Genomic DNA, 111853 nt, shown 5'->3' with positions numbered 1-111853 from the left:
ACGACGACCACGAGGCGTACCGCGCCACCGTCCGGACCTTCCTGGAACGCGAGGTCGTGCCATACAAGGACAAGTGGGACGAGGACCGCTGGATCAACCGGGATGTATTCCGGAAAGCCGCCGCCGCAGGGCTTTACGGGCTGGAGATCGGCGAGGAGTACGGCGGCTCCGATGTCCACGACTACCGGTTCCGCATGGTCGTGTGCGAGGAGGTAGCGCGCATCAACGCGCTCTCCTTCGGACTGACCGTCAGCCTGCAGGACGACCTGGTGCTGCACTATCTGCTCGACCTCACGAACGACGAACAGAAGCGACGCTGGCTGCCCGGTTACGCGACCGGCGACATCATCGGCGCGCTGGCAATGACCGAACCGGGCGCGGGCAGCGATCTGCGCGGCATCCGCACCAGCGCGGTGCGCGACTGCGACAGCTGGATCATCAACGGGCAGAAGACCTTCATCTCCAGCGGCATCATGGCCGATCTGGTGGTGGTCGCGGCCCGCACGGACCCGGACGCCGGATCACGCGGATACAGCCTGTTCGTCGTCGAGCGCGACACACCCGGATTCGAACGGGGCCGCAAGCTCGACAAGATCGGGCTGCCCGCGCAGGACACCGCCGAACTGTTCTTCGACAACTCCCGGGTGCCGCACCGGAACCTGCTCGGCGAGGAGGGCAGGGGCCTGCAATACCTGATGAGCCATCTCCCCCGGGAACGTCTCGGCGTCACCGCCAAGGCGATCGCGACGACCAGGGCGATCCTCGACCTCACCATCGAATACTGCAAACAGCGCCGCGCCTTCGGCAAGCCGATCGGCGAATTTCAGCATGTCCGTTTCGAATTGGCCGAGATGCAGACCGAGGTCGATGTCGCCGAGGCCTACGCCGATCGGTCCGTACTCGCCTACAACAACGGTGAACTCGACCCCATCGATGCGGCTAAGGGCAAGTGGTACGTCAGCGAACTGCAGAAGCGCGTCATCGACCGCTGCCTGCAACTGCACGGCGGCTACGGCTACATGACCGAATATCCGGTGGCCAAGGCATACATCGACACCCGCGTGCAGACGATCTACGGCGGCACGACGGAGATTATGAAAGAGCTGATCGGGCGCGCCATCATCTGATCGGTGCACGAGCGGCCGCACCCAGGTGCGGCCGCTCGATGCGGATCAGACCGTTGCCTCCAGCGGATGGCGCTGTGAAATCTGTTGCACGACAAGCTTGGCCGTTTCCGCGCAGGCGGTCGTGCCACCGTTCGCGTATTCCTTCACACCATCGCCGACATTCCACAGATTGGCGATCGGGGTGCCGTAGGGCAGGTCGAAGCCGGACACCGCACGCTGCGGCGGCCACTCGTCGCGGGTGATCTCGGTGGACAGGATCCGCGCCCGGTCGAACAGCGGAATCTCGTCGCGCAGATCCGCCAGCAGCAGCGCGGTCTCGGATGCTTCGTCGAAGTCGCCGATGGCAGGCTTCGGAACCGCCGCCGCGACATACAGATTCCAGCCCTCCGGCGCCATCTCCGGGCAGACGTCGGTAAAGTTCGCGACGTAGCAGAGGCGGCGGGTCTTGGCGAAGCTCAACATGCCGGGAACGTCGATGAGCCGCTCCCGGCTGGCGAAGTTCACCGCGATCATCGCGCACGGCCGGTTGCCCCGGCGGACGAGTTCGAGATAGTCGGTCGGGAAATGATTCTCACCGACCAGCCGCACACTGGCGGCGGGACCGGTGTCGCTCACGGCGAAACGGACGTCGACCTCGACGGTCTGCCCGTCACGGTCGATCACCGCACCGGTCACCTGACCGTCGGCGACCGTCAGCGACCGCACTTCGCTGGACAACCAGACCTCGCCGCCGTTCGACATGATCGTGTCGGACAACGACTTCCAGATCCGGATCGTCCCCTCCGGGCAGAAGCCGAACTTCTTGAATGCGCTCTTCCTGGTGAAGTAGGTGAGAAAGACGCGCGCGGGGAGATCTTCGGAACTCACCGCGAACACCGATCCGCACATATTGCGGAAGATGCCGTGCACGCCTTCGTTTTTGGTGTACTTGGCCACCCAATCCGCCGTGGACAGCTGGTCTTCGGGCAGCCCGTCGTCCTTGCGCGCGGCGCCGAGACCGTTCAGCAGTTTGGCGCCCTGCCTGGTCAGCTTGGACAGCAGAAAACCCCAGCCCCCACCGGTGACGTCCACATCCTTGCCGCCGATCCGATACAGAATCGGCGGTTCGGGACGCCGCACATCGAACTCGGCGCCGACCTCCTCGAAGGTCTCCTGGGTGATCCCCTCGACCTCGATGACAATGGCGCCGTTGTTGACCTTGAAGCCATCGATATCGCGAGTGGAGGCCCGCCCACCGACATGCTCGAGCCGCTCGACAACGAGCGTCCGATAGCCGAGGTGCGACAGCCGGGCCGCCGCGCAGAGACCACCCGCCCCCGCGCCCACAACCAGCGCATCGAACCGATAGTTGTTGTCGCTCATAGTTTCTCGCTTTTCAGTACGAATGCGGCAGCCCGAGGCTGGTGTGGCCGACGAAGTTGAGCACCATTTCCCGGCTAACCGGCGCCGTACGCATCAACCGGGTGATGAACCACAGGTCCGCCAGCCCGTATTCACGAGACAGCCCGTTCCCGCCGTGGGTCTGGATGGACTGGTCGAGCGCCCGCAAGCCCGCCTCCGCGGCGGCGAATTTGGCGATGTTCGCGGCCTCGGCGGCGTCGTGGCCGGAGTCGTACAGATCCGCCGCACGGGCCGTCGCCAGCCGCGCCAGCTCGACGGCGATGTACGACTCGGCGAGCGGATGCGCGATCCCCTGGTGGGCGCCGATCGGCGTGGACCAGACCTTCCGCTGCTTGGCGTAGTCGGTCGCCTTGTCGATCGCGTACCGGCCGACGCCGTTGCACAGCGCGGCGGCGAGGATGCGCTCCGGATTGAGCCCGGCGAAGACCTGCCGCAGGCCCCCGCCCGCCGTGCCGAGCAATGCGTCTTCGCCGACCCGGACATCGTCGAAGAACACGGTGAACTGCTTGTCCGGCGAAACGAGGGCCGTCTCCAGCGGCTGCAGGGTGACACCGGTATCGTCCACGGGAATCACGAACATCGACAACCGGTTTCGGCCCGCTGTCACCGCGTCGCCGTCCCGGACGATCATGAGCATCGCCTCGCACTCGTCGACCGCCGAGATGTAGTACTTGCCACCGGAGATCACCCAGCCGTCGGTGGTCTTGCGGGCCTGCGTGCTCAGGTTGTGGCTGTTGGATCCGGCATCCGGTTCGGTCAGCACCGTCCTTCGAATGTCGGCTTGGACTTGGTGCGGAAGCTCCGAACTGCGCGCGAGGCGTCCACTGTCGCACCGGTCCGCGTCAGGGCGTCGACCTCGGCGGACAACTGATCGGACAGGGTCGAGGACCACGAATCACGCAGCAGCCTACGGATTTCCGCGTACGCTACGGTCGGGCCTGCGTTGCCGAACGAACCGATGATTCCGGTCAGTGGGCCGAAGCCGAGGAGATTCAACGCCATGAATGCTTCGATCGCGACCACCGCACCGACCGCGATGCCGAGGAAGAACATCAGGCTCACCACGCCGCCGTCGACGATCAGTGATCCGCTCCCCCACGCCATGCTGTTCATGGTCTTCAAGGTCTGCTTGTGATAGTGGCGGATCGTTTTCGGCAGCAAGTAGATGGTTTTGCTGGTGAATACGGCCACCTGCCCGATCTCGCCGAAGAAGCCGGAGAGGCCGCGACCGACTGAACGTATGGGCTGCACCAGAATCGATGGAGTACTCATGCTCACGCCAATCGAGCCGGGAAGAACATCATCTGCAGCTGGCTGATCAGCAGATTTGTCATGAAGATGCAGAAGACGCTGAGCACCACCGAGGCGTTCACGGCATTGGCGACACCCTTGGGGCCGCCCTTCGCCTCCAGCCCACGCAGGCTGGCGATGAGCACCACGATCGCCGCGAAGACCAAGGCCTTCAGCACCGAGAACGCCAGATCCGTCGGCGTGGCGAAGGCCCCGAAGGACTGCCAGAAGCTGCCGGGGACAACATGATTGACGTTCACCGAGATGGCAAGGCCGGCGAAGACACCGGCCGCGACGATGACGATGCAGAGGATGGGCGCGATCGCGATCATAGCCAGGAACCGCGGCATCACCAGCCGCTCGACCGGATCGACACCCATGACCCGCATGGCATCGATTTCTTCGCGGATGGACCGGGCGCCGAGGTCCGAGGCGATCGCCGAGGCCGCGGCACCACTCATCAACAGGCCCGCGGCCATCGGCGCACCTTGGCCGATCACCCCGAGCCCGCTGGCCGCGCCCGCAAGCGAGTTGGCCCCGACTTGGTTCATGATGCCACCGACCTGGACCGAGACCTCGGCGCCGATCGGCACCGCCATCAGAAGTGCGGGCAGCGCAGTCACTTTCAGCAGCGTCCACATCTGGTACGCGACCTCCTCCATGGGAAGACGCAGTCGGACGATGTCGACAACGGCGTAACGCACCACGGCCGCAGTCAATTCGGCCGACCTGCCCAGCGTGGCAAGGGAGCGGATCGGTGTCACCTTCAGATAATTCACCACTCGGGCGGCAAAACCGGGGCCCTTGACCTGCGGCTCCGGCTGCGGCACTGCTTCGTGCCGAAGCGGGGGCCGGGCGACGGAGGGTTGGATCGTCGTCGTCATCGGAACTCGCCCCTCCCCACACGGGCGAACCCGCAGCGAAGCGCGCGGAGCGCACGGCAATGCGACGAGTTCGATTCTGCGATATCGTTTTCCATGATTACTTCCTGCTCTGCACAGGCATTCGATTTCGACTGAGGGCGCAAGGAACACGTGCGCGCCGAATCGATATGGGCAACGGCCGACAACGGCCCTTTATCAATGCACCGGATTCACCGAGAACCGTGTACAGTTCCGGATCGGCTGCTGACCACAGTTTCGGATTTGAGATCGACGGCACCGCGGATAACGCCGGTGCCGGTGTCGGCGCGACGAACTCCGGCGGATTCCCGGTTCGCGTCGCACTTTATCTATAATTGATTAAATATTAGACACCCTAAAAGAAACTCCTTGTCGTCCATATCGTTGGCCTCACAATGGGTAACTTACTCGCGGGCCGACCAGTGACTGGTGGCACGTGACCTACGCCATGACATCCGGGTAGATGTGCTCGGGGTCACTGCGGATTTCCGCATAGCATAAGTCAGCTTACGCACAAGAGCTTTGCATACATCACGTTCGGACTGATCGTCTGATTAAAACGCATTACGGTAATCTAAATTATGGCGAGGGTCCGCAGGCAGCACTCTGGTCCCGCCAACAATTCGGCGGGACCGGAAGAACGCGAGCAAAGTCGCGACGTTGTGGCCCGGCATCCCACTGAGCGACGCAGGGTGGGGCGGTCAGGCAAATAGGCCGACATAGCGCCAGTCCAGCACGGGGCGGTCCCGGTTGACCACCCTGCCACCAGCGAAGACCTCCGATCGAAGGTGGACGACCTGCACGCCCGTGGCGTGCGGCGTCACCGCCTCGATCGTGACGATGCTGCGCAAGGTGTCGCCCTCGTGGACCGGTCCGAGGTGGTCGCAACTCTGCCAGCCGAGGACCGCGGCGAGGTTTCGAAACGCGCGGGACGCTTGGGACAGCGCGATTCCGATCGTATGCCCGCCGTACACGAGCCTGCGACCGCCTGCAGCGTGCTCGTCATGGTGGACCCGTGCGATATTGAGGGTCAGCCGGGCGAGCTGGGCAGCCCCGTCGACGACATCGCCGCCGACCACCTGCACCTGCTGCCCCGGTTCCGGGACAATACCGTCGACGGCCAGCGCGCCGACGTTCCAACTCCCGATCGACGAGGTCCAGTCCGTGCCCGCGTCGGCGCCGATGTCGTCGAGATCGTCGCCGTGCCCGCTGTCGCGATCGGTGCGCAACGGCAACATGGCGCACCGCCAGAAGTCCAGGACGTCGTGCCCGTGCTGGTCGACCGTGTGAATTCGCAAGGCCGCCAATCCGGTCGGTGCGCGATCTGGTCGGCGCTTGTTCTGGCGCAGGCCCGCGACGGTTGTCGTCGTCCGCAGCGTGTCCCCGAGATGCGGCATGCGCCGGAAGACGAGCCCGCGATAGAGAAGATTCGCCTTGACGTGGTGGGTCACCACCGTCGACTGCCCGATCGCGACATCCCATACCAGCGCGGGATGAGCCAGCCGAGGCGCACCGGTGACCGCGGTGGACAGCGTGTCGTCGAGAGGCAGTCGCAGCCGGTCGCCGACGATCGACTGGTGGACGGCGGCCATCCCCTCCGACAAGGTCACCGCGGGCGCGCTGTCGAAGACCTGGCCGCGCTCGAGTTCCTCGAAGTAGGGCCCCTCCGCGCTCATCGGGTGACCCCGGCCTTCGACAGGGTCCGGCGCGCGGCCACGGCGACGGCCTCGTCGATCATCTGCCCATCCAGTTCCACCGTGCCGCGGCCACCGCCGTGCGCGGCATCCAGGGCGTCGATCACCCTGTGCGCGTGCCGGATCTGTGCCGCCGACGGCTCGAACGCCGGGGTGATCGCGTCGAGCTGACGGGGGTGGATCGCCCACTTGGCGTCGAGCCGAGCGAGGAGTCCACGTGAGCGAGCTGTCCGCCGAGGAACAGCAGGTGGTGGCCACGGTGCGCGAATGGGTTGACCGCGAGGTCCGCCCAGTCGTGCGCGAATTGGAGCACGCCAACGAGTACCCCGAGAAGCTGATCGAGCAGATGAAGCGGCTCGGCATCTTCGGCCTGGCGATTCCCGAACCTTACGGCGAGGCACCGGTTTCCATGCCGTGCTACGTCGGCGTCACCGAGGAACTCGCCCGCGGCTGGATGAGCCTGGCCGGCGCGATGGGCGGCCACACCGTCGTATCGAAGCTCATCCTCGCCTTCGGCACCGAAGCGCAGAAGGACCGCTACCTCCCGAAGATGTCGACAGGCGAGATCCGAGCCACGATGGCGCTGACCGAGCCCGGCGGCGGTTCCGATCTGCAGGCCATGACCACCGTCGCGCGCCGCGACGACGACGGGTACACGATCAACGGCGCGAAGACCTGGATCAGCAACGCGCGCCGATCGCAGCTCATCGCCCTGCTGTGCAAGACGGACCCCGCGGCCGAACCGCGACACCGGGGTATCAGCATTCTGCTCGTCGAACACGGTCCCGGACTGACGGTTTCGCGGGACCTGCCCAAACTCGGCTACAAGGGAGTGGAGAGCTGCGAGCTCGTCTTCGACAACTACCGTGCGGCCGCCGACGCGGTGCTCGGCGGCACCGAAGGCAAGGGGTTCTCGCAGATGATGAAGGGGCTGGAAACCGGCCGCATCCAGGTCGCTTCCCGTGCCCTCGGCGTCGCCCAGGCCGCCTTCGACGACGCACTCGTCTATGCCCAGCAGCGTGAGAGCTTCGGTGTGCCAATCTGGAAACACCAGGCGATCGGCTCCTATCTCGCCGACATGGCGACCAAGCTGACTGCCGCCCGCCAGCTTGTGCTCTACGCCGCGCGGCGGTTCGAGTCCGGCGATCGCTGCGACATGGAGGCGGGCATGGCCAAGTACTACGCCTCCGAGGTCGCCATGGAAGTCGCGCTCAACGCCGTCCGCATCCACGGCGGCTACGGCTACTCCACCGAATACGACGTCGAACGGTACTTCCGCGACGCCCCGCTGATGATCGTCGGCGAGGGCACCAACGAAATCCAGCGCAACGTCATCGCCGCCCAACTCATCGCCCGCGGCGGGATGACCCGCTAGCGCCGCGCCCGATGATGCGGTCACGCGGGCGCCGCTTGCCGAGCCGCCGGATCTAGGGCCCGTTCGATTTCCGCCAGCGCCTCGCCGGTGTAGGCGGCGAGCTTGTGCGCGCGAGGCAAGGATCGGGCGCAGGCGGTGAAGGCGATGCCGGCCTGGCCCGGATAGGTGGACATGGTGACGTTCAGGGCTTGACCGTAGAAGATCGCGTCCAAAAGCAGGCGGCGCGGATGTTTCTCCGGTCGCCCTCCTTGCCTGTCGTGTTGCCCGGCGGCGGCAACAGCGGCTCCAAAACCTTCCACTCAGAGTCGGTCAACGACGAGGACGGATAGAACGGGCATTTCGACGGAGTGGACGACTCGCCGTGGGTCGGGCATGACGAACACGAGCATGTAAGCGACACTGACACTGGGGCTTTCGGAAGAACTGGACGGATTCGCAACCGCCATCTACCCAGTTCAGAGCACGTGCATGCGAAGGCACATCAGGGTGTGCTAGCACTCACCTCGCGTGTCCTCAGGCCACACATAGGAAACGGTGGCTCACGGCCGAGTTTCCGGATGCGTTCTCATTCCTGCACTCGCTGACGCTGATTCGCGCCCTGCCCGATCTGGCCGCGCTACCCTCGCACGGCCCGGCCACCGACAGTGCCCACACCCGGATCGACGAGCTCCTGGAGCACTACCGATGCCGCCTTGACGAGGTACGCGACGAAGTCGCCGCAGCTAGCGGTTACTTCGCTCGACTTGTTCGGGCTCGCTTCGCAGGCGCGGCCGCCGCAGGCGCCGGCGCTTCGGGCATGCCGCTGATCCGGGCGTCGTAGCCGCTGCGCGCACGATGGTCGAAGGCGAGGAAGGTGCTGTCCGCCTTGATCAGGTGGTTGATCCAGTCGCGCAGTCGACGGCCGAGCAGCGGTTGGGTGCGCAGGATGACGCCGACCGCGGCGGGCAGGTAGACGTCGAGCTTGCGCGTCGCGACCGCCATGGTGATCGCCTCGCCTACTTCTTCCGGTTCGAGGTTGCGGATGAACTTCGTCCCCGACGTGCCCGAAATCAGCTCGGTGTTGGTGAACGACGGCATGACGCAGGTGAACGAGACTCCCGAATGCGCGAACTCGACCCGCACGGATTCGGTCGCGGAGATGACGGCCGCTTTGCTTGCGGCATAGATGATTCCGCCCGGCACCGGGGACTTGCCCGCGACCGACGCGACATTGACGATGTGTCCACGACCGCGGGCGATCATGCCGGGCAGCGCCACCCGCATGCCGATCACAGCACCGCCGACGTTGATTTCCAGCGCGCGCTTCGACAATGCCGTCGCCTCGTCCAGGAACGGCCCGATCGGCATGATGCCTGCGTTGTTGATCAGCACGTCCACCGGGCCGAACCGATCCTCAGCGCGCGCGATGAACGCGGCGAAGGATTTCTCGTCGGTCACATCGAGTCGCACCGCTTCGACATCCGGACCCAGCTCGGCCGATGCCTCCTTGACCGCCACTTCATCGATGTCACCGATCACCACCTTCGCGCCGCGGCGGTGCAGGGCCTTGGCGGTGGCCAGGCCGATCCCGCGCGCCGCACCGGTGACGGCGACGACGCGGCCTTCGATCCGACGGGCCAGTTGTGTTTCGTTCATTTCCTACCTACTCCATTGGAGGGCCTAGCTGACAACTACCGGAGCACGACGGCGGGCCGCGAAGGCGAGCGCTTCGTCCCAGGACGCCTGCTTCATGATCAGACCGCGGTACTTCATGACGACCGCCTGACCGTTGATCGTGAGGGCGCCGACCAGACGATCACCCTGCCGATACAGGGCCACGCACCGGCCGTCGCGGTCGAGATCGCCGTCGACGATCTGGATTTCGTCGGCGGTGGGTACGCCGACGAACTGGATTCGGCTGTCGTACCAGTCCGACCAGAAGTACGGCACGGTCCGGTACGGCTCGGCGGATTCGGGATCGAGCGCATTGCGTGCCGCGACCGCCCCCTGCTCGGCCGCGCTCGTCCAGTGCTCGAGTCGCATGAGCCGGTCGAACAGCGGGTTGTGCCAGCGCGCGAGATCACCTGCGGCATAGACCCGTTCGGTGCCGGTCCACAGGTCCGCATCGCACACCACACCATTGTCCAGGTGCAGACCCGAGTCGCCCAGCCAGTCGGTCGCCGGAACCGCCCCCACCCCGACAACGACCAGATCGGCATCGATGGACGTGCCGTCCGACAGCAGGACCCGCTCGACCCGAGAATTGCCTTCGAGGCTCGTCACGCCGACCCCGCACCGTAGGTCGGTGCCATTGCGCCGATGCAGGGACGCGCAAGCGGCGCCCATCGCTTCGCCCACCGCACGGACGAGCGGAGTCGGCATCGCCTCGAGCACGGTGACTTCGAGTCCCCGCTTGCGCGCGCCCGAGGCGATCTCCGAGCCGATGAACCCGGCGCCGACGACCACGGTGCGCGCCCCCTGCTCCAGCGCGGCGCGGACGGCGGCCGCGTCGTCGAGGGTCCGGAGTGTGTGCACCCCGGCGAGACCGTCCGCGCCGGGCAGGATGCGCGCGGTCGCGCCGGTGGCGATGACCATCGCGTCGTACCGCACGGCGTCGTCGCCGAGCCGTACCTCTTTATGCGCGGTATCCAGGCCGGTCGCGGCGACGCCGAGTCGCAGATCGATACCGAGTTCCGTCCGGAGCATGGTCTCGGTGCGGAACGTCGTCGATGCCGGGGCCTCCCCGACCGGCAGCGGGTCGAGGTACGCCTTCGACAGCGGCGGCCGGTCGTAGGGCAGATGCTCCTCGGCGCCGATCAGCGTGATGGCACCGTCGAATCCCGTTCTGCGCGCGGCCTCGACGGCGCGCAGGCCGGCCAGCGAGGCTCCGACCACCACCAGGTTCTCATCCGACATCGTGCTCACCTTCAGCCGACGGGGTTGCTGCCCGGCTCCGCGCCGGCCATGTCGGTGATGTCGATCCAGCGCTCGGCGACCTCATCGATCGAGGGTGCGTCGTGGAAGCTCACGCCCTTGGACTGGAAGTACTGCACCCGGTGCACTTGGCCGCCACCGGCGACCACCACGGTGCCGCTGTCGGCGCACTCGTCGGTCATGAGGTAGCCGACGATCGGCGCGACCTGCGCGGGAGGGAGTTTCGCCAGCACTTCGGCCGGGGCGATATCGGAGGTCATCCGGGTAGCCGCCATCGGCGCGACCGCGTTGGCGAGGATGTTGTACTTGCGGCCTTCGATCGCGAGCGTGTTGATCAGGCCGACCAGACCTGCCTTCGCCGCGCCGTAGTTCGCCTGCCCGAAGTTCCCGTAGATGCCGCTGGTCGAGGTAGCCATCACGATGCGGCCGTAGCCCTGCTCGCGCAGGTGCGGCCAGGCCGCCTTGGTGACGTGGAAGCCGCCGTAGAGGTGCACCTGCACCACCGCGTCCCACTCGGCCGCCGTCATCTTCTGAAAGCCCTTGTCCCGCAGGATGCCCGCGTTGTTGACGATCCCGTGCACCGCGCCGAACTCGTCCAGCGCGGTCTGCACGATCCCCGCGGCGCCCGCTTCGGTGGCGACGCTGTCGTAGTTCGCCACCGCCCGCCCGCCGGCTTCGCGGATCTCGGCGACAACGGCGTCCGCCATGGAGGTACCCGAGCCCGAGCCGTCGCGCGCGCCGCCGAGATCGTTGACGACTACCAGCGCGCCGTTGCGGGCGAGCAACAGCGCGTACTCCCGGCCAAGCCCGCCACCGGCGCCCGTCACGACGACGACCCGGTCTTCGACTCCTGGCATGATTCTGTCTCCCTTGTGGCAAGTTCTCGAATTTATATTAAATTAATAAAGCGTCCACGTCAACCGCCCGCAAGGCGGGTCGATCATCCGATCTCGGCCCCCACCACCGAGACAAACGAGACGCAGCTACCCGGACGTCCGCCGAGGTTGTGTGTCAGCCCGAGCCGCGGATGGTCGAGCTGTCGCTCCCCCGCCGCGCCGCGGAATTGCAGCCAGCATTCGTAGAGCATGCGCAGTCCACTCGCGCCGACCGGGTGGCCGAACGATTTGAGGCCGCCATCCGGATTCACCGGCAGCCTGCCGCCGAGTTCGAAGGCGCCGTCGAGGATGTCGCGCCATGCCTTGCCACGATCGGAGAAGCCGAAATCCTCCATCAGCACGAGTTCGGTGGGCGTGAAGCAGTCGTGCACCTCCGCGAACGAGATCTCGGCGCGTGCGTCGCGAATACCCGCCTGTGAGAATGCATCTCGTGCACTGGCGACCACCTCGGGGAACGTGGTGAAGTCGTAGGCGGGATCGGAGACACCGCGCGCCGGTCCCGCCGCGAGGGCGAGCCCTTTGACGTACACCGGACTGTCGGTGTAGTCGAGTGCGTCCTCGGCACGCACGATCAGCGCCGCCCGGCGCCGTCGGAAACGCCAGAGCAGTCGAAGACGCCGAGGCGTCCCGCCACCTTCGGCACCGCCTCGATCTTCTCCCTGGTGACCCCGGATCGGAACTGCGCCTTGGGATTACGAGCGCCGTTGGCGTGGTTCTTCCACGCGACGTGGGTCATCGCGGCCCGCATGTCGGCCGGATGCACGCCGTACCGCGCACAGTAGGCCGGATCGAGGAGTGAAAATGCCGCCGGCGCCGTGAGACTCAGCTCGGCGGCGGCGCCGTCCCCCGGCGGATCCGCGCGCAGCAGGCCGGAAAGGCCCGAGTCCTTGAGCTTCTCCACGCCGACCGCCATCACGACGTCGTACGCTCCCGGATGCGACGCCGTAGCAGGCGTTGCGGAACGCCTCCGACCCGGTGGCGCAATAGTTCTCCACCCGCGTCACCGGTTTGTAGTCCACGGCCAGCGCCTTGCTCAACGTCAGCCCGGACTGCCCTGAGCCGAGCGTGCCCAGCCAGTAGGCGTCGACCTCCTCGCGCATGATCGACGGCGTGCTGTCGAACGCCTCCTGCGTCGCCGTCACCAGCAGATCCTCCGCCGAGGCGCCCCAATGCTCACCGAACGCGGTACATCCCATCCCGACAATCGCGACACGGTCACGAATTCCGTTGCTGCTCATGCTGTCTCCTCCGCAAGCTGGCGCGCGTCGGCGAGCACACGCGCCTTCCAGAAGTAGTTGTGGACGCCGCCCGCGGTGTAGAGCCTGCGGAAGGTCAGCCCGACCGCGGTGCCGACGGCCAACTGGTCCGGCTGCGCGTCGGCCACCTCGAGGGTGTAGCGGCCGCCATCGTCGAAATCGACCACGGCATCGATCAGCGGTGGCGACGGCGTGAACGCGAGCCGGTCGATCGTGTAGGTCGCCACGGTGCCTTCGGCGGCGGCCAGCGTCCGTTCGTCCATGGCGTCGACCAGCCCGCAGTTCTTGCACACGCGCATCGGCGGCAGGTGGACGAATCCGCAACGACGGCAGACACTTCCGGTGAACGCAAACTTCCATGCGCTGGCCCGGGCGCTCGGCGGAGCGGCGGGACGATCCGGTTCCGGCCGACGCGGTAGTTCCCGATCCAGCCACCCGCGCCAGCTCAGATAGGTGGCGTAGGGAACCGGGATGCCGTCGTCGAGTTGTTCGGCGACGGAATGTCGTTGGCGCGCGACCGGCAGCCGAGCGGTGGCGCGCAGCAGGACGGCGTCACAGCCGTCGGCGACCGAGAGCACCAGGATGGTTGCGCCGGGCTCGGCGCGGTCGAGTGCGTCGGCCAGGCCGAGCCCGAAGTCCGCGGTGCCCGCGTGACCAACGGGTGACACCGAGGTCGACACCGCTCCGGGGACCGCGCGCGGGGCGCTCTTGGCGATTCCGGGATTGGGCGACACGACCACGACGTGATCGGCCTGCCGCACGTCTGCCACCGCAAGCGCCTGGGCTGCTGCGTCTTTCAACAGCGGCAGGTATGCCTCTTGGCCGAAGCGCTCCTCCCACTGTCCGCTGGCCGGATCGCCGGGCGCGCGCCAGCGGTCCAACACCTCCGCCGACACCGAATGCTCGGCGATGACCTCGGCAATCGCGTCCGCCGGATCGCCGAACAGCAGCGCCGCCGCGCCGTCGCCGCCCGGCAGTGCTTGCAAGGGCTACGGCGGCAAGGGCAAGCTCGAGCTCTCGATGGGCCGGGTGCCGCGCGTCGGCCGTGGGCGATGGTCCCGCCGAACGGCCCGGCCGCGGCCCGCTCGACATCGACGTGGATCCATTGCAGGTCGCCGGTGGCCTTCGCGAACAGATCAATGCGCGCCTGGTCGACGACGACCCAATCGCTGGTGCCGAGTTCCTCGCCCTCCGCCGCGGCCAGTTCCGATATGCCATCGAACACCCTTATGCGCACTCCACGTCGTCGTGTATCATTTTCGAATCAAACATAAATTAATTTCTAGGCTTCGTCAACCGGCATCCAGCCCTTGTCGCTGAACACTATGTTCAGATATGGTGTCCATCACAGCGTATGAACAGTCTGTATGGTCACGGCGCTCGTCGAGAGCACGCGAGGAGTCGAGATGCGGTCACGCTCACGGTGCGCAACCGAATGCAAAGGTGCGGTCGGGTGAGCGCGATGTCCTTCCGTCCGGTCACCGTTTCGATGCTCGCCATCGCCGGGATGTTCGTTGCGGGTTCGTCCGCGATCGGCATGCCGAACGGCGCCGAAGCCCGGAGCACACCTGACGCGACACCTGCTGCACAGCGAGAGAATTCACCCGGCGCCAGCACCGTTGGCCTCCTACCCGTGTCCGCACCGGCGGTCCAGCCACACACGGCGGCGCAAACCCCCGACACCCCGATACGGTCGGCATACAGCGACACGCAAGCCGCGCAGATTTCCGCTCCGGCCATCCCGAATGTGCAGGGAATCCCCGAAACAGCACTCGCGGCCTACCGGAATGCCGAGCTCGTTCTCGCGCAGTCCCAACCGAATTGCGGCCTCACCTGGAACTTGCTCGCCGGGATCGGCCGCATCGAATCGAACCACGCGGGCGGCGGCAGAACCGATCCGGCAGGCACTACGTTGTCCCCGATCCTCGGACCGGCGCTGGACGGAACGCTGCCCGGCAACGAGATCATCAGGGACGCCCGCGGTTACGTCCGCGCCGTCGGGCCGATGCAGTTCCTGCCGAGCACGTGGAGCCGGTACGCCGTAGACGGCAACGGTGACGGCATTGCCGATCCCAACAACGTGTTCGACGCGGCGCTCGCCGCGGGCGAGTACTTGTGCTCGGGCGGAATGGATCTGCGCGATCCGGCCCACGAACTGCGCGCGGTCTTGCGGTACAACAACTCGGTCGCCTACGCCTCGGACGTGCTGAAGTGGTCGGCGATCTATCGCGGCGGCGGAGCATTCGATCCTTCCGTGCTCCCCGCCCCGATCCCGAGCCAGAATCCCGCGGTGCCCGCCGTCCCCCCGGCAGCGGAATCCGAGCCCGCGCCGCCCGCCGAGGCAACACCGACGACGCCCGAGGTCCCACCGCCGCCGACGGCGCCGATGATCCTGATCCCCGGCCTCCCGCCCATTCCGTGCGGCATCTTCTGCCCCGCCCCGCCCCCGCCCGCGCCCGCGCCCGCGCCCTGACGGAACGAAGTGCTGCCCGGTCGCTGGGCGCGTTTATCGCCATTTCCCACTTCGAGTTCGACACCGCCCGAGCCTGGCGCGAACGTTGCGCCTATTTCGAGCACACCACGGCGCCGTTGACCAAACCTATGCCAACTGCCCGACTTGGATAGCGGCCCGCGAACAGCTCGACATCCGCGCCGCCGAGTACTACTTCCGCAAGGCGCTGGACACTGCACGGGCCACCCGTGGTTCGTTCGGTCTCGCGGCTCGGCTCGCCGGTGCCCATGCTCGGCGAATTGCTGTACGAGCGCGACTAACTCGACGAGGCCGAGTGGCTGCTCGACGCGAAACTTCTGCTGGCACAGTGCCTGTCGTTATGGACGCACCTGACGCAGGGCCAGCAGGTTGCGGTGGAGGTGGTGGCCCAGTGCGGCGAACTCGGGTTGATCCGACCAATCCTCGACAAGGGCCCGCTGCTGCGCGAACTCGTCGAATCGCTCGGTCCTACACAACTGTCTCCGCCGGACGGTCCTGCTCGAGGCTGTTATTGATGGCTACCTGAGCCGCGTGCGGCAGGGTGTGCATGATCTCGCGGACCCGCTCCTGTCGCCGAGTGATGGCTTGCCGGTAGGGCATTCCCGGCGTCGCCTGCATCTGCGGGATGATCCCCTCGACCTCTTCGGCGCCACCGTGGTGGTGGCCCGCGTCGACGAGCGCCTGCTCGCGCGCCATCTGAGCCTGGTCCTTTTCCTCGCTCATGCCGATCGGGCCGATCATGCGGCCGTTGAGGAACTGCTTGACGACCGGTTCCTCGCTGGTGAGCAGCACCTCGCGCGGACCGAACATGACCAGCTCGCGCCGGAACAGCATGCCGATATTGTCCGGCACGGTCCTGGCCAGGTTGATGTTGTGCGTGACGATCAGGAAGGTCGCATCGATCTGGGCGTTGATATCGAGGAACAACTGGCTGATGTAGCTGGTGCGTACCGGATCCAGGCCGGAGTCCGGCTCGTCGACCAGGATGATCTGCGGGTCGAGCACCAGGGCTCGGGCCAGGCCAGCGCGCTTACGCATACCACCGGAGATCTCACCGGGCAGTTTGTCCTGCGCGCCGGCCAGGCCGACCAGCTCGATCTTGTCCATGACGATCCGCTTGATCTCGGATTCGCTCTTCTTGGTGTGCTCCCGCAACGGGAAGGCGACGTTGTCGAAGAGGTTCATGGAGCCGAACAGGGCGCCGTCCTGAAACAGCACACCGAACAGCTTGCGGATCTCGTAGAGCTCCTTGCTGGTGCATTGCATGATGTCGGTGCCGTCGATGATGATCGACCCCTGTTCCGGGCGCAGCAGCCCGATCAGAGACTTCAAGAACACCGACTTGCCGGTACCCGACGGCCCCAGCAGAACGCTGACCTCACCCGCGGGCAGCGTGAGCGTGACATCGTGCCAGATGGTCTGCGAACCGAACCGCTTGCTGACACCGACCGTGCTGACTTCGACACCCATTGCTGCCTCCTCGAATGCGCCGCCGACCGGACGAGTGCGCCTGTGTCGCAATCGAAGTCGGCAAGCAGTCCGCGACTGTCGCGCGTATGTGCTGTGCGTTACCAAGCACTGTAGGTTCAACTGAACACTTTGTCTACACGCTATGTATGGCGTCTGTACGCACTGACCAGTCATCGTGTCTGGACTAAAGTACGGGTGTGAGCACCGACCCGATCGCCCGTCGGCGCCCCCGCCAGCACGACGGCCGGGGCGCCGCCGAACTGGCGGTGTTCGCGGCCGCCGAACAGCTCCTGCGGGAAACCTCCCTGCAGGACCTCACCGTGGCCCAGATTCTTTCCCGCGCGAAGCTTTCCCGCGCGAACTTCTACCACTACTTCGCCTCGAAATACGATGTCGTCGCCGCCATGGTCGCGCGCCTGCTCGACGACATCTACACCAGCGAAGGGCCGTGGCACACCGAGCTCGGCCCGTCGCGCGAACCCGCCATGGACGCCGATCTCCGGCGCACGATCGAACTGTGGTCTGCGCACGACGCGCTGATCTGCGCGGTGATCGAGCACATGCACGTGGTCCCGCAACTCGCCGCGGCCTGGAACCTGATGCTGGACCGCTTTATTTCCGTGATCGCCGAACAGATCACCCACGAACGGGCGGCCGGCAAGGCACCAGAGGGCGCTCCCGCGACGATGATCGCGACGGCTCTGGTCTGTGGCTACGAGCGCACCTTCTACGTCGGCGCGCGCGCTCACGACGAACGCCTCCCGAACCCCCAGGCGGCCATCGACTCGATCCTCGAAATGACCCTCGCGGCGATATACGGCGACAAACGGAAGATCAAACGCCCGCGCCGCCGCGCGAAGTCACGATCATCGCGCGCAACTGCGTCCACCGCCGAGCAGACCACCCCGGCTGCGACCGGCACCCCTGATCAAGAACCGGACACCGCGGCGGACATTCTGCAGGCCACGAATGAGCTGCTCGGCGAACTATCGCTGGAGCAGCTCAGCGTGGCCACGATTCTCGAGCGCGCCAAGATCTCCCGAGCGACCTTCTACTTCTATTTCGCCAGCAAGGACGACGCCTTCGTCGCGCTGTTCCAGAAATCCGCCGAGGAAATCATCGGACGATTCGGCGACCTTGCCACCGCCGACCGCACCGATCCCGACAACATCAAGTCCGTCGTCACCCACTGGCTCGATCTCGACCCCAGCAGTTTCGGCGTATTAAGCAACGCCATTCACGAATGGCCGCGCCGTCCGGAACTGCGCCGCCGCTACCTCGACGCGGTCGCCAGGATGGCCTCCGTCCTGGAGACGGCCATCGACACGGACCGCGCGGCCGGGCTCGCCCTGGACGGGCCACCGGCACCGCAGTTCGCCACCGTGCTGATGTGGACCATCGAGCGGACCATCGCCGGGTCGCTGGCCAGCGAAGCGCACCTGCAGGATACGGCGGCGGTCACGGCGTACTTGGGCGATCTCTTGGCTTCTGCCGTCTACGGTCGCTGACCGGACGAACGATTGCCCGGCCCGTCCCGGCCGGGTCGGGCACGAACGCATCAGCGATTGCCGATGAAGCTCGTCGTATCGCCGCTCGGCGCGGCCAGCCCGACCATCTTCGCCACGAGCTGACTCGCCGGATTGTTCAGTGCCATCGGCGAATCGGGCAGCAGCAGCCCCGCTCGATCAACATGTGCGCGGCGCGGACCATGATGATCGCCGGACGCAGCCCTGCGAAGATTTCGGTCGAGTTTCGTCAAGGAGGGCCTGACCTTCACCGGCGAGGACTCACCGATGGCGAACCTGCTGCTGTCGGTGATGGGCGCGTTCGCGGAATTCGAGCGGGCGCTGATCCTGGAACGCCAACGCGAGGGCATCGCCAAGGCCAAGGCGCGGCGTCTACACCGGCCGCAAACCCGCCCTCACCGAGGACCAGGCGGCCGAGTTGCGTGCCCGAGCCGCGGCCGGTGAGCCCAAGACCGCGCTGGCCAAGCGCGTACAACATCAACCGCGACACCGTGTACACCTACCTCCAGGCCACACCCGACCTGCCACCCGACCACCGCCCCGACCTCGACATCACCGGATACGACCAACTGCTCACCCGAGGGAGAGACACCCCGCAACCCACTTCTCAGTCATGGTGAACCTCCGGTAGATCACTATTTCATGGGACATTGGACTAGCGGTGAGAGCGAAGACTGTCCGACTGGATCACGCTTCGTTCGGGAAATGCTCATTCAACTGGGCGATCTCGGTGGTCGGATCGATCGGATTTCGAGCTGCGAGGTAGGCGCAGGCCGTGACCGCCAGCGCGGCCGAGACCGGCGCGAATGCGATTGCCAGATTGCTCGGGCGGGCCGCGCTTCATCGCCGCCGTGTGTTCCTCGAACAGCGTCGCCGCGCGCCGGTACGACAACCTGGCGTGCTGCGTGGTCGGGTCGACATCCTCCAGCGCCACAGACGGTTTCGCCTTGCGGTCGGTGAGAAACAACGGACCGCGCTTGCGGCCCGGTCCAAAGAGTCAAGCAAACCGACTCCGTGAAAGTCGGGGGTACATCACCGAGTGCATCCAACTCGGGGCGGTTCAGGGTCCACTGGCGTCGACGCAGTTGACACCGCGCTCCTCGCCAGCTGTGCAGATTTCGGGAGGCCTTCCGTCGAAGGCTGGTCAGCTCTGTGACGAACGTAATCGGCGGCGGCGACGGCGCAGCGCACGATCTGACCTGCGAACGCAACCACGTTGAAGTGCTCGCGCCAAGCGACGAGACGGCCAGCATCGTACTCGAACACCCCCGCAACTGTAGCAGAAGCGATGACACGCCCGTTGGACCGCAGAAGGTGATCGACGCGCTCAGTAAGGACAGTATTTCCTGTCCTCGCGATACTGTTTGTCTCGACAACGATGGTGTCAAGCCCCAGTAAGCGACGCGCCACCTTAAGGAATCTCACTGCGGATTGGGGGCCCCTGGTCACTGCCATGGGCTTCTGTTCCCACGAGCACCCAGGAGCCATAATCGCATGGTAGGAAGCGCACATGGCATCGAACGACTTACCCCACTGACGCAAGAAGTGGAGAGTCGTGGCCTCGAGGTCGTCAGGATTGACTACAGCATCTGGCATACGTGAGTCCTAATCGTTTAGTAGGGATGGGTTGTGGGTCGTTGGGCCCGGGTTTGTTCCTGGTGAGATCCGCCGTCGGGTGATCCCCGCTTTGGTTCCGACGTTCGGAATTTGTCAAGCCGAATGAGACCGCTGGGTGTGTTATGCGGCTGAGGTATCGGTCTCCTGGGTGTTGTCGTCGGCGGGTCGGTTGATCCAGACGGTGTGGGGCAGGTCGAGGATCTTCGGCGGTGTTGTGGTGGCGAAGCGGTGCGGGTGTCGGGCGCGGGCCGCGTCGAGCACGGTGCGCCGGTCGGCTGCTTTGCCGGTGGCCAGCCCGTAGTGGACATCGGCGGGTGTGTGTAAGCCGATGCCGGTGTGGCGGTGTTCGTGGTTGTACCACTGGGCGAATGAATCCATGAATTGTCTTGCCTCGGTGAGTGTTCCGAAGCGTTCAGGGAATTCCGGCCCGTATTTCAAGGTTTTGAACAGCGCCTCGGAAAAGGGGTTGTCGTTTGACACCCGCGGCCGGGAATGCGACCGGGTGACCTCGAGGTCTGCGAGCAGCGCTGCGACGGTCTTGGATGTCATCGAGGTGCCGCGGTCGGCGTGCACGACCTGCGGGACGGGCGTGGACACCGAAGATCTCCTTCATCAATTCCGTTGCCAGAACACCGGATTCGTGAGTATGGACATGGACACCGACGATGTAGCGGGAGTAGATGTCGATCATCACGTAGGCATCGAAATATTGGCCTTTGATCGGGCCGGCGAGCTTGGTGATGTCCCACGAATACACCTGCCGGGGCGCGGTGGCGACCAGCTCCGGACACACCTTCGCAGGGTGTCGCGCCAGTCGTCGGCGTTCGCCGACTTGCCGGTTTTCTCGCAGCACCCGATACATCGTGGACACCGAACACAGGTAGACACCCTCATCGAGCAGCTGGGCGTAAATCTGCAGCGGCGCCAGGTCGACGAACCGGTCGCTGGTGAGCACCGCCAGAATGCCCGCTCGTTCCAGGATGGTCAGCTTGTTAACCGGGTCCGGAGGCGGTGTCGTGGACATCGCCACAGTGAGCGCGGCGGCGGCCTTGCCCCGGCGGATCGCGGTTGAACGCACCAGCCCGGTCAACGACGCCGCTTGCCGGGTGGGCACCCCCACGGCGGTCAACGCCGTATACGCGGCGGTCAACGCTTCTTGCGCTGCTCGTCGGAATCCGCTCTCTCGGAAAGGTTTTCCAAGAGAGCGTGCGCTTTTCCCATAATATCCAGGGCGGCCTCGGTGGTCGACAGGCGCTTGTTCAGCCGGGCGTTCTCCCGCGTCAACCGGGCGATCTCGGATTGCTCGGCGGTCAGCTTGCCGATCTTGTCGCTGGGCTTGCGGCCCGCGAGCACCCCGGCGTCACGCTGCTTGCGCCACTCGCTGATCAACGACGAGTACAGGCCCTCACGCCGCAGATACCCACCGCCGTCGCCGTGCTCGACAGCGGCCTCGTAGGCCCGAAGATGAGCGAGCTTCTCGGCCGCGCTGAACGCGCGGCGCCGCTTGGGCTCGTCGGCTCGTGGCCCCGGTGAATCCATCCGTCCATTGTGGCCCCCGATCGTTGAGGTCCTCGTGCTGGTGGTCATGAAGAAGTTGATCCGTATCTCGCCCTGCGTGTCAGGCCGATTTGCTGTTAACCAGTGGACTCAACTCAGCCTGACACGCAGGGGTTCGACGTCTTGTGAAAGATCGGCGCGCCTGACGGCGGATCTCGTTGTGTGGTGGTGGGATTCCGTTGCTCAAGCCCACCCACCGGGGTGATCGCTCCACTCCACCAACATGATTCGCGGAGCGATCATTTCATACCCATCATCAGATACATTGAGCCGGTCATCATCTTCACCGAGTCCTCATCAAGTTCAATGAGCCAGGACAGCGATTACGTACAGGTCGACGTCCTCGGTCTCGATCATCGTCTGTTGTCCCGTGACAGCCAATCTTCCTCTTTGTCGGCGTCCTCCTCCCGAATGTGTCCCCAACCGCGCCAGTGGACACCGGGTGCTCGACCACGACGAGTACCTCGGCAAGATCGAGCGGGAGCCACGGGTACGCGGCCGCGGCCGGTGGCAGGCCCATGACGAGACCGGCCACGTCCTCCACAGCCGGGGGCCGTGGAACACCGTCGATTGCCGGGAGCTGCCGGGCATGACATCGCCGAGCGCGGCAAGCTGATCAGCGTTGATGTACACATAGCCCCACATCGACACGAAGTACGGGTCCGGCGCATCGGACGGCTTCATCGCGCGGAGGGTCTCTTCGAAGAACCGGCGGACACCGGCATCTTCGAACGTGACAACGAGATCCTGGGTTAGTGGCGTCAACGCCCTCGGGTAACCGTCGGCAGCATTCGCCCTGGTCAATAACACCGGTCGGCCAGGCCAGGTGGTCAACCAGTAGTTCCAGTCGACCAGGCAGCCCCGTGCAGCAGTCATAGGGATTAGATCCGTTCACTTCACTTCAGATAATTTATGTTCTATTAGATTCTTGGGGGGCAGATCTCGGCCTTCCGCGAGCGTGAAGCAGATCCGACAACGGGCCCTGGTGGGCGCCCAGCTCAGCCTTGGCCCACTCGGTGAGCTGGACCAAATCGGGATCTTCACCTTCGTTCCCGGCGACGATAGGGATTTCCCCGAGATAGATCATTCCGGTCGTGGCGTCGACGGTGACAGTTCGACCGGCCAGGTCGGCCAGGCTGTTCGCCCCGCAGCCGACGATGCAGGGCACGCCCATCTCCCGGCAGACAACCGCAGCATGCGAAGTGGAGCCGCCGAGTTCGGTGATCACTGCTCGGACAATTGACATCGCTGCCACGTCGTCCGGGTCCGTCGTCGGCCGGGCCAGGATGACGTCCTCGCCCGATTCGGCACGCTCGACGGCCTGCTCCGCATCGGTGACCACGACCCCGGTCGCGATGCCGGGGCAGGCCGGCTTGCCGACGGCGGCCCTGGTCGTGGCCGCGACCGAGGTCGGCGACAGATGCGGTGTGAGCATCGACCGGACGTGCTCCGGGCCCACGCGGTCAAGGGCATCGCTCACGCTGATGAGCCCCTCGCGGTGCAGCTGCACTGCGTGTCGCACCACGGCTTCCGGCGTGCGTTTCGCGTTGCGTGTCTGCAGCAGCCACAATGTGCCGCTCTCCACGGTGAATTCGATGTCCTGCACATCCCGTCCGTGTTCCTCGAGCAGCCGGGCCGCGGCCATGAGATCCGAATGTGTGTCCGGTAGTGCGGTAGCCAGCACGTCGATCGACAGCGCGTCGGCGCGGCCGGAAACGACGTCCTCACCTTGCCCGCCGGGCAGCCATTCACCGTAGGGTTCCGCGGCGCCGGTGAGCGGGTTACGGGTGAAAAGCACTCCGGTACCGGAGTTTTCGTCTAGATTGCCGAACACCATCGCCTGCACGGTTACGGCGGTGCCGCCCGCATCGGAGAGCCCGCGATCATGCCGGTACGCGATGGCCCGGGTCGAGTGCCAGGATTCCAGAACGGCGATAATGGCTTGCCGCAACTGTTCCCAAGGCTCGCCGGGCGCCGCAGCGCCCGTCACTCGCTCGAACTGCTCGCGGAACCGGCGGCGGGTGTCGGCAGCGTAGGCGGCGTCACCGCTTTGCTCGGCCAGCGCCCGCTCGATCTCGTCGGTCATACCGAGGTTGAGGATGGTGTCCATCATCCCGGGCATGCTGGTGGCCGCACCCGAGCGGACCGAGATCAGCAGCGGGCGCCGCGGATCACCGAACCCACGGCCGGTGTCCTGCTCGAGCCGGGCCATCGCGCCCGGTAGTCCGGCCCAGACGTCGGCAGGCAGTTGCCGATCGTCTGCGTAGTACCGCCGACACACCTCGGTGGTGAGGACGAAGGCAGGCGGTACCGGTATGCCCAGCGCCCGCATCCGTTCGATACTGAATGCCTTGCCGCCCAGCATGTCCCGGTCGGCGCCGGTGCTGCCGTCCAGGGTGAGGATCTGGGACGAGGTTGTCGTCGTCATTCCGCCCTCCCCGCAGCCGCCTCCGCCACGCGGGAGCGCCCGGTCAGCCCGATGAGATCTTCGTGCAGTTCGAACCAGACGGTGTGATAGCTGTCGATCAGCGGCCGGGCCAGCCATCCGTGCTCGCCGCTGAGGACTTTTGCCAGCGCGATGGAGAACCGATCGGGGTATGGTGCCAACCGGGGCGCGATGACGCAGATGCCGTGCAGTAGTGGAAGAAACCGCTCGTGCAGGCGCTCGAGCCGAGCGATGATCCCCGCGTCGTATTGGACGTCGCCGTGATCGTTCGGCACGAGTCCGTTTTTCAGCTGCCAGTCGGCGACCAGCTGTTTGAATTCGGTATTGAAACCATCGAATTCGTGGTAGGTGACCGACAGCGCGTCGAGATCGGTTCCGGAACGCTCGGACTCGATCAATGCCGCCAACCTGGATCGCCCCTCGGCAGTGATTTTCAGCCGGCCGTTCGTCTCGTCGACGAGACCATCGTCGAGCATCGGGCGTAGTGCCCCGGTCACCGAATCCGTTGACAGACCAGCACTTTCCGCGATATCGACCACCCGGGCACGTCCTTTCAAGCGCACCAGTTGCAGTACGCGAATCTCCACACTCATCTGCCGACCTCCGCTGCGACGTTGTCCGCCGCCCGTTCCTGGATCTGGACCAGCCCGGTGGAGCCATCCACCCGTAGCCGATCACCGGTTTTGATTGCGCGCGTACCGTTTCCGGTGTTGATGACACACGGGATGCCGATCTCGCGCGCGACGATGGCGCCGTGGCTGAGCGGTCCGCCGATATCGATGACCACCGCCCCGGCGACGAGAAAATACGAAGCCCAGCTGGGATCGGTGGTGGTGCAGACGAGGATCTCGCCATCCTCGAGATCACCCGCGTCGGCGTCGTGGACGACCCGCGCGATCCCCTCGACCGTGCCTGCGCTCACCGGCGTCCCGCGAACCTCCTCGACCTCCTCCTCGACGGCCCGGCCGCGCTGCGGCACGGGCAGACCGACCCACTGGTCGGGCAGTACCAGAGCGCGGTACTGCTCGTAGATACCGCGCCGTTCATCAACGCGCACAACGCAATCGGCGGGCAGCTCACCGGTCAGCTCATCGAAGGTCAGGAAATACACCTCATCGGCGGAGCGCAACAGACCTCGCGCCACCAGGTCAGCGCCGAGGACACGGGCAGCCGCCCGGGCGCCGTCGATGGTCTGTACGAACGCCGCCTTACCGACCTCGCGCAGCGGGATATAGCGCCGCGCGACCTTCAGCACCAGCCGGGCCTTGCGTCGGTCGAGGACACCGAGACCGGCGAACACCCGGCGCTCGGCCTCGGCCCGCTGCTGCTGCTGCCCTTCCGCGCGGACCAACGGCGACGAGGACTCCGGCAACCTCCGATAGGTCAGGACCAGGCGCTCCAGCGGCGCCGGATCCTCTCGCCAAGAGCGCGAGGAGATTTCGGCCTCGACGGGCCCGTGGTATCCATGGTCGGCCACGAACTGATCGAGGGACCGCGCCCCGCGCGAGACCTCCCACAGCTGGCCTGCAGATTTCGCCTCTTCGACATCACCGAATCCGGTGATCAGCGAGGTCGCCAGACCCACATCACCGCTGGCGGTTGTGATCTTGCTGATCTCATCGAAGATTCCGGTGCCGAGCAAGGTCACGATCGAATGCGGGCACATGACCTCTTCGAACCGGCGAGCGGCCTCTCTTAGGACCTCGCGCGCCGCCGCGGCGTCGGGGATGCCGCCGGGCGCGGTGACCGTGCGCCACCACAGGTCGGTATCAGTGCGCAGCTTCATGATCCGCGCGGGCAGCCGCAGCACATTCCAGGTCATCTTCATCGCGATGATCGGGTAGCGCCGCGTGGACGGATTGCTCTGTACCCCCGGCCGAACCGATCCCAGCAGCTGCTCCTCGAGCGCGTCTCCGGAGGTACCCGGCATCAGATCGGCGGCCCGCCGCAGACAGTCGATATTCGCGGTGAAGCGCCCGAACACCGCGGCAGAGAAACGATCATCGATCGACTCGGGAACCGTCACCGCGCTGCGCGGCAGGACACCGAGGTCACAGAACGCGCCCTTCATGCCCAGCTCGAGTGGATCACGCCAGAACGTCCAGCCCAGCGGTGTGGCGACACCCGGAAAGTTCTCCCGGGTATTGACGGTCGTCCACGCGGTGTCAGGAGAACCGATCTCATGCAAGGGATTTCTCATCGACCGTCCCCCTGGACCAGCCCGCGCGGTGCGTCGGCGCTGGATCGGCGCATCTTCTTCAGCGTCCACTCCGCGATCTTGGCGGTGTTGCTACTCATCGAACGAGGACTCCTTGGATATGGGTGGGATAGAGGCGGAGCGCGCCGTCATGCCGTGACGGCCGATGCGGACCGCCGCTTCATCGCCTGCTGATACTTGTCGAACCACAGCTCCTGATAGGTGGCGTAGGTGAACCGGCCGCGCTCGTCCTCCCACCGGTAGACGCTGTCGCGGAAGGACGTATTCGGCCAGGCCGGAATCGACGCGCAAGCAATCGCCTCACCCTGGAATCGGTAAACCTCGCCGGTCTCGTCCTGCGCCTCGATCTCCTGGCGCATCGGCAGATAGAGCCGCGGGTGATACTCGAGCACATTGCGGCGCACCCGCGTGATCGCCCGTGACTCGTCGCCGCACTGCACCCAGGCATAGTGATGGGAGGGCCGGTCGCCCACCTCGTAGAGCCCAGCCCAGGCCGGGTCGGTGTCGAGCGGCTCGAAGCTGATCTGGTTGAAGATCAGATCAGGACCGAAGTACATCGGCGACCAACCCACCGGCGGAATAGGCACGGCCCCACGCGTTTCGACGCGGATCTGGCGCCAGGATCGGTCGCGCGGCGCGTAGCAGTCAACGGCGTACCGCTCGCCGTGCAGGACCAGTTCCCCGGTGACGTGCATGACCTGTTCACTACCGCCCGGTTCGCGACCGAGGTCGCCGTGGTGATCTTCCTCGCCCGGCATCACGTGGCCACGGGCGAGCAACGGGGTGACCGCGTCGGCCACGATGTCGAAGGAGGTGTCGCCGTCGCTGCTGCGGTAGGTCAGCCTGGCAGTGCGGCCGGGCTCGGTGAACTCAATAGTCAGACCGTTGGCCGTGGTAATCGTGTTGTCCCGCACGGTCGGCCAGGGCATGGTGATCTCGTAGTCGAGGAAGGCCATATCGGTGTACTCGATATTGTCGGTCCCCTGGAAGATGGCTACCCCGCCCTGCGACAGCGGGAACTCCGGCTGATAACGCACGTAGAGGAATGCGCCGATCCGCGCCTCCGGGATCGAGAAACCGAAGTAGTGGGTGTGGATCAGATGCGGATCCCAGTGCTCGTCCGCAACAGGCAGGGGAAGCAGTAGATCCGTTTCTGGGGGATGGATTCCGAGTGGCAAGGTCTCGCCCCTTTCAGACGTCGACCGCAACAGCGCGCGTCGGCGACGGCACGGAAGACGAAGCCGGTGCTTGCCCGAGCGACGTGAGCTTCTGCCACAGCGACCCAGAGGTTGCCTGATCAGGGCGGGCGACAGCGAGGCCGATGATCCACACGCAGAACAGCGAAAGACACAGCGTCACAAAGCAAGCCAGATACGTCCAGACGTAGGAGACGTTGTCCTGATTGAGGGCGGCCCACATCGGCCACGCCGCAGCGCCGTTAGCGATGCCGTCCGCCATCGGAATGCACGCGATCACCGCAGGCAGCTTCCACCACGTATTCAGGCGCGGCCGCAGATGATAGATCAGCGCACCGGCCAACATCGGCATGACCGGATTCACGAAACCCCACCACAGCGGGAAACCCCACGGGTTCAACGGCTGATGACCGTAATAGAGATAGGTCTTGGCCAAGATGCCCGGCGTTTCCAGGAAAACGTCGACTACGCAGTCGACCGCCCACAGCGCGAACAAGTTCTTCATGGTGACACCACGCTGGAACAGCCGGTACGCGAGATAACCGAGCCCGCCGACGTACCACGGGTAGACGAAGCAGATATACAGCGGCATCGTGCGGTCCAGCACCGTAAACGTCCCGAGCGCACCGTTCTCCTTCAGGTACACCAGGCCGAGAACATCGACAATCGGTTCCATCGCCGCCGCAAACGCGCCACCAATGATGCAGTAGAGCAGTAGCGGTCCTTTGCCTCTGACCAGTTGCCGGATCGCCAGAGCAAGGGCAATGCCCAGCGGGATGAAGATGAAGACGTTGAAGACCGTCTCCGCCGTCTTCGGCATCACCTCGTCCACCGGCGGCTGCGGTATCGCCGCAAGCATCGTCGTCAACATTCAGCACTCCCATCGTTGCGAGAGCCGGGTCACGTCGATTGCCACGTTGTGACCCCGCTCACCTCTCGGGTTTTGAATCTACAATATAATGAAGATGTTTTCAACGATGAAGGTCTTTTCATTAGACGAGGGTTCAAATCTGACAGGATGGGTATCGTGGAGCAGGACGCACCGAACAGGACCTCGACACGCAGTGACCGCCAACGCGAGCGCACGCGGCGAAGGCTGCTGGACGCAGGGCGGATCCTGATCGCGGAACGGGGGGTCGCCGGGCTGCGAATTCAGGAGATCACCGAGCGTGCCGACGTCGCGCTCGGCTCGTTCTACAACTACTTCGCCACCAAGGAGGACTTGGTCGAGGCCGTCGTCACCGAGAGCCTCTCCGAACTCGCGGCGGCGACGGTCGGCGCGGTGACCGATGACAAGGATCCGGCCGAAATCGTGGCAAACGGATGCCTGCTGGTGATCCGCCTGGCCGACCGGGACCCCGACTTCGCACGCCTGATCGTCAACCTGAGCCATGCCGAAACCCTGTTCGCCGCCGCGATGGGACCGTATGCGCGGGTGGCGGTCGAGCGCGGGATGCAGACCGGGCGCTTCGTCGTTGTCGACATTGAGGTGACGCTGACCGCGGTGATCGGTGGCGCGTTCGCGCTCATCCGGGAAATTCTCGAGGGTCGCCAGGGCGGCGCGGCGGCGAACGCCTTCGCTAAGCACGTTCTGGCGGCATTGGGCCTGACCGCGAGCGAGGCTGCCGCGGTCACGGAAGCGGCCGAGGCGAGCCTGCCCACCTGAGTGGTGGACCCGAGCCGCAATGATCGTCGACAGGTACATCGGCGGGATCTTCGAGTCGGCGTTCGCCGATCCCGAGATCGGCCCCAAGCTGGTGTCGACCGGCGGTGTTCTGGGCTTCGAGTTCTCCGACCCGGACCTGGTGTTGGTCGTCGATACACCCGCACCGCACAGGCGGTGCACCTGGGCGCCGCGCACCTGGCTCGATCGACCGCAGTCCTGCGGATGAATTGTCGGTTTAGAGGTCGGTGGTGGTGAGGTAGAGCTCGCAGGCGCAGTCGAGGGCCTCTTCGGGGGTGCCGGCGAAGGTGCCGGTGTGCAGGATCGAGTCCTGGTAGGTGTCGGTGCTGGCGAGGTAGAGGGCGAAGCCCCAACTCGATGCCCTCATTGGACATCGCTCCGAGCCCCGGAGGTTGCGCTGGCCAGCATGCCATGCCAGCACAGGGCGCGGTCGGTTTCAGGCGTCTTTCCGACGGATGGACCATTGCATCTTCTGAGAGATTAGCCTCGGAGATTCATCGAAATTGGTGACATAGAGTGTGGGTCTTGGCCCATTGTGCTTGTGCCAGTGGACCTTCCGGATCTATCGAGACTCTTTCACCTTTGATGTTGACCTTGGTGGCTGCCTCCCAACGGCGGCGGACGGTTTGGTCGGTGAGTCGGGCGTAGTGGGCGGTCATCTGGGTCGATTCGTGATCGAGAAGGACTCGGATGACTTCTTGGGGGACGTCCCGATTGATCAGGCGGCAAGCGAACGTGTGGCGCCACTGGTGGGGCGTGAGGTGCACGGGGTGGCCGTGCTCGTCGTGGATCTCGCAGGTGGTCAGCCAAGAGTTGAGCATGTTTCGATAGCTGTAGTAGGTCATCGGGTTCTGGCCACCGGCGTTGCGGGTGGGTGCGGGGAACAGGTGCGGGTGAGGCTCGGGCCAGTGGGCCGCAACCCGCTGCTGCTGGGCGCGTATTTCGCGTTTCGAGTTCTTCGTCGATCGGGACGGCGGCCTCGCGGCGCATCTTGTTGTTGAAGTAGCGCAGGTAGGCGGCTTTCTGCCCATCATGGAGCAGACAGTCGAAGGGCAGCGTGCAGGCGTCGGTGGCGCGCCGCCCGCACCGGATCAAGATGATCGTGATCAGTCGGCCTTCGGCGTTGGGCCACCGGTCGAGGTTGGCCGGTGGGCAAACTCCGGCAAAGGGTGGCGCGCTGGAGACTTGCCCGGCGGTGGGCTCCCGACCTGACGGACCTGAACTCCCTGGTACGCAGTGACGCTGTCTGACAATCGGCAACTCGGGGGACGCTCACGATCCCGAACCCCGATGCCGATACCCGTGCGGCCCGCTCGTCTGCCACGGCCGCCGCTATCTTTATTTGCAGAGGTGGCGCTGCGGATCGCATATTGACTAGGAAAGTGCGCTGGTGAGTAGTGCCTTGGCCACCTCGCTGGAGAAAAGATGGGTTTGGGCTGTGGCGCCGGGTCGCGAGCTGGGTCAGCCGCGGAGCGCGGTGGTTTCGCGGGTGAACTGGCGGTGGCCGATCAGCTTGTAGGCCAAACGGGCTGGCGCGGGTATGACCTGCATGAACCTCTGGCGTTCCGCGTCGTCGGCTTCCTCGGTGATGTGGCCGAGGATGACCAGTCGCCGGGTGAGCGGGATCGCGCTCATGCCGTGCTTGCCCAGTGCGTCCCATTCGCTTTGCGTCAAGGTGACCGAGACGACCGGGAGCAGCTTCTGCTCCTCCTCGGCCAGGTGATCGATCAGTGTCGGCATCGTGGCTTCGATGCGGGCGGCCATCTTCTCGCCGGTGGCTGCGTCCGCGGTCGCTGTCCACACCGGCAGTTCCGCGTTGACGGCTGTGACGGTGTCGTCGACCTGTGCGTGCTGTGCGTCCATCCGGTCCATCAGATCCGGGTCGAGCGTGGTTCGCTTGCGCAGCAACGGAAAGAACATTTCGTCCTCGCCGGTGTGGTGCGTGTGCAGGAAGTCCAGCATCTCCCGGGTGTGCGCGCCGATGACCTTTGATCGTGCACGGTCGTTGGCCGCGGAGCGAAACAGTCGGGGGAGTTGGCCGAACTCGCGCCGGATGACACGGTGGATCAGAACCATCTCGTGGGTGTCGACCCCGGGGCCGGAGGTCCTCACCGTGACTCCTCGATGGTTGCGGCGTTCTGGACAGCCTCGGGAGTGGGGAACTCGTTGTGGTGGGCCTGGGCCCAGTCGGTAAAGCTGCGTGCCGGGCGGCCAGTGACTGCGGTGATGTCACCTGTCGGCTCGGAGTTATACGGTTCCACGGTGGAGCGGAAGAGCTCGATGACGGCGTGCGCGAGCTCCTTGGGCATGCCATAGGACACCATCTGCGCGAGCGTGCTGGCCGGGTCGGCTTCGGCGTAGCGCAGGTCGCGGCCCAGCACCTGGCTGAGGATTGCGACCTGGTCGGAGGGGCTGAGCGGCTCGGGGCCGGTGAGCTCGTAGACGCGGTGATTGTGGCCGTCTTGGGTGAGGCAGGCCGCGGCGACCGCTGCGATGTCCGCCGGGTCGACGACAGCGGCCCGGCCAACGGCGAACGGGGCGTACACGACCTGATCGGCCGCGATCATTCCCGCCCAGTTGAGCGCGTTGGACATGAACGCGGTGGGCCGCAGGAACGTCCACCCGATGCCGCTGTCACGGATCGCCTCCTCGCCGGCCCGGTGCAAGGTGGTGATCGGGTCGGCGGCGTCGTGTCCGACGTTGCGCACGGACAGCTTGACGATCCGCTCCACGCCCGCTCGCTGCGCCGCGGCTATGAGCCGGTGATCGTGTGCGGCGATGTGGAGCCCGTCGGTTAGCAAGAACACCGCGTGTACACCGTCCAGCACGGGTGCCAGATCGCTGTCACCGAGATCGGCCACGACTTTCTGGGCGCCGTCGGGGAAAACCGCGCCAGGATTGCGGGTGAGAACCCGCATGTGACCTGCCTGGGTGGGGAGGAGCGCTGTGATGACTTCCGAACCGACAGTGCCGGTGGCTCCGGTAATCAAAATCATGAGTTCTGGTCCTTTGTTTGAGATTGGGTTTCGGGGTGAGTTGGGAGTGGGCGCAGCTCCCGCGGGACGGGCACCGCCCCGCGATGATGCGGTGGGCCAGCTGACCCTCGTTTGGCGTCTATGAGCATCAGATCGACTGTTGCCATCCACATTGGTCAGCTTTCATTACTAATATAGTCATACATCCGAACCGATGACAACAGTGGCAGGTACGAGGTCGCCGAGGGGCAGGTGGCACATGCGGAACGCAGCGTGCACAGCTCCGCGGCACGCGCCGCCGCCGCGGTCGAATCGGCGGCGGCGTAGGGTGTGAACCTCGCGGGATCAGGCGGGCGATGGAGCTGGGAGCGGCATGGACGACGAGCAGCGGGTTGATCTAGGGGTGTCGTTGTTCATCCCATACCGGTACACCGAGGACCGGATTTTCCGGGCCCTGCAGGATGCCGGGTTCGACGACTGGACCCTCGCCCAGTGCCGGGTGTTCCAGCGCATCGCTCAGGACGGTTCGCGCCTCACGGACCTCGCTGACCAGGCGCAAATGACCAAGCAGAGCGCCAGTGCGATGGTCGATCAGCTGGAAAGTCTGGGCTACGTCCGCCGGGTCCCCGACCCCGCGGATGGCCGCGCCCGACTGATCGTGATCGAGCAACGTGGCCGGCGGGCGGTCGAGGTAGCCAAGGCGACACGCGACGAGATCCTCGCGGAGTGGAAGGAATACCTGGGCACCCGCAACTTCACGCTGCTGCAGCAGATCCTGGATCAACTCCGCGAGATCACCGACCCCTACGCGCGGTAGACCCGGCCACACCGAGCCGTCCGCACCGATTCCCGCTGGCCCCGAGCCGCCGGAACTGGCGGGCGCCAACAGACCTCGACTCCACTTTGACATAGTCAGGATTATTGACTAAACTGGTTGATGATCCTGACGATGTTCCGATGATGGGCGGCTGATTGCCGCGGTGCACAGCGCCCAGACGAGCCGGACCGTTGCTGGACAGGCCGCCGCCGGCAGAGGCCTGAGGGGTCCGACACAGCATGGGCGGGAATCGGGCCCCTGCCGCTCGGCCGCAACACCAGCACGCCCATTCATCCTTCGATAGAGAGCGAAGTATCGTGAAGTTTCTTGTTCTTGGAGCAACCGGACGCACCGGCGTCCTCTTCATGAAAAAGGCATTAGACCAGGGACACCAGGTCACTGCCCTCGTTCGGCGGGCCGACGCCACCGATGATCCGCGTGCTCAAATCGTCGGCGGCGACGTCACCGACGCCACCGTGATCGCGACGGCAGCCCGAGGCCACGACGCGATCATCAGCACGCTCGGAGTGAAGAACGCCCGCGAGACCCCAACGCTGATCACCGACACCGTCCGCGCAGTCATCGCATCCGCGAAAACATCAGGCGTTGACCGTTTCGTCATCCTGTCTGCGTTCGGAGTCGGCGACTCCCTCGCCAAGGCCTCATTCCTTGTCGGCCCCATTTTCCGAACCGTGCTTCGGAAAACCTACGCAGACAAAGCCGCATCGGAAGTGCTCTTGAGGGCCAGCGATCTGAAATGGACCCTCGAATACCCCGGAGCATTGAACAACGGTGACAGCACCCGCTACAACGCCGTTGCGCTCGCGGACGTCACGAAATTGCCGATCTTCCCCTCAACCTCTCGCGCAAACGTCGCCGACTTCCTCCTCCACTCCGCCGTGGAAGACACCTTCATCCGTCAGATCGCCGTAGTCACCGACGCCAAATAGGTCACCGATGCAGGCCCAAGAAACACCGATCACCAGCGCCGTCGCCGCTCCGGTCATGGCGGCACGGTCATGTAAGAGATAACCCGTGAGTCCAGCGATTGCTTACTGAGCACCTGTGGACCGCTCCGCCCCTGGACCTGGGGATTTTCGTTCTGTTCGGATGGGTTGGCGTGTCTTGACTGAAGTTCAGAATTAATGAAGTAGGTTCGGGCGATCCGAAGGATGATTGTCTGAGCTGAAGGTGGGGTCGCGGGTTGAGCCTGGCTGTGGTGCGGGATCTGCGCGATCTGCGGTCTCCGGCGACTCCGGAGGAACTCGCGGACTTCGAGACCGATGTGCTGGCGGGGTTCGTGCTGGCTCGTGCGTCGGCCGGGTTGGCGGACGGCACGATCAGCGGTGATGTGAACCACTTGGAGCAGGTGCGGGCGTGGTTCTGTAAACCGTTGTGGGACATGGAACCCGCTGACGCCGACGCCTACTTCGGGCAGGTGTTGCGCGGAGCGGCGAAGGGCACCCGTTTGGGGCGGGCACAGGCGTTGACGACGTTCTTCGCGTTCCTCGAACTGCGGCACAAGGTCGAAATCCACGCGATGACGGGCCGGGTTGTCGAGTGCCCCATCGATGAGATGAACAAGCCGCGCGGCCTCAAGCAGGCGGCGTTGCGGATACCGCCGACCGAGGCCGAGGTCAAGGTGCTGTTCGCTGGGTGGCGCGAGGAGTTGACGAGTTGCCGCAAGTTCGGCCCGACTGCCCGCAATTATGTTGCGGCCCAGTTGATGTCACAGGTCGGACTGCGCGTGAACGAGGCCCGGAACCTTGATCTTGCCGACATCAAATGGGAGCTGGGCAGGTTCGGCAAACTGCACGTCCGAATCGGCAAGGGCGCTCGCGGAAGCGGCCCACGGGAGCGGATGGTGCCGCTGATCAACGGCGCCGACCGGACAGTGCGTTGGTTCGTCGAGGACGTGTGGGGCCATTTCGACGACGACCACCAGCGGCCCGGTGCGCCGTTGTTCCCTTCGGAGCGCAAGAACACCGACGGAACCTGCCGCAGGGTGGGTGACGACGCCCTTCGTGCGGGCCTCGCCGGGGCAGCCGGCACGCACCTGCCGGGATGGGCTGACACCCTCACTCCGCACGTGTTGCGGCATTTCGCGGCGAGCCAGCTGTATTTGTCGGGTGTGGATCTGATCGCGATCCAGGAGCTGTTAGGGCATTCCTGGATCTCTTCGACTCTGAATTATGTTCACGTTCACCGGACCCGGAGGCTTATTCATAAGCCTGTCCCGCAATCGGCTGTGGCATAGCAACTCTCGTGGCCTGTGTGGCCGGTGAGACGGTGATCGCACTGCTTGATACGTCGGCGCGTCGCAGCCGAATTGGCAACGGCCCTCATGTATCTCAGTTCGTGGAGTTACGAAGTCTACGAGCGAGAACGAGGGCCGTTGCGGTACAAGGCTATTACGGGGCTGACCGATGGGCAACTGACGGAACTGACTGCCCGGGTACACGAGACCGTCGGCGGGTTCGAGTCGGCCGGTCGCCCTTACGCGTTGAGCTTGTTCAGGTCTGTCGCTTTGGTGGTGTCGTTGATGCGCAGAAACCTCGTCCAGGATGTCGCGGGCGCGTTCTTCGGGATCAGTCAGTCCACGGTGAGCCGCCGCTGGGATCTGCTGCGACCGGTGATCGCTGACGTACTCGAAGAGTTCGTTCCCAACCCCCGCGACGTCATCGGAGTCGGGTCCGTGCTGGTGGACGGCACAATCTGCCCGACCTGGGACTGGTCGGCGATCCCGGACCTGTTCTCCGGAAAAACCCAGTATCCGGGGTTCAACATCCAGATCGCCGCCGACCTCGACGGCAGGCTCGTCGCGGTCGGCATGACGATCGTGCACGGCGCCCGACACGACGCGCACGCATACGCCGCCTCCGGACTCGCCGACCTTCTCGCCGAGATCGACACTGTCGCCGATTCCGGTTACGTCGGTGTCGACGGAATCGATCTGGTGCCCTACAAGAAACCTCCGGGCCGCGAACTGCACGAGAGCCAGGCCGCGTTCAATACCGCACTCTCCGGAATCCGGGCCGCGGTGGAGCGAGCCGTCGCTCACCTGAAGACCTGGCGCATGCTCAGCGAGGAAGGCGGCCGCTACCGCGCGCCAGTCCACAAATTCCCCTCTGCCCTGAAAACGATAGTCGCACTGCACTTTTTCGCGGAGGCTTATGAATAACGCTCCCGGATCGAGGACGCCTGGGTCGCGGGCCAACAACGCGCGGCGCATCGCTTGGAAGGACTGCTGTCATGAAATGGAACCTGCGCCTGGCCGCCGCCAACCGCGGCATCTGGAAGGCCAGTGAACTTCAGCACCTGCTCGCCGCGCACGGCCTGGTGATCAGCGCCGGGAAGATGTCGGGCTTGTGGTCGGGCAACCCCGCGAGCATCAAGCTCGACGATCTCGACATCATCTGCGTGGTGCTGGGCTGCCCCATCGGGGAAATTCTTGTCCCCGAACCGGAGAAAGTCCAAAAACCTGGCACTGCAACGATTTCCAAAGCTGTTGCCGCCGGAAACAATGGCCCTGTCGTGACCCCGAAACGCCGCGACGGCCGCTCACTGCCACCGGAGTGACCGGCCGCGGACCCGCAGCGCGGACCTGCGCAGGCTGCTTGGCCTGGGGCAAATTCGGCCGAGGTCTGTGCGCGGCGTGCTACATGTTCACTCGCGACCACGCCGTCACAGAATGCGCCGGCTGCGCACGCATCGTCGCTTTGAAGAACAAGCACTGTCGATTGTGCTGGAATCAGGCCCGCAAACTCGCCCGAGAAGCCGACGGTCTGGTGCCGACCACCGCCGTCGACCACCTGCACGAGGTTCGTTACCACCAACTGTTCTTCGCCGATATGGGCTCGACCCGCGGCGCGACAACCGACCCGCCACGCCGCTACGCCCGGCGCGGCAGGCCCCTCAAACCGTCACCGTCACCAGCTCATCGGCCAGATACCAGCTGCATGCAGATGTTTCTGTTCGACAGTCCCGTGCGGGATTACCTCCGCTTCGATGAGCACGCCGACACCGACACCGACACCGACAACCGATGGCTGCGCTGGGCTCGCTACCTCGCCCACCAGACCGCCGAGCGGCGCGGTTGGTCACGCGGGGTCCGAGACGATGTCCAACGGTCGCTGATCATTCTGCTGTCGCGTCACATCGACGGCGATGTGGTGCATTACTCGGCGATGTTCGCGGCCCTGCGGGCACTCGACCTCACTGTCGATCATGTCGGCTACGTGCTGGGCGAGATGGGCATCCTGGTCGATGACCGGCAACCGTCGTTCGAGGATTGGCTGGAAGGCAAACTCGACGGCATCGCGGCGGGTATCGCCCAAGAGACCGAGACATGGCTACGGACCCTGCGGGACGGCGGCCCACGTGCTCGGCCCCGCAAGATCGGCACCGTCTGGACCTATGCGAACACGATTCGTCCCCTCCTGCTCGACTGGTCCGCCCACCGCGACCACCTGCGCGAGGTCACCCGCGACGATGTGATCGCCGCACTCGAGTCGTTGCACGGCTCGGCGCGACAGGGCACCCTGGTCGTGCTGCGGTCACTGTTCAAGCACTGCAAGAAAACCCGCGTCGTCTTCATCAACCCAACCAGCCGAATCCGGGTCGGCGACCGGGGCGCGAAGCTTATCCAGCCCCTCGACCCCGACCAGATACAGCGAACCGTCAACGGTGCCGCGCGCCCCGCCGATCGGCTGATAGTTGCACTGGCCGCCGTCCACGCCGCCCGCTCAGCAACGATCCGGGCTCTGCAACTCGACGACGCCGACCTCGGCAACCGGCGCCTGACCATCGCGGCCCATGTCCGGCCACTCGACGAACTCACCTACCAGCTGCTGCTGGAATGGCTCAACTACCGTCGAACCCGCTGGCCCTACACCGCCAACCCGCACCTGATCATCAACAATCAGACCGCCCACAAGCTCACGCCGGCCAGCGCGCACTGGATCGGTGACGGATTCCGTGGACAGCACGCCACACTCGAACGCTTACGTGTCGACCGCCAACTCGAGGAAGCCCTCACCCAAGGTCCTGATCCTCTACACCTGGCCGTCGTCTTCGGCTTGGACGAGAAGACCGCCATCCGCTACGCGGCCGCAGCGCGGCAGCTTCTGGAAGCCGAGATCGAGCGACATGCTCCGAGTTGAGACGAACCCACGGGTCGAAACAACTCGCAGACTGAACGAACCCTTGGGTTCCCGGTGAAGAACCCTCAGTTCGCTTGAACCCGCGGGAGCCAAGGGGGTCCGGGAACATCTTTGAGAAATCCGGCGCTTAGCAGTTACCGCAGATAGTTACTCGCTATGCGCGATAGCTCGGATGGCGACCTGGTGCTTTGACCGGGTCGGCGGTGGTCGACTCTGGAAACTATGCGCGGCACATGTACGACGAACTCGACGACGACGGCAAACGCCCAGGTCGATTCGCGCTACCGCCGGATTCCGCGCCACTGCTCCTCATGGCCCGATACCGCCGGACAGGTCGGAGAATGCGGCCGTCAGAGCCGGTACATTTGCCGCATCGGCATCCACGGCCCTGGCAACGGTCTCGGTGACGCCGCGGGCGGCGTGCGTGGGCAGCGCGGCGACCGCGGCGCTGTAGTCCTTGGCTGCGGTGCCGAGCATATCGCGCACAGACCGCCACGCTGCGTCCAGTTCGCCGACCATAACTGTCACTGTGCCCCGCACCGCACACTTGCCGCGCAAAGTGTCCGTTCCGATCTGAATTTATCGACGACGTCATCCTCGACGGCAACCAAGTGCTGCTCGGGGTAGAGGAGCGTCGGCCGGAAATCCCGTTAGGCATAGGTCGCGGGTCGTCCTGGTCCGACGTAGCCGTCAGCCGAGGTGACTTGGGAAACTATCTGCCGTACAACGCAATCGGATCGCATCCGAAGCGGTACGAACTGCCAGGTGGACGGCGCTCCATGCCACTACCGCCGGATTTCTGGCGGATGTACCAACCCCGAGTCGAACAGCGCCGTAGTGAACAGGACTTCGATACCCACCACTGTTCGAAGTCCTGTTCACTCACACCGGAATCCGCAGGTCAGCGGTGAACGCGACTTCGAACATTCACAGGTGTACCCCAACCAGACGGTATCGCTGGGTGGCCGGATCTCGTCCGGCGCCCCATTGAGGGCGGCTAGGGTCGCCGACGTGGATGAGCGCGGTGAACAGAACTGGTATCCCATATCGCAGATCGGGTGGTTCACCGACCACACTCGCGAGGGCATCACCGTTACCCGCGACCAGATCGAACTGTTCAAACCCGCGCTAATCCGAGCCGTATCGCCTCGACGACGACACCGTGAACCGGTCCATCCGGGCCTACCGAAACCAGCGAGACGACCTGGTGCTGTTCGGCAACCAGGCCGACCGATGGGAGCGCGAGGCAACCACCCCTGCCCAACGCACCGACGTGCGCACCTACGTTGCGGCGATCGACGAACTCGCCGGCCTCACCGAGGAAGTACTCGACATCTGCAACGTGCTGTCTGGGCAGACGATCGAGAAACTGATGGCGATGTCGGACCTCGAAGTCGGCCTCGACGCACTGAAACGACTGGCAGACTGTCCGACTGACCCTTGCCGATTCAACCTTATCGACGGCCAGAGGCCCCAGTGACCCGCCCTTATTCGCCCGCGATCTCGCCTTTACCCTTGCCTTTGCCTTTGCCTTTGCCCCCACCCTTGCCCTCGTTCCCGGCACCGCCCGCGCGACCGCCATCGTCGGAACGCGGCGGCGCAGAGGGCCCGAAGACCTGCACGGGTTCGACAGCACCGGCCTGATTCCCGAAGTCGGTTCCTGTGCCCGTGGCACCACTTCCGGGGGTCGGCTCCCCCGCCTGCCCTTCTCCCGGTCCCGGGTCCAGCGCCTGGGCGGTGGCGACGCCTGCGGACAGGAAGACCGACAGGATGCCGACCGCGGCGGCGGTCGCGATTTTGTGAGTCAACGTGTAGCCCCTTCTCGTGCCGGACGTGGTACGTGTGTGATCAACCGATCCAGCCTAAAAGCGGGCAGGGGCCTCGTTGCTGACCCTCAGTCCTGCGGCGATTCCCGTTACCGGTGGTCAGGGTCCCGGTGTCGGGCGGCGGAGGCGCGCGGCTCGCGCTCTCAACCGCTGCTCCAGGGAGGGCCTTCTCGGGGGAGTTCCGGGCGGATCCGGCAGCCGCAAGGCCTCGCGGCGGCGGCCGAGCCCCACGGAGTAGCGGAAGTACCGAATACCGCTGACCACCGCGACGGCCGACAGAGTCCACAACGCCGCCGTGCGCACCCAGTGGAAGTCGCCACCAGACGTCAGGGTGATGAGGCCGATGCCCGCAGCAACTAGGACGAACAGAGATCTGGCGGCCCGCTTGCCGTATTCTTCACGCTCCGTGAGCGCATGTACGCGCTCGTAGACGTACCTGCTCAGGATGGTCTGCGCGTGATTGCCGTAGCTGTCATTCCACACGCCCCCCGTCGCGAAGCGCTCGACGAGTTCGGCGTCCCGGAGCAGTTGGGTCCGGGTATCTCGCCGGTCTTTGAAGTACGCGAGCGTGCCGACGATCAGAGTTGCGACAGCTCCCACTACGCCGACGACGAGGGTGACAAGTTCCGCGGGCACAGACGACAGTTTTACGCCGACGTGTCCATGGGAGGTGTTCGCCCCCCGCTCGGTCAGGCGGCCATGTCCGCAACGTCGAACAGCGTCAGCTCCCGCGCGGCCTGGGCGCGCTCGCGTGCCTCGCAGGTCGGGCCGATGCGGCGCGCGACCGAGTCCGGCGACATGAGCCAGCCGTGGCAGCGGCGGCAGTGCACTACGAGCTTCACCGTGGGCTGCTCGTCGGTCTCGGCCATAGCGCTCTCCCTCCCGGCCACGGGCAGATATGCCCGACAGCCTTCCACGCACCACCGACACGATCGGGCGCGCAAACGCCTACTCCGTCCCTGTGGGCCGGTGGTGGTAGTCGGGCCGCAGGGTCACGGCGTATTCGCCGAGGGTGTTGTGACAGGCGACGCTGTAGGCCACCACCCGGCTGGCGTCGCTCGGGCTGTGGTGCACCTGGGCGATGACGCCGGTGCGGCGCACCGCCGCAGGGTCGTCGGGCTCGACACCGCGCCCGTGTGTGTCCGACCACCAGGTGACCGCCAGCGAGTCAGGCGGCAAGCGACCACTGCCCAGCGGTGGTGTCCCATCGGTCGAGTCCTTCGCCGGTGATCGCCTCGACGAGCGCGGAGATGAGGATCTCGGCGACGGGTGGGGTGTCTGCGTTGCCGTACTGGCGCACCTTCTGCCGCTTGTTGCCGAGCACGGTGTATCCGGCTGCGAAGGTCATCGCGGCACTGACCCGGGCGTTGTCCACGTCATTCGCCCGGAAGAGCCAAGCCCGTCTATCTTCCTCTCTGTGCAAGAAACGCTTTGGTGTGCAACAGGTTTCGTACGTAGGTCGCCTTCCCGCGAACCACCACCTCGGGGAACTCATGCGCCCCAGGACTGTGGCAATCGCTGTACCGTCTCCTACTGCCCGCCCTTCCCTTCCTACCGGAATCAGGAATGACCGAATTCACCACGACCCCAATCGACATCCTCGAAGCGTTGGCCCACAGCTACGGCGCCCGCACTCCCGAGGAGCTGGCACACGCACTCGATCAGCCTGCGGATACGGTGGCCGACACACTCGCATGGCTCGAACATCACCACTACACCGAACGGGCCACCGCATGGCATCTGACTGCCGGAGCCGCGTACATGCTCGCGTCCACCTACCAGCTGGCCGAGGCCGAGCTGCAGGTCCTGCGCGACCTGAAGGACTGCGGTGGTGCCCGCACCATCGAGGAATTGGCCTACAACTCCGGCGATGACGAAGAACAGCTCGCCGGCACCATCTATCGGCTGCTCGACAATGGTTACCTCCAGCGAATCACCGCCTGGCGTCGCACCCCCGATGCCCTCTTCGCGAAACAGCGACTCCGCAGACAAAACCACCACGACCAGGGACCGGGGGTCGAGGAGCAGCCGCCCGGCGGGGGAGTAGCTCCGATACCGGTCCGTTTATTACCCACGGCCCCCTAATCGAAGTGGAATGTGGACAACCGGGATGGGTTCTACGCTAGCTTCGGCTCCTGTGCCGGAGCTTGCTCCGGCCCAGAGTTGAACTGTTGCAGGGAGTCTCACAAATGAACAGCTACGCGGGCCGCCACAGCGGCGTTACCGGAATGCGCAGACCACCGGCCCGTCGAGTCGCACTCGCGACCTGATTGTTCGCCGCAGGGGTGGGTCTGGCTTCGGCCCTGGCCCCGCAAGCCACCGCTGCCCCGGCCCTGATCGCCTGCGGCGCAGGCCAATATGAAAACGTCGACCACGACTGCGTCCCGCGCCCGAAGCAGGCTCCCGCCGCCCCCGACGGGGCAACAGCCCAGTGCAAGGACGGTACCTACAGCTTCAGCCGACACCGCACAGGCACCTGCTCGCATCACGGCGGTGTCGCCCGCTGGTTGGTCGCCCTGCCGTAACCGTCGGTGAGAAACTCCGAAGTAGTCAGACGATCCTGGAGCCGAAGCCATCCGGGAGGCACTGCAATGGTCGACCCAACAAACCCCATCCAACCCCACCGCGATACCGCCCGACCCGACACCCAGCCCCCACAGGACGACAACCCCGCCGCCGGTGAGCGGGAACTGATCGGTGACCCACAGTCCACGGTGACGATCGAAGACCTGATCGCCCGACTCACCCCCACCAACCCAAACCAGATCGCACCCATCATCCGCGCCGCCTTCGTCGGCAGGACCTCCACCGACGACAACCAAGACCCCACCCTCTCCATCCCCCGCCAAGTCACCACCTGCCAAACCACACTCACCGCACTCCCCGTCCAAGTGGTGATCGTCGCCTACTACTGGGACATCGAAACCGGGCGCCTCGACCTCGACCAACGCGGACACGGCACCAGCCACGAAAAGTTCAACGTCCCCGTCCCCCGCGACGGCGGCATCACCGACCTCCTCACCGCCGCGGCCGCCGCACAGCCCGCCTTCGATGTCGTTATCGCCGAACAAATCTCACGCACCGCCCGCGACACCCGAGCATCCATCGAATTCGAACACCGGCTCAAACAGTGCGACATCCAACTCTGGTGCGCCAACGAACCCATCGACATCACCACCGGCGACCCCGCCGCCACCACCACCCTCGTACGCGGCATGAACCGCGCCATCGCCGACTGGTACGTCCGCAACCTCCTCGAACAATCCCGCGGCGGCACCGAACAACACATCAAAGCCGGCTACAACATCGGCAAAATCCCCCACGGCTACCAACCCCACCACATCCCACACCCAGTACCCGCCAAACGATCCCGAGGACTCCACAAAACCATCCTCATGATCGATGAGGACACCGCACCCACCATCCGCCAGATCTACACCTGGCGCATCACCGAACGACTCGGCTACACCCGCATCTGCGACCGACTCAACCAAGACATGGACCGCTACCCATCGCCTAACGGCGGACCCTGGTCCACCAGCACCATCTCCCACATCCTGCACAACCCCAAATACACCGGCTACCAGGTCTACAACCGCACCCGCAACAAAACCACACTCCACAAAAGCAAAACCAAACCCGCCAACCAATGGATCTGGTCACCCCAACCCGCACACCCCCCCATCATCACCATCGACCAATTCCACGCCGCCCAACACATCGCACCCGGCCGCGAACGCTCCCGCAGCGACCGAACACCCGGCGACCCCAACCCCCACCGCCAAACCAAACACGTCTACCCCCGGCTGCGCTCCTACATCACCTGTGTCCACTGCAAACACCGCATGTGCGGCAAAGCCGACGGCGGCGCCCGCACCTACTACTTCTGCCAACCCCGCACCAAAGCCTCACGACCCCCCGGACACCCCACCGGGATCTACCTCCCCGAACCCGAAATCCTCGCCGCCATCACCGAATTCTTCAACACCCACGTCCTCGGACCCCACCGACGCGAACTACTCCTGACCTCACTCCAGACCACCGACACCGCACAAGCCGAAGAACACCAAACCCAAATCGACACCACCCAACGAACCCTCACCCGCATCGACAACACCCGGACACGACTCATCCGCAACCTCGGCATCTTCGACTACGACACCGACCGACACGTCATCGAAGACATCCGACAACAACTCCGCGACCTCGAAATCCAACACCACACCAAGGTGGCCGACCTCACCGAACTCACCAAAACCCAACCACCACAACCCCAACCAGCACTCGACCTCATCAACCAACTCCCCCAAACACAACTCGACCTCACCGAACTCCCCACACCACTCCTACGACAACTCCTCGACGCCTACGCCTTCACCACCACCTACAACCACCAAACCCACCACGCACACTTCACCATCAACATCACCGCACCAACCCTCGACCACATCAACCACCTCACCAACCAAGCAGCCGACCCCAAAACCCCTACCACCACACAAAACCCGCATTCCGCCAACTTGAGTTCTGTGCCGAATCCCGGATCAGCGCTGGGTCATCGGGCCGTTGAAGCACGGCCAGTCGGTAGGCCAGGTTCCGGATCCAGACCGGCAGGAACCCGTCGACCAATTGTGGGGACAGCTCATGGAGCATCGCGACAATCTCGTCCGCGTCGGCGAGGGTCAACTCCCCGACGAAGTAGTGTTCCCGGTACCCCTGCTCACACTTCGGTGCCGGGCGGTACTCGTCTCGGGATCGATCCCAGCGATCCCGGGGTCCCCGCCGAACGCGGCGGCACGCGAGCAGCGGCAGGATCACGCCCGCCGCGCCGGCCGGTCTCCGGTCCCAGTCGATTGCCAGCCGGATCGCATTCCGCTCCCAGCAACGGGCTGTTCGATAGACCTGTGAGCCGCTACAGCGCGGTACACACTCCGAGAGAAAGAGATGCCGTTGCTGTCTACTGCGAAAACAACTCGTACCCGTCGGCTGGTGACTCGCGTCGCCATCGCGGGCGCCCTGGCTGTCGTCCCGTTGTCGACCGTCGCGGTTCCCGCGTTCGCCGCCACCGACAACAGCAACCCGACTGCCACCGTGATCGACTTGAACATCCCCGGCCAGGGCGACCAGCATCGGCCCGACCAGGGGGGACCCGGGGACCAGCGCGACCAGGGCGGCCCCCGCGACGACCACGGCAACCGGGGACCGGACACGCCCCCGGCTCCGGCTCCGCAACTGCTGCCGCCCACCGGCTCGTTCGGCTGACCTCCGAACGGACCGCTGAATCCGAATGAAGGCCACTCCCCATCGGGGAGTGGCCTTCATTCGGCTCTGAGTCCCCGCCAGCGACGCGGACCGGATCAGCGTCCATTATGGCGGCCACCAGACACAGTGGACCGCCCCGGATTTGCTGGAGACCTGACTACCTGTCTCATGCTGCTGCCGGGGGCTGCTGCAAGTCTTGCCAGAAGACCTGCTCGAACTCCAGCGGTGGACGATAATCACACCAGGAATGCAGCCGCTCGTTATTGTACCAGTATACCCAATCCGCTGTCTCTCGAACAACTTCCGCGAGAGCTGACCATGAATCCCGTTGGTTGATAACCTCTTTCTTGTAGAGCGCGTTCACCGATTCCGCGAGGGCATTGTCGTAGGAATCGCCTGTGGCCCCGACCGATTGGGCAATTCCCGCTTCGGTGAGCCGCTGCGAATAGCGGATCGAAATGTACTGTACGCCTCGATCGCCGTGATGGACCAGCGCTTTGCTGAGCTTTTCCCGTCGTGCCCACAGCGCCATTTCCAATGCGTCGAGGGCGAGTTCGGCCTTCAACGAGTCCGACACCTGCCAGCCGACGATCGCGCGGGAGAAGACGTCGGTGACGAACGCGGTGTACACGAACCGGCCGCCGGCCACCTCGACATACGTGATATCCGCGACCCACAACTGGTTCGGAACCGAGCGCGGAAGTCCCTGTCCACCAAGTCCTTCGGGCGTTCATGCTCACTACCGGGCAGGGTGGTGCGAGGCCGGCGCCGCAGGGCCACAAGTCCTTTGAGGCCGTGCTCGCGCATCAACCGCTCGACCGTGCAGCGCGCGACCTCGACACCGCGGCGCCGTAATTCCTTCCACACCTTCCTCGCTCCGTAATCCTTACACCGCTTGTCATTCCGGACCCGATGGATCTCGGCCAGAATCTGCTCGTCCGGCACCGCACGTGCGGACGGGTTCTGCTCCCGCTTCTTCGCCGCGTAATAGGTCGACGACGCGAAATCCAGCGTCGCGCAGATCGGGTCGACATCGAACTCACCGCGGTGCGTGTCGACGAACGTCACCATTTCGGCGGTGGAGGGTCCATTTCCCTGGCGAAAAAAGCCGACGCCGCCTTCAGGATCGAATTCGCGCGTTCGAGCTCGCGGACTCGCTGCTCCAATTCCTTGATCCGCGTGTCCTTCTCCGCCGGTGAGCCCTCGACCCGTTCACCCGAAGGCCGCTGCCCCTGCCCGTCGGCCCGCACCCACGCCCGCAACGCCTCCTTGTGCACCCCCAGATCACGCGCCACCTGCGCAATCGCCCCACGCTCCCGGCCCGACCGCTCCAGATCCCGAACCATCGCCACCGCACGTTCCCGCAGCTCGAGCGGGTACTTCCTCATCGCAACCACAACCGTTGATCCTCTCCAGATCTAACGGTCTCCACCAAACCCGGGGTGATCCAGATCGCACGTGATCCGGCCGAATACGTCCAGGCACCCCGGCAGCGGCCCACCAAGATCACCGCCTCAGACGTGTGGACCAAGGAACAGGTGCAGACCTTCGCCGCCAAGGCCAGCGCACACCGCTTGCACGCCGTCTACCTCATGTCCTGCTACGGGCTGCGCCGCTCGGAGGTATGCGGGCTGCGCTGGACCGACATCGACCTGACACGCGGCACGCTCAGCGTCGAGCAAAGCCACGTGGAAGTGGAAGGCAAGGACCACGCGGTGGACGAACCCAAGACCGAGCGCTCACGCCGGACCCTGCCGATGCCCGACGACGTCGCGGCGGCGTTGCGGGAGTTGAAAACTCGCCAGAAACGGGAACGGCTCGCCCTCGGCCAGTCATGGGACGAAACCACACATGTGTGCTCGGACGAGACCGGCAAGGCCGTCCTGCCCCGGACCTACACCGGATGGTTCCACCGCATCCGCATTGCAGCCAAACTCCCCCGGATCACCCTACGGAACCTGCGCCACACCTCGGTATCCGTCATGCTCCACGCAGGCATCCCAGCCTCCACCGTCGCCGCCTGGCACGGGCACGACGTGCGGATGACACGGGCGTCTACAACCGGGTCTACGACGAGGGTCTGTCCGCAGCCGCCTCGGCGATGTTCGGAGACACCGAAAACACCGTTTAGGACGGTCCGTTAAGCAGTTCTCCCACCCGTTGGCAAGAACTTGGCAAGATGACCCTGGAACACAAGAAAGACCCGGACACAAATACCGGGTCTGACCTGTGTAAATGAAGTGGAGCTAAGGGGACTCGAACCCCTGACCCCCACACTGCCAGTGTGGTGCGCTACCAGCTGCGCCATAGCCCCTGATGTTGCTGCTGTCAGGTTTCCCTGACCGCCTGAACGAAGTTACACCACCGGTGTGTCGGCAACCAAATCGCCCTGTTCGGGGCTGGCGGCGGGGGGGTGGTGGACGTAGACTCGAACACATGTTCGAACGCGACGATCTCTCATCGGTGGACTTCAGTGCCATTAGTGACGAGGGGCTTATCGACGCCCTTCGGACGGCACATGGTGCGGCTGCGGCCGCGCAGGCGACGGAGGTGTTCGCCGCGCGGGAGTTGTACCGGAGGCGGCGCGCGGATACCGCGGCTACCGGGCCGGGTGGGGTGCGGGGCTGGGAGTTCGCGGCGACCGAGGCGGCGGTGGCGTTGCAGGTCGACGAGGCGACTACGGGCGCGCTGATCGATATCGGGCTGGCACTGGAGGTTTCGCTGCCGCAGACGCGGACGGAGTTCGCGGCGGGGCGGATCGACCTGGCGAAGGTGCGGGTGATCGTCGACAACACCCGGGCCGTGGCCAGGGAGGTCTTGGAAGATCTGGAGCCGAGGTTGCTCGCGGCAGCCGGGCGCACCAATCCGATGCGGCTGCGGCAGGCGGCGCGGCGGTGGGCGGCCAGGCTGGATCCGGGTGGTACGCAGAATCGGCGGGAACTGCGGCAGGAGGAACGCGATGTTCGGTTGCGCGCTGTTCAGGACAGCATGGCCGTCTTCGATGGGTTGCTGCCCGCGCCGGGCGCGCAGACGGTCGCGATGCGGCTGCGGGAGATGAGCATGCAGGTGTGCGCGTCCGATCCGCGGACCATGCCGCAGCGCCGCGCCGACGCCCTGGTGGCACTGGCCGACGGGTCGGGTCGGTTGCGGTGCCACTGTGGACGCGGTGAGCGCTGCCCGAAATACGGTGTGCCGATCGAGCAGCCGCGTCGGCCGCTGATCCAGATCGGAATCTCCGCCGACACCCTGCTCGGGATGCAGGAGGCGCCCGCGTTCCTGGCCGGATACGGACCGATCGACGCGGCGCTGGCCCGCATCCTGGCCGAACACGCTCGCTTCCAAGTGATTCCGGAACAATCGGACGCCGACGACCCGGCAGCAGCCGACGAGGCGGCGCGGTGGCGATCCTCACCCCGGCTGAAACGGGAAGTCCGTGCGACGGACGGACTGTGTCGATTCCCCGGCTGCGTGATGCCCGCCGCCGAATCCGAACTCGACCACAACCGTCCCCTCGACCACGACCGACCCGCCCGCAGCGGAGCGGCCACGCGCACGGGCCTGGCAGTCCTCTGCACCCGCCATCACCGCTTGAAAACGTTGGCGGACAACGAAAGACTCCCCTGGCGGACATGGCGCGCAGACCTCGACCGCCTCCAGTGGACCGCCCCCACCGGCGACATCTACACCGCGGTCCGCGAAGGAGCCCGATACCTCTTCCCGCACACCGACATCCACGCCCCCGCCGCCCCCTACACCGGCACCCACCGATCCGAACCGGCCGAAACCCCACCGATCCATGCGCCCACCCCACTCCCCGACCGCCCCACCGCCGAAGACCTCGCCTACCCGCTCAACGGCTACGTCGTCATCCACGGTCAACTCCGCCGCATTCCGCCCGAAGACGAAATCCCCGACGACAGAACCGAACCCGCCCAAACCCGCGGCCGCTGAGCACTAATGCCTAGCCGGACAGTGACCGCATCGGCACACCAGTACCGCAGGTCTCGGCAAGGGCGATCAGTACAGTCTGCACAACACACCGTGGCGCAGATCGCGGTCCAGCAGGAAGGTCAAGGTCGCCGTTGTCGTCGGCGTAGGTGGCGCTGATTTCGGGGGGCAGGTCGATGCCGGAGACGATGGTCGATAGGGTGCCGTAGTGCTCGAGCTGTTCGGTGAAACGGCGGCGATGTTTGGAGGCGAGCGCGGCGATCTGGCCCACCCCCAGGGCTCCGGCGTTGTCGGTCTGCAAGCCGGTGAGCTGCGGTAATTAGCTGTGCGACACGCCGTTTCGGATGCGAGGCGGACACGGGTGGCTCGAGGAGGATGAAGGTTCCTTAGGCCAGAATCTTCCCCGGAGTCGCCCGTGTCCGTCTGTTCAGTATCCCTTGTCGAGCCCGTTGTGGAGGTGTTGGATCGACGGCGCGTCGAACCGGAAACCCACACGGTCGCACCGTGTTTGCTGGAGGTGCTGAAGACGGTTCCCGACCCGCGTGATCCCCGTGGAATCCGGTACCCGTTGGTGGGGTTGCTGGCGATCATGATCCTGGCCACGGCGGCGGGGATGCAGTCGGTGGCCGGGTTCGCCACCTGGGTGCGTACCGCGCCACCGGAAGTGTTGGCAGAACTGGGCATCCGAGTGCGTCGCCCGAGCGAGAAGACGTTGCGAACCCTCATCGCCAGACTCGACGCCGCGGATCTGGATCGCCGGTTGGGTGACTATTTCGCCGCCGTGGCCGCTGCCGCGGACTCCGGCGGACTGATGGCGGTGGCCCTGGATGGCAAAACCGTGCGCGGGGCGCGCCTGGGCGGGGGCCGCGCACCGCACCTGGTGTCGATCTTCGCCCACCACGCGCGATTGGTCCTCGGCCAGCTGGCAGTCGCCGCGAAGTCCAACGAAATCCCCACGGTGCGAAAGCTTCTGAAGGCAATGAACCGGACCGGGCTCATCGCCACGATCGATGCGATGCACACGCAGGTCGCCACGGCGAAACTGATCTGCGGGCAGCTCAAGTCGCACTATTTGATGACGGTGAAGGCGAATCAGCCCAAGCTGTTGGCTCGCATTATCGCCCAGCCGTGGGCCGAGGTCCCCATCGCCCACCGTGACGCCGACGCCAAGCCATCGCACGGCAGGATCGAGACCCGCACCATGAAGGTGCTGAGCGTGCCGCGCGGGATCGGGTTTCCCTACGCCCGCCAGATCATGCAGATCACCCGCGAACGCGTCCAGGTCACCACCGGGAAACTGACGGTCGAGACCGTATACGCCATCTGCAGTGTCACCTTCGAGCAAGCCAAACCCCGACAGTTAGCCGAATGGTTGCGAAACCATTGGGGAATTGAGAATGCGATCCACTGGGTCCGTGATGTGACCTACGACGAAGACCGCAGCACCCTGCGGACCGGCACCGCTCCGCAAGTCGCCGCGACGCTCCGAAACACGGCGATAAGCCTTCACCGCATCGATGGTGCCGCCAACATCGCCGAGGCCTGCCGGACGACAGCCTTCTCACCGAACAGAGGCCTCCACCTGCTGACGAACACCCAAAACCCTTGGTCGCAGGCTAGTTAGGCGACAACGCCGGAGCCCTGGGCCCACCCCCATATCTGCGACTTGTACGACGGTGCGGCGGCTACTTCGTCGACTTGCCCCCAGGTCTCCCATACGTCGTCGAGCAGAGTCCACATAGCCGAGTCGTATTGATCGCGCAGGTCCGGTTCGTAAGTTTCTGACACGTCGACCGACGCTAGCCCGGCCCACCAGCGGCCGCAATAGTGCGATTCACTGTGTGCGCCTTGGGAATAGGGCTTGCAGAGTCGCGGCCGGCCGCCGATCACATCACGAACAGCGGCAAGTAACAACCAAGCAATTGTTTGCCAGAACAGTGATGTATATCACTAGTGGTCGCTAACCTGGTCCCACCCGGCTACTCGTCCTGAACCGCAGAAGGTTCAGCCTTCTGCGAGATGCTGTGGCCAGAAAGGCATCTAGACCATGAGTTCGACCACCACCGCAGTTCCGCCGACCCTCGTCACGGGGCTGTGGCAGCGCAAGCTACCGCACTATCCCGATACTCCCGCCCGCTCCTGGTACCTGGCCGTCGTGGTCATCACCTCGGTCGCGCTCTACTACCAATTGTTCGTCACCGGAGCGGTAGGCAATCAATTGATCGCCTACTTCCATCTGTCCTTCGCATATTTTGTCGGGATATTCATTGCCGGCGCCGCTTTCGGTGCGGCGGCCTCGGTAATTGCCGGTCTGCTCGACCGGTGGGGTCGGGCGAATATCATCGCCTACGGGGTAGTGATCTGCTCGCTGCTGACCCTGTTCGCGGTGCCCGCGACGACGACGAAAGAGGCATACCTCGGCGTCTACTGCCTGGTGAGCATTGTCGAGGGTGCGGTGCTGGTGGCCACGCCCGCATTGATTCGCGACTTCTCCCCGCAGCTCGGTCGCGCTTCGGCGATGGGTTTCTGGACGCTGGGTCCGGTCATCGGCGCGCTGATCACCACCGTAATCTCCACGCGGACACTGGATGCCCATCCCGACTGGCAGTACCACTATCGGTTGTGTGGCGTGATCAGCATCGTCATCGCGGTGGTGACGGTGGTCGGATTACGTGAGTTGAGTCCCGCACTGCGCGACCAGATCATGGTGTCGCTGCGCGATCGGGCGTTGATCGAGGCGCGTGCGCGTGGCCTGGACGTGGCCGAGCTGGAGCAGGGGCAATGGCGACAGATGTTGCGCCTCAACATCGTCGGCTCGGCGCTTGGCATCAGCTTGTTCCTGGCATTCTTCTACACAATCGTCTCGTTCCTCGCGGTCTATATGACAACGAACTTCGGGTTCAGCCCGGCCAAGGCCAACGCGCTCGGCAACTGGTACTGGACCGCGAGCGCAGTGGCACTCGTTGGGGCAGGCATCCTGTCGGACTACCTGAAGGTGCGCAAGCCGTTCATGATCGTCGGCGCGCTGATCAGCATCGTCGGCATGTTCGTGTTCATCGGCTACACCGACAAGCCCGACACCAGTTATTACACATTCGCCGCGTTGTTCGTGGTCATCGCGGTCGGCAGCGGCATCGCCTATTCGACGTGGATGGCGAGCTTCACCGAGACGGTCGAGGCTCGCAATCCGGCCGCGACCGCTGTCGGCCTCGCGGTCTGGGGCGGCATGCTGCGCGGTGTCGTCACCCTGGTGCTTTTCGGTCTGCTGCTGGTCGTGAACGCGACAGGCCCGCTGGTCAACTACGGGCCCAGGCTCCAGGACATCGTGCATGCGTACGGCCCACAACTGGCGACCATCCAGCAGGTCGGACCGGAAACCCTTGCGGCACTGAAAGCCAACCCCAACGACCAGGCCGCACAGCTGGCGGCGCTGACGAAGCTGACCGGCGCCACCCCCTCCGAAATCCAGACCACCGTCGGACTCGATATGAAGTATCCGCAGGAGGTCGCGACCCTACAGGCCATCGAGCCCGCCACCCTGGCCGCGCTTGCCGCCAACCCGGGTGATGCGAATGCCGGGCTCGCCGCTGTAGGTCAGGTTGCCAAGAAGTTTGGGATCCCGCCGGACCAGGCGATCGCCCGCCTGACCGCCGTCCAGCAGATTCCGCCCGCCGACCTCGCCGTTGCCTCGAAGGTGGGTCCGCAACTGGCGCAAGCGTCTTCGAAGCTGCAGGCTATCGGCACAATTCCCGCCGACGACCAGGCTTACCTGGCCGAACACGCCAAGGAAGTGCAGCAGGCGCAAGCCGATTCACCCAAGCAATGGAAGCACTGGTGGTGGATCTGCCTGCTCGCCCAGGTCGCCTTCCTGCCGTTCGTATTCCTGATGGCAGGACACTGGAGCCCGAAGAAGGCGGCCGCCGAAGCCGCAGAGCACGACAAACTGGTCGAGCGCGAGCTCGCCGCCCTGGTGGAGTAACCGAATCCGACCATCACTGGCCGTCGAGGTAGCCGTCAGCGAGACGGGCTGGGGCACAGGCCAACCAGCCGTCGAGGATCAGATCGCGCAGCACCTCGGGGGTGGTGGCGTTCAGTTCGATGAGGATCGCGGCGTAGCCGTCGAAGTGCGGGATGGTGAACAGGCCGGGGCGGTTCTCGGCGAGGACGGCTTCTTTGTCGTTGAGGTCGGCCAGCCGCACCGCGATGATCGGTCCTTCGGGCGGCGCGATGTCGCCGAATCGCTTGATGTCGCCTTCGCTGAGCGGGCGTTCCCACACGAAGGCCCTGCTTGCGACCGACCACGTCCGGTTGGCGTATCGCACGCCTTCGATGACTTCGGGTAGTTGTAGAGCGCGCTCAGCGGCATCATCCAGGGTCGCCACACCTACGACGCTAGCCGATCCGGGAGATCACCGCGTGAGGTCGAGGACCCACGTCTGGTTGTTGACATCGAGCTGGGTCTTGCCGTCGAACGCCGTGGGGGTGGCCACGCGACCATTGAGCAAATCTTTGAGCTCGCCGAGAGCGGCCTGAGCGCTCGCCCGCGCGGCATCGACCTTCGCACCGGAGGCGACGCACTGCACGACCTGATCGGAGGCGCCTGCTCCTTTGGCCACGGCAGCCAGGTCGGCATTGCTGAGGTCCGCGCCACCTTCCTTCGGCTGTCTGGTGGTGAACACCAACTCGTGGAACTTCGAGTACACCGGGCCCGAACCCGCTTCGGCGACACACTCGTTCGCTGCGACACCACGCGTCGAGTAGTCCTTGCTGCGCGATGTGGAATCCAGGAAGTTCACCAGGTGATAGCGCACCGCGAGCTTGCCCTCGTCCTGCTGCTGCGCGATTTCCTGACCGTAGATGCGCTCCATCGAACCGCAGCCAGGGCACATGGGGTCTTCGTACAGGTCGATCGTCTTCAGCGCGTCGGGGCGACCGACCACGATCCCACCGTCGGGCTGCAGCACCGCGACCACGGCCGGGTTGCGCACCGCGCCGTATCCGTCATTGCGCACCGCGGGTTCGTTGTGACCCCAGCGCATCGCGATAATCACGATCAACACAACGAGCGCGAGTGCTACGCCGCCGAGGGCGTAGGTGGTCTTGCTCGACATCGGCCGCGGGGTGTAGTTCGAACGCGATTCGCTCACGCCGAACACTCTGCCGCAACGGGCAGCCCCGATCCGCGCCGGGTGCTCGGCGCGGCGGGTGCTCGGCGCGGCGGCAACTGCTGGCTCAGCCGGACTGGACTCTGGTGCGCCCGGGATCGCCCGGCGTCGCATCGGACAGGCAATCCAGGGAATTCTCCGCGCATCCCTCCGCCGCGCGATGCGCGAGTTGATACTCGGCGTCGTCGCAGGGCACGCCGCTCACCTGGTCCATGCCACGCTCGACGTCGGTCGCCGGAGCGCGGCGCTGCAACGGCTCCGGCACCACCGTCCAGACCACAGCGGCGACCGCGAGCAGCCCGCCGGTGACGGAGAGCGCGACACCGTAGGAGACATGTTGTGCCAGTGCGCCGATCGCGACGGGGCCGATGACGGTGCCGAGATCGGCGGCCATCTGGAAACCGGCAAGGACCGGTCCGCCGCGCGCCTTCGGGCCGATGATGTCGGCCAGCGCGGCCTGCTGGTTGGGGGTCAGCATGCCCGAGCCGAGGCCCGCCACAACGGAACTCACCATCAGCAATAGCAGGTTCGGAGCGAAGCCGAGCCCGATGGTGCCGACCGCGCACACCAGCGATCCCGCGATCAGGAATGGCCTGCGCCCCCAACGGTCCGAGAGCCTGCCCGAAACGAACAGCACCGCAACGTTTCCGGCCGCGAACACCGTCAGCGCGACCCCGGCCATGCCCGGCGGCTGATGCAGCACCTCGACCACGAGCAGCGGCACCAAAGCCATCCGGACACCGAATACCGCGGCGCCATTGGCGAAGTTCGACCAGAGCACCGCCCGATACTCACGGCGCGCCAAGGCTTCCCGGAAGGTCATCACCTGTAGGGCGCCGGTCGGCTCTGGCGCGGCCAGATGCGAATTGCGCAGGCTCAGATAGACCGCCGCGGTGGCCGCGAGCAATGCGACCATATAGATCACGAACGGCGCGCGTAATCCGAGTCCGGCCAATGCCCCACCGACCAGCGGCCCACTGATCGAGCCGATCAGGAAGCTCGTCGACCACAGCCCGGAAACGCGGCCGCGTTCGGCGGGCGGCGACAGCCGGATCACCAGCGCCAGCGAGGACACCGTGAACATGGTCGACCCGATACCGCCGACCGATCGCAAAACCAGCAGCTGCCAATAACTCTGGGCCAGCGCGCTGGCACCGGTCGACACCGCGACGATCAGCAACCCGCTCAGATACACCGAGCGCTCCCCCAGTCGCTGCACCAACCGGCCGCTCATCGGGGCGAACAGCAACCGCATCAGGGCGAACGCGCTGATGATCGCCGACGCCGCCGCGACACCGACCCCGAAGCTGCGGGCGTACTGCGGCAATACCGGTGCCACCAAACCGAATCCGATGGCAATGACGAACGCGGCCCCGACCAGCACCCAGATCTCTACCGACAGAGCCTTCGATCTACTACTCACCCGACAGCGCCTGCCCGACCATCTCTTCCGCGGCGGCCTGCACCTGCGCCAGGTGCTCGGCGCCGTGGAACGACTCCGCGTAAATCTTGTACTTGTCCTCGGTGCCGGACGGGCGCGCGGCGAACCATGCGTTCTCGGTGGTGACCTTCAGCCCGCCGAGCGGTGCACCGTTGCCCCTGGCCCGAGTGAGCACCGCCGTGATGGGCTCGCCGCCGATCTCCTCGGTCTTGATCATGTCCGGTGTCAACTTCGCCAGCCGCTCTTTCTGTTCCGTGGTGGCGGCCGCATCGATACGCGCGTAGGCGGGGCTGCCATAGCGGCGCTCGAGTTCGACGTAGCGGGCCGACGGACTCTGGCCGGTGACCGCCGCGATCTCCGCGGCGAGCAGCGCCAGCAGCAGACCGTCTTTGTCTGTGGTCCACACGGTGCCGTCCATCCGCAGGAAGGACGCGCCCGCGCTCTCCTCCCCGCCGAACGCCAGGCTCCCGCTGAACAATCCGGGCACGAACCATTTGAACCCGACCGGTACCTCGTGCACGTCGCGGCCGAGCACGCTGACCACCCGGTCGATCATCGATGAGGTCACGACCGTCTTGCCGATCTTTGTCAGCGCATCCCAGCCCATCCGGTTCGCGACCAGATACTCGATGGCCACCGCGAGGAAGTGGTTCGGGTTCATCAAGCCACCGTCGGGGGTGACAATGCCGTGCCGGTCGGCGTCGGCGTCATTGCCGGTGGAGATGTCGTAGTCGTCCTTGATCGCGATCAGCGAGGCCATCGCGTAGCGCGAGGACGGATCCATCCGGATCTTGCCGTCACTGTCGAGGGTCATGAACCGCCAGGTCGGGTCGACGAAGGGGTTGACGACCTCGAGCTCCAGGTCGTAGCGCTGCCCGATCTCTTCCCAGTAGTCGACGCTGGCTCCGCCCATCGGGTCGGCGCCGAGCCGGATGCCCGCGCCGCGAATCGCGTCCAGGTTCAACACATTTGGCAGGTCGGCGATGTAGTGGTCGAGGTAATCGTAGCGTTCGACGCTGGTCTCCAGCGCGTGCCGCAGTGTGGTGCGCCGGATGCCGGCCAGCCCGCTGCGCAGCAGTTCGTTGGCGCGGCCGGCGATGGCGTCGGTGGCGACGGTGTCGGCCGGGCCGCCGTGTGGCGGGTTGTATTTGAAGCCACCGTCGCGCGGCGGATTGTGCGAGGGGGTCACCACGATGCCGTCGGCCTGGTGGCGGGTGCCGCCGCGGTTGTGGCGCAGCACTGCATGACTCAGTGCGGGGGTCGGCGTGTACCGGTCGCGGGCATCGATGATCGCGGTCACGTCGTTGGCGGCGAGCACCTCCAGCGCGGTGGTCCACGCGGGCTCCGACAGCGCGTGCGTGTCCCTGGCCAGATACACCGGACCGGTGATGCCGCGGGTGGCGCGATACTCGATGATCGCCTGCGTGATGGCGAGGATGTGCGCCTCGTTGAACGCGGTGTCCATGCTGGAACCGCGATGCCCCGAGGTTCCGAAGACCACCTGCTGCCCGGGCTCCTGCGGATCCGGGATACGGCTGTAGTAGGCCGTCACCAGCTGCGCGATGTCCTCGAGGTCGGTGGGTCGCGCGGGACGCCCGGCTCGATCGTGGGCCATGCTCGGGTCTCCCTTCCGGATCGGCTGCGCCCGGCTCGTCATCAGAATCATGTCCACAACCACCGTGTCGCGGACGCCGCGGCGTACACCGCGACCAAGCAAGCAACGACGCTGATCACGACGTTGCCAACGGCGTAGGCGTAGGCGCCGTCGGCAACCAGCCTGATGGTCTCGTAGCCGAAAGTGCTGAACGTGGTTAGCGCACCGCAGAAACCGATTCCGGCAGCGGTGAGCAGCCAGCTGTTCGCACCCGCGCCGACCAGACCACCGAGCAACGCCGAACCGACAATGTTAACGGTCAACGTGCCCAACGGCAGCAGAGATTCGAAACGTGCTGCGACAGCACGGTCTACGAGGTATCGAGCGGGTGCACCGACCATCGCGCCGACGAGGACGAGAACGATGTTCATCGGCCCGTCCCCGGGCCCGGCTGCCAGATCTCGACCTCCGACAGTGCGACGTTCACCGGTGCGAGCACCTCGGAATTCTGCTCGACGAAGCGCCGCAGTCGCGCGGCCTCATCGATGACCATCACCAGCACGGGTAGGTGTTCGGCCAGATCGAGGATCCGACTGGTGTGGATGCGCGAGGAGGCGCCGTAGCCCTCGACTCCGCGCCACACACTCGCCCCGGCCAGTCCCGCCTCGCGGGCCCGGCGCACGATCTCGTGATAGAGGGGGCCGTGGCGCCACTTGTCGTCCTCGTCGAGCACGACCGTCAGTCGCGCCGCAGGCTTCCACTGGCCCGCCGCCGGACTCGCGCCCGCCGGTGCCTCACTCATCGCCTGACCCCCTTCCGTCGTGCCGTCGTGTCCGCTGCGCCGTCATGTCCGCCGTGTCGTTCGAGTTGCCCATCGCGCCAAGCCCATTCCGAGCACCACCGCAACGAGCGTCGCTATCACCGTTCCCCCCGAATAGCCGACTGCCTCGACCGTGGCACCTGATCCGAGCAGTCTACGAACCTCGAGGCTGTAGGTGGAAAAAGTGGTGAAGCCGCCGAGCAAGCCGATGCCGAGGAATGGGCGGAGCAGTCTGTGGGCTACCCATACTTCGGTAATCAGAACCATCAAAATTCCGATCGCAAAGCATCCCACGACGTTGATCACGAGCGTCGACCAGGGGACGTGACGCGGCTGCGGCGGCCACCATACGCCGATGCCGTAGCGCAGCAGCGCGCCGATGCCGCCACCGACGGAGATCACCAGCAACACCAACGGCTCGACGCAGGGGTGCGGGCCCGCTGACCCATGTGCTGACCTCCTGCCGAGCCGAATGTCATCGGTGCAATGCTATCGGCTGTACCGTGCGGTCTGTATGTCTGGGACGGCGGCACGAATTACGAACAGCGTCGTTCATTGAGATGCGAGCTCGCACAACGAATGCCGGGAAGGTTGCGCCGAAGTTCCACCTACCACTCGCAGACTCAGGTCGGGAGCGATGATGGCGGCACGACGAGCAGTACCCTACCCGCATCGGGAGACGGCGCAACCGCACCGACCCGGGCCGCAGCAACTGTTCGGCAGACGCGGTGTCCCAATGAATATCGGCAAGCTCGCCGTCGCACTACCAGTGGCATGGCGCCGCCGACCAGGTGTCGCCGTCGCTGGCGCAGGAGGTGGCTGGAAGGTATTGCCACTCCGGCACTCCGGTGTTGTTCGAGCCGATCCCCGGCGCCGAGATCTTCCAGGGCACACCCCGCGCGTTCAATGACTTGGCCGACCGCATCGCCGGTATTCCCGCACCGAGTAACTGCTGAGGCTCAGCGAAAAACACAGCGCCCGCGTCGAAGTGACGCGGGCGCTGTGTTCTGTGACGCGGGCGCTGTGTTCTGTGACGCGGGCGCTGTGTTTTTGGGACGGAACGCTCAGTGCGCGAGCACCGGCTCACCCTCGGCGGGTGCGGGCACCGTGTTCGGCATCAGCACCGCGATCAGCGCGGCACCGGCCACGAAAATCGCTGTGGCCCACCAGAAGCTGGTCGTGTAGCTCTCGACCGCGGCCTGGGCAACGGTCAACGGGTCCGGCTTGCGGGTGGACAGGTAGTCCGTGGCGGCCGTAGCGGCAATGGTGCTCAGCAACGCCGTGCCGATCGAACCACCGACCTGCTGGCTGGTGTTGATCATCGCCGAGGCCACACCGGCATCCTCGTGGTGCACCCCCGCGGTCGCGCCCTGGAAGGCGGTCGACATCGCGCCACCGAGGCCGAGGCCGAGCAGGATCAGTGCGGGCAGGATGTGCGTGGCGTATCCGCTCTCCAGATTGATCTGGGTCAGCCACGCCATACCGGCCGCGGCAACCAGGAACCCACCGGCCACCGCAATCTTGGGACCGATCTTCGGCAGCAGCAGCGACGGCACCGTGGTGGAGGAGGCAACCATGGCCGCCACCATCGGCAGGAAGGCCAGGCCGGTCTTGATCGGCGAGTACCCCATGCTCAGCTGCATGTAGTAGGTGAGAAACAGGAAGATCGCGAACATCCCGATGCCCATTACGAACACCGTCAGGAACGATGCGCCTCGGGTGCGGTCCAGCACGATCCGCAGCGGCAGCAGCGGGTGCGCGACCCGGGTCTCCAGCCACACGAACACCGCGAGCAGTGCCGCACCGCCGAAGAGGAAGGCCAGGGTGGCCGGGTTGGTCCAGCTGGTCGACTCGGCGTGCGAGAAGCCGTAGACGATGCCGAACAGTGCGGCGGTCACCACGAGGGTGCCCGGGATGTCGAGCTTGGGTCGTTCGGCGACCGTGTGCTTGGCCAGCAACAGCACCGCACCGACCAGTGCGACCGCGGCGAAGCCGAGATTCACGAACATCACCCAGCGCCACGACGCCCACTCCGTGAGCATGCCGCCAAGCAGCAGGCCGATGGCGCCACCAGTACCGGCGACCGCACCGAAGATGCCGAAGGCCTTGGCCCGCTCGGACGGTTCGATGAAGGTAACGGTGAGCAGCGACAGCGCGGCCGGGGCCAGCAGTGCGCCGAAGATGCCCTGCCCGACGCGAGCAGCGACCAGCATTTCGAAGCTGTTGGCCGCGCCACCGACGGCGGAGGCGCCCGCGAACCCGATCAGGCCGATTATGAAGGTATTGCGGCGACCGAACAGGTCGCTGAGTCGTCCGCCGAGCAACAGCAAGCTGCCGAAGGCCAGCGCATAACCGGTGACCACCCATTGCCGCTCGCCGTCACTGAAGCCGAGATCCTGCTGTGCGGCGGGCAGCGCGATGTTCACGACGGTCGCGTCGAGCACGACCATGAGCTGTGCGACGCCGAGGACGGCGAGCACCCACCAGCGCAGGGCGTGCGAGCCACGCCTCCCGTTATCCGTTTTGTCGGGGGCGGGTGCCCCACGGTCGAACGTGGTAGTCATGCTTTCCCCTTTGTCTCAAGCCTTGATGCGGAGTTCCCGCCTCCGCTTACGAAGAAAGCTACCATGCTAACGGAGGTATTGCCTCCACTTAATCCCGATACTTGATAGGATGCGGGTGTGAATCACGCCACGGCCCTCTCTCCACCTCGACGCTTACGGGCCGACGCAGCGCGTAATCAGCAGCGCATCGTCGCGGCAGCGCGCGAGCTCTTCGCCCAGTACGGACTCGAAATCACCCTCGATGACGTTGCTGAACGCGCCGGTGTCGGCGTCGGCACCGTGTATCGACGCTTTTCCAATAAGAAAGAGCTGATCGCCGAGGTCTTCGAGCAAAACATGACCGAGTTCGGCGACGCCGCGGACGCCGCCCACCGGCATCCCGATCCCTGGCAGGGGCTTGTCCGGTTCTTCGAGTACGCCTGCACGCACCTAGCCGCCAACCGCGGCTTCAGCGAAGTGATGCTCGAGCTCGAGAACGATATGGAGCGCTTCGCCGCGATCCGCGATCGGCTCAGGCCGACGGTGGCGGCCATCATCGACCGCGCTCGCGACGCGGGCACCCTGGCCCCCGAAGTGGAGGCCTCGGACTTCTTCGCCCTGATCCACATGGTCGAAGCGCTCGCCGTATTCTCCCGGCCGGTCAACCCGGACGTATGGCAGCGGTACATGGCGATCGCGCTCAATGGCGTGCGCTCCGATACCGCGCCCCGCCAGCCGCTCACCGTGCCCGCACTGACCGAAGAAGAGGTCGAGCGGGCCAAGACGCACGTCTGCTCCGGCCGCAAGAGGTAACGCAAAACACGGACAACGGTAGCGCGGGTCACACGCGTCCCTTAATGTTGGACACATGACCAACTCGTGGGTGAACTGGGCTGGCGATCAATACTGTGCGCCGGCGACCATGGCAGCCCCGCGCAACGCCGACGAGGTGGCCGAGATCCTCGGCCGCGCCGCCGCAGCCGGACAGACTGTACGCGTCGCGGGTGCCGGCCATTCCTTCACCGACACCGTTCTCACCGACGGCGTGCTGCTGAATCTCACGAACATGAATCGCGTCCTGGACGTGGACCGCACTACCGGACGCGCCCGGATGGAAGCGGGCATCACCCTCAACGCCGCGAGCAATGCGCTGCACCCGCACGGGCTGGCCTTCCCCAACCTCGGCGATATCGACGTACAGAGCGTCGCGGGCGCCACCGCGACCGGCACTCACGGCACCGGCGCCACCCTGCAAAACCTTTCCGCCGCACTGCATTCCATCGAACTGATGCTCGCCGACGGCAGCCGGGTGGAACTGAACGCCGAAACCGATCCGGACGGCTGGCGCGCGGCCCGCGTCAGCGTCGGCGCGCTCGGCATCGTCACCGCGGCCACCCTGCAACTGGTTCCATCATTCGTGCTCGAGGGCATCGAACGGCCCATCCCGGTGGAAGACCTTCTCGCGGACCTGGATTCCTACGTCGAGGGCAACGAGCATTTCGAGTTCTACATGTTCGCACACAGCCCGCTGGCGATGACCAAGCGCAACAACCCCGTCGACCTGCCGGAACAGCCGCGCGGCAAGGCGGTGGACTGGTTCGCCGATATCCTCATGTCCAACTACACCTTCGACGCGCTGTGCCGCCTTGGCAAATGGCAGCCCCGCCTGGTGCCGTGGATCCATCGCGGCGCCGCCTACGCGGGCAGCTACCGCCGCCAGGTGGACCGCTCCTACCGAGTCTTCGCCTCCCCTCGCCTGATTCGCTTCACCGAGATGGAATATGCCATCCCGCACGAACATTCGGCCGCGGCGATCCGCGAAATCAAGGAACTGTCCGCGACATTCGATACGCCGATGCCCATCGAGGTGCGCTGGGTCGCCCCCGATGACGCGTTCCTCTCCCCCGCGGGCGGCCGCGACACCTGCTATATCGCCGTGCACCAGTACCGCGGCATGGACTTCGAGCCGTACTTCCGCGCCTGCGAAGCGGTGTTCGACCGATACAACGGCCGCCCGCACTGGGGCAAACGCCACTTCCAGACCGCCGAAACCCTGAGCCGGCGCTACCCCGACTGGGACCGCTTCGCCGAGGTCCGCCGCCGCTTCGACCCCAAGGGCCGATTCAGCAACGCCTATTTGAACCGCGTCCTCGGTAGTGTTTGATTGCACTGAGCCTGTGCGGCAGCGGGTTTCAGTCCGCCAGGATTTCGGAGACCAGGCGCGGCAGTGCCGTACCGATGGGTTCGCGGATGACCTCGGTGGCCATGCTGTCGTAGGGCGTCGGTTCGGCGTTGACGATGACCAGGGCGGCGCCGCTTTCGACGGCGACCGCGCACATCGAGGCGGCGGGCTGCACCTGCAATGAGGTGCCGACGGCCAGGAAGATATCGCTGGCCTCTACGGTCAGCGCGGCCTTCGTCATGGTGCGCGAATCCAACTGTTGGCCGAAGCACCTCCTCCACCGCTCGACGAATAGACACCGGGACCGGCGTATCGTCACTATGGATTATTGCGTGATCGTTGTCTCAGTAGTTGCTCCATGCGCATTCGGATGTGGCCGTGTCCCCACCGACGACTCCGGCCCGTGGCCGGCGCCCGTTTGCTTTGCCCTTGGATTCGATATTGCCGCAGCTACATTGGCCGCGCCCGCCGTCGCAACGCGATGAGCATGCAACCGGTCCGCGGGCGCCCTGGTATACGTATCACTCACGGCGCCATTTGGGTGCCCCGACCGACTCGAACCGCCCGCATCGCCGGACATAGTGTCCGGCAGCGCCCGACAGTGCGACCAGCACCGCTCCTGATTTACCCAGTTGAAAGGTATTCCCGCACATGGCTCACAAGCCCAGCGTGCTGTTCGTCTGCGTCCACAATGCGGGCCGTTCGCAGATGGCAGCCGGATTTCTCAGCGCGCTCGCCGGTGACCGGATCGAGGTCCACACCGCGGGCAGCGCGCCCGCCGACACCTTGAACCCGGCAGCGGTCACCGTCATGGCCGAAGCGGGCATCGACATCTCCGACGAGGCGCCGAAAATCCTGACCGTCGACGCGGTGGCCATGTCCGATGTCGTGATCACCATGGGGTGCGGCGACGCGTGTCCGTTCTTCCCCGGCATCAGCTACCGCGACTGGGTGCTGCCCGACCCGTCGGGCGAGGACATCGCCATCGTGCGCTCGATCCGCGACCGGATCCGCATCCTGGTGGAAAACCTGATCGCCGAGTTGCTGCCGACCACCGCGGGCTGAGCACCCGGACCCTGCAGTGTCCGATTTGTTCAAGACCGACCGCCCCGATTCGACTTACGCTGCGGATATGACTCCACAACTCGACGTTATCGGCATTGTCGTCACCGACATGGCCGCCTCTCTCGCCTTCTACCGCCGCCTCGGGCTGGTCATCCCGGATGGCTCGGACAACCAGCCTCATGTCGAAGCCATCCTTCCCGGCGGCGGGCGCGTCGCGTTCGATACCGACGCGGTGATCAGGTCGTTCCACCCGGACTGGCAGCCGGTCACCGGGGCGGGCCGGATCGGCCTTGCCTTCCGGTGCACCGATCCGGCCGAGGTCGATTCGGTCTACACCGAACTCGTGGACGCCGGTTATCACGGCGAGCTGAAACCATGGGATGCGTTCTGGGGACAGCGCTACGCCGTGATCCAAGACCCGGACGGCAACGGCATCGACCTGTTCGCCCAGCTGCCCACTACTGAGTGAGCAACTCGCGCAACGGCATTCCCGCCAGCTCGCGCACGTCGCGAGCCAGGTGGGCCTGGTCGGCGTAGCCGGTGCGGGTGGCGGTGTCGGCCTGCGGCACCCCGCTGCGTGCGACCGCGAGTGCCCGCTGCAAGCGCAGCACCCGGGCCAGTGTTTTCGGCCCATACCCGAAGGCGGCCAGGGACCGGCGATGCAGCAGCCGCGCGCCGAGTCCCGCCGCCTCGGCGGTCTCCGCCACCGACCAGCCTGAATCCAAGGCCGCCACAATCCGCCGCATCATCGGATCGGGCGGCTCGGTATCGGCCGCCCGCCGCAACACGATCGCCTCGAGGGCGGCGGCCTGATCCTCGGCTTCGTCGATCTGTTCGGCAAGTACCCATACCGTCGCCGCCGGCCACAAATCCGCGAGTTCGACTCGCCGGTCCCGCAATTCGTGCGCAGGCACCCCGAGCAGCGCAGGCGCACTGCCAGGAAAGAACCGAATCCCCGTGTAACTGGTCCCCACCACCGCGGCAGGCCGATACGCAGCGGTATCCGGCCCGGCCACCGACAACGTGCCGCCGGTCCACAACAGATCAATACACCCATCGGGCAAGACCGGCAGCCCCAAACCGGACTCGGTCACGGTGCGACTCCACACCACCGCCCCGTCGAACCGCGACGGCCACTCACGATAATCCCGCGCCGCCGTTGCTCCCACCACGATTCGAGGCTACCTCCGAGCACTCCACCGCGCGTACCTGGCGCGGATGCCACCGTGGCCACCGACCTGCGCACGCTGGGCGGCCTCGGTACGCGTCAGCTCGATCCCACCAACGCTGCGGTCCTCGAGCGGGGACTGTCACCGGCGATACCGAGATCGCGCTGCGACTGCTGAGTCTGGTGACGGAACAGACCTGAGCGCGGCGGTGCTGAGTTTCGATCGCCTGCGCCGTCCTACCTAGCGTTGGACACTGGACGCCAACCGTTGAGGAAGGAAACGACCGGGATGCAGATGCTTGCCCGTTTGTGCATGAGCGCCGATGGCTACATCACTACGCCGAATGGTTGGCCGCCGCAGGTGGTGGATCCGGCCCATGTGCCGGGTGAGAGCCATGGGATTCCGGAGTTCTTGCAGGGGTGTGAGGCGGCGCTGATGGGGCGCACGACCTTCGAGCCCGCACTGAACAATGATCGGTGGCCGTGGCCGACGCTGCAGGTGTTCGTGCTCGCGTCGCATCGGCCGGAGGGCACGCCCGAGCATGTCACCGTGGACAGTGACCCGGTGCGGCTGCTGGAGCAGCTGCGGGCTGCCAACCGCGGCCGCGCCGTCCACCTGATCGGCGGTCCGAGCACTATCGAGACATTCCGTTCGATCGGCGCGCTGGACAAGCTCGAATTGGTTGTGCTGCCGTTCTTTGTCGGAGGCGGCATGCGATTGACCGAAGCTCTCGATACCGACACCGGGCTGACGTTCGAGAGTTCGCGCGCCCTCCCCGGCGGTTCGGTGGAAATCGTCTACACCGTCGATGACCGCAGTGGCGTGCCGCAAGCCCGCGCGGCGGGCTGGGCGCCGGCCTCCCAGCGCCAGAACGACATCTGACAGGCCTCAGCGTGGGGTGATGCCGCGCGGCACGACGCGGATGTAGTTGGTGTCGGTGACGGGCACCTTCGAGTCGGGGTCCTTGCAGCCGACGGTGACCTCGGCGGCGGGTGGTGACGAAAACGTCCAAATGGTGAGCCACTCTTTGCCGCCGATTGTTTCCTGCTTTTTCACATCTGAGGAGCGGAGGTCTTCGTTTCTTCCGGTGCTGTCGGTTACCGTACAGCGCAGGTTCGATGCCGCGGGCCCCCACTCGGCCGGCACTTTGATATCCATGACGGCATCGGCGGGGATGGTCACTTCCTTGGTTTCGCCAAAAGTTATCCGCACACCGTCGCTGGGTTCGGTGACATCGCTCGGGGCCACAGTTGCCGACACCGAATTCGTTGTCGGGGTAACGGTAGAGGTCATGGCGGCACTCGACGGCTTGGCATCGGAGCATCCCGCCACCGCGACAGCCACCAGTGCCGGCGCCGCCATCCAGATCAGTTTCACAGGTCAACCTCTCTTCGCGCCCACTCACCAGGCGTCGGTATGGATCAGCGATCGAACAGAGCATGACAACTTCTCAGATGCAGGCAGACTACATGGTGCGGAAATAGGCAATTGATCCGCAAATAGGAAGAGCGCGACCGATTTCGCTGCCGCCGAGAAAGCAGATGGCGTTCCACCGATAATCGGTCGGCCCGACCGTGTTCGGGTTCACTCGCACGCCGCGAGCTAGGATCGCGCTGAGTCCTGATCACCGTTCGGGCCGCGACCGCAGCCCGTCACCACTCGTTTTGGAGGAACCCGATGACATTGCCAGTCATCTCCGAGACCCTCGACATTCCCACGACCGACGGCAGCGCCGACGCCTATCTAGCTCGGCCCGATGACGGGCACACCCATCCCGGCCTGCTGTTGTTCATGGACGCCTACGGCCTGCGTCCCTGGTTGCGTGAGATGATGGAAACAATCGCCGCACATGGCTTTACCGTGTTGGCGCCGAACATCCTCTACCGTTCCGGCCGGGCCCCGCTGTTACCGATGCCGGACTCGGACAACCCCAACGGCCACGCCGAATTCTTCGCCGCCCTCGGCCCGGCGCGCCAGGCGCTGACGCCGGAGAAGGCTCTACAGGACGCGAAGACCTACCTCGACTGGCTGAGCGCGTCCGAGTTCGTGACGCCGGGCGCACTGGCCGTGACCGGCTACTGCATGGGTGGTCGACTCGCCTTGCGGACCGCGGGCGCATTCGGCGATCGGATAGCGGCCGCGGCAAGTTTCCACGGCGCCCGCCTGGCCGTCGACGAGGCGACCGACAGCCCGCACCACGCCGCGGACCGCATCACCGCGGAACTGTTCATCGCACACGCCGACCAGGACGTGACCATGCCCGCGGAGCAGATCGCCCTGCTCGAGCGGACCCTCGACGCGGCCGGTGCCGAATACACCTCGGTGCTCTACCCGAATGCGCAGCACGGCTTCACCATGCGCGACACTCCGGCCTTCGACAACGAGGCTTATGAACGCCATCTGCGTGACCTGTTCGCGCTGCTGGACCGCACTTTCTCTCCGGCGTAACCGAATAGGCGACGCATGGCTGGAACACAAACGGCACACGGAGCGCAATGGAATTGACCTATAGCGACATCAAGGCCGCCATCGACCGGGTCGCCGGTCAGGTCCGGCCGGTCGCTCTCGCGCCCGCGGATTTGCCGGGCAGGTCCGGTACGGGCGAGCTGTGGTTCGCGCTCGAATTCATGCAGCACACCGGCACATTCAAGGCCCGAGGCGCGCAGAACTTCATCCAGGCGCACCGCGACGACGGCACGCTGCCGGAGGCCGGAGTGACGATCGCCTCCGGCGGGAACGCGGGCCTGGCGTGCGCGTGGGCGGCACGACAGCAGGGCGTCACCGCCACGGTGTTCGTGCCGACCAACGCGCCCGCGGTGAAGGTCGAGAAGCTGCGCGGCTACGGCGCACAGGTGCGGCTGGTCGGCAACGAATACGCCGACGCGCTGGCCGCCTGCCTGGATTACGCCGCCACCAGCGGGGCATTGCTGTCGCACGCCTACGACAATCCACTCATCGCAGCCGGGGCGGGCACGCTGATGGAGGAGATCCACCGGCAGCTCCCCCGGCTCGACACCATCGTCGTCGCGGTCGGCGGCGGCGGACTGTTCGCCGGAATAGCCACGGCCGCTGATCATTACGGCATCCGCACGGTGGCGGTGGAACCGGAGTACTGCCGGTCCCTCAACGCCGCGATCGCGGCCGGACAGGTTGTCGACGCGCCGGTAGACTCCATCGCCGCGGATGCCCTCGGCGCCCGGCGCGTCACGGAAATGGCATTGCACGCCGCCCAGAACTACGACGTCCTATCAATGCTGGTCTCCGACAACGAGATCATCGCCGCCCGCCGCGCACTGTGGCGGGACCGCCGCCTCTCCGTCGAGCACGCCGCCGCCACGGCGCTTGCGGTGCTGACCAAAGACGACCACCGCCCTGGACGCTCCTACCGGCCCGATACCGGCGAAAAGGTGTGCGTGGTGCTGTGCGGCGCCAATACCGATCCGTCGGACCTGGTGTAGACCACGACCCGAACGGAACTGCTAGGTCCCGATCACCGCGTTCATGATGGTGCCCGCGCTCGTCGCCACCACACCGCCGATCATGGCTCCCGCCACCATCTTCGGTGACTGCAGGCCGCCGCCGCTCCACTTCTCCCAGGCGAAGCGGCCACCGGCATAGGTGATGGCGGCGATGCCCGAGAGCAGCACGAACCAGGTCAAGTAGCGGACCATTTTCAGGATCTTGTCCGAGATCGGAGGCGCCTCCGGGGTCGGGTTGCCCAGCTGGGCGAGGACTGTTCCGTATATGTCATGTGCCGCAGCGAGAATCATGCTCACAGTCGAACCCCTCTTCTGATGCCGATGACGCAGTCGAACGCCTAGCCAGATGATAGCGGTCGCTCGAGAAAGATTGTGCAGCAACCAGTTTCAACGACCCGATCAGGACTCCAGCAACGGCTGACGATCACGGCGCATGATATTGATCGCCATGGCCAGGCCCGCGACGGTGAGGATCGCGCCGATCAGAGAGATCGACTCATCCGCCCGGCGCGCGCCAAACCCCATGGCGCAGCACGTCTTCGCGCCCTGGTCGAGCATTGGATCGTGTACGCCGCAACGCCACTGTTCGCGGGCGGCTGCCTGCGCGTAGCGAACATGCCCGACTTCGACAGCCGCCCCGGTCCGGTCCGCGACGCCCTGGTCCGAGATCAGCGCGACTGGGTCTCGACCATCGCCACCGAACTGCGACACGCCATCATTGCAGGCGAAATCGCCGAACTGGACACCGATCTCGCCGCCTTCCAAATCGACGCCGTGCTGTGCGCCGCCAATACGGCACTGCGCCTTGGAGATACCGACGTGCTGTCCAAGGTCCGCAGCGTCGTCGATGCCTTCTTGACGGCCCCAGAACCGAGGTGATTGTCCCCCCGTTTCGTCGTCAGCGCCGCTCGAGCATAGCGGCGCCCCGAAGAGCTCGAGGACTTCACGGCCGACGCCCGGCAGTCCCACACCGCGACGGCAGTCGGACCGGTATCAGCCGCCAGCCGCGCGCACTGGGTGCCGGGCGTATCCTGGACGCGTTATCGAGCTGGCCCCGGACCCTGCCGCCGCCCACTGGGTATGCGCGAATTCATCGCACGGCAACGGAGGTCAATCGTGGATCTGTCGCTCGAGCTCGATCCGATCGACGGCGTTCTGCTGGGAATCGGTGCGCGAGCGCGGCGGATCGCGGAACGTACCGCGGAATTGCGGGACAGTCGCGATCTATTGAGCCGCGAACACCGCGGGACTGACGACATCAACCGGTCGGCCGCATCACACGTGATCGATCGGCTGGTCGTGATCCGCGATGAGCTGCAGGAATTGAAGACGGAGCAGTCCGCACTGCTCGGAGCGCTCGGCAGGCACCGCAACGAACTGTGGGAACGCCGCAAGCAACTGGCCGACGGTCGCGCCGAAGCGCATCGGCGCGGCGTGCAAGCGCTCGCCGAGTACGAGCGCGCCATCGCGCTGCTGTTCCGCGAGCAGAACGAATTCGACGGTGCCCGTGCCCATTTGGACTACTCGGCGCAGCAATCAGCACAAACGAACCGTCGCTCGAGCAGGCGATTGAGCCGGAACTCCGGCTAACAGCGCCGCGTTCAGCTCACCCTCAGCACGACTTTGCCAGGACCGCGGCCGTGTTCGCTTTCCTCCTGGGCGGCCGCGGCCTTGTCCAGCGGGAAGATTCGAGCCGGGCCGGGGAGACGGAATTCGCCGGTGGCGACGCGTTCGGCGACCTGTCCGGCGAGTTCGGTCGGACGCTCGGGACCGACCGCGCTGGTAAAGGTGACGCCGAGTTGGAAGGCGGCCGGGTCAACGATGGTCACGATGCGGTCGGTGCCGCCGCGCAGTTCGATGGCGGCCGGGAGCACGTCGTGGCCCGCCGCGTCGAAGACGGCGTCGATGCCGTTGGGCGCGAGGACGCGCACCCGGTCGGCGAGGCCGTCACCGTAAGTGGTGGGCGTGGCGCCGAGGGCCCGCACCAGGTCCTGGTTGGCCAGGGAGCCGGTGCCGATCACGGTAACACCGTCGGCGACCGCCAACTGCACCGCGATCGACCCCACCGCGCCCGTAGCGCCGTTGACCAGCAGGGTTTCGCCGGGTTGCAGCCGCAGCTGCTTCAGCACGGCGTCCGCGGTGGACACGGCGACCGGAAGCGCCACGGCATCGACCCAGTCCAATCCGGCGGGCTTGGGCGCCACCGCGCCGCTCAACGCATACTCGGCGTAACCGCCTTGCGCCCAACCGAATACCTCGTCACCGACGGCGACGCCGGTGACGCCGGGACCGATCGCATCGACGACACCAGCGATCTCGGTACCGGGATACTGCGGGAACGACGGTTCACCGAAAGGCAATGTGCCCGAACGGATCTTCCAATCGGCGGGGTTGACCGCCGCCGCGCGCACGGCAACGCGAACCTCCCCCTCGCCCGGCTCCGGAATCGGTATGTCCACGATCTGCAGCACCTCGGGCCCACCGAACTCGTCGAACGCAATTGCCCGCATCTGACCTCCCAGTCGCCGGTTGTACTGGAAAACACCCTCGGCGCAACGCCGACCTGTCGCGCACCACCTCGAACCAAGCCTGCCACTACCTCGTAACTCCTACAAGAACGGGTCGAGTAGCCGATGTCGCCATGAGCATCGAGCACGTCAACCGACCGCTGGCCGCGCGCCAAGTCAGCGTCCAAGGCGAATGGATCGTCGCGGGCGGTCCGGCAACGCCGCCGCCCGCGCTGCCGTGGTGGTGGGAGATCCCCATCTTCGCGCCGGCAGCGCAGGCCGCTGATACGACTACGCCGAACGCCTTACTGCTCACCCTGTGGCAAATGCGCTTTCGCGTCCTCATAGCTACCGGCGGATGGGGCGTCCGCCAGCGCGTAGACCAGATGCAGCACGCCAGTTTTGAACGCCTGCGAGGAGTCCAGGCGCAGCGGAAGCGTGGTGTCGGCCGACTCGAACAACCGCATGCCCTTGCCGACGGCGATCGGATGCACCAGCAGGTGCAGCTCGTCGAGCAGACCGGCTTCGAGCAGCTGCCGGACGATGGAGACCGAACCGCTCATCGCGATATCGGTGGCGCCCGGCTCGTTCTTCAGCGCACGGACGGACTCGATGAGGTCGCCCTCGAGCTGTTCGGAATTGCGCCAGGTGAACTCCAGATCCTGGTTAGACACGACGATCTTGCGCGCGTCGCCGAGCGTCTTGCCCATCTCGGCGTCAGCCTCGCCCGCCGCCTCACGGTCCGGCCACGCGCCCGCGAAGCTGTCGTAGGTCTTGCGACCGAGCAGCAGGGTGTCGGCCGTCGCGAGCTGCGATCCGACGGCGGCGCCCATCTCGTCGTTGAAGTACGGGAAATGCCAGTCCTGCGGGTCCTCGACGACGCCGTCGAGTGCTATGAACAAGCCTGCGGTGATCTTCCTCATGGGTCTTCTCCTGATGCGTAGTCGATGCGCTATTGCGTCATCAGCTCTGACGGAACATGCGCCGAGAATTCATCGCAGGAACCCGAGTTCAGTCCGTCACCGGCGCCAACCCACCCGTCTCGTGCGGCTTGCTGAAGAAGTCACCGACGGTGGCGCCGAGTGGGCGGGTGAGGACGAACGCCATCCAGAACAGCAACGTGCCGGAGATGACCGTTGCGCCGCCGCAGGTAGAACCGGTGGGCGCGGCGGGCGACAACGAGGACCCGAAAACCGTTCACCTGGACCAAAACCGCCGACGAGATCCTCGAACGACTCGCCTCATCGCGCGGGCAGCACGTTGCCGAGATGAAGCGCAAGTTCAGCGATTACCGCCGGTGCCAGGAGTGGCCGAAGCATCTGCCAGTGCTCGATGCCCTCGCTGAAAAGCTCCCCTCCTCGCACCCGACTTCGTACGCGAGCACGTCGGCAAACAACAGCCCCATGCCTGTCTGGCGTTCAAGCTCGTGGTAATCACAGATCCTTGTCACGCATGAGCGCCCACCTGTTCGCAACGACTCCGGCCCCACTCGACGCAGAAGGCGGTGCACACGCCGACGGATGTCAGGATGATGACTGTCATTGCAGCCAGGGACCATACGACCGGGCGAGTTCCGCGGTTTCGGTCGGTGTTTCGCCGACTTTGATGCCGACGGCTTCTAGGGCTTGTTTCTTGGCTTGCGCGGTGCCGGCGGAGCCGGAGACGATCGCACCGGCGTGGCCCATGGTTTTGCCTTCGGGGGCGGTGAACCCGGCGACGTAGCCGACGACGGGTTTGGTGACGTGTCGCTGGATGTAGGCGGCGGCGCGTTCTTCGGCGTCGCCGCCGATTTCGCCGATCAGGACGATGACCTCGGTGTCGGGATCGTTCTGGAAAGCTTCGAGGGCGTCGATGTGGGTGGTGCCGATGATCGGGTCACCGCCGATGCCGACCGCGGTAGAGAATCCGATGTCGCGCAGCTCGTACATCATCTGGTAGGTCAGGGTGCCGGACTTGGATACGAGCCCGATCGGACCGGGGCCGGTGATGTTGGCGGGGATGATGCCGGCATTGGACTTTCCCGGCGAGATCACGCCCGGGGAGTTCGGGCCGATGATGCGGGTCTTGTTGCCCTTGGCGACGGCGTGGGCCCAGAAGTAGGCGGAGTCGTGCACCGGGATGCCCTCGGTGATCATCACCGCGAGCGGGATCTCGGCGTCGATGGCCTCGAGCGCGGCGTCTTTGGCGTACTTCGGCGGCACGAAGATGACGCTGACGTTGGCGCCCGTCTCCCTGATGGCCTCCTCCACGGTGCCGAAGACGGTGAGCTCGGCGCCGGCGATCATGACCTTTTGGCCCGCCTTGCGGGCGTTCACGCCGCCCACTACGTTCGAGCCGGCCTGCAACATCTTGGTTGCGTGCTTGGTGCCCTCCGCCCCGGTGATGCCCTGAATGATGATCTTGCTGCTGGAATCGAGGAAAATCGACATAGGGATCAGGCTCCTGCTGCGGCGAGTTCGGCGGCCTTGTCGGCGGCGTTGTCCATGGTGTCCACCTGCGTGACGAGGGGGTGGTTGGCCTCGTTGAGGATTGCCCGGCCCTCCTCGACGTTGTTGCCGTCGAGACGCACCACGAGCGGCTTGGTGGCCGCGTCGCCGAGGATCTTCAACGCTTCGACGATGCCGGCGGCAACCGCGTCGCAGGCGGTGATCCCCCCGAACACGTTCACGAACACCGACTTGACAGCCGGGTCGTTCAAAATGACGTCCAGGCCGGCGGCCATCACCTCGGCGGACGCGCCACCACCGATGTCCAGGAAGTTGGCGGGCTTCACGCCGCCGTGCTTCTCCCCGGCGTAGGCGACCACATCCAGGGTGGACATGACCAGGCCAGCGCCGTTGCCGATGATGCCGACCTCGCCGTCCAGCTTGACGTAGTTCAAGTTCTTGGCCTTGGCCTTGGCCTCCAGCGGGTCCTCGGCCTGCTTGTCCACCAGCTCGGCATGCTTTGGCTGCCGGAATGCGGCGTTCTCATCAAGGGCGACCTTGCCGTCCAGGGCAACGACCTTGTCCTGCCGGTCGCGAACCAGCGGATTGACTTCAACCAGCGTGGCGTCCTCGGCGACGAAGGTCGCCCACAACTTCACCAGGACGTCGGCCGCCTGGTCGACGATGTCCTCCGGGAACCTGCCCGCGGCGAGGATCTCCTTGGCCTTGGCCTTGTCGACACCGGTGATGGCATCCACCGGCACTTTCGCCAAAGCCTCCGGCCGCTCCGCAGCCAGTTGCTCGATCTCCATTCCGCCCTCTGCCGAGGCCATCGCCAGGAAGGTGCGATTGGCGCGATCCAGCAGGAAGGAGACGTAATACTCCTCCGCGATCTCCGACGCCTCGGTTACCAACACCCGGCGGGTGACGTGGCCCTTGATGTCCAAACCGAGGATGGCCCCGGCCTTCTCCCTGGCCTCGACCGGGTTCCTGGCCAGCTTCACACCACCAGCCTTGCCGCGGCCACCAGTCTTCACCTGGGCCTTGACCACGACCTGGCCACCGATCCGCTCGGCCGCAGCTTGCGCTTCTTCTGGGGTACTCGCTACCGCGCCGGCCAGCACCGGCACACCATGCGCGGCGAACAAGTCCTTTGCCTGGTACTCAAACAGGTCCATATGAATATTGTAGACTGTATGCAATCTGGCGAAAAGAGTTTATGTAGACCAATATGGCCGGACGCCGTGCAGGAGTACGCCCGGCTAGTCGACGCCATCGAGTCGGCAACTGCACCGCCGCACCAGCCGTGCCCTGAGTGTCACTACGCAGACGAAACCCGGGTGCGGGAAAGCCCTAACCAAGGACTTGTCCCACACCCGGGGGCGGAAACTCACCGCAGCGAGCCGACGTCAGTCGACCAGCGCCTCCACCGGCGTCCGCTCGGGATGACGCTGCTCCGGCGGCAACTTGGGTTGACGCAGCAAGATCGCCAGGAAGGCGCAGACTACGCCGACCGAACCGGCGATCGTGAACGCAGTGCCGTAACCCCACGTGTCTACCACGACTGAACCCATGCCGGCCCCGACCAGCCCGGAGATTACCTTCGAGCTGTAGACCAGGCCGTAGTTGGTCGCGTTGTTGTTCTCACCGAAGTAGTCCGCAGTCATCGCCGCGAACAGCGGGAAGATCGCACCGCCACCGAACCCCGAGACCATCGACGCCATCAGAAACAGCGGCATGCTGCCGATGGTGCCGGACAGGAACACCGCGTACTGGGACAGCCCCAGCACGACGCAGACAAGTATGAGCGTTTCCCGCCGCCCGTACCGGTCGGAGATCCAGCCGATCACGCCGCGCCCGGTGCCGTTGATGATTGCCTTAAGGCTCATCGCCAGCGCCACGATCCCACCGGCGAAGCCCATCTCCTTGCCGAACGGCACCTGCATGGCGATGCCGAAAATATTGATGCCAGCGGTGCAGAGCAGGACGAACCACATCAGCGGCAGGATGCCGGTCTTGACCGCATCCATCGGCGTGTACTGCTTCTTCGCGGGCGGGTTCTTTTGCAGCGCCCGAGCAATCCGCGGGTCGTCACTGGCACCCAGTGGGTCGACATGTGCGGGCCACCAGTTTTTCGGCGGGTCTTTGAAGAAGAACCCGCTCATGGCCACCAACGCGGCCAGGAAGATGCCGACCGCGAGGAGGAGTCCCTGGTAGTTGGTGACTTCCAGGTACGACGTGAACAGGAAAATGAAGGGCACCGACCCGTAGGCGAACCCGCCGTTGACGAAACCGGTCTTGCCGCCCTTGCGTTCGGGATACCACTTGCCCACCATGTTCACGCAGGTGGCGTACACGATCCCGGCAGCGGTCCCGCCGAAGAAGCCGAATCCCAGGTACGCCCAGAAGACGCTCGGCGAGAACGCCAGTGACAAATATCCTAGAAACGCCCCGACCGCACCGATCATCATCCCCAAGCGCGCCGACATCTTTCCGCTTTCCCGCAGCCGGCCGGCCGGGAACGCTACTGCGGCCTGGAAGAACACCCAGACGCCCAGCAACCAGAAGATGTGGCCGTGCCCCCAGCCGTGCGCGTCGGCGAGCGTGTCCTCGGCCGAGGTGAACGCGTATTCGGACGAGCTGATGGCCATCATGGCGACCCACGGCATCCATACCATCCACGCCCTGGAACGGCCCAGGATGTCCCTGTCGGTCTCCCCGATGCGGTACACCCTGCCGTTGCTATCTATTACTTCTCGAAATGTCGGCTGCGTTGGTGCAATCATCCCGTTGCATCTCCTTCGTAACCGGCTTAGGACGTCGTCGCCTAGCCGGGCAGGAATGTCGCCAGGTCGTGTTACCGCGGATCCCCGTGGGCCCTTGCCCAGCCCACTTGGTTTCCTTGTACTTCGGCGCGCCACGACCAGGCTTGCTTGTTGTGAACCCGCTCACTTCCACATTCAAAAGTGACCGGAGTCACAGCAGAATGTATACTACATACAATTGGCAGCGCAAGACTTAACAGCTTCTTCATTTCCCGGATCCGCAAGCGCCACGACATGTTCCGTGAGCGCGGCGGTATCGAACGCGGATTCGGCAAGCACTCCGCGACATCCTCGATCTGCGGAACTCGTTCGCGGTGGCTGTCGTGCTCGCCTGGTATCGCGGCTGCCAGGACGTAGCTGCCCCAGCTGCCTTTACGAGGAGTAGTCATGCCAGCAGCACGCAGGAAAATTGCGTCAGCAGCTACGAGCGCGCCCTTGGTGTAGTCGAGACCCGCCGAACGGTTCATGAAATCGGACATGGTGGTGCCCGCAGTGCTCGTCGCCAGGATGGCGGTCCAGTACCGCGGGTGTCCGGGATGTTGCCGGGCACTTGCGTTGGTGGCCTCGAGATCCTCGCCCATAGCAGACTGGGCCTATGCTTCCGACTCGCCTCAACCCAGCGCAGTGGACCGTGCGGGCCCGGTCGGCGGTGGCGGCCGCCCTGGTCGTGACGATCGGACTGGGCATGGCGGGCGGCCTGGTGCTGCTTGTGCTCTATCGCACCCTCGAGCAATCGGCGCGCGACGCCGCCGACGGCCGCGCCGACCAGATCGCGCTCGATATGTCCGCGGAGGCGCCGGACCGACTCGACCCGTCGCTGGTCGCGACGGATGGGCAGATCGGGATCATCCAGGTCGTAAGCGGCAGCGGGAATGTGGTCGGGTCCTCGGCGGGCGCGCCGAGGACCCCGCTCTCGCATCGGTCGCTCGCACCGTCGCAGTCGATGTTTCTCGGTCGAATAGAGCAGAACGACGGCGGCGACTACTGGGTGTCGGCACGCGGCGCCTCGTCCTCGGCCGGTCCGATGACGGTGCTCGTCGGCGCGGACCGTGAGCCGGTCGAGCGGGTCATCGGGACGGTGGCGATGCTGCTGGCGGTGGGTTGCCCCTTCGTCATCGCACTGGTCGCGGTGGCAACCTATCGCCTGGTGGGCGCGGCGCTACGGCCGGTGGAACGGATCCGCGCCCACGTCTCGTCCATCTCCACCGGACAGCTCGGCGATCGGGTCCCCGTCCCGCCGACCGGGGACGAAATCGCGCATCTGGCGGAGACGATGAACAATATGCTCGTCCGCCTCGAAGCCGGTCACCTGGCGCAACGACGGTTCGTCGGCGACGCCTCGCACGAGCTGCGCAGCCCGTTGGCCACCATCATCGCGGCGCTCGAATTGGCCGATACCCGACCGGATCTGGTCGATTCCGCCCTGATCGACGAGAGCCTGCTGCCGGAGGCCCGGCGCATGCGGGAGTTGCTCGAGGATCTGCTACTGCTCGCCAGTGCCGACGAACAGGGGCTGGCGGGACGCACGATCGAAGTCGACCTCGACGATCTGCTCGACGCCGAAAGGCTTCGGCTGCAAGGCATCCAGAGCCGCACCATAGGAACGACCATCGCCCCGGTCCGGGTGATCGGCGACCCCCAGCAACTGGCGCGGGTGGTGCGCAACCTCGTTGACAACGCCGTGCGGCACGCTCGCAGCGAGGTCCACCTCGAATGCCGTCAAGACGGCCCGAACGCGGTCATCGAGGTGTGCGACGACGGCGCCGGCATTCCGGAGCCGCAGCGCGCCCGCATCTTCGAACGATTCGTCCGCCTCGACACCCCACGCGCCAGGGACAGCGGCGGCACCGGGCTCGGCCTCGCCATCGTGACGGAAATCATTGCGGCACATCATGGCACGGTGCAGGTCACCGCAAGCGCCTCCGGTGGGGCGCGATTCGTGGTGACACTGCCCGCGGACACCGCGGGCCTGCCCTATGAGGAGTTCAGCCGGTAGCCGACGCCACGGACCGTCTCGATGGTCGGTGTGCCGGAGCCGGACCCGACCTTGCGACGCAGATAACCGATGTAGACCTCGACGATGTTCTCGTCCCCCGAATAGTTGGCGTCCCACACCGAACGCAGGATCTCGTACTTGGTGACCGCCATCCCGGCGTGCCGCATCAGAAACTCCAGCACGCTGTATTCGCGCGGTGTCAGAGTCAATTCGGTGCCACCGCGGGTTACCCGGTGGCGCGCCGGATCGAGTTCGAGTTCGCCCGCGGTGAGTGTCACCGGCCGCTCGGGTGCGCCGCGCCGGAGCAGGGCGCGCAACCTGGCGACGAGTACGACGAAGGAGAACGGCTTGGTCAGATAGTCGTCGGCGCCGAGGTCGAAGGCGTCGGCGAGGTCGTACTCGCCGTCCTTGGCCGACAGCATCAGCACCGGGGTCCACACGCCCTGACCCCGCAGGTCGCGGACGATGTCGTAGCCGTGCTTACCGGGCAACATGATGTCCAGGACGATCACATCGAACGCACCGATGGCGGCGCTGTGGAAACCGTCGAGGCCGTCGTGTTCGACCTCGACGACGAACCCCTCCGCGGCCAAGCCCCGGCGCACCGTTTCGGCCAGCCGCGGCTCGTCTTCGATGAGCAGAATTCGCACCAAATCTCCTCTGCCGCGGCCCGGAATTCACCTTCTCAGCTTCTGCACAGCGCACGCTCGCAATAATCGGAGCATGCATCCCATCGCCATTTTGCACGGTGCCATCGTTGACGCCGTCACCGAACCCGCGGCGAAGGACGTCGCGCTCTCGGAACTTACCGTCGCGGGCGCGGTGTTCACCTCGGGCATCGTCCAAGCGAGCCGCCGGTACATCGCCACGGCGCTGTGCGTCGGTGGGTTGATCATCGCATTCGCGACGCTCGCGATCCAGGTGCACACCAATGGTTGGTTGACCAGTGCCGATGCGCCGAACAATGCATGGTTCGTCGCGCATCGCACGCATTGGATGGATATCGCGGCACTGGTGATCACCGATCTCGGCAGTCCCGCCGCCACCGTGACGATCGCCGTGCTGATCGGCGCACTGCTGTCCTGGCAGGCAAAATCGGTGTTTCCCGGCCTGGTGATGGTCGCGACCGTCGGTGTCGCCTCGGCGGCGAGCACCACGCTGAAGCTGACGGTGGAACGAGCACGGCCGCCGATCGAGACCCAGCAGGTTCTCGAAATGGACTACTCATTTCCCTCTGGTCACGTCACCAGCACCTCGGCGATGGTCGGCATCACCGTGGCCGTCCTGATGATCGGGCGCAGTCGACAGGTCCGGGCGCTGCTCGTCGCCGTGGCCGCCCTGCTCATCGCCATCGTGGCGGCGACCAGGCTCTACCTCGGCGTGCACTGGCTCACCGATGTCTTTGCCGGAGCCATCCTCGGCACCATCGTCGCGATTATCGGCGCCCTTGTGCTGAACGCACTCAATAACCGGCGGGCGCGTGTCGCCGAGTCCGGGCCCGACGAGCAGCGTGCGTCCATTGCCGCGTCCGGGCCTGATGAGCAGCGTGCACCCGTTCCCGAGTCCGGGCCCGTCGAGCGTGCGCCCAGCACCGCGCCGGACCCCCATGAGTCCGGCGCGGCGGGCGTGGACCAGTCACTTACCCAGGGCGTTGGCTAGCTGACTCTTGCTCATCTTCGAGCGGCCCTCGATATTGCGCTGCTTGGCCTCGTTGTAGAGCTGATCGCGGGTCGGGCCCTTCGGTCCCTTACTGCCGGACCGGAGGCCGCCGCGGCGTTGCGGCGACATGTCATTCGTCGAGGTCTTGCCGGCGGTCTTGGTCTTCCCGGCCTGGGCGCGATTCTTGTTGACGGTACGGGCGGCGATTTCCTCGGCGCGATCCGTGCTCGCGCCCCGATCCTTGGCGGAGTCCTTCACGTGCTGGTACTGCCGCTCGTCTTTCTTGCTCCATTCCTCGGGCATGTCACACCTCCTGCACGCGGAATACCCGCGCGGGTGTGGCTAAACATGCGGCCGCGCGCGACGATAACGGTTTGATAACCCCGGAGGCTGGGTATCACAACAGCATGACAGTGACGAGAAACCGAACTCACCGAATTGCCGGTGTGGAGTGGGGAACCGCACTGCTGGCTTTGGCAACCTGTCTCACGTTCACCGCCGGCATCGCCGTGATCACCCAATCTGTAACGCCCGCAATAGTTTCCACCGGCTTCATGGCCGCAGGCTTGGCGCTGACGCTCAAGATCCTGCCGCCGAGCAGTTAGCGCTCGCCCGCCATTCGGGTCGCTCCGATAGACGCGGCGACCACGCAGGTAACACCCGCCCACTGCCCGAGATTCATGATCTGGCCGAGCACGACCAGTCCGGCGCACGCGGCCGCGGCAGGCTCGAGGCTCATCAGGACGCCGAACACTCGAGCTGGAATGCGCCGCAGCGCTTCGAGTTCCACCGAATAGGGCAGCACCGACGACAGCATCGCTACCCCGAATCCTGCTGCGAGAACGGAAGGTTCGAGCAGTGCGGCACCCGCGTCCGCGATGCCGACCGGGGCCATCAGCAGTCCACCGAACGCCATGGCCAGCGCGAGACCGCCACCGCCGCTGGTCCGTTCGCCGAGTGCCGCACTGAGCAGGATGTAGCTCGCCCAGCACACCCCTGCGGCCAAGGCCAACAGCACACCCGACCACATGACATGCCCACCCGCCTGGGTGAGCAGCACTACCCCTGCGCCCGCGAGCAGCGCCCACAGCGCGTCGATCCAGCGGCGTGACCCCGCGAGCGCGACGGCCAGCGGCCCGAGGAACTCGATGGTGACTGCCATGCCGAGCGGAATACGGTCGATCGACAGATAGAACGACAGGTTCATCAGGGAAAGCACGCCGCCGTAGCCGAGCACGACCGGCAGCGCCCGCCGCTCGATCCGCAATGACGATCGCCAGAAGATCAACAGCACGATCCCTGCGAAGAACAATCGCAGGCTGACCGCGCCCGCGGCCCCGGTCGCGGTGAACAGCTGCTTGGCCAGCGCGGCGCCGACCTGCACGCTGACAATCCCGGCCAGCACCAGCGCGGTCGGCGGAACGCCACCCAGCCCGCGCCGGGTCATCGTCCGCACGGCGGGCAGCGACCACACTGCCAGTCAGACGATCGGCTGCGAACCCGTGAGCGCTGTCTGCTCCGGCGTGGTATCGACTTCAGGCGTGCTCGGCGCCGACGTGGCCGACGACCGCCTGGTCGCCACGACGTACAGCGCGACCAGTAGCACGCTCAGCCAGACGTAGGTGTCCCCGAACACGTGTTGCCAAGGCGTCCACGACAATTCCCGTTGTTTATCCCCCGGCATCCAGTTCTGTGGCCCGTAGACGAACGCCGCCGCGGTGACGACGATCGCCACATACCAGCCGGTCGCCTGCCGCCACGGCAACTGCGTCGCGTAACCGACCATCGCCAGCAGCGCGGGCGCCACCCACACCCAGTGGTGTGACCAGGAGATCGGCGACACCAGCAGTGTGAAAACCGCGTTGATCGACAACGCCAGCGCGGGCACCGCCGCCGCACGCCGCATGGCGACGACGACCAGCACGAGCAGCGCGGCGCTCAGCGCCAGCCACAGCAAAGTGAACAGCGGCTTCTCCACGCCGAACCTGGCAAGCACAGCCTGGATCGACTGGTTGGTGTGAAAGGAGGAGCCGCTCAGCCCGGACACATTGCCGAGCCCGCCGAACCAGTACTGGACGGATTCGTGCGGCAGCACCGCGAAGCTGAGCGCGGTCGCGGCCGCCCCGGTGATCGCGGCGGTGACGGCGGCGCGATAGTCCCGGCGGACCAGGAAGTACAGCACGAACGCCGCCGGAGTCAGCTTGATCGCGGCGGCAAGCCCGATCAGCATGCCGCGACGCCACTTCGGCTTCTCGGTCAGGCAGTCGGCCACGACCAGAACCATCAACAACAGGTTGACCTGGCCGAAGTCCAACGTGGAGCGGATCGGCTCCAGCAGCATGGCCAGCGGCGCCGCACACGACGCGGCCAGCAGCGCGAGCCGGCCGCCCGCTTCCTCCGGCCACCGCCGCCGCGCGACGAGATACAGCGTGACCGCGAGCGCCGCCGTGGAGGAGACGAAGAAGCTGAAGGCCGCGGCATCCCATGGCAGCAGCGCGAACGGGCTCAACACCAACGCGGCAAACGGCGGATAGATGAACGGCAGTCCGATACCGATGGTGGTCTGCGGCAGCTGTCCGTACATATCCGCGCCGTCACGTAGCGCCTCGATTCCGAGCCGATACACCTGGAGATCGATGAACCCCCCGGTGATCTTCTTGAACGGCCACAGCGGCAGCATCAGACATAGTGTGGCGAACCCGACCAGGAGAGGCGGCACCAGCCAACCCGAGCGCCCGAATCGTCGGTTCAGGGGCCTCGGCACATCACGGGTGGTAACGCTGCTCATCCGCGGCCACTATACCGACAGGCTGCAACCAGGCCGAATCGGCGCGCATACCGGGCCCGATCAGCCGCCGTCCGCGCGCACGCTGATCGCGCCGGACGGGCACGCTTGCGCGGCTTGCCCGGCCGCCGCTCGGCGCTTGGGCGGTGGCCTCGGATCGAGCAGCAGCACCTTGCCGTCGTCGGGGTCTTGGTCGAAGACGTCCGGGGCGGTCAGCGCACACATGCCCGCACCGATGCAGCACTCGTGGTCGAACCAGCCAGCCCTGGTGGCCGTCGGGAAAGGTCATCCGAGTCAGCGGCCAATGCTCACGCAGCGTGGCCAGCAGCCATTCGATCACCTGCTCGACGCCGCCCTCGCCGCGCCGACCCTGGAGGAGTCCTACAAGATCGTCGCGCAGGCCCAGGCCCTGCTGATCAAGGACATGGCCGACATTCCCCTGTTCGACTTCGAGGGAATCGAGAAGTAGTCACCCGACATCCCAACTATCCGTAGCGCCGCGCCGCCGGCCCATCTGACGCCGTCGGAAGAACACCTCCTCCACCGACACCGATGGGATCGCGTCCATGATTGCCGCCATGGGCTCATCCAGCTGGAGTTCGTGGACATGCGATTCCAGACCGGCGCGGCGCTCCGGTGACAGCGTGGCCCACATAGCACCGATCCGGGTGTGCACCGCCTCGTCACCGGCCACGATCACCCGCAGCAGCATCGGCCAGAGTTCGGCTCCGGTAGCGATCGCAGGCAACGCGGCCACTGTCGCGTCCGACAGCCCTACCAGTAGCCGAGCGGCCATTGGATGGGTGTCGGCGTCGACACGATCCAGCAGCCGGAACAGTCCCCGCCAGATGCCGGGTTCGGATCGGCCGTCGAGGGCGCCGATGATCGCACCCAGCGCCGCATCGTTGCCGGTGACCGGATTCGCGGCCATTCGGTCGAGCGCCGTTGGGCTCAGGTGACCGGTGAAGATCAGCAGCTCCGATATCGTTCCCACATGGATGGCGGTGACGATGAGATTGCTGATGGACTCGACCGTTGCGATGGTGAACAGGATGTCGCCGATCGAGGTGATCACGTCCGCATCGCAGCGCGCGAACGCCGAAAGGGCCGCCAGCTGCAGGTTGGGCGACCCGATCAGCACGGTGTGCAGAATCCGCGGAATCCGTTGCCACGGTCCGGCGAGTAGCTGGCGCAGGATGACGCTGACACTCGACGCCGAGAACGCATAGGCGGCGGAGAAGATCAGACCTTCGTCATCGTGCACGCCCTGCTCGACGGCTGCGATCAATCTCGGTGTGGCATAGGCGAGAAACGGCCCAGCCGTGATGTAGTCCCGTCGGCGCAGTATCTCGTTGAGGATGTGCACGAGGGGTCCGGGTGGCGCCACGTCCGCGAGCTGGCCGACGGTGCGCGGATCCATGTAGGGAGCGCAATCCGCGGCGTAGGACGTGCCGAGCAGCGCGACCGTTTCGGCGGCCTTTTTCGGATGGTCGACGCCCACGGCGCCCGCGGCGCGGCCGGTCATCATCGGCGGCACGATCCGCTGCACCAGTGGCATCGAAATGCCCAGCGGAATGATCGGCACCAACTTGCTGATTCGCTCGAAGACCTCGGCATGCTGATCGAAGAGGATGCCCGCCATACGCTGCTGCAGTTCGTGTAGGTGCACGGGGCCGAGCCGCTCCAGGTGGGCCAGTCGTTCCGCGGGGACATTCAGCGTGCGCGCCAGCAGAATGACCTGGGCGCGGGTTAATAGGTCGCTCATCAGCTGAGGCTGCTACCAAACATGATCTTCTTCGTCGTTACGCGTAGCGGCCGAGGTAGGACGCCGATCATCCCGTCGATGGACTCGACGAGCGCGGTCCGCTCCCGCTGTCTGGCCGCGCGGAACAACATCAGCAGGTCGGCGGCCTCCTGATCGGAGAGCAAATCGATTGCCGCCAGTGGGCCAGACAGTTCTTGTTCGAGGTCGGTTCGTACGGTCATGATGCTCCTCGTTCTGCTCGACTCCGGCAGCTCGGAATACCCGCGAAGATCATCTTCGAATCATAGGGGCGGCGAATAATAGGGGCGGCCACCTGGACCGGAGCGAGGATTCCGAGACCGGACTGCGGCCGACGCCACCGACCGGGACAATGACGTGACAAGCCGTCATTCGTCGTCGATGTCAGATCGGAAGGAAACGCACACGATGCGCTATGCCAGGGCCGGCGACGGTGTTCGCATCGCCTATCAGACCCACGGCAATGGCATCCCGCTGATTCTGCTTGCCGGGCAAGCCAATAACCATCATTGGCGGGACGGCGTCGGCGAGGACTTCCACCCGGCCTATCGCACCATCACCTACGACTACCGCGGCACTAGTGACAGCGAAAAGCAGGATACGCCTTACAGCACAGCGGAATTCGCCGACGATGTCGTCGCCGTGCTCGACGATCTCGGCATCGAGAGCGCCGACATGTACGGCACCTCGATGGGCGGCCGCGTCGCGCAGTGGTCGACCGTCCGCCACCCGAATCGGGTGCACGCCTCGGTGCTCGGGTGCACCACGCCTCGCGGACCACACAGCCGTGGTACGCGACAACGACGTCCGCAAAAGCACACGGCGGCGCCGGTGGTCCTGGAGTTTCTGAATTCGGTCCAAACGTAGGCGGCCGCTGTTCGCGCAGGGTTGCCGACCGGCCCGTCCGAGCAATCACCGTTCGAGCGGTGGGCCCGTGCAAGACTGGCGGTGTGAGCGAACGGAGGGAACGCAAATCGACCCCGGACCGCGGGGATGTGATCGGCGCCGGACTCATGTGGCTCGCCAAATGGGCGCTGTGCATCGTCGCGATCGCGGCAGGCGGGTGGGTGATCGGGTTCGTCATCTCGAAGCTGTGGGTGGCGGTATTACCGGTGCTGCTGGCAATCGTCGTCACCACCGTGCTGTGGCCGCCGACGCGATGGCTCACGCGGCACGGCCTGCGTCCCGGCGCGGCGGCGTCGGTCACGATGCTCGGGTTCCTCGGACTGCTCGCGGGCATCATCGCGCTGATCGTGCCCTCGGTGGTCGATCAGGCTCCAGAACTCGCGGACAAATCGACCGCAGGCATCAACAAGGTCCGCGCCTGGCTACAGGGACCACCGCTGAAAATCCGTGAGGAGCAACTGGAATCGGCGGTCAATGCGATCGTCTCGCGGCTGCAGTCCAGCACCGACCGGATCGCGACCGGTGTGTTCAGCGGCGTGAGCACGGCGACATCGGCGATCATCACGCTGGTCCTGGTGCTGGTGCTGTCGTTCTTCTTCATCAAGGACGGACCGCGCTTCCTGCCGTGGCTGCACAGCGTGCTCGGCAACCGCACCGGCCACCATCTCGAGGAGGTGCTGAATCGGGTCTGGGACACCCTCGGCGGCTTCATCCGCACCCAGGCGCTGGTCAGTCTGATCGACGCCGTTTTCATCGGTGCGGGCCTGGTAATCCTCCGCGTGCCACTGGCTCTCGTACTTGCCGTGATCACATTCATCGGTGGTTTCGTCCCAATCGTCGGCGCCTTCGTCGCCGGCGCGCTCGCGGTGCTGGTCGCGCTGGTCGGCAATGGTTTCACCACGGCGCTGATCGTGCTCGGCATCATCGTTGCCGTGCAGCAGCTCGAGGGCAACGTCCTACAGCCGGTACTGCAGAGCCGCAGCATGAAATTGCACGCCGTCATCGTGCTGCTCGCCATCACGGCGGGCGGGTCGCTGTACGGAATAGTCGGCGCTTTCCTCGCCGTCCCCTTCGCGGCATTGCTCGCCGTGGTGATCCGCTACATCGGCGAGCAGATCGACGCGGCCACAACGCCACCCGAAGTCGAAGACGAGCTCCAATCCGCGCCCGAATAACCCGCGCGACCCGCCGGGGTTCCAATATTTTTGGACATTCCCGACAGGGTCCCGCAATCACGCCACAAGATTCGCTGTCGCCGCACATACTGTCCGGTATAGATCTGGCTATTACCTGGACAACTCGATCAGCCGCTACACCGACACGGAACGAGCGCATCAATGATCCTGACTGCCGTTTACGACACTGTTCTCGCCCAGATCGACAACCCCTCCCCCGAGGCCCCGCCCGCCGCCGACAAGTTCCTCCAGATGGTCCGGTACCTCAACTGGTTCGTGCTGCTCTCCGGGGTAACCGGCGTCACTTTCGCGGGCGGCAAGTTCGCGTGGGAGAAGTGGAACGGTGGCAACCTCGAATCACCGAAGATGCTCGCGGGTGCGATGGCCGGTGGCGTCATCGCCACCAGCGCGGGCACCATCATGAACGCCGTCATCGGCTAACCGATGACGTCGAAAATGTAGACGTCGAAGATGTATTCGAAGACCCTCCGCCTCTCGGAAAACCAGGTCCGCTGCGGCCACCTGCTCGACCGACTCGCCGCCCACGACTGGCAGCTGTCCGACACCGCCGCCGAACTCGGCATCACCGAGCCCGAGTTCGGCATGCGGCTGCAGTCCGCGGGCTTCGGTCATCTTCTCCGCCAAGACATTCTGGACGGCTACCGCAGGCAAAAACGTAGCTATCGCACAGGCGCCTGCGGGTGAGATAAATGTGCACCGAACGGATACTCGTCTGGCACTCAGTGGCACCAATACGTTCCTTCTCCTGGGCGATTCTCGAGAATCACGACCGACCCACCCGGTGGGCCGGTCGCACAGGGAAGGAGCCGGGATATGATGGCACCGGCGCGGCATATCCGCATCGAATCCGGCGAGCTGACGCTGGACTATCGGGCCTCGGCCGAACAGGCGGAGAGCGTGGCCGACGAACTGGCACATGGCTTTCCGGAGTTCACGGTCACGGTCGACGACGAGCTGCGCGATGACCTGCCGCCGCTACCCTGCGCCCGGCTCTGGGAATGAGCAACCTCGGGCGTCCCGCCGCAAGGTGGGGTAGCCGTCGTACCCGTGTCGGTAGGACCCAGTAGCCCGGTGACCACGGGCTACTACGTCGACATGACCGACACCATCGCCCACGACGTCCGCCAGACCCTCGACGGCAGACTGCCCGAGCTCTACTACTCTGCCCGCGCGGCGATCGAATAGGCCAAGGGCGCGCTGGTCCTCGTCTACGACCAGCCTTCGCTCCCGACTTGCCATCCGGCTACGCTCCCTTCGACCGACCGCCACCGGTTCGTGGTGGTTGGTACATCTCCGGTTGCTACCGGGATGCCCGGAATGGGTCGGCCAATCGGCGCGGCCGACGAAGGGAGCTTCATCACCGAAAGGTTCGACTAGCTCGAGGCGGCGCCAGCCGGTAGCTTCTCTGGGGCAGGTGATGACCGATTTCGGTGTTCGGCGGATTGGTGAGACAGTGTGATGGGCAACGGTCCAGTGAGCGTGGGGCCAGTGCGGGGACCGGTACGTGCACGCCCATTTCGTTCGCGGCGGCCCAGGATAACGACCCTGCCGCAGCTATTGGCGGCGGCGGCGGAGGCCGATCCCGACGGCACGGCTCTGTCGTGCGCGGGGTCGGTGCTCAGTTATCGCGAGCTCGATGCGGCGTCGTCGCGGTTGGCGCGGTTGCTGATCGGACGCGACGTCGGCCCGGGAGACCTTGTCGTGCTGGCGATTTCCTCGTCGATCCAATCGCTGTCGGCGATGTGGGCGGTGGCGAAGACCGGCGCGGGCTTCGTCGCGATCGATGCTGACGCTCCGGCGGCGCATCTGGAACACCTGCTGTCGGATTGGCGGCCGGTGATCGGCCTCGCGGCCGGTGCGGGGCATCCGGCTGGTTGCATCAATTGGCTGATGCTGGATGATCCGGCATTTCGGCGCGAACTCGCCGGGTCTTCCTACGAGCCGGTGACCTACGAGGATCGACTTCGTCCGATACAGGCCGGGAACGTCGCCTACGTGACCCATTCCTTCGGCTCGACCGGCATGGTCGATGCCGTAGCGGTGACGCAGGCGGAGGTGGCCGCGGTCTGTGCGCGATGGGACGATCAGCCGCTGTCGCCGGGTCCGATGACGGACTTCCTGTCCACGGTGTCGGCGCGCACGCCGCCGGTGACAGCGCCGCCTGCCGGTGAGCACTTCCCCGGCCCGCATCCCGGACAGGAACACACGCTGGTCGATCTGTTCGATCGGGTAGTCGAGAAGCACCCGGATGCGACCGCGGTCAGGTTCGGCGCCGCGGCATCGACCTACCGTGAGTTGGATATTCGGGCCAACAAACTGGCCCGCAAGCTGGTGGCGCTCGGCGTCGGCCCGGAGACGCTGGTGGCGGTGGCGTTGCCCCGATCGTTTGACCTAGTGGTCGCGCTGCTCGCGACGGTGAAGGCGGGCGGCGGGTACCTGCCGGTAGACCCTACGTATCCGGCGGAGCGGATCGCCTACCTGTTTGCCGACGCGGAGCCGGTGTGCGTGGTGGCGGAGGCCGGGATGAGCCTGCCTGCCACGGTGCCAACGGTCGAGATCGACGGGATCGATCTGTCCGACTCGGACGGCTCGCGGGTTACCGAGGCCGATCGATCGGCTCCACTGCGAGCGGACAACGTCGCGTACGTGATCTACACGTCCGGTTCGACGGGACGCCCGAAAGGGGTGCCGATCCCGCACCGCAACGTCGTCGAGTTGTTCGCGAATACCCAGTCGCTATTCGGCTTCGACCAGCGCGACGTGTGGACGATGTTCCATTCGTATGCGTTCGACTTCTCGGTATGGGAGCTCTGGGGCCCGCTGCTGCACGGCGGCACGTTGGTGATCGTCGACTACTTCACGTCGCGGTCACCCGCGCAGTTCTTGGAGCTGCTGCGCACTGAGCGGGTGACCGTGCTCAACCAAACACCGTCGGCGTTCGGTCAGCTGTCCGAAGCGGACCGCACGGCGCCCGCCGACCTTCCCCCACTGTCGTTGCGGTACATCGTGTTCGGTGGCGAGCCGCTGGAGTTTCGCCGCCTCGACGAGTGGCATGACCGCCACGGCGTGTCCGCCGCGAAGCTCGTGAACATGTACGGCACCACCGAAACGACCGTCCATGCGACCCATCGCTTGATCGGGGCGGCCGAGGGCAACGGAATCGGCGGCGCCCTACCGGGTTTACAGATCGTGCTGCTGGACGATCGGTTACATCCCGTTCCGGTGGGTGTTCGTGGCGAAATCTATATCGCGGGTGCGCAATTGGCTCGCGGTTATCTCGGCCGGGCGGGATTGACCGCCGGACGTTTCGTGGCGAACCCCTTCGCCACCGATGGCACCCGCCTGTATCGGACCGGCGACCTCGCCCGATGGAACTCCGACGGCGACCTCGTGTACCTGGGCCGTGCCGACAATCAGGTGAAGGTGCGTGGCTTCCGCATCGAGCTCGGTGAGATCGAAACCGCGCTGCTCGCACTGGAATCGGTGCAGCACGCCGCCGTCATCGTCCGCGAGGACAGTCCCGGTGACCAGCGGATCGTCGCTTACCTAGTGGGGCCGTCGGATGTCGCGGCGGTGCACACCGAGGTGGCCCGGGTTTTGCCTGCCCATATGGTTCCGGCGGCCTTCGTTGTCATCGATGCGATCCCACTGACCACGCACGGGAAGTTGGATCGTGCGGCCCTGCCCGCACCGACGGTCGGCACCGCGCCCTTCCGCACCCCGACCAACCCGATCGAGCAGGCGGTCGCCGATGCCTTCACAGAGGTGCTCGACGTGCCCGGAATCGGCTTGGACGACGACTTTTTCGCGCTCGGCGGCAACTCACTGCTCGCCTTCACGCTGCAGCGCGCACTGTCGCAGCGGCTCGGGGTCGAGCCGACGATGGCCACGCTGTTCGACGCGTCCACCGTGCGGGGACTCGCAGCCCGCATCACCGGTCACGGCGCCGAGGCGTACAGCCCGTCCGCGATCGCCGCCGACGCCGTACTCCGACCGGAGTTCGACAGCGCGGGCCGTGCACCGACACACCTGGGACCCGCAAGCGAGGTGCTGTTGACCGGAGCGACCGGCTTCGTGGGCGCCTACCTGCTGCGGGAACTGCTCGACCGCACCGACGCCCGCGTATGGTGCCTGGTCCGCGCGAACACCGAGGGCGAGGCATACGACCGGATCCGCGGCGCACTTCGCTCCTACCTGCTGTGGGACGACGCGCTCGAGTCCCGAATCATCGCTGTCCCAGGCGATCTCGCCGATCCGTCGTTCGGCCTGACCGACGCCGACTACGCACGACTGGCCGACCGGATCGACGCGATCTACCACAACGGCGCCCGCGTCAACCATGTCGAACCGTATGCCCGCCTGCGGGCTGCCAATGTCGAGGGCACCCGAGAAGTGTTGCGCCTGGCGACAACCCGACGAATCAAGCCGGTCCACTTCGTCTCCACCACCGGCACTGTCGTCCCGGCCGTCCGCAGCGGCCTCATCCGCGAGACTGCACGAATCGGCGCCGACGAACTGCCCGCGCAGGGGTATGTGGCCAGCAAATGGGTTGCCGAGCAACTGATCCTGCAGGCAGGCGAGCGTGGCGTGCCCGTCCGGGTATATCGGCTCGGGCTGGTGTCCGGCGATCTGCGAATCGGTGTGAACAGTCCCGACGATTCGTTCTGGAATATGATCCGGGCGGCGGCAATCCTGGGCGTCGCTCCCGACATCGGCGATGCGGCAACGGCATTGATTCCGGTGACCTACGTGACACGGGCCATCGTCGAGATCTCGCTCGGCGACGCGACCGATATCGCCTACCACCTGATCAACGAAAAGCCGGTGGCAATCCGCGACATCTTCGAATGCCTCGGCCATCACGGACTACCCGTCGAGACCGAGGCCGTCGATACGATCCAACTCCGCCTGTCCCACGAGGCCCACACCCGCAATGCGGCGGGCGACGACTCCCTGGTACGTGCCGCCCTGCTCATCGGCAATTACGCGAATATTACGACCGACATCGGCTGGGACGACACCAACACCCGAAACGCCCTCGCCCACAGCGGGATCCACTGCCCGACCATCGATGAGACCGTAATCGACACCTACATCACCGCCTTCATCGCCTCGGGATTCCTCCCCACCCCGAACCGGACCACCGGCGGACCGGGGCAGCCAGTCGACCGAAGGGCCGGGGCGTGGTCAGCGAGTCAGGTCCCGCAGGACATCGGCGAGCACGTCGATGCCGTCGGCGAGCAGGCGTTGCCGATGACCAGCGGCGGCAGCAGGCGGATGACGTTGCCGTAGGTGCCGCAAGTCAGTAGCAGCACCGCACGGGTACCCGCCGCATATCTCCGACCGCCGGCGAGGACCCGGCTCGGCGCTGCCCGGGCCGCACCCTTTGGATAGAGACATATTCCTGATCACTGTGACCTACTGGGCCGCCGTCGCATCGACCCGTTCGACGTGAGCGGCGCGGCAATGGCGGAAAGTCGGCGAGGTTCGCGGCCGGAGCCAATGCCACGGTGCCTGGCACCGGCCACTTTGATCTCATCGATCCCGAGTCCACCGCCTGGCCTGCAGTGGTCGCGGCACTACGCCGCTGCCTCGATTGAACCGACCGCCGAAATACGAACGGCGGAAGGTCTTTTCGTGAGCTCCCGATGCGGCAAGGCGCGGCCGGCCGCCGCGCCGGATATAGACAATCGAACAACACCGAATACGCCGACCTACTTCCCGGGCCAGAGAACAACGAAGGCATCGAGCGAAACAACGGCGGCGGCGGTGAAAGAGATTTACCAGCCGCGGGAAGACCCATTCGGTTCATTGCGCGAAATATCAAGGCCGCCAAATACATTGGACAATCCGCTTGAGTCGGCATGCCGAAGACGCGACCTGACGCCCTAATGGCGCGGCCTACTCTTGATTCATGCCAGCCCTGCACACTCCGTGGTCGAACAAACGGCCGACCGAGCCGTTCAAGAGTGTTGGCGAGCCGGCCAAGGGGGTTACCGAGCCGGGCGAGAGGGTTACCGAGCCGTTCCAGAGGACTACCGAGGCGTTCGAGGCGGGCGCGCTGGAGTCGGCCGACTTCGGCGCCGATACCGAGCAGTTGGTGCAAGCCGACGACTATGCGGCCAGCGATCACGGTCAGCACACCGGGCTACTGGTGGGGGTCGGCATCAGCGTCGCACTTCTCGTGCTGGCGCTGGTGTGGATTCTGGCCATGTCGGGCCAGCACGGTTCGAGCCCGGCGAACAAGGCGAACAAGGCGAACAGCGCCAGCACGACCACATCCGCCACCGCAAGTGGAACCGATTTGGGACTGACCGTCGGCAAAGTCACCCGCAACGACGGGTCGACCCTGATCGTCGATGGCGCGCTGGGCGGGACCGCCACCGTGCGCACCAACGCCGACACCCGGGTACTGGCCCTGACCGGCGGCACCCGGACCTCCGATGTCCGAGTCGGCGACACCGTCGTCGTCCACGGAGACAAGGCAGCCGACGGCTCCATCAAGGCGACGCTCATCATCGGCGCCCCGCTCGATGTCCTCCTCGGTAACTGAATTCGACCAGCGCCCGACCAGAAATCCCATGCCAACTCGCCATACTGCCTCCGATCGGCAGGGGGATAACTGAGAGCACGGCCTGCGGGCCATCGTCGGCATGACACCATCGGCAGCTGACCGATAGGCACTAATCTGGACAGCGGATCCCAGCCTTCCCGACAGAAGGGTCGATGCGATGAGCGACGAGACACCGGACTGGCGTAGCGCAGGAGTGCGGGTCGTTCCCGGCGATCGACTCGACCCCAACACCGCCCAGACGCCCGGCATGCACCGCGAAGCCGCGATCAGCCATGCCATGGTCGGCGCGCAAAAGATCTGGGCGGGCACGGTCCAGATCGACCCGGGTGCGAAAACCGGCCCGCACCACCACGGACCGCTGGAAAGCGTGATCTACGTCGTAGCGGGGCGCGCCCGCATGCGTTGGGGCGACCGCCTCGAATTCACCGCCGAAGCGGGTCCAGGCGACTTCATCTACGTCCAGCCCTTCGTCCCCCACCAGGAACTCAACGCCGCCAACGACGAACCCCTCAACTGCGTAGTCATCCGCAGCGATCAAGAACCAGTCGTGGTCAACCTCGACATCCCGGCCGTCGAGCAACCGGAGTCCGTGCCGTGGATCGATCCGCACCACCCCCTCCGATAAGTCAGCGGCCGCCGTGCGGCCGACCCTGAAATGACGAGGCCCTCTGCGCGTGCTGGCTCCCGCGTGGCAAACCATCCGAATCCGGCTAGGGATGCACGGGCACCACCGGGCTCCTAGACTTGAGAACTGCGGCACGGTCGACCGTCGAAGCGCCATGGCACTCAGCGATCGGCACATCTCGAAGTCCCGATCCAGCAAGGGCCGGAACATCCGGCCCGTTCCCATGGGGGAGGGCCCACATGCCCGATCCATCTCATATGAAAGTCTGCCTGATCGGCCGGGGTTGCACCTGCCCCACCGTCAGCCTGTTTCTCGCCCCGGAGCCACTGATCCCCGGCGGCAACATACTGCACGTACTCGAACAGGCGCCGCTCGGCGCCGACACAGCCACCCCGAGCCCCGACGCCCAGCTGATCGAGCTGGTGCAGGCCGAGCAGGCTTCCGCCGATCCGAGACGACTCTTGTACCCCGAGTTCCTGGCGTTCTTATCCGGTCACCCCGACCCGAACCAGATCCACGCCATCCTGCACGACCACCACATCACCGACACCGCACCGGTAGGCCTGGATATCGACGACCCCGCCGAGCTGACTCGCCTGGCACTACTCCCCGAACATCTCGTCGGCTTCCGCCGCACCGAAGACTTCCAAGAGGCAGCAACCCGCACCGCCATGCTCGCCGTATACCGCCACTTCGAAGTCGACCAACGAATTCGCCTGATGTACCACGGCTTCGCCGACCCAACCACCGGCTGGTTCGCACTACGAACCGCGATCGCCTGAAGAAACGCCCCACGGGGGGGCGGTCGGTTGAGGTCAGTCCGCGTTCGGGTGGCGAATGCCCGCGGTGAGGATGGCGGCCCAGGCGCTGTCGTCGCCGTCCAGGCCGAGGGTGGTGATCAGGTGGCAGAGCTGCCCGAAGGCGATGAACCGCTGCACGTCCTCGTCTTCGGCCCCGGACCGCTGCTTGGCGAGGATGGTCACCCGAGCCAGTCCGCCGCGGAATGCCTCGCCGATTTCCGGGATGTCCATGACGGACTGGGCGCGTCAACACCTGGGGTGGAAACCCCGTTCATCAGCGCGTGGATCGACGGCATCGACCTGCCCGAACAACACAGAACCCGCCGCGAGCAAGCGGCGCTGGCGGCGGGTCGATGTTTGCGCGGCTAGACCCTGCGGTTCTCCGACTTGATCATCCACGCCAGCTTCTCCAGCGAGTCGATGATCTGGTGCAGCAGATCGCTGGTGCTGGGGTCTTCGGCGTCCACGGCGTCGTGCACGTCACGGATGGTGTCGATGGCCGCGTAGGTCCGCGTCGTGATCAGATCGACTACGTCGGCGGTGTTCACCTCTTGGGCGGGGAAAGGTGGGAGGCTCGTTGTCGCGGCGATGGTGTCGGACTGCCCGTCGGGGACGGCGTCGAGGGCTCGCATCCGCTCGGCGATGGTGTCGCTGCTCTCGCGGGCTGCATCGACCAGTTCGTCGAGCTGCAGGTGTAGGTCGCGGAAGTTGGTCCCGACGACGTTCCAGTGGGCTTGCTTGCCTTGCAGGTGCAGTTCGATGAGATCGACGAGTACGCGCTGCAGGTTGGCGGCCAGCTGGGCGGAGCCGGTGAAATTTCGGACATCGTCGGCGAGACGACGATTGGCCCGCCGCTCTGTCTGAGGTGCTGCAGTCATGGTTGCACTCCTTTGCGAATCGTTCATCGGGTACAACCGCTGGCTTTATTGGAATAATTCCAGATTGTGCTGTTGGGTGGGTCACTGCCCAATCTCGATCGAGAACTGCCGTGGTCCGATCGGACGGTGTGGACAGAGCACGATCTCGCCAGCGCACTTTTCACTCGCGACCACCTCGAAAAGGCCATACTCAGCCTGCCTTCATCGTTGCAGGACCGAGTACGGCAGTGCGTGGCGACGCAGGGCTGAGGCAAAATCCGCTCTCGGTTCGCTGATCTGCTGATTTGCGTTGCGACACACCGAAGATCGGATGTTTCGGAGCAGGTACGGCGGGACCGTTGATCATGAAGGTTCCTACACGCTCGAGATGTTCGGAGCCTCGCCGTGCCTGCCGCTTTATCGTCGCCTGTCCTCACCCTCTCGCGCCACCTCGGGGCGGTGGACGAGGTCCCGGCGGCGCGGGAGAGTTTACTGGCGGCGCTGGACTCGGTACCCGCACGTTCCTCGCGGCTATTCCAATGAGGCCGAAAACCTAATGCTTCGTCCAGACAGGTCGCTTGGATGATCGCCGTCGCGTCTCGATCGTCGGGCCGTGGGCGGCCCGGCGCATCACGCGCTTCACTGATGAATTGCGCGAAGCAGCTCTCTGGTCGTCTCGACGCAACGTTGGGTTGCCTGGGTGCATATGCGGCAGTGTTCGTGACGCTCGGCATGGGTGCCGCACAGCCGACTGCTGCGCTCACAGGCCAGCAGGCAGGCCTCGAGCTGAGCGCTGAGCACGCTGCTGTGCCGGTTCCCAACCGGGTGGCGGTACTCAACGCATCGGACGCCCCGGGCCGCTCGGCGAGCGTTTCCGCGTAGCGGCGAGTCGAACACTCAGCGTAACAACACAATTGCGAGAGAAGCACGCCCCGCACCTCATCCGCTGTCCTTATTCAGGGAACTGGTTCTCGACCGTTGCGGCGGGGATCTGCTGTGGCTGGTCCGGCAGCTGAGCGCGGCGCTCGCAGTCCTACTCGATATCCAGATCCAATTCTGCCCAGGTGATTTCAACCTTCACCGGGTCGATCACCGAGACTGCGACAACCGGATCCTGGCCGCGCAGTCCGATTCGCTCGGTCACATACGTACCGTCCGAAGTGAGTCTGAGCTGCTCGATCGACGATACCGGGCCGTCATCGTTGACCAAACGCACGAGCCAATACTGTGGAATTCCCAGTTTGGCGTACTCGGCACGTTTATCGACGCAATCGGCGGTCACCGTGGCCGGGGAAACGATTTCGATGACCAGAAGCGTATCGCTCGCGGTCGGTTTCCTGCGCCATCGGCCTCGGTCCAGTTCAACGCAACGGTAAAGGATCGCATCGGGACGCCGGAAGCCGAACGGCACCTCGGATACCAGCATGTCGAGATCGCCGCTAGCACGCAGGCACGGGGCGTCCGACGGCCGGTCCCGCACGGCCGCCCGCAGGGCGGCCTCGATCGCGCGCGCCACGGAGACATGGTCCGGCGACGGCGACTCGCAGTGCACCAGCATGCCGTCCTTGACCTCGATCGTGCGGGCCAGATCCTCGGGCATCCCGGAGTAGACATCCATGTCGATGACCGGGATGCCGCTCCGCAACCACGACCAGTCGTCGCTCACAGCACTCAGCCTAGATGGCCGAAGGGTGTATGTGACCGCGCATGCTCGGAGCAGAGGGCCCCAAATCGAGGACGGGCAGCTGCACATCCCTCAACGCCCAGCTCGCCGAACGCGAATCCCCTCGATCAACTCGCCCAACTCCACCACCCGGCGGTCCGCCTCCCCGTACCGCGCCTCCATCTGAATCTTCAAGCGCTCCAGACGATCCCGTGCCGCGCTCAGCTCGCCGAGGTGCACCTGACAGACGGCGAGCTGGCGCTGGCAGTACATGACCTGGTCATCGTAGGGTCCGCGCTCCGCGGTGAGGTCGTCGACGAGAGTGCGATAGTGTTCGGCGGCCTCGCTGTGACCGCCTGCTTCCGCGCGCAGGTCGGCGAGCTTCACCCGGGCGTCGACCACATCGGCATCGCGCGAACCCAGCAGGGGGATAGCGGCTTCCACGACAGTCTTCAATTCGCGAATCGCCGGATGGTAGCGCGATTCGTCGGCGAGATGGCGTGCCCGATCGATCGCACGGTGCAGGTCGCCGCGGCTGAAATCATCGGTCGGAATGGAACCTGCCGGTGTCGCTGTCTCGGGATGGTCGAGCACCGTAGCCGCGAGCACTGTGGGCGAGGTGCGTGACACGGACGAAGCCCCCACGGCGAGGGCGTACAGCCTTGCCGGACTGTGCACGTCGTCGACCAACGCACCGAGTTCGGTCACGTGGCGCATCAGCACCGCGTGCACGGTACCCGCGCTCGCAGGGCGACTCTCGGGCTTCTTCTCCAGCATGCACATGATGGCTCCGGCCATATCGGCCGGTGTATCGGGCCGCTCCGCACGGATATCCGGTGCACGTCGGGAGACCTGCTGCGTCCAGACCGTGAACGGGTTATCCCCCGCCATCACCCGATCGCCGGTGAGCAACTCGTGCAGGATCAACCCCAGCGCATACAGGTCGGTCTGCGGTGTCACCTCACGCGCTTCGATCTGTTCGGGCGCCATGAACGCGGGCGTCCCGATGGTCTGACCGGTGCTGGTGTAACGGCTGCGGCCGGAATCGAGGGCCACCGCCAGCCCGAAGTCGAGCACCTTGACGGTCCCGTTGTCGCAGAGCATCAGGTTCGAGGGCTTGAGGTCGCGGTGATAGATCCGGTGCCGGTGCGTAGCGGCGAGGACCGCGGCGGCCTGCGCGCCGAGCGCGGCGACGACACCGACCGGCAACGGACCTTGCCGCGCGAGCAGGTCCTCGAAGGTGACGCCATCCACGAATTCCATGACGAGAAACGGCCGCTGCGACTGGTCTTCGACGATCCCCGCGTCATGGATCGCCGGCATGCCCGGGTGGCTGACACTGGCCATCACCTCCGCTTCCTGGAGGAAGCGTTTGGTCCACTCGGGGTCGGAATCGAGGTTGGCGTGCGTGAACTTCACCGCGATTCGGCGCTTCAAGTTCCGGTCGAACCCCTCATAGACCTGCCCCATCCCACCGGCCCCCACAGGTCGGATGAGTTCGTAGCGGCCGCCGACGACCTCCGGATGCACCGCCATTACCTCCGTGAGTCCACCGAGCCCGATCATCCAAATTACTCGCAGGCGCCGTCCGGACGCAGGCGCCCGGTGGCCAATCCCTCGAAACCGATCCGCACCAGCTGCTCGAGTTCCGCTCGTCGCCGTTGCCATGCCTGTTCGAGCTCACGCAACTCTGCGAAAGCGATTGCGTATCGGCCCTGTTCAGTTAACGGAAGCCGCGGAAAGCCCACCTCGTACAGGTCGACACTGCCGTCGACGGCTCCAGCTACCACGGCGCGCAGCACACCGGCGAGAAATCGGGAATCGATCATGTTCGCGTCGACCCGCATGAGCTCGATTCCCGGTCCCAGCAGTACGCCGTCGTCCGTGCAATGCCGTACCGCCGATTCCTTCGGCACCACCGCGACATCGCCCGCGCGAATGATCACCGCACCCGGCGCAGCGGCGTCGCCGCGCCGGGACGGACGACGCCCCAACCGCACGTCCTTCACCGTGAGCATCGACGTCGCGCCGTCGCCGACCACGACCGTCGGCGGCGACTGATGGAAGCTGACAGCCCCGGCCTCGGCGAGTTCGCCGAGCGACACCGTGCCATGCGCGATCCCGTTCGGCTGCAGCAGCGGCGGTGTTCCGACCGGCTGCTCCGCAACCACCGTGCGCAGCGCGAGGTACTGGTCGACCCGGTCTGCGGAGGTTGTGGCTGGAGCCAGGTCGATTCGCTCGTCGAGCCGGTCCACGACCCGCACCGTGTAAGGCGCCGCATCGGGGTGCATCGGATCCAGCTGGAAGGCCCGCCATGCCACTGCCGCCCGCGCAGGGTCATCGGTTGCGTCGACCAGGAGGACATAGTCGGGTCGTTCACCGTCCGGCTCACGCAACAACCATTGGTCCCGCCCGCCGGGCAGCCCGGAGACGATGGCGCGAAGTACGCCGTTGCGCAACAGAACGCTTCGCAGTGGCCGGGCCTGCCGATTTGCCGCCGCCGACCCAGGCATGAGGACTGCGATAGTCCCGACGCCCGACGCCTGCCCGAGGCAGTACTGCATCCAGGCGGTGGCCCCTTCGGTCGATGCCCACCGCCGGTCGCCGTCGTTCCCGTAGTACCTCGGGTCGTAGAGGGCCGCGTCGAGAGCTCGTTGCGCGAACTCCTGGTCGCCCGGATAGTCGGGCGGTTCCTGCGTCACGTCGATGCCTCCGCTCGGTCGCTCGACACGTCAGCGAAAACGTTAGCAGCGCCGGTCGAAGACCGACGGCTCGGCGAATCCCGCCGCTACTCGCTCGGGTGCGCGGCCTGGTCGGCCGGAACAAGGACACCCGCGGTGAGTCCGGTGAACACCTGATCAGTGAGATCCTCGGCCGCTTCGGCAGCCCGCGCGGCGGCGATACGCAGGTGAAAGAACAACAACCCGTAACCCGTTGGAACAGCGCACCATAGCGTTGTTGCTCCGGCAACGAAACCACCGGAATGCGGAGTCTGCTCGGCACCAGCCTTTACGCGGAGATCAACCCCGGCAACTCCGTGACCGCCCAGGTGGTCTTCGACCTGCCCGCCGACGCCGTCCCGGATCGGATCGTCGTGCACGATTCCATGTTCTCCGGTGGCGCGACGGTGTCTCTGCGGTAGCTGCTCCGACCTGGTTTCAAACATGTTGAAACACAAATCGTTCCGGAAACGGTATTGAGTTGAGTTCGCTGATCGTAGATACACCAGGAGCACCCTCGATGACCCTCGCCCAAGCGCGTGACCACCTCAACGTCGCGCCCGGCTCAATCGTCGTAATCCGCGACGAGGAATGGCTGGTCACCTCGGCCGAGCAGGGGTCCGACGGGTGGCTGGTCCGGGTGCGCGGACTGTCGGAGCTGGTCACCGACACCACGGCGACCTTCTACGACAGTCTCGACACCATCCAGGTCCTCGACCCCGCCGAAGCCGAGGTCGTCCCCGACGGTTCGTCGGGCTACCGGGATTCCCGGCTCTGGCTCGAAGCACTATTGCGCAAAACGCCTTTCCCCTACGGCGACCAAACGCTGACAGTGTCGACGCGTATGCTCGCCGATTCGCTCGGGTATCAGCGGGCCGCGGTCGCCAAGGCGCTCGATCCCCGACTCATCCGGCCGCGCATCTTGCTCGCCGACGCAGTCGGCCTCGGTAAGACGCTCGAGATCGGCATGATTCTGTCCGAGCTGGTCCGGCGTGGGCGCGGCGAACGCATCCTCGTCGTCACGCCGAAGCACGTCCTGGAGCAGATGCAGCACGAGCTGTGGTGCCGTTTCGCGCTGCCGTTCGTGCGGCTGGACTCGGTGGGCATCCAGAAGGTGCGGCAGAAACTCCCGGCCACCCGCAACCCGTTCACCTACTACAAGCGCGCGATCATCTCGATCGATACGCTCAAAAGCCCCCGCTACAAAGCGCATCTGGAGCGCCAGCACTGGGATGCGGTGGTGATCGACGAGTCGCACAACCTCACCAATGTCGGCACCCTGAACAACGAGTTGGCTCGCGTGCTGGCCCCGAACACCGAGGCTTTGATCCTGGCGTCTGCGACACCGCACAACGGCCGCGAGGAATCATTCGCCGAGCTGCTGCGCCTGCTGGATCCGACGGCGGTCGCGGCGGACGGCTCGTTCACGAAGGAGGATGTCTCGGCGCTGCTGATTCGGCGGCATCGGCATCACGACGAAGTAGCCGCCGAAGTCGGCAGCGACTGGGCCGAGCGCGCCGAACCGGTGCACCGGCTGGTCGAGCCGTCGGGCGCGGAAGACGCTGTGGCGCAGGAGTTGTCGCAGGTCTGGTTGCATCCGCGCACCGGCGCGTCGCCGTATTCCGGTGAGACTGTGGCCCTGTTCCCGTGGACTCTGGCGAAAGCGTTTCTTTCCTCGCCCGCAGCGGTGCGAGAGTCGATCCACCAGCGCCGCAACAAGCTTCGGAAGGAGGGCGGCCCGCACACCCCCGCGCAGCACACCGAGCTGGCCGCGCTGAACACCCTCTCCGATCTCAACGACAAGGCGTTCACCGAGGCGGCAGGCAAGCAGGCAGCGCTGATACAGCGGCTGCTGGAGATCGGCGTCGGCGCGAAGTCGTCCACCCGCGCGGTCGTGTTCGCCGAGCGCATCGCCACGTTGAAGTGGCTCACCGATCTGCTGCCAACGGCGCTCGGGTTGAAGCAGGAGAACGTTGTGATGCTGCACGGCGGCCTGTCCGACGTCGAGCAGCAGGAGATCGTCGACAGCTTCAAACTGGAGACCTCACCGATCCGGGTCCTGGTCACCGGCGATGTCGCGTCCGAGGGCGTGAACCTGCACGCCCAGTGCCACCACCTGATTCACTACGACATCCCCTGGTCGTTGATCCGCATCGAACAGCGCAACGGCCGTGTCGACCGCTACGGTCAGAAGTTCCCGCCGGTGATCTCCTCGCTGATCCTGGAGCCGTCTGATCCGGATTTCTCCGGCGACCTGCGTGTGCTCTCGCGTCTGCTGGAACGTGAGAACCAGGCCCACTCCACCCTCGGTGATGTCGCCTCGCTGATGGGCAAACACAGTGTGGGCGAGGAGGAATCGGCGATCCGCGAAGTGCTGGCCGGAAAGACCTCCCTCGACGATCAGTTGCGCACCACCGACGAAGTCGCCAGCGGTGACGACATCGATGCGTTCTTCGCCCAGATGGACTTGGAGTCCGAGGAAGCGCCCATCCTGCCGGAACTCCCGCGCCAGAGCCTGTATCCCGACGACATCACCTTCTTGGACGAAGCGCTGCGCGCGAGCTTCCACGACATCCCGCACGCCGATCCCGCCGCTGGCGGCGTCGGCTGGACCGTGCACGCCAATCACGGTATCGCCGAACTCGTTCCGCCGAGAGACCTCCGGCAACGGCTGGGTCAGCTACCGCAGAACTACCTCCAGCACGGCCGCGTGCTGGAGCGCCTGAAACTGGCCACCTCCCAGCAGGTCGGCGACGCCCAGCTGCGGGCGGCCAGACAGGGCAAGGGCATCAACGACACCACCTGGCCCGAGGCGCACTTCCTCGGCCCGCTGCACCCGGTGCTGGACTGGGCGAGCGACCGCGCGTTGAGCGCGCTGGGCCGCAACCAGATCTTTGCCATCCGCGGCACGCTCGACGCGACGACCGTGCTGCTGATGGGCACGCTGATGAACCGGCGCGGTCAACTCGTCTCCCGCGTCTTCGCGACCGTCGAGTTCCCGAACCCGCAACGCCCGTCGTTCTCGCTGGTGGAAACCCATCTCGATCTCGACTTCCTGCTCACCGACACCGGTTTGAAGCCAGGCACCGCGAACCCGGGCCCCCTTGCCGACCCGAGCCGCCTTCAGGAGCTCATCCCCATCGCGGTCGAGCAGGCGGGCCAGTCGATGAAGCTGGTCCTCGATCAGCAGGAACGCACGGCTCATGAGCGCCTCGACACCTGGCGGCACCGCGCCGACCGCTGGTACTCCGGCGCCGAACAGCTCGAGTTGTCCGGTAGCCAGAAGAAGAAGGTGGACAAGCTCACCCGCCGGATCGCCGAAGAACAGCGCCTCGCGGAATCGCTCGCGCCCACCCAGCAGTTGGTGCGTCCGCTGCTCGTGATCGTCCCCGAGAAGGATCAGTGACCAAGGCTTCTTTCGACTCCATCGTCGTCGGCGAGGACTGGATCAGCGAGCACTACTTCACCACCGATTCGGTGAAGGAGTCGTTCCACGGCAAGGTGATGGAGCTGCGCAAGTTCTGGGACGCCGAGGCCAAGGAAGGCCGCGTTACCGTTCGCAGTTCCCTGCTCGGAGCGGCCCGCGATCTGCAGACGGCGCTGGCCGCGCTGGCGGAGAGCCCGGAGGCAGCTCCCAAAGCGCACGCCCAAGTCCGGGCCGCATTCGGCTACGCGGGCGAACTGACTGCGTTCAGGGCCGGACGCGCAGGCTCCGAGCTGGAGATCCCCGACGCGCAACTTCCAGACGTGGCGAATGTGCTTTTCCTGCAAGCGAACCCGGTCGCCTCGCTCGAGGACCTACTCGACCCAGACACCGGTGGGCTGATCACCGCCGCCACCGAGGATGGCAAGCCGATCGAGTCGGTGTCGAAAGCGGTCTCCGCCGCGTTCCGCTCGGATACCCCGCCGGCATTCGTGGTGGTGCAGGCCGGGCAATGGCACCTGCTCGCCGAAGCCGAACGCTGGGCCGAGGGTCGCTATCTCGCCGTCGACCTGCTCGTGGCCGCCGAGCGCAAGCACGAAGCACGCGGCGGCGAAATCGACCGCATCGCCGCCATTTTCGGCCACCAAGCGCTTCAGCAGGATGCCGACGGAAACATCTGGTGGACCGACGTCCTGAAGGATTCGGTGAATCACACCGTCGGCGTCTCCAAGGACCTGCGCGAAGGCATCCGCCTGTCCATCGAGATCATCGCCAACGAAGTGGTGCGCCGCCGCGATGAACGCGGCCTGACCGTGGACGGCATCGACGGCAATGAACTCGCCAAGCATTCCCTGCGATTCCTCTACCGCATCCTGTTTCTGCTGTATGCGGAAGCGTCCCCGGAGATGCAGGTGCTGCCCACCGGCGCCGCAGAATACGAGGAGGGCTACGGCCTCGACCGCCTCCGCGAACTCACTCTCACCGAACTCGTCTCCCACCACGCCCGCACCGGCACCCACCTGTACGAGTCGCTGAAGAAGCTGTTCGACCTGGTCGACCGCGGCCACACTCCGAAGGTCCGCGAGGACATCGCCGACGACCAGGCCCCCGGCCTGCAATTCAACCCGCTGCGCGCGGACCTGTTCTCCCCCAGGGCTCCGGCGTTGTCGGTCTGCAAGCCGGTGAGCTGCGGTAATTAGCTGTGCGACACGCCGTTTCGGATGCGAGGCGGACACGGGTGGCTCGAGGAGGATGAAGGTTCCTTAGGCCAGAATCTTCCCCGGAGTCGCCCGTGTCCGTCTGTTCAGTATCCCTTGTCGAGCCCGTTGTGGAGGTGTTGGATCGACGGCGCGTCGAACCGGAAACCCACACGGTCGCACCGTGTTTGCTGGAGGTGCTGAAGACGGTTCCCGACCCGCGTGATCCCCGTGGAATCCGGTACCCGTTGGTGGGGTTGCTGGCGATCATGATCCTGGCCACGGCGGCGGGGATGCAGTCGGTGGCCGGGTTCGCCACCTGGGTGCGTACCGCGCCACCGGAAGTGTTGGCAGAACTGGGCATCCGAGTGCGTCGCCCGAGCGAGAAGACGTTGCGAACCCTCATCGCCAGACTCGACGCCGCGGATCTGGATCGCCGGTTGGGTGACTATTTCGCCGCCGTGGCCGCTGCCGCGGACTCCGGCGGACTGATGGCGGTGGCCCTGGATGGCAAAACCGTGCGCGGGGCGCGCCTGGGCGGGGGCCGCGCACCGCACCTGGTGTCGATCTTCGCCCACCACGCGCGATTGGTCCTCGGCCAGCTGGCAGTCGCCGCGAAGTCCAACGAAATCCCCACGGTGCGAAAGCTTCTGAAGGCAATGAACCGGACCGGGCTCATCGCCACGATCGATGCGATGCACACGCAGGTCGCCACGGCGAAACTGATCTGCGGGCAGCTCAAGTCGCACTATTTGATGACGGTGAAGGCGAATCAGCCCAAGCTGTTGGCTCGCATTATCGCCCAGCCGTGGGCCGAGGTCCCCATCGCCCACCGTGACGCCGACGCCAAGCCATCGCACGGCAGGATCGAGACCCGCACCATGAAGGTGCTGAGCGTGCCGCGCGGGATCGGGTTTCCCTACGCCCGCCAGATCATGCAGATCACCCGCGAACGCGTCCAGGTCACCACCGGGAAACTGACGGTCGAGACCGTATACGCCATCTGCAGTGTCACCTTCGAGCAAGCCAAACCCCGACAGTTAGCCGAATGGTTGCGAAACCATTGGGGAATTGAGAATGCGATCCACTGGGTCCGTGATGTGACCTACGACGAAGACCGCAGCACCCTGCGGACCGGCACCGCTCCGCAAGTCGCCGCGACGCTCCGAAACACGGCGATAAGCCTTCACCGCATCGATGGTGCCGCCAACATCGCCGAGGCCTGCCGGACGACAGCCTTCTCACCGAACAGAGGCCTCCACCTGCTGACGAACACCCAAAACCCTTGGTCGCAGGCTAGTTAGGCGACAACGCCGGAGCCCTGTGTTCTCCCCCAAGGCCACCGCCCTGATCGACGAGGTCAAGCTCGGCAACGAAGCGACGCAGCGCGTCCTCGAACATCTGCTGCTCACCAAGGAGAGCAAATCCCGCAAGGGCGCCGATCGCGGCTTCATCAGCTACGCCGAACTCGGCATCAACCAGCTCGGCGCGGTGTATGAGGGGCTGATGTCGTACACCGGGTTCTTCGCCGAGGAGGACCTGTACGAGGTCGCCAAGAATGGTGACCCGGAGAAAGGCTCCTGGGTGGTGCCAGTGAACCGAGCCGACCACCTCGCTGAATCCGACTTCGTGCGGGACGAAGACGCCGACACGCACGAGCTGAAGCCGGTGCTGCACCGCAAAGGCACCTTCGTCTTTCGGCTCGCCGGGCGGGAACGGCAACAGTCCGCCTCGTACTACACGCCCGAGGTGTTGACGAAATTCGTTGTGTCCCAGGCGCTCGAGGAACTGCTCGACCAGAACGACACCCGCACCTCCCCCGAGGAAATTCTCCAGCTCACCATCTGCGAGCCCGCGCTCGGTTCCGGCGCGTTCGCCATCGAAGCCGTCCGTCAGTTGGCCGCCGAATATCTCAAGCGCAAGCAGGAAGACCTCGGCGAACTCATAGAACCCGACCAATATCCGGTCGAGTTGCAGAAGGTGAAGGCGCATATCGCGCTGCACCAGGTGTACGGCGTCGACTTGAACGCCACCGCCGTCGAACTCGCCGAGATCTCGCTGTGGCTCGACACCATGGTTGCGGGTCTGCAAGCGCCTTGGTTCGGTTTGCATCTGCGGCGCGGCAACTCGCTCATCGGGGCTCGGCGCGCGGTGTACATGCCGAATGAGCTTGCGAAGAAGACGTGGCTCAAGACGGTTCCGAAGGACGTGCCGCTCGCCGAGGAGATCGGTCCTGGTATTCACCACTTCCTCCTGCCCGCCGAAGGGTGGGGTGCGGTGGTCGATACTGTTGAAGCGAAGACGTATGCGCCGGACAAGCGCGAAGAACTTCGGCTGTGGCGCAACGATATTCGCAAGACGCCGTCGAAGGAGATGGCCAAGCGTCTCGCCTCGCTTGCCCAGCGTGTGGAAACCCTCTGGGAGTTCACGCTGCGCCGACTCACCATCGCGGAGTCCGAAATCCGGCGCGACCTGCACCTGTGGGGCAACGAGCCTGCCGACCGCACCCCCGTTGTCACCCGCGAGCAGATCGAAGCGGTGCTGCACGACGAGAACGGCGCCTACCGCCGCCTGCGCCGAGTCATGGATGCCTGGTGCGCGCTTTGGTCTTGGCCGCTGACCATCGACACCCCGGCACCGGACTGGGATGAGTGGATCGGTGGGCTCGAAGCACTGCTCGGGATCACGCCGAAGGCAGGAAGGTTCGAGAAGTACGGACAGACCAGCATCGCCGGTGACCTGAGCTGGTTCGAGCTTGATATAGCCGAAGACACCGATCGTGCTTTCGCCCAGGTGAAGTCGATCGAAGCGGCGATCGAAGGGTTTCCGTGGCTGACCGTCGCGGTCAATATCGCTGACACGCAAGGCTTCCACCATTGGGAACTCGACTTCGCCCCGGTGTTCGCACGGGGAGGGTTCGATCTGCAGGTCGGTAATCCGCCGTGGGTAAGACCGGACTGGGACGAGGCAGGCGTGCTCGCCGAGTTCGATCCGTGGTGGCAATTGGCCTTCAAACCATCAGAACCGCTCAAGCGGGCCAAATCCTCCGAAATCCTGTCTCTCCCCGATTCCCGCGCCACCTTCCTCGGTGAACGCGCCGATCAAGCCGGCCAGAACCAGCATCTCGGATCGAGCATTGACCGACCTGCGTTGACCGGATTGCAGCCAGACATGTACCGATGCTTCATGGAGCGGACGTGGCGATCTTCAGCGCCGCGTGGGATCGTCTCGCTGATCCACCCGGAGAGCCACTTCACTGAAGCGCGGGCGAACGGTTTACGCCGTGTGTGCTATCGACGGTTGCGACGGCATTGGCAGTTCCGCAACGAAGCCCGTCTCTTCGAAGTCCACCATGCCAAAGAGTACGGCGTTCATGTTTATGGAAGTCCATCGACAGTTACCTTCAAACAGGCTGCATCGTTGTATCATCCGGACACCATCGAACGGTCTTTCCATCATGATGGAACAGGCGCCGCCCCGGGAGTCAAAGACCAGTCTGGCAATTGGGATCTCCGACCGCATGCCCAGCGCATCATCGAAGTCACCGAATCGGAACTCGCTGGATGGGCGGCCTTGATTGATGAACCCGGGACCCCCGCCGACGAAGCCCGCATGCTTTACCCAGTCAACCGCGCAAGCGCGGAGGTTCTGGAGAAAATCGCCGCCGCCCCGCGCCTGTCCGGCATCGGTTTCGAATGGACTGCTGGCTGGCACGAATCCGCAGACCGAAAACTCGGGTACTTCGAGTCCCGCTCCGACGTACCCACCCGCTGGGAGGACGTAATCCTCCAAGGTCCGCACCTCACCGTGGCCTGCCCAATCCACCAGCAGGGAAACCCCACGATGCGTAGCAACCAGGACTATTCGGTCATAGACCTGGACTCCATCCCGGAAACCTTTATCCCGAGAACGAACTATCAAGTAGCCCGGCCACCGTCGGAGTATACAGCGGCATATCCGCATTGGAACGGTAAGCCGAGCTCGAACTACTTCCGCCTGGCCTGGCGAGAGATGTGCGATGTCGCCACAGTACGCACTCTTCAGACGGCCCTGTTATCTCCGGGTCCGACCCACGTTCACGCAGTGCACTCTCTGTCGTTGAGTGATAATCACCAAAGTCTTGCAGTGCTGGCGGGTGTAAGCCATTCGCTCGTAGCAGATTTCATGATGAAGGTCATCGGCAATGCACATATCAAGGCGTCCATCTGGCTACAGCTTCCCTGCCCTGCCAATCATGTACTCGAGCCTCAACTGATCATTCGCACCCTCCGGCTCAACTGCCTGGTGCAGAAATATGCAACGCTGTGGGCTGAGCTGTACAGCGCACATTGGCATAACGATTCATGGGTTCCTGGTATCGGAGTCAGTTACAGCCGCCCCGCCGACCTCGGCGATATCCATCCCGATTGGACCTGGCACACCCCCCTCCGCCGCGCCGCCGACCGCCGTCAAGCCCTCATCGAAATCGACGCCATCGTCGCCATCATGCTCGACATCACCGCCGACGAACTCCTGACGATCTACCGCACCCAATTCCCCGTCCTCCAAAAATACGAATGCGAGGCCCTCTATGACGCCAACGGCCGCCAGCTGCCGACTAAACTCGCCTCCGAGTACCGCAAGAAAGGCCGCCTCAGCCCCTCCGAACTAACCGTCGACGGCGTCACCTACGTAGAACCTTTCGTCGGCGTCGACCGTGAGCGCGATATGGAACTGGCCCACAAGCACTTTTCAGCAATGATCAGCAGCCCCGCAACCGCTACCTAATCCAACACCCATACTAGCTACCACACGAAGGTAAGTTTGACCCGCCGGGCGACAGTGAGCCTTCAAACCGCGGTAAAGCGCAGCCAACATTCGTCGATCCGCTCGATCTGACGGTGAGCTCGTCAAGGGACTACATCGGAACCTGCTCACCTCCAGACACACGTACGTCAGAGAATCCGGCGGAGCCGACAGTCCTGGCCGCCACGATGGGGACCGATAGTCATGCCTCGACACAGGAGAAATAGATGGCGGGAAAGATCCGGGTACATGAGCTAGCGAAGGAGTTAGGAGTTCCAGCAGGTACGCTTCTGCGACGACTGCGCGAGCAGGGTGAATTCGTCAAGTCTGCATCGAGCACAATTGAGGCACCGCTGGCACGAAGGCTCCGGGATTCTACTGTGCGCGACGCCGGCATTAAGCCAGGTGTACGCCGACGAGCCGTTCCACCGCCCGCAGACTCACACGCTGTTCCGTCAATGTACGGATGGAACGCGAACCCAGTTAAGGAACCTACCGCGCCCGAAGTACTCGACGGGATTGCGAAACTTGGACGGCTCTTCCCAGAATCAATTGACCACCTCGACGCATTACGCCGACTGGGATCCCAAATGGTCCGCGCGTCGACAGACACCCGTCAGCTCAAGGACTGCGGCATCGCCCTTGTTAGGTTCAGTGGAGCCGTCGAAGCGGCATTCGGGCTCACGCGGGAAGTTCTGGTGATTTACACACCCTATCGAGACTTGCAGGTACGAACCTTCCAGAACGCGAAGGAAACCTTGCGGAAGATGCATCGGGAGGTGACTCCTGACCTGATATTCATGTGCGCGCCCGACCCACGGATTGGCGCGAAACTTGATGACTGGAGCGCTTCAGGATTTCTAGCTATTCCGTTGCGCTCGGACGAAGAGATGGATGCGATGTCGTTCATCACAAGAATTCGAGACTATGTATATAGCCGGGACTTGTTCTACGAGACGACACCCGTAAAAGGTGTACAGTTCTTCGGGCGGAAGACTCTCCTTCAGACCCTGCGAGACGACGTCAAGCATCAGCGCGTCGCTGGCATCTTTGGCCTTCGCAAGGCTGGTAAGACGAGCGTCCTGTATCAGCTTTCCGCAGATCTTGAGTCCACAAGTACCATACCTCTCCTATTGGATCTAGAGGCATTTCCCGCCCCGCCAGATGACGACCCCATTCCACACATAATAAAAGCCCTTTCGATCAAGCTAATTGACGAACTACAGTCCCGAAAGTTGCGGACCAGCGAAATTAGACGGTTGAACGATGGCGCCACCATCCCACAGTTCAAAACGATCCTCACGGCGGCTCTCAAGAGGTTGGAGCAAGAAGACTATGGACTGCTCCTACTCCTCGATGAGATCGAGTTTCTTACTCCGGCGGACCGAATCGATGTAGCCGAGGGGCCGATGCCTCAAATTGCACAGTTCCTGGGAGCGTTACGGAGTGTCGTGCAGGAGTGTGCAAACTTCACATTCATACTCTCCGGTCTGACCAGCGCAATTCTAGAGAACGGCCGACTGTACGGGCGACCTAATCCCCTCTTCTCGTGGGCGAAGTCCTACTATGTGGGGCCACTTACCCGCGATGACGCGGATCATCTCGCTACGACCATTGGCGCAAAGATGGGGATAGAGATCGAAAATTCTGCGTTGCGCTCCCTTTATGACGCATCCGGCGGGCACGCATTTCTTTATCGCAATCTTGCCTCGACAGTCGTCGAGAGACTCCCGATAGACGTATTTCGACGTCGTATAACGAATTCTGACGTCCTCTATGCGCTTACGCCATGGAAAGGTGAAATAAGTGGAAACATCGCTGAGATGATCGATCACGTAAAGCGCTACTACGACACAGAGGCACTCTTGCTGGACGCGCTCTCCGAAGACTACAACACTTTCTCAGAATTCGCACAAGAGTATCCGCAGGCATTGAGCCATCTCCTTAGTCTGGGATTAGTCCGACCAGTCGATAATCGGTACGAGATCAACACTTTACTGGAGTTGCTGTGACTGAAAATGAGCAAACCTATATCGCGCAGTGGATCGTCTCCTTACTTAAGTCCGCCAAGCGTCACAGCATCGTTTTCGTTCCACTGGGCGCCGGATTTGATGGGATCCGCGACACATGCGAGAAATGCGTGCCAGCAAACATGACTGCGGCAAAGTACTTGGATGGGGAGCTCGTCAACTATCCAGAATCGTCGACGGTGGCACTGCGCGATCTTGAGGTATTCTGCCAGGACAGGCCACTAAATTTGAGCTTGTTGCGGCAGAAGATTCACGAAGACTGTGACACTGGCCATAAATTCATCCTGTTTTCGCGACTTCCCAAGAGTAGGTATCCGGATGTTCCCGGAAGTTCGGTCCTTATCGACGCGAAGGCTGTTATTCCGCCACTAATCCCCGTACAAGTCAAGAATGGTCAATCAACCTTCGCCTTACCTGCTGATGACGGAACTGCGATAGACCTATCAGATGAACTGATAGTAACCATCCTGAGTGAGCTCGGAATGGATGCCGTGTCAGATGTAGACCACATTATATTCGAATCTATGGTTTCGCTTGACGAAGCAATCGCGAACCTGCGCCCACGAACTATTGAAGGATTGCTGGGCGC

General features: G+C 65.1%; 110 protein-coding genes, 1 tRNA gene and 11 pseudogenes (2 of these 122 only partly in view). 51 read left to right on the top strand and 71 right to left on the bottom strand.

What is annotated here, in order from left to right:
• Positions 1–1127, top strand: the 3' portion of a protein-coding gene (locus ACV7NQ_RS25710; protein WP_463361981.1) for an acyl-CoA dehydrogenase family protein. 19 nt of this gene lie to the left of the window's left edge; 1127 of the gene's 1146 nt are visible here — the last part of the coding sequence; the start codon falls outside the window, past its left edge; the stop codon is at positions 1125–1127.
• A gap of 45 nt (positions 1128–1172) precedes the next feature.
• On the opposite strand, the gene ACV7NQ_RS25705 is transcribed toward ACV7NQ_RS25710, so the two are convergent.
• From ACV7NQ_RS25705 to ACV7NQ_RS25680, 6 genes and pseudogenes are all read right to left on the bottom strand, one after another.
• Positions 1173–2489 carry a phytoene desaturase family protein gene (locus ACV7NQ_RS25705; RefSeq protein WP_463361980.1) on the bottom strand — a complete coding sequence of 439 codons (1317 nt, stop codon included), beginning with the start codon at positions 2487–2489 and terminating at the stop codon, positions 1173–1175.
• Positions 2490–2502: 13 nt separating this feature from the next.
• A pseudogene (locus tag ACV7NQ_RS25700) lies at positions 2503–3288 on the bottom strand (acyl-CoA dehydrogenase family protein); the annotation flags it as partial.
• 182 nt (positions 3289–3470) lie between these two features.
• Positions 3471–3800 (bottom strand): annotated as a pseudogene (locus tag ACV7NQ_RS25695) (ABC transporter permease); the annotation flags it as partial.
• A 2-nt stretch (positions 3801–3802) separates the two neighbouring features.
• Positions 3803–4702, bottom strand: a complete 900-nt coding sequence (locus ACV7NQ_RS25690) for an ABC transporter permease (protein WP_463361979.1) — start codon at positions 4700–4702, stop codon at positions 3803–3805.
• 719 nt (positions 4703–5421) lie between these two features.
• Positions 5422–6396 (bottom strand): MaoC family dehydratase, encoded by a 975-nt coding sequence (locus tag ACV7NQ_RS25685; RefSeq protein WP_463361978.1) that lies wholly within the window; start codon positions 6394–6396, stop codon positions 5422–5424.
• The gene (locus ACV7NQ_RS25680) at positions 6393–6521 is read right to left on the bottom strand and encodes a hypothetical protein (RefSeq protein ID WP_463361977.1); all 129 of its coding nucleotides are present in this window, start codon (positions 6519–6521) and stop codon (positions 6393–6395) included. The genes ACV7NQ_RS25685 and ACV7NQ_RS25680 overlap by 4 nt, the downstream gene beginning before the upstream one ends.
• A 110-nt stretch (positions 6522–6631) precedes the next feature.
• Here ACV7NQ_RS25680 and ACV7NQ_RS25675 point away from each other — a divergent pair, with 110 nt between their 5' ends.
• Positions 6632–7789 carry an acyl-CoA dehydrogenase family protein gene (locus ACV7NQ_RS25675; RefSeq protein ID WP_463361976.1) on the top strand — a complete coding sequence of 386 codons (1158 nt, stop codon included), beginning with the start codon at positions 6632–6634 and terminating at the stop codon, positions 7787–7789.
• A gap of 20 nt (positions 7790–7809) precedes the next feature.
• Here ACV7NQ_RS25675 and ACV7NQ_RS25670 read toward each other — a convergent pair whose 3' ends face one another.
• The 7 genes and pseudogenes from ACV7NQ_RS25670 to ACV7NQ_RS25640 form a co-directional block, all read right to left on the bottom strand.
• Positions 7810–8088, bottom strand: coding sequence for a WS/DGAT domain-containing protein (locus ACV7NQ_RS25670; protein ID WP_463361975.1), 279 nt, complete (start codon positions 8086–8088; stop codon positions 7810–7812).
• 430 nt (positions 8089–8518) lie between these two features.
• Complete coding sequence (locus ACV7NQ_RS25665; RefSeq protein ID WP_463361974.1) at positions 8519–9424, bottom strand: SDR family oxidoreductase; 906 nt, start codon at positions 9422–9424, stop codon at positions 8519–8521.
• 24 nt (positions 9425–9448) lie between these two features.
• Positions 9449–10684 carry an NAD(P)/FAD-dependent oxidoreductase gene (locus ACV7NQ_RS25660; RefSeq protein WP_463361973.1) on the bottom strand — a complete coding sequence of 412 codons (1236 nt, stop codon included), beginning with the start codon at positions 10682–10684 and terminating at the stop codon, positions 9449–9451.
• An 11-nt stretch (positions 10685–10695) separates the two neighbouring features.
• Positions 10696–11559, bottom strand: coding sequence for an SDR family NAD(P)-dependent oxidoreductase (locus ACV7NQ_RS25655; protein ID WP_463361972.1), 864 nt, complete (start codon positions 11557–11559; stop codon positions 10696–10698).
• A gap of 83 nt (positions 11560–11642) precedes the next feature.
• Positions 11643–12836 (bottom strand): annotated as a pseudogene (locus ACV7NQ_RS25650) (acetyl-CoA acetyltransferase).
• Entirely contained in the window at positions 12833–13840 is a 1008-nt protein-coding gene (locus ACV7NQ_RS25645; protein ID WP_463361971.1) for an OB-fold domain-containing protein, read from the bottom strand. Before ACV7NQ_RS25645 ends, ACV7NQ_RS25650 begins: the two are co-directional and overlap by 4 nt.
• A gap of 56 nt (positions 13841–13896) precedes the next feature.
• A pseudogene (locus ACV7NQ_RS25640) lies at positions 13897–14085 on the bottom strand (MaoC/PaaZ C-terminal domain-containing protein); the annotation flags it as partial.
• Between the two features lie 231 nt (positions 14086–14316).
• Between ACV7NQ_RS25640 and ACV7NQ_RS25635 the strand changes: the two are divergent.
• Positions 14317–15327, top strand: a complete 1011-nt coding sequence (locus ACV7NQ_RS25635; RefSeq protein ID WP_463365815.1) for a lytic transglycosylase domain-containing protein — start codon at positions 14317–14319, stop codon at positions 15325–15327.
• A gap of 356 nt (positions 15328–15683) precedes the next feature.
• Here ACV7NQ_RS25635 and ACV7NQ_RS25630 read toward each other — a convergent pair whose 3' ends face one another.
• Entirely contained in the window at positions 15684–15821 is a 138-nt protein-coding gene (locus tag ACV7NQ_RS25630; protein ID WP_463361970.1) for a hypothetical protein, read from the bottom strand.
• Positions 15814–16815 carry an ABC transporter ATP-binding protein gene (locus ACV7NQ_RS25625; protein WP_463361969.1) on the bottom strand — a complete coding sequence of 334 codons (1002 nt, stop codon included), beginning with the start codon at positions 16813–16815 and terminating at the stop codon, positions 15814–15816. Before ACV7NQ_RS25625 ends, ACV7NQ_RS25630 begins: the two co-directional genes overlap by 8 nt.
• Before the next feature lie 197 nt (positions 16816–17012).
• On the opposite strand from ACV7NQ_RS25625, the gene ACV7NQ_RS25620 reads away from it, so the two are divergent.
• Positions 17013–18323 (top strand): TetR/AcrR family transcriptional regulator, encoded by a 1311-nt coding sequence (locus ACV7NQ_RS25620; RefSeq protein WP_463361968.1) that lies wholly within the window; start codon positions 17013–17015, stop codon positions 18321–18323.
• A 50-nt stretch (positions 18324–18373) separates the two neighbouring features.
• Here the strand turns inward: ACV7NQ_RS25620 and ACV7NQ_RS25615 are convergent.
• Positions 18374–18558 (bottom strand): annotated as a pseudogene (locus ACV7NQ_RS25615) (phosphotransferase family protein); the annotation flags it as partial.
• Here ACV7NQ_RS25615 and ACV7NQ_RS25610 point away from each other — a divergent pair.
• Positions 18558–18844: pseudogene (locus ACV7NQ_RS25610) on the top strand (recombinase family protein); the annotation flags it as partial. The pseudogenes ACV7NQ_RS25615 and ACV7NQ_RS25610 overlap by 1 nt on opposite strands.
• Positions 18845–19373: 529 nt before the next feature.
• Here ACV7NQ_RS25610 and ACV7NQ_RS25605 read toward each other — a convergent pair.
• The 8 genes and pseudogenes from ACV7NQ_RS25605 to ACV7NQ_RS25570 form a co-directional block, all read right to left on the bottom strand.
• Positions 19374–19796 carry a limonene-1,2-epoxide hydrolase family protein gene (locus ACV7NQ_RS25605; RefSeq protein ID WP_463361967.1) on the bottom strand — a complete coding sequence of 141 codons (423 nt, stop codon included), beginning with the start codon at positions 19794–19796 and terminating at the stop codon, positions 19374–19376.
• A 282-nt stretch (positions 19797–20078) separates the two neighbouring features.
• Positions 20079–21497 (bottom strand): annotated as a pseudogene (locus ACV7NQ_RS25600) (IS3 family transposase).
• A 321-nt stretch (positions 21498–21818) separates the two neighbouring features.
• Entirely contained in the window at positions 21819–22391 is a 573-nt protein-coding gene (locus ACV7NQ_RS25595) for a hypothetical protein (protein ID WP_463361966.1), read from the bottom strand.
• A gap of 34 nt (positions 22392–22425) precedes the next feature.
• On the bottom strand, positions 22426–23943 hold the full coding sequence (locus ACV7NQ_RS25590) for a pyruvate, phosphate dikinase (protein WP_463361965.1): 1518 nt from the start codon (positions 23941–23943) through the stop codon (positions 22426–22428).
• Positions 23940–24554: a helix-turn-helix domain-containing protein gene (locus ACV7NQ_RS25585; protein ID WP_463361964.1), complete on the bottom strand. Its 615-nt coding sequence runs from the start codon at positions 24552–24554 to the stop codon at positions 23940–23942. The genes ACV7NQ_RS25590 and ACV7NQ_RS25585 overlap by 4 nt, the downstream gene beginning before the upstream one ends.
• Positions 24551–26161 carry a PEP-utilizing enzyme gene (locus ACV7NQ_RS25580; RefSeq protein ID WP_463361963.1) on the bottom strand — a complete coding sequence of 537 codons (1611 nt, stop codon included), beginning with the start codon at positions 26159–26161 and terminating at the stop codon, positions 24551–24553. The genes ACV7NQ_RS25585 and ACV7NQ_RS25580 overlap by 4 nt, the downstream gene beginning before the upstream one ends.
• Positions 26162–26307: 146 nt before the next feature.
• Entirely contained in the window at positions 26308–27357 is a 1050-nt protein-coding gene (locus tag ACV7NQ_RS25575) for a DUF7064 domain-containing protein (RefSeq protein ID WP_463361962.1), read from the bottom strand.
• A 13-nt stretch (positions 27358–27370) separates the two neighbouring features.
• Positions 27371–28207 (bottom strand): hypothetical protein, encoded by an 837-nt coding sequence (locus ACV7NQ_RS25570; RefSeq protein WP_463361961.1) that lies wholly within the window; start codon positions 28205–28207, stop codon positions 27371–27373.
• Positions 28208–28393: 186 nt separating this feature from the next.
• Here ACV7NQ_RS25570 and ACV7NQ_RS25565 point away from each other — a divergent pair, with 186 nt between their 5' ends.
• Both ACV7NQ_RS25565 and ACV7NQ_RS25560 read left to right on the top strand, forming a co-directional pair.
• Complete coding sequence (locus tag ACV7NQ_RS25565; RefSeq protein WP_463365814.1) at positions 28394–29041, top strand: TetR/AcrR family transcriptional regulator; 648 nt, start codon at positions 28394–28396, stop codon at positions 29039–29041.
• A 19-nt stretch (positions 29042–29060) separates the two neighbouring features.
• Positions 29061–29195, top strand: a pseudogene (locus tag ACV7NQ_RS25560) (sterol carrier protein); the annotation flags it as partial.
• Positions 29196–29276: 81 nt separating this feature from the next.
• Here the strand turns inward: ACV7NQ_RS25560 and ACV7NQ_RS25555 are convergent.
• From ACV7NQ_RS25555 to ACV7NQ_RS25540, 4 genes are all read right to left on the bottom strand, one after another.
• Positions 29277–29426 carry a hypothetical protein gene (locus tag ACV7NQ_RS25555; RefSeq protein WP_463361960.1) on the bottom strand — a complete coding sequence of 50 codons (150 nt, stop codon included), beginning with the start codon at positions 29424–29426 and terminating at the stop codon, positions 29277–29279.
• A gap of 127 nt (positions 29427–29553) precedes the next feature.
• Complete coding sequence (locus tag ACV7NQ_RS25550) at positions 29554–29904, bottom strand: tyrosine-type recombinase/integrase (protein WP_463361959.1); 351 nt, start codon at positions 29902–29904, stop codon at positions 29554–29556.
• 616 nt (positions 29905–30520) lie between these two features.
• Positions 30521–31171, bottom strand: a complete 651-nt coding sequence (locus ACV7NQ_RS25545; protein ID WP_463361958.1) for a hemerythrin domain-containing protein — start codon at positions 31169–31171, stop codon at positions 30521–30523.
• A complete protein-coding gene (locus tag ACV7NQ_RS25540) occupies positions 31168–32055 on the bottom strand; it encodes an NmrA family NAD(P)-binding protein (RefSeq protein WP_463361957.1) in 888 nt (295 codons plus the stop codon). The genes ACV7NQ_RS25545 and ACV7NQ_RS25540 overlap by 4 nt, the downstream gene beginning before the upstream one ends.
• A gap of 352 nt (positions 32056–32407) precedes the next feature.
• On the opposite strand from ACV7NQ_RS25540, the gene ACV7NQ_RS25535 reads away from it, so the two are divergent.
• The 6 genes from ACV7NQ_RS25535 (at position 32408) to ACV7NQ_RS25510 (ending at position 38013) form a co-directional block, all read left to right on the top strand.
• Positions 32408–32851 (top strand): MarR family winged helix-turn-helix transcriptional regulator, encoded by a 444-nt coding sequence (locus tag ACV7NQ_RS25535; RefSeq protein WP_463361956.1) that lies wholly within the window; start codon positions 32408–32410, stop codon positions 32849–32851.
• 317 nt (positions 32852–33168) lie between these two features.
• Positions 33169–33801 (top strand): NAD(P)-dependent oxidoreductase, encoded by a 633-nt coding sequence (locus tag ACV7NQ_RS25530; RefSeq protein ID WP_463361955.1) that lies wholly within the window; start codon positions 33169–33171, stop codon positions 33799–33801.
• 254 nt (positions 33802–34055) lie between these two features.
• A complete protein-coding gene (locus ACV7NQ_RS25525) occupies positions 34056–35108 on the top strand; it encodes a tyrosine-type recombinase/integrase (RefSeq protein ID WP_463361954.1) in 1053 nt (350 codons plus the stop codon).
• 87 nt (positions 35109–35195) lie between these two features.
• The gene (locus tag ACV7NQ_RS25520; protein ID WP_463358528.1) at positions 35196–36032 is read left to right on the top strand and encodes a transposase family protein; all 837 of its coding nucleotides are present in this window, start codon (positions 35196–35198) and stop codon (positions 36030–36032) included.
• 71 nt (positions 36033–36103) lie between these two features.
• The gene (locus tag ACV7NQ_RS25515; protein ID WP_463358449.1) at positions 36104–36430 is read left to right on the top strand and encodes a helix-turn-helix domain-containing protein; all 327 of its coding nucleotides are present in this window, start codon (positions 36104–36106) and stop codon (positions 36428–36430) included.
• A gap of 161 nt (positions 36431–36591) precedes the next feature.
• The gene (locus tag ACV7NQ_RS25510) at positions 36592–38013 is read left to right on the top strand and encodes a hypothetical protein (RefSeq protein ID WP_463358450.1); all 1422 of its coding nucleotides are present in this window, start codon (positions 36592–36594) and stop codon (positions 38011–38013) included.
• 309 nt (positions 38014–38322) lie between these two features.
• Here the strand turns inward: ACV7NQ_RS25510 and ACV7NQ_RS25505 are convergent, their stop codons facing one another.
• A complete protein-coding gene (locus tag ACV7NQ_RS25505) occupies positions 38323–38532 on the bottom strand; it encodes a hypothetical protein (protein WP_463361953.1) in 210 nt (69 codons plus the stop codon).
• 643 nt (positions 38533–39175) lie between these two features.
• On the opposite strand from ACV7NQ_RS25505, the gene ACV7NQ_RS25500 reads away from it, so the two are divergent.
• On the top strand, positions 39176–39493 hold the full coding sequence (locus ACV7NQ_RS25500) for a hypothetical protein (protein ID WP_463361952.1): 318 nt from the start codon (positions 39176–39178) through the stop codon (positions 39491–39493).
• Positions 39494–39500: 7 nt separating this feature from the next.
• On the opposite strand, the gene ACV7NQ_RS25495 is transcribed toward ACV7NQ_RS25500, so the two are convergent.
• The 5 genes from ACV7NQ_RS25495 to ACV7NQ_RS25475 form a co-directional block, all read right to left on the bottom strand.
• Positions 39501–39821, bottom strand: a complete 321-nt coding sequence (locus tag ACV7NQ_RS25495) for a hypothetical protein (RefSeq protein ID WP_463361951.1) — start codon at positions 39819–39821, stop codon at positions 39501–39503.
• Positions 39822–39938: 117 nt separating this feature from the next.
• Positions 39939–40475 carry a hypothetical protein gene (locus tag ACV7NQ_RS25490; protein WP_463361950.1) on the bottom strand — a complete coding sequence of 179 codons (537 nt, stop codon included), beginning with the start codon at positions 40473–40475 and terminating at the stop codon, positions 39939–39941.
• A gap of 53 nt (positions 40476–40528) precedes the next feature.
• Positions 40529–40708, bottom strand: a complete 180-nt coding sequence (locus ACV7NQ_RS25485) for a DUF6011 domain-containing protein (RefSeq protein ID WP_463361949.1) — start codon at positions 40706–40708, stop codon at positions 40529–40531.
• Positions 40709–40787: 79 nt separating this feature from the next.
• Positions 40788–41018 carry a hypothetical protein gene (locus ACV7NQ_RS25480; RefSeq protein ID WP_463361948.1) on the bottom strand — a complete coding sequence of 77 codons (231 nt, stop codon included), beginning with the start codon at positions 41016–41018 and terminating at the stop codon, positions 40788–40790.
• Positions 41008–41187: a hypothetical protein gene (locus tag ACV7NQ_RS25475; protein ID WP_463361947.1), complete on the bottom strand. Its 180-nt coding sequence runs from the start codon at positions 41185–41187 to the stop codon at positions 41008–41010. Before ACV7NQ_RS25475 ends, ACV7NQ_RS25480 begins: the two co-directional genes overlap by 11 nt.
• A gap of 218 nt (positions 41188–41405) precedes the next feature.
• Here ACV7NQ_RS25475 and ACV7NQ_RS25470 point away from each other — a divergent pair, with 218 nt between their 5' ends.
• The 3 genes from ACV7NQ_RS25470 to ACV7NQ_RS25460 all read left to right on the top strand — a co-directional run bounded on the left by ACV7NQ_RS25470 (position 41406) and on the right by ACV7NQ_RS25460 (position 45130).
• Entirely contained in the window at positions 41406–41924 is a 519-nt protein-coding gene (locus ACV7NQ_RS25470) for a hypothetical protein (protein WP_463361946.1), read from the top strand.
• A gap of 200 nt (positions 41925–42124) precedes the next feature.
• Complete coding sequence (locus ACV7NQ_RS25465) at positions 42125–42364, top strand: DUF3761 domain-containing protein (protein WP_463361945.1); 240 nt, start codon at positions 42125–42127, stop codon at positions 42362–42364.
• 66 nt (positions 42365–42430) lie between these two features.
• The gene (locus tag ACV7NQ_RS25460; RefSeq protein ID WP_463361944.1) at positions 42431–45130 is read left to right on the top strand and encodes a recombinase family protein; all 2700 of its coding nucleotides are present in this window, start codon (positions 42431–42433) and stop codon (positions 45128–45130) included.
• Between the two features lie 137 nt (positions 45131–45267).
• Here ACV7NQ_RS25460 and ACV7NQ_RS25455 read toward each other — a convergent pair.
• Positions 45268–46489, bottom strand: a pseudogene (locus ACV7NQ_RS25455) (IS3 family transposase).
• 54 nt (positions 46490–46543) lie between these two features.
• Between ACV7NQ_RS25455 and ACV7NQ_RS25450 the strand changes: the two are divergent.
• Positions 46544–47245 (top strand): site-specific integrase, encoded by a 702-nt coding sequence (locus ACV7NQ_RS25450; protein WP_463361943.1) that lies wholly within the window; start codon positions 46544–46546, stop codon positions 47243–47245.
• A 97-nt stretch (positions 47246–47342) separates the two neighbouring features.
• Here the strand turns inward: ACV7NQ_RS25450 and ACV7NQ_RS25445 are convergent.
• Positions 47343–47415 (bottom strand) — tRNA-Ala (locus ACV7NQ_RS25445).
• Between the two features lie 122 nt (positions 47416–47537).
• Between ACV7NQ_RS25445 and ACV7NQ_RS25440 the strand changes: the two genes are divergently transcribed.
• Positions 47538–49052: an HNH endonuclease signature motif containing protein gene (locus ACV7NQ_RS25440; RefSeq protein WP_463361942.1), complete on the top strand. Its 1515-nt coding sequence runs from the start codon at positions 47538–47540 to the stop codon at positions 49050–49052.
• Positions 49053–49062: 10 nt separating this feature from the next.
• Here ACV7NQ_RS25440 and ACV7NQ_RS25435 read toward each other — a convergent pair whose 3' ends face one another.
• On the bottom strand, positions 49063–49350 hold the full coding sequence (locus ACV7NQ_RS25435) for a hypothetical protein (protein WP_463361941.1): 288 nt from the start codon (positions 49348–49350) through the stop codon (positions 49063–49065).
• A gap of 114 nt (positions 49351–49464) precedes the next feature.
• On the opposite strand from ACV7NQ_RS25435, the gene ACV7NQ_RS25430 reads away from it, so the two are divergent.
• Positions 49465–50673 (top strand): ISAs1 family transposase, encoded by a 1209-nt coding sequence (locus ACV7NQ_RS25430; RefSeq protein WP_463358437.1) that lies wholly within the window; start codon positions 49465–49467, stop codon positions 50671–50673.
• On the opposite strand, the gene ACV7NQ_RS25425 is transcribed toward ACV7NQ_RS25430, so the two are convergent.
• Positions 50670–50837, bottom strand: coding sequence for a hypothetical protein (locus ACV7NQ_RS25425; RefSeq protein WP_463361940.1), 168 nt, complete (start codon positions 50835–50837; stop codon positions 50670–50672). The genes ACV7NQ_RS25430 and ACV7NQ_RS25425 overlap by 4 nt on opposite strands.
• Positions 50838–51096: 259 nt before the next feature.
• On the opposite strand from ACV7NQ_RS25425, the gene ACV7NQ_RS25420 reads away from it, so the two are divergent.
• The gene (locus tag ACV7NQ_RS25420; RefSeq protein WP_463361939.1) at positions 51097–53028 is read left to right on the top strand and encodes an MFS transporter; all 1932 of its coding nucleotides are present in this window, start codon (positions 51097–51099) and stop codon (positions 53026–53028) included.
• A gap of 13 nt (positions 53029–53041) precedes the next feature.
• Here ACV7NQ_RS25420 and ACV7NQ_RS25415 read toward each other — a convergent pair whose 3' ends face one another.
• The 7 genes from ACV7NQ_RS25415 to crcB (ACV7NQ_RS25385) all read right to left on the bottom strand — a co-directional run bounded on the left by ACV7NQ_RS25415 (position 53042) and on the right by crcB (ACV7NQ_RS25385) (position 58480).
• Complete coding sequence (locus tag ACV7NQ_RS25415) at positions 53042–53431, bottom strand: MmcQ/YjbR family DNA-binding protein (RefSeq protein ID WP_463361938.1); 390 nt, start codon at positions 53429–53431, stop codon at positions 53042–53044.
• A 27-nt stretch (positions 53432–53458) separates the two neighbouring features.
• Positions 53459–54196 carry a DsbA family protein gene (locus tag ACV7NQ_RS25410; RefSeq protein WP_463361937.1) on the bottom strand — a complete coding sequence of 246 codons (738 nt, stop codon included), beginning with the start codon at positions 54194–54196 and terminating at the stop codon, positions 53459–53461.
• 85 nt (positions 54197–54281) lie between these two features.
• A complete protein-coding gene (locus ACV7NQ_RS25405) occupies positions 54282–55637 on the bottom strand; it encodes an MFS transporter (RefSeq protein WP_463361936.1) in 1356 nt (451 codons plus the stop codon).
• Positions 55630–57270, bottom strand: a complete 1641-nt coding sequence (pgm, locus tag ACV7NQ_RS25400; RefSeq protein ID WP_463361935.1) for a phosphoglucomutase (alpha-D-glucose-1,6-bisphosphate-dependent) — start codon at positions 57268–57270, stop codon at positions 55630–55632. The genes ACV7NQ_RS25405 and pgm overlap by 8 nt, the downstream gene beginning before the upstream one ends.
• Positions 57271–57317: 47 nt before the next feature.
• Entirely contained in the window at positions 57318–57680 is a 363-nt protein-coding gene (gene crcB, locus ACV7NQ_RS25395; protein WP_463361934.1) for a fluoride efflux transporter CrcB, read from the bottom strand.
• The gene (locus ACV7NQ_RS25390) at positions 57677–58051 is read right to left on the bottom strand and encodes a DUF190 domain-containing protein (RefSeq protein WP_463361933.1); all 375 of its coding nucleotides are present in this window, start codon (positions 58049–58051) and stop codon (positions 57677–57679) included. The genes crcB (ACV7NQ_RS25395) and ACV7NQ_RS25390 overlap by 4 nt, the downstream gene beginning before the upstream one ends.
• Positions 58052–58093: 42 nt before the next feature.
• The gene (crcB, locus tag ACV7NQ_RS25385; RefSeq protein WP_463361932.1) at positions 58094–58480 is read right to left on the bottom strand and encodes a fluoride efflux transporter CrcB; all 387 of its coding nucleotides are present in this window, start codon (positions 58478–58480) and stop codon (positions 58094–58096) included.
• Between the two features lie 380 nt (positions 58481–58860).
• Between crcB (ACV7NQ_RS25385) and ACV7NQ_RS25380 the strand changes: the two genes are divergently transcribed.
• Positions 58861–59025, top strand: a complete 165-nt coding sequence (locus ACV7NQ_RS25380) for a hypothetical protein (protein ID WP_463361931.1) — start codon at positions 58861–58863, stop codon at positions 59023–59025.
• Positions 59026–59133: 108 nt separating this feature from the next.
• Here ACV7NQ_RS25380 and ACV7NQ_RS25375 read toward each other — a convergent pair whose 3' ends face one another.
• Positions 59134–60633, bottom strand: a complete 1500-nt coding sequence (locus ACV7NQ_RS25375) for an MFS transporter (RefSeq protein ID WP_463361930.1) — start codon at positions 60631–60633, stop codon at positions 59134–59136.
• 117 nt (positions 60634–60750) lie between these two features.
• On the opposite strand from ACV7NQ_RS25375, the gene ACV7NQ_RS25370 reads away from it, so the two are divergent.
• A complete protein-coding gene (locus ACV7NQ_RS25370) occupies positions 60751–61425 on the top strand; it encodes a TetR/AcrR family transcriptional regulator (protein ID WP_463361929.1) in 675 nt (224 codons plus the stop codon).
• A 55-nt stretch (positions 61426–61480) separates the two neighbouring features.
• Positions 61481–62776 carry a D-arabinono-1,4-lactone oxidase gene (locus tag ACV7NQ_RS25365; RefSeq protein WP_463361928.1) on the top strand — a complete coding sequence of 432 codons (1296 nt, stop codon included), beginning with the start codon at positions 61481–61483 and terminating at the stop codon, positions 62774–62776.
• A gap of 28 nt (positions 62777–62804) precedes the next feature.
• Here ACV7NQ_RS25365 and ACV7NQ_RS25360 read toward each other — a convergent pair whose 3' ends face one another.
• Positions 62805–63035, bottom strand: a complete 231-nt coding sequence (locus ACV7NQ_RS25360) for a hypothetical protein (RefSeq protein WP_463361927.1) — start codon at positions 63033–63035, stop codon at positions 62805–62807.
• Between the two features lie 410 nt (positions 63036–63445).
• Between ACV7NQ_RS25360 and ACV7NQ_RS25355 the strand changes: the two genes are divergently transcribed.
• Both ACV7NQ_RS25355 and ACV7NQ_RS25350 read left to right on the top strand, forming a co-directional pair.
• Positions 63446–63859: an arsenate reductase ArsC gene (locus ACV7NQ_RS25355; protein WP_463361926.1), complete on the top strand. Its 414-nt coding sequence runs from the start codon at positions 63446–63448 to the stop codon at positions 63857–63859.
• A gap of 67 nt (positions 63860–63926) precedes the next feature.
• Positions 63927–64328: a VOC family protein gene (locus ACV7NQ_RS25350; protein WP_463365813.1), complete on the top strand. Its 402-nt coding sequence runs from the start codon at positions 63927–63929 to the stop codon at positions 64326–64328.
• On the opposite strand, the gene ACV7NQ_RS25345 is transcribed toward ACV7NQ_RS25350, so the two are convergent.
• Complete coding sequence (locus tag ACV7NQ_RS25345; protein WP_463361925.1) at positions 64318–64953, bottom strand: helix-turn-helix domain-containing protein; 636 nt, start codon at positions 64951–64953, stop codon at positions 64318–64320. The genes ACV7NQ_RS25350 and ACV7NQ_RS25345 overlap by 11 nt on opposite strands.
• A gap of 387 nt (positions 64954–65340) precedes the next feature.
• On the opposite strand from ACV7NQ_RS25345, the gene ACV7NQ_RS25340 reads away from it, so the two are divergent.
• Positions 65341–65910, top strand: coding sequence for a dihydrofolate reductase family protein (locus ACV7NQ_RS25340; protein ID WP_463361924.1), 570 nt, complete (start codon positions 65341–65343; stop codon positions 65908–65910).
• 6 nt (positions 65911–65916) lie between these two features.
• Here the strand turns inward: ACV7NQ_RS25340 and ACV7NQ_RS25335 are convergent, their stop codons facing one another.
• Positions 65917–66405, bottom strand: a complete 489-nt coding sequence (locus tag ACV7NQ_RS25335) for a hypothetical protein (RefSeq protein ID WP_463361923.1) — start codon at positions 66403–66405, stop codon at positions 65917–65919.
• Between the two features lie 300 nt (positions 66406–66705).
• Between ACV7NQ_RS25335 and ACV7NQ_RS25330 the strand changes: the two genes are divergently transcribed.
• Together ACV7NQ_RS25330 and ACV7NQ_RS25325 are read left to right on the top strand one after the other, a co-directional pair.
• Complete coding sequence (locus ACV7NQ_RS25330; protein WP_463361922.1) at positions 66706–67476, top strand: dienelactone hydrolase family protein; 771 nt, start codon at positions 66706–66708, stop codon at positions 67474–67476.
• A gap of 47 nt (positions 67477–67523) precedes the next feature.
• Positions 67524–68486 carry a threonine/serine dehydratase gene (locus tag ACV7NQ_RS25325; protein WP_463361921.1) on the top strand — a complete coding sequence of 321 codons (963 nt, stop codon included), beginning with the start codon at positions 67524–67526 and terminating at the stop codon, positions 68484–68486.
• A 21-nt stretch (positions 68487–68507) separates the two neighbouring features.
• On the opposite strand, the gene ACV7NQ_RS25320 is transcribed toward ACV7NQ_RS25325, so the two are convergent.
• Complete coding sequence (locus ACV7NQ_RS25320) at positions 68508–68798, bottom strand: hypothetical protein (protein WP_463365812.1); 291 nt, start codon at positions 68796–68798, stop codon at positions 68508–68510.
• 81 nt (positions 68799–68879) lie between these two features.
• On the opposite strand from ACV7NQ_RS25320, the gene ACV7NQ_RS25315 reads away from it, so the two are divergent.
• Positions 68880–69386 carry a TetR family transcriptional regulator C-terminal domain-containing protein gene (locus ACV7NQ_RS25315; RefSeq protein WP_463361920.1) on the top strand — a complete coding sequence of 169 codons (507 nt, stop codon included), beginning with the start codon at positions 68880–68882 and terminating at the stop codon, positions 69384–69386.
• A gap of 237 nt (positions 69387–69623) precedes the next feature.
• The gene (locus ACV7NQ_RS25310; protein ID WP_463361919.1) at positions 69624–70097 is read left to right on the top strand and encodes a hypothetical protein; all 474 of its coding nucleotides are present in this window, start codon (positions 69624–69626) and stop codon (positions 70095–70097) included.
• An 11-nt stretch (positions 70098–70108) separates the two neighbouring features.
• Here the strand turns inward: ACV7NQ_RS25310 and ACV7NQ_RS25305 are convergent, their stop codons facing one another.
• The 8 genes and pseudogenes from ACV7NQ_RS25305 to ACV7NQ_RS25270 all read right to left on the bottom strand — a co-directional run bounded on the left by ACV7NQ_RS25305 (position 70109) and on the right by ACV7NQ_RS25270 (position 76846).
• Complete coding sequence (locus ACV7NQ_RS25305; protein WP_463361918.1) at positions 70109–71017, bottom strand: NADP-dependent oxidoreductase; 909 nt, start codon at positions 71015–71017, stop codon at positions 70109–70111.
• Positions 71018–71319: 302 nt separating this feature from the next.
• A complete protein-coding gene (locus tag ACV7NQ_RS25300) occupies positions 71320–71937 on the bottom strand; it encodes a dihydrofolate reductase family protein (protein ID WP_463361917.1) in 618 nt (205 codons plus the stop codon).
• A gap of 103 nt (positions 71938–72040) precedes the next feature.
• Positions 72041–72151, bottom strand: a pseudogene (locus ACV7NQ_RS25295) (hypothetical protein); the annotation flags it as partial.
• A 104-nt stretch (positions 72152–72255) separates the two neighbouring features.
• Positions 72256–72378: a DUF7427 family protein gene (locus ACV7NQ_RS25290; RefSeq protein WP_463361916.1), complete on the bottom strand. Its 123-nt coding sequence runs from the start codon at positions 72376–72378 to the stop codon at positions 72256–72258.
• Positions 72379–72552: 174 nt separating this feature from the next.
• Complete coding sequence (gene sucD / locus ACV7NQ_RS25285) at positions 72553–73443, bottom strand: succinate--CoA ligase subunit alpha (RefSeq protein WP_463361915.1); 891 nt, start codon at positions 73441–73443, stop codon at positions 72553–72555.
• A gap of 5 nt (positions 73444–73448) precedes the next feature.
• Complete coding sequence (sucC, locus tag ACV7NQ_RS25280) at positions 73449–74618, bottom strand: ADP-forming succinate--CoA ligase subunit beta (protein WP_463361914.1); 1170 nt, start codon at positions 74616–74618, stop codon at positions 73449–73451.
• A gap of 231 nt (positions 74619–74849) precedes the next feature.
• Positions 74850–76226 (bottom strand): OFA family MFS transporter, encoded by a 1377-nt coding sequence (locus ACV7NQ_RS25275; protein ID WP_463361913.1) that lies wholly within the window; start codon positions 76224–76226, stop codon positions 74850–74852.
• A 71-nt stretch (positions 76227–76297) separates the two neighbouring features.
• A complete protein-coding gene (locus ACV7NQ_RS25270) occupies positions 76298–76846 on the bottom strand; it encodes a hypothetical protein (protein WP_463361912.1) in 549 nt (182 codons plus the stop codon).
• 14 nt (positions 76847–76860) lie between these two features.
• Between ACV7NQ_RS25270 and ACV7NQ_RS25265 the strand changes: the two genes are divergently transcribed.
• Positions 76861–78261: a HAMP domain-containing sensor histidine kinase gene (locus ACV7NQ_RS25265; RefSeq protein WP_463361911.1), complete on the top strand. Its 1401-nt coding sequence runs from the start codon at positions 76861–76863 to the stop codon at positions 78259–78261.
• Here the strand turns inward: ACV7NQ_RS25265 and ACV7NQ_RS25260 are convergent.
• Positions 78240–78911, bottom strand: coding sequence for a response regulator transcription factor (locus ACV7NQ_RS25260; RefSeq protein WP_463361910.1), 672 nt, complete (start codon positions 78909–78911; stop codon positions 78240–78242). The genes ACV7NQ_RS25265 and ACV7NQ_RS25260 overlap by 22 nt on opposite strands.
• A 73-nt stretch (positions 78912–78984) precedes the next feature.
• On the opposite strand from ACV7NQ_RS25260, the gene ACV7NQ_RS25255 reads away from it, so the two are divergent.
• Complete coding sequence (locus ACV7NQ_RS25255) at positions 78985–79920, top strand: phosphatase PAP2 family protein (RefSeq protein ID WP_463361909.1); 936 nt, start codon at positions 78985–78987, stop codon at positions 79918–79920.
• Here ACV7NQ_RS25255 and ACV7NQ_RS25250 read toward each other — a convergent pair.
• Positions 79897–80223 carry a plasmid stabilization protein gene (locus ACV7NQ_RS25250; protein WP_463361908.1) on the bottom strand — a complete coding sequence of 109 codons (327 nt, stop codon included), beginning with the start codon at positions 80221–80223 and terminating at the stop codon, positions 79897–79899. The genes ACV7NQ_RS25255 and ACV7NQ_RS25250 overlap by 24 nt on opposite strands.
• Before the next feature lie 35 nt (positions 80224–80258).
• Here ACV7NQ_RS25250 and ACV7NQ_RS25245 point away from each other — a divergent pair, with 35 nt between their 5' ends.
• The gene (locus tag ACV7NQ_RS25245; protein WP_463361907.1) at positions 80259–80525 is read left to right on the top strand and encodes a hypothetical protein; all 267 of its coding nucleotides are present in this window, start codon (positions 80259–80261) and stop codon (positions 80523–80525) included.
• Here ACV7NQ_RS25245 and ACV7NQ_RS25240 read toward each other — a convergent pair.
• The 3 genes and pseudogenes from ACV7NQ_RS25240 to ACV7NQ_RS25230 form a co-directional block, all read right to left on the bottom strand.
• Positions 80522–81367: an EamA family transporter gene (locus ACV7NQ_RS25240; protein WP_463361906.1), complete on the bottom strand. Its 846-nt coding sequence runs from the start codon at positions 81365–81367 to the stop codon at positions 80522–80524. The genes ACV7NQ_RS25245 and ACV7NQ_RS25240 overlap by 4 nt on opposite strands.
• A gap of 33 nt (positions 81368–81400) precedes the next feature.
• Complete coding sequence (locus ACV7NQ_RS25235; protein ID WP_463361905.1) at positions 81401–82708, bottom strand: glycosyltransferase 87 family protein; 1308 nt, start codon at positions 82706–82708, stop codon at positions 81401–81403.
• A gap of 60 nt (positions 82709–82768) precedes the next feature.
• A pseudogene (locus tag ACV7NQ_RS25230) lies at positions 82769–82951 on the bottom strand (ferredoxin); the annotation flags it as partial.
• Positions 82952–83009: 58 nt separating this feature from the next.
• On the opposite strand from ACV7NQ_RS25230, the gene ACV7NQ_RS25225 reads away from it, so the two are divergent.
• On the top strand, positions 83010–83174 hold the full coding sequence (locus ACV7NQ_RS25225) for a hypothetical protein (RefSeq protein WP_463361904.1): 165 nt from the start codon (positions 83010–83012) through the stop codon (positions 83172–83174).
• Here the strand turns inward: ACV7NQ_RS25225 and ACV7NQ_RS25220 are convergent, their stop codons facing one another.
• Both ACV7NQ_RS25220 and ACV7NQ_RS25215 read right to left on the bottom strand, forming a co-directional pair.
• Entirely contained in the window at positions 83175–84470 is a 1296-nt protein-coding gene (locus tag ACV7NQ_RS25220) for a hypothetical protein (RefSeq protein ID WP_463361903.1), read from the bottom strand. It lies immediately after the preceding gene.
• Complete coding sequence (locus ACV7NQ_RS25215) at positions 84470–84691, bottom strand: hypothetical protein (protein ID WP_463361902.1); 222 nt, start codon at positions 84689–84691, stop codon at positions 84470–84472. Before ACV7NQ_RS25215 ends, ACV7NQ_RS25220 begins: the two co-directional genes overlap by 1 nt.
• A 205-nt stretch (positions 84692–84896) precedes the next feature.
• On the opposite strand from ACV7NQ_RS25215, the gene ACV7NQ_RS25210 reads away from it, so the two are divergent.
• The 9 genes from ACV7NQ_RS25210 (at position 84897) to ACV7NQ_RS25170 (ending at position 94571) form a co-directional block, all read left to right on the top strand.
• On the top strand, positions 84897–85355 hold the full coding sequence (locus ACV7NQ_RS25210) for an alpha/beta fold hydrolase (RefSeq protein WP_463361901.1): 459 nt from the start codon (positions 84897–84899) through the stop codon (positions 85353–85355).
• 83 nt (positions 85356–85438) lie between these two features.
• A complete protein-coding gene (locus tag ACV7NQ_RS25205) occupies positions 85439–86569 on the top strand; it encodes an AI-2E family transporter (RefSeq protein WP_463361900.1) in 1131 nt (376 codons plus the stop codon).
• Positions 86570–86731: 162 nt separating this feature from the next.
• A complete protein-coding gene (locus ACV7NQ_RS25200; protein WP_463361899.1) occupies positions 86732–87010 on the top strand; it encodes a hypothetical protein in 279 nt (92 codons plus the stop codon).
• Positions 87011–87040: 30 nt separating this feature from the next.
• Complete coding sequence (locus tag ACV7NQ_RS25195; protein WP_463361898.1) at positions 87041–87274, top strand: hypothetical protein; 234 nt, start codon at positions 87041–87043, stop codon at positions 87272–87274.
• A 129-nt stretch (positions 87275–87403) separates the two neighbouring features.
• Positions 87404–87592: a hypothetical protein gene (locus tag ACV7NQ_RS25190; RefSeq protein WP_463361897.1), complete on the top strand. Its 189-nt coding sequence runs from the start codon at positions 87404–87406 to the stop codon at positions 87590–87592.
• Positions 87593–88048: 456 nt separating this feature from the next.
• Positions 88049–91882 carry an amino acid adenylation domain-containing protein gene (locus ACV7NQ_RS25185; protein WP_463361896.1) on the top strand — a complete coding sequence of 1278 codons (3834 nt, stop codon included), beginning with the start codon at positions 88049–88051 and terminating at the stop codon, positions 91880–91882.
• A gap of 622 nt (positions 91883–92504) precedes the next feature.
• Positions 92505–93143: a DUF5666 domain-containing protein gene (locus tag ACV7NQ_RS25180; RefSeq protein WP_463361895.1), complete on the top strand. Its 639-nt coding sequence runs from the start codon at positions 92505–92507 to the stop codon at positions 93141–93143.
• 178 nt (positions 93144–93321) lie between these two features.
• A complete protein-coding gene (locus tag ACV7NQ_RS25175; RefSeq protein ID WP_463361894.1) occupies positions 93322–93789 on the top strand; it encodes a cupin domain-containing protein in 468 nt (155 codons plus the stop codon).
• 239 nt (positions 93790–94028) lie between these two features.
• The gene (locus tag ACV7NQ_RS25170; RefSeq protein ID WP_463361893.1) at positions 94029–94571 is read left to right on the top strand and encodes a hypothetical protein; all 543 of its coding nucleotides are present in this window, start codon (positions 94029–94031) and stop codon (positions 94569–94571) included.
• Between the two features lie 33 nt (positions 94572–94604).
• Here ACV7NQ_RS25170 and ACV7NQ_RS25165 read toward each other — a convergent pair whose 3' ends face one another.
• From ACV7NQ_RS25165 to ACV7NQ_RS25140, 6 genes are all read right to left on the bottom strand, one after another.
• Positions 94605–94820, bottom strand: a complete 216-nt coding sequence (locus ACV7NQ_RS25165; protein ID WP_463361892.1) for a hypothetical protein — start codon at positions 94818–94820, stop codon at positions 94605–94607.
• Between the two features lie 134 nt (positions 94821–94954).
• Positions 94955–95467, bottom strand: coding sequence for a Dps family protein (locus tag ACV7NQ_RS25160; protein WP_463361891.1), 513 nt, complete (start codon positions 95465–95467; stop codon positions 94955–94957).
• A 1012-nt stretch (positions 95468–96479) separates the two neighbouring features.
• A complete protein-coding gene (locus ACV7NQ_RS25155) occupies positions 96480–97046 on the bottom strand; it encodes a Uma2 family endonuclease (protein WP_463361890.1) in 567 nt (188 codons plus the stop codon).
• A 156-nt stretch (positions 97047–97202) separates the two neighbouring features.
• The gene (locus tag ACV7NQ_RS25150) at positions 97203–98645 is read right to left on the bottom strand and encodes a protein kinase domain-containing protein (RefSeq protein ID WP_463361889.1); all 1443 of its coding nucleotides are present in this window, start codon (positions 98643–98645) and stop codon (positions 97203–97205) included.
• A 35-nt stretch (positions 98646–98680) separates the two neighbouring features.
• Positions 98681–99811 (bottom strand): restriction endonuclease subunit S domain-containing protein, encoded by a 1131-nt coding sequence (locus ACV7NQ_RS25145; protein ID WP_463361888.1) that lies wholly within the window; start codon positions 99809–99811, stop codon positions 98681–98683.
• Between the two features lie 86 nt (positions 99812–99897).
• Positions 99898–100032 carry a hypothetical protein gene (locus ACV7NQ_RS25140; RefSeq protein ID WP_463361887.1) on the bottom strand — a complete coding sequence of 45 codons (135 nt, stop codon included), beginning with the start codon at positions 100030–100032 and terminating at the stop codon, positions 99898–99900.
• Between the two features lie 60 nt (positions 100033–100092).
• On the opposite strand from ACV7NQ_RS25140, the gene ACV7NQ_RS25135 reads away from it, so the two are divergent.
• The 7 genes from ACV7NQ_RS25135 to ACV7NQ_RS25105 all read left to right on the top strand — a co-directional run.
• Positions 100093–100251, top strand: a complete 159-nt coding sequence (locus ACV7NQ_RS25135; RefSeq protein WP_463361886.1) for a DUF4352 domain-containing protein — start codon at positions 100093–100095, stop codon at positions 100249–100251.
• Between the two features lie 98 nt (positions 100252–100349).
• Complete coding sequence (locus ACV7NQ_RS25130; protein ID WP_463365811.1) at positions 100350–103235, top strand: helicase-related protein; 2886 nt, start codon at positions 100350–100352, stop codon at positions 103233–103235.
• Positions 103232–104452, top strand: a complete 1221-nt coding sequence (locus ACV7NQ_RS25125; protein WP_463361885.1) for a hypothetical protein — start codon at positions 103232–103234, stop codon at positions 104450–104452. The genes ACV7NQ_RS25130 and ACV7NQ_RS25125 overlap by 4 nt, the downstream gene beginning before the upstream one ends.
• A 92-nt stretch (positions 104453–104544) precedes the next feature.
• Complete coding sequence (locus ACV7NQ_RS25120; protein ID WP_463358437.1) at positions 104545–105753, top strand: ISAs1 family transposase; 1209 nt, start codon at positions 104545–104547, stop codon at positions 105751–105753.
• A 187-nt stretch (positions 105754–105940) separates the two neighbouring features.
• The gene (locus ACV7NQ_RS25115; RefSeq protein WP_463361884.1) at positions 105941–109216 is read left to right on the top strand and encodes an Eco57I restriction-modification methylase domain-containing protein; all 3276 of its coding nucleotides are present in this window, start codon (positions 105941–105943) and stop codon (positions 109214–109216) included.
• A gap of 245 nt (positions 109217–109461) precedes the next feature.
• The gene (locus ACV7NQ_RS25110; RefSeq protein ID WP_463361883.1) at positions 109462–111246 is read left to right on the top strand and encodes a translation initiation factor IF-2 N-terminal domain-containing protein; all 1785 of its coding nucleotides are present in this window, start codon (positions 109462–109464) and stop codon (positions 111244–111246) included.
• A protein-coding gene (locus ACV7NQ_RS25105) for a hypothetical protein (protein WP_463361882.1) crosses the window boundary here: on the top strand, positions 111243–111853 show its 5' portion. 532 nt of this gene lie beyond the right edge of the window; the window shows 611 of its 1143 coding nt (coding positions 1–611); its start codon is at positions 111243–111245; its stop codon lies beyond the right edge, outside the window. The genes ACV7NQ_RS25110 and ACV7NQ_RS25105 overlap by 4 nt, the downstream gene beginning before the upstream one ends.

It is taken from the genome of Nocardia sp. Tas62D01, from assembly GCF_055232035.1.
Note: the sequence above shows the minus strand (reverse complement) of the source record. Positions and strands in the feature narration are given on the sequence as shown.

What these genes read in the sequence shown, in the direction of transcription:
- ACV7NQ_RS25705 (WP_463361980.1), bottom strand. Translation starts at nt 2,489, where the DNA reads ATGAGCGACAACAACTATCGGTTCGATGCGCTGGTTGTGGGCGCGGGG.
- ACV7NQ_RS25690 (WP_463361979.1), bottom strand. Translation starts at nt 4,702, where the DNA reads ATGACGACGACGATCCAACCCTCCGTCGCCCGGCCCCCGCTTCGGCAC.
- ACV7NQ_RS25685 (WP_463361978.1), bottom strand. Translation starts at nt 6,396, where the DNA reads ATGAGCGCGGAGGGGCCCTACTTCGAGGAACTCGAGCGCGGCCAGGTC.
- ACV7NQ_RS25665 (WP_463361974.1), bottom strand. Translation starts at nt 9,424, where the DNA reads ATGAACGAAACACAACTGGCCCGTCGGATCGAAGGCCGCGTCGTCGCC.
- ACV7NQ_RS25660 (WP_463361973.1), bottom strand. Translation starts at nt 10,684, where the DNA reads ATGTCGGATGAGAACCTGGTGGTGGTCGGAGCCTCGCTGGCCGGCCTG.
- ACV7NQ_RS25655 (WP_463361972.1), bottom strand. Translation starts at nt 11,559, where the DNA reads ATGCCAGGAGTCGAAGACCGGGTCGTCGTCGTGACGGGCGCCGGTGGC.
- ACV7NQ_RS25635 (WP_463365815.1), top strand. Translation starts at nt 14,317, where the DNA reads ATGTCCTTCCGTCCGGTCACCGTTTCGATGCTCGCCATCGCCGGGATG.
- ACV7NQ_RS25625 (WP_463361969.1), bottom strand. Translation starts at nt 16,815, where the DNA reads ATGGGTGTCGAAGTCAGCACGGTCGGTGTCAGCAAGCGGTTCGGTTCG.
- ACV7NQ_RS25605 (WP_463361967.1), bottom strand. Translation starts at nt 19,796, where the DNA reads ATGGCAGTGACCAGGGGCCCCCAATCCGCAGTGAGATTCCTTAAGGTG.
- ACV7NQ_RS25595 (WP_463361966.1), bottom strand. Translation starts at nt 22,391, where the DNA reads ATGACTGCTGCACGGGGCTGCCTGGTCGACTGGAACTACTGGTTGACC.
- ACV7NQ_RS25590 (WP_463361965.1), bottom strand. Translation starts at nt 23,943, where the DNA reads ATGACGACGACAACCTCGTCCCAGATCCTCACCCTGGACGGCAGCACC.
- ACV7NQ_RS25585 (WP_463361964.1), bottom strand. Translation starts at nt 24,554, where the DNA reads ATGAGTGTGGAGATTCGCGTACTGCAACTGGTGCGCTTGAAAGGACGT.
- ACV7NQ_RS25580 (WP_463361963.1), bottom strand. Translation starts at nt 26,161, where the DNA reads ATGAGAAATCCCTTGCATGAGATCGGTTCTCCTGACACCGCGTGGACG.
- ACV7NQ_RS25565 (WP_463365814.1), top strand. Translation starts at nt 28,394, where the DNA reads ATGGGTATCGTGGAGCAGGACGCACCGAACAGGACCTCGACACGCAGT.
- ACV7NQ_RS25555 (WP_463361960.1), bottom strand. Translation starts at nt 29,426, where the DNA reads ATGAGGGCATCGAGTTGGGGCTTCGCCCTCTACCTCGCCAGCACCGAC.
- ACV7NQ_RS25550 (WP_463361959.1), bottom strand. Translation starts at nt 29,904, where the DNA reads ATGACCTACTACAGCTATCGAAACATGCTCAACTCTTGGCTGACCACC.
- ACV7NQ_RS25540 (WP_463361957.1), bottom strand. Translation starts at nt 32,055, where the DNA reads ATGATTTTGATTACCGGAGCCACCGGCACTGTCGGTTCGGAAGTCATC.
- ACV7NQ_RS25535 (WP_463361956.1), top strand. Translation starts at nt 32,408, where the DNA reads ATGGACGACGAGCAGCGGGTTGATCTAGGGGTGTCGTTGTTCATCCCA.
- ACV7NQ_RS25520 (WP_463358528.1), top strand. Translation starts at nt 35,196, where the DNA reads ATGTATCTCAGTTCGTGGAGTTACGAAGTCTACGAGCGAGAACGAGGG.
- ACV7NQ_RS25515 (WP_463358449.1), top strand. Translation starts at nt 36,104, where the DNA reads ATGAAATGGAACCTGCGCCTGGCCGCCGCCAACCGCGGCATCTGGAAG.
- ACV7NQ_RS25505 (WP_463361953.1), bottom strand. Translation starts at nt 38,532, where the DNA reads ATGGTCGGCGAACTGGACGCAGCGTGGCGGTCTGTGCGCGATATGCTC.
- ACV7NQ_RS25485 (WP_463361949.1), bottom strand. Translation starts at nt 40,708, where the DNA reads ATGGCCGAGACCGACGAGCAGCCCACGGTGAAGCTCGTAGTGCACTGC.
- ACV7NQ_RS25475 (WP_463361947.1), bottom strand. Translation starts at nt 41,187, where the DNA reads ATGACCTTCGCAGCCGGATACACCGTGCTCGGCAACAAGCGGCAGAAG.
- ACV7NQ_RS25470 (WP_463361946.1), top strand. Translation starts at nt 41,406, where the DNA reads ATGACCGAATTCACCACGACCCCAATCGACATCCTCGAAGCGTTGGCC.
- ACV7NQ_RS25460 (WP_463361944.1), top strand. Translation starts at nt 42,431, where the DNA reads ATGGTCGACCCAACAAACCCCATCCAACCCCACCGCGATACCGCCCGA.
- ACV7NQ_RS25440 (WP_463361942.1), top strand. Translation starts at nt 47,538, where the DNA reads ATGTTCGAACGCGACGATCTCTCATCGGTGGACTTCAGTGCCATTAGT.
- ACV7NQ_RS25420 (WP_463361939.1), top strand. Translation starts at nt 51,097, where the DNA reads ATGAGTTCGACCACCACCGCAGTTCCGCCGACCCTCGTCACGGGGCTG.
- pgm (WP_463361935.1), bottom strand. Translation starts at nt 57,270, where the DNA reads ATGGCCCACGATCGAGCCGGGCGTCCCGCGCGACCCACCGACCTCGAG.
- crcB (WP_463361934.1), bottom strand. Translation starts at nt 57,680, where the DNA reads ATGAACATCGTTCTCGTCCTCGTCGGCGCGATGGTCGGTGCACCCGCT.
- ACV7NQ_RS25390 (WP_463361933.1), bottom strand. Translation starts at nt 58,051, where the DNA reads ATGAGTGAGGCACCGGCGGGCGCGAGTCCGGCGGCGGGCCAGTGGAAG.
- ACV7NQ_RS25375 (WP_463361930.1), bottom strand. Translation starts at nt 60,633, where the DNA reads ATGACTACCACGTTCGACCGTGGGGCACCCGCCCCCGACAAAACGGAT.
- ACV7NQ_RS25365 (WP_463361928.1), top strand. Translation starts at nt 61,481, where the DNA reads ATGACCAACTCGTGGGTGAACTGGGCTGGCGATCAATACTGTGCGCCG.
- ACV7NQ_RS25360 (WP_463361927.1), bottom strand. Translation starts at nt 63,035, where the DNA reads ATGACGAAGGCCGCGCTGACCGTAGAGGCCAGCGATATCTTCCTGGCC.
- ACV7NQ_RS25355 (WP_463361926.1), top strand. Translation starts at nt 63,446, where the DNA reads ATGGCTCACAAGCCCAGCGTGCTGTTCGTCTGCGTCCACAATGCGGGC.
- ACV7NQ_RS25350 (WP_463365813.1), top strand. Translation starts at nt 63,927, where the DNA reads ATGACTCCACAACTCGACGTTATCGGCATTGTCGTCACCGACATGGCC.
- ACV7NQ_RS25340 (WP_463361924.1), top strand. Translation starts at nt 65,341, where the DNA reads ATGAGCGCCGATGGCTACATCACTACGCCGAATGGTTGGCCGCCGCAG.
- ACV7NQ_RS25330 (WP_463361922.1), top strand. Translation starts at nt 66,706, where the DNA reads ATGACATTGCCAGTCATCTCCGAGACCCTCGACATTCCCACGACCGAC.
- ACV7NQ_RS25325 (WP_463361921.1), top strand. Translation starts at nt 67,524, where the DNA reads ATGGAATTGACCTATAGCGACATCAAGGCCGCCATCGACCGGGTCGCC.
- ACV7NQ_RS25320 (WP_463365812.1), bottom strand. Translation starts at nt 68,798, where the DNA reads ATGATTCTCGCTGCGGCACATGACATATACGGAACAGTCCTCGCCCAG.
- ACV7NQ_RS25305 (WP_463361918.1), bottom strand. Translation starts at nt 71,017, where the DNA reads ATGCGGGCAATTGCGTTCGACGAGTTCGGTGGGCCCGAGGTGCTGCAG.
- ACV7NQ_RS25300 (WP_463361917.1), bottom strand. Translation starts at nt 71,937, where the DNA reads ATGAGGAAGATCACCGCAGGCTTGTTCATAGCACTCGACGGCGTCGTC.
- sucD (WP_463361915.1), bottom strand. Translation starts at nt 73,443, where the DNA reads ATGTCGATTTTCCTCGATTCCAGCAGCAAGATCATCATTCAGGGCATC.
- sucC (WP_463361914.1), bottom strand. Translation starts at nt 74,618, where the DNA reads ATGGACCTGTTTGAGTACCAGGCAAAGGACTTGTTCGCCGCGCATGGT.
- ACV7NQ_RS25275 (WP_463361913.1), bottom strand. Translation starts at nt 76,226, where the DNA reads ATGATTGCACCAACGCAGCCGACATTTCGAGAAGTAATAGATAGCAAC.
- ACV7NQ_RS25270 (WP_463361912.1), bottom strand. Translation starts at nt 76,846, where the DNA reads ATGGGCGAGGATCTCGAGGCCACCAACGCAAGTGCCCGGCAACATCCC.
- ACV7NQ_RS25265 (WP_463361911.1), top strand. Translation starts at nt 76,861, where the DNA reads ATGCTTCCGACTCGCCTCAACCCAGCGCAGTGGACCGTGCGGGCCCGG.
- ACV7NQ_RS25255 (WP_463361909.1), top strand. Translation starts at nt 78,985, where the DNA reads ATGCATCCCATCGCCATTTTGCACGGTGCCATCGTTGACGCCGTCACC.
- ACV7NQ_RS25250 (WP_463361908.1), bottom strand. Translation starts at nt 80,223, where the DNA reads ATGCCCGAGGAATGGAGCAAGAAAGACGAGCGGCAGTACCAGCACGTG.
- ACV7NQ_RS25240 (WP_463361906.1), bottom strand. Translation starts at nt 81,367, where the DNA reads ATGACCCGGCGCGGGCTGGGTGGCGTTCCGCCGACCGCGCTGGTGCTG.
- ACV7NQ_RS25235 (WP_463361905.1), bottom strand. Translation starts at nt 82,708, where the DNA reads ATGAGCAGCGTTACCACCCGTGATGTGCCGAGGCCCCTGAACCGACGA.
- ACV7NQ_RS25225 (WP_463361904.1), top strand. Translation starts at nt 83,010, where the DNA reads ATGCTCACGCAGCGTGGCCAGCAGCCATTCGATCACCTGCTCGACGCC.
- ACV7NQ_RS25220 (WP_463361903.1), bottom strand. Translation starts at nt 84,470, where the DNA reads ATGAGCGACCTATTAACCCGCGCCCAGGTCATTCTGCTGGCGCGCACG.
- ACV7NQ_RS25215 (WP_463361902.1), bottom strand. Translation starts at nt 84,691, where the DNA reads ATGACCGTACGAACCGACCTCGAACAAGAACTGTCTGGCCCACTGGCG.
- ACV7NQ_RS25210 (WP_463361901.1), top strand. Translation starts at nt 84,897, where the DNA reads ATGCGCTATGCCAGGGCCGGCGACGGTGTTCGCATCGCCTATCAGACC.
- ACV7NQ_RS25200 (WP_463361899.1), top strand. Translation starts at nt 86,732, where the DNA reads ATGATCCTGACTGCCGTTTACGACACTGTTCTCGCCCAGATCGACAAC.
- ACV7NQ_RS25195 (WP_463361898.1), top strand. Translation starts at nt 87,041, where the DNA reads ATGTATTCGAAGACCCTCCGCCTCTCGGAAAACCAGGTCCGCTGCGGC.
- ACV7NQ_RS25190 (WP_463361897.1), top strand. Translation starts at nt 87,404, where the DNA reads ATGATGGCACCGGCGCGGCATATCCGCATCGAATCCGGCGAGCTGACG.
- ACV7NQ_RS25185 (WP_463361896.1), top strand. Translation starts at nt 88,049, where the DNA reads ATGGGCAACGGTCCAGTGAGCGTGGGGCCAGTGCGGGGACCGGTACGT.
- ACV7NQ_RS25180 (WP_463361895.1), top strand. Translation starts at nt 92,505, where the DNA reads ATGCCAGCCCTGCACACTCCGTGGTCGAACAAACGGCCGACCGAGCCG.
- ACV7NQ_RS25175 (WP_463361894.1), top strand. Translation starts at nt 93,322, where the DNA reads ATGAGCGACGAGACACCGGACTGGCGTAGCGCAGGAGTGCGGGTCGTT.
- ACV7NQ_RS25170 (WP_463361893.1), top strand. Translation starts at nt 94,029, where the DNA reads ATGCCCGATCCATCTCATATGAAAGTCTGCCTGATCGGCCGGGGTTGC.
- ACV7NQ_RS25165 (WP_463361892.1), bottom strand. Translation starts at nt 94,820, where the DNA reads ATGGACATCCCGGAAATCGGCGAGGCATTCCGCGGCGGACTGGCTCGG.
- ACV7NQ_RS25160 (WP_463361891.1), bottom strand. Translation starts at nt 95,467, where the DNA reads ATGACTGCAGCACCTCAGACAGAGCGGCGGGCCAATCGTCGTCTCGCC.
- ACV7NQ_RS25155 (WP_463361890.1), bottom strand. Translation starts at nt 97,046, where the DNA reads ATGCCCGAGGATCTGGCCCGCACGATCGAGGTCAAGGACGGCATGCTG.
- ACV7NQ_RS25150 (WP_463361889.1), bottom strand. Translation starts at nt 98,645, where the DNA reads ATGGCGGTGCATCCGGAGGTCGTCGGCGGCCGCTACGAACTCATCCGA.
- ACV7NQ_RS25135 (WP_463361886.1), top strand. Translation starts at nt 100,093, where the DNA reads ATGCGGAGTCTGCTCGGCACCAGCCTTTACGCGGAGATCAACCCCGGC.
- ACV7NQ_RS25130 (WP_463365811.1), top strand. Translation starts at nt 100,350, where the DNA reads ATGACCCTCGCCCAAGCGCGTGACCACCTCAACGTCGCGCCCGGCTCA.
- ACV7NQ_RS25110 (WP_463361883.1), top strand. Translation starts at nt 109,462, where the DNA reads ATGGCGGGAAAGATCCGGGTACATGAGCTAGCGAAGGAGTTAGGAGTT.